Here is a 113351-nt window from a genome sequence, read left to right as displayed (position 1 = left end):
CACCACCGCCCAGTCGATGTCGATCGGGGCGCTCGGGAGCCCCAGCAGCGCGATCCGGCCGCCGTGGTTCATGTTGCGGATCACCTCGGGCAGCGCGCTCGGGTGACCGGACATCTCGAGGGCGACGTCGAAGCCCTCCTTCAGCCCGAGCGCCCGTTGGGCGTCGGCGATGCTCGAGCTCGTGACGTCGAGCGCGAGGTCGACCGCACCCATCCGTTCCGCAAGGTCGAGGCGAGGCTTCGAGACATCGGTGATCGCGACGTACCGGGCACCGGCGTGGCGCACCACAGCGGCGGCCATCAGCCCGATCGGCCCCGCGCCGGTGATGAGCACGTCCTCACCGATGACCGGGAACTTGAGCGCGGTGTGGACCGCGTTGCCGAACGGGTCGAAGATCGCACCGAGCTCGGGGGTGATGAGCGAGATGTCGCCGTCGTGAGCGTGGACCCAGACATTCTCCTGCGGGATCACCACGCGCTCGGCGAACGCGCCGTCGCGGTTCACGCCCAGACCGCTGGTGTGGATGCACATCTGGCGGCGGCCGGCTCGGCAGTTGCGGCAGATCCCGCACACCACGTGGCCCTCGCCGGAGACCCGGTCACCGATCCGGACGTCGCGGACGTCGCTGCCGACGGCGATCACCTCGCCGTAGAACTCGTGCCCCGGCACGACCGGCGGTGCGAGCGTGCTCGCCGCCCAGGCGTCCCAGTGCAGGATGTGCAGGTCGGTGCCGCAGATGCCGGTGGTGTGCACCTGCACGGTGACATCGGTGGCACCGGCCGAGGGCTCGGGGACATCGGTGAGCTCGAGGCCCGCCTGCGGGCCGGCCTTCAGCAGCGCCTTCACGGAGCCGACGCTACCCGGTCCGTCCGACTGGTGAGACGGCTCCCGGGAGGGCGGCCTAGAAGCCGAGGCTGCGGGCCGCGGAGCGGAGCTCGTCGGCACTGGCGCGAAGCCCCGCGACCTCGTGGTCGGTCATCGGCACGTGGAGCTGCCGCTCGACCCCCGCTGCACCGACCACCGAGGGGATCGACAAGCACACGTCGTCGATGCCGAGATGGCCGTCGACGAGCGTCGAGACCGGCAGCACCCGGTGCTCGTCACGCAGCACGGCCTCGATGATCCGGCCAGCGGAGACGCCGATCGCGTAGTTCGTGGCGCCCTTGCCCTGGATGATCTCGTAGGCGGCGTGGACGACGTCGTGCGCCATCTGGTCGCGCTCGGCCTCCGGGACCAGGTCGGTCACCGGGACCGCCCCGACGGCGGCGCTGCTCCACAACGGGATCTCGCTGTCGCCGTGCTCACCCACGATGTACGCGTGCACGTTCTGCACCGCCACCTGGCAGCGAGCGGCGATCAGGCCGCGCAGGCGCGCCGTGTCGAGGACTGTTCCGGAGCCGAAGAGCTGGTTCGGAGGCAGCCCGGTGAGCTTCTGCGCCACGTAGGTGATCACGTCGACCGGGTTCGTCACCATGATGATGACGGCCCGTGGCGCGACCTCCACGAGGCGCGGCATCAGCGTGCGCATCAGCTCGGTGGTGGAGGCGGCCAGGTCGAGCCGTGTCTGCCCCGGCTTCTGCTTCGCGCCGGCGGTCACCGCGATGACGTCGGCGTCGGCGCAGATCTGGATGTCGTCGGAGCCCTCGACGTGCGCGGCCGGCACGAACTGCAGGCCCTGCCGCAGGTCGAGCGCCTCGGCACGCACCTTCGCGAGGTTGACGTCGTAGAGCGCGACCGACCGCGCCAGGCCGTGGATCATGCTCGCGTACGCGAGAGTCGAGCCGACCGAACCTGCACCGACGACCGCGAGCTTCGTCCCTCTGCTGCTGGAGATCACAGCGCCATGCTCCCAGGTGGGAGCCGATCCGTCACGGCCAGCTCGTGGCGTGCTCGTCGAACGCCGCGCCGGTCTGCACCGGGACCACGCAGAACGGCACGCCCCCGGGATCGGCGAGGATGGCGTAGTCCTCGCGCCGGTCGACCATGCTCGCTCCCAGGGCGAGCACCCGTGCGATCTCCGCCTCGACGTCGTCGGTCTCGATGTCCAGGTGCACGCGCGGCGCGGTGCCGTCGCCGATGCGTTGCAGCGCGAGCTGAACCCCACCGGGGAAGTCCCGGAGGGACTCGTACGGGTGCTCCGCCGTCGGGCGGTCCTGCTCCCGTGGTGAGCCGGAGGCACCGGCCCAGAAGTCAGCGCTGGCCTCGTAGCCAGCCGCGGGGTGGTCGATGAGGACGACGCCGATCCTGCTCCGATGCATGTGTCCACGCTAGCCGTCAAAGACCTTGCTGCGCCTGGGGGTCGGCGGAAAGACTGCGGAGATGACCTCACGGATCTCGCACACCAGCATCGACTGCCGCAACGCCTACGAGCTCTCGGAGTGGTGGAAGCAGGTGCTCGGCTACGTGGACGTCGAGGGCGACCCGAACGAGCCCGGGCACGAGGAGTGCATGATCCTCACACCGGACGGCAGCCACCTGGTGCTGTTCATCGAGGTGCCTGAGGCGAAGAGCGTCAAGAACCGGATTCATTTCGATCTCCGCCCGACCGACCGCACGCAGGCGGAGGAGGTCGAGCGGCTGCTGGGTATCGGAGCGACGCAGGTCGCCGACCGCCGTGGCCAGTACGGTCCGGGCAGCGGCTGGGTCACGATGGCCGACCCCGAGGGCAACGAGTTCTGCGTGCTCCGTGGTGACAGCGAGCGCACGCGGACCTGAGTCCTCCTAGGCTGGCTGGGTGACCGAGATCCACGAGCTGTCCGCGCGGGGCCTGGCCGCCGCGATCCGAGCCGGTGAGGTCTCCACGGGGGAGGTGCTCGCGCACGCGTGGGAGCGGGCGGAGCGGATCGGCCCACGGGTCGGCGCGTTCGTACGGCTGGCGCCGGAGCTCGCTCAGCAGCAGGCCGATGATGCGGCCGCGCGTCTGGCGGCCGGCGATCCCGCGCCGCTCCTCGGGGTGCCGCTGCCGATCAAGGACCTCACGATGGTCGCGGGTGTCGAGATGAACGCCGGCAGCGCCGCGATGCGCGGCTTCTTGCCCGAGGTCGACGACGGCGTGGTCACCCGCTTCCGCGAGGCCGGCACCGTGATGATCGGCAAGACCAGCACGCCCGAGATGGGCCTGCCTCCGTACACCGAGCCGGACATCGGGCCGCCGGCCCGCACTCCGTGGGACCCGGCGCGCTCTGCGGGTGGCTCCTCCGGCGGGGCGGCGGCCGCGGTCGCGGCCGGCATCGTGCCGATCGCGCACGGGAGCGACGGCGGCGGCTCGATCCGGATCCCGGCGGCTGCGTGCGGGCTCGTCGGCCTCAAGCCGAGCCGTGGGCGCATCAGTACCGGACCGGTCGGGGTCGATGGTGCAGCGCTCGCCACCCACGGGGTCCTCACCCGGGATGTGCGGGACACCGCGATCGCGCTCGACGCACTCGCGCCCGGCTGGCCCGGGGACGATCGGATGCTGCCCGCGCCCGCGGCGGGTTCGTTCCTCGCGGCCTGCGACGCCGAGGTGGGGCCGCTGCGGGTCGGCGTGCTCACCACCCCGATCATCACGCCCGAGGCGCCGGTCCACGCGGAGGCGCTGGCCGCCGTCGAGAAGGCGGTGGCACTGCTGGAAGCGGCCGGGCACACGGTCGCGCCGGCGTCGGTCCCGTTCCCGGCGCAGGAGTGGCGGCCGTTCATCGACGTGTGGTCGGTGATGGCCGCGAGCGCACCCCTGCCGCGCGAGGCCGACCCGCTGCTGGTGCCGCTGACGCGGTGGATGCGCGAGCGCGGCCGCAGCGTGGACGGCGTCACGTACGCCAACGCGATCGCCGCCGGGCAACGGCTGCAGCGCGAGGCCGCCGCTGCCTGGGCGGACGTCGACGTGATCCTGAGCCCCACGCTGGCGCAGCCACCGCCGCGGATCGGGGAGATGCGCGACGACGCCGACCCCGAGGCCGATTTCTGGGCCCAGTGCGCGTTCACACCCTGGACCTCCACGTGGAACATCCTCGGTGCGCCGGCGATCTCGCTGCCGCTGCACCACGCGCCCGCGGACGCCGACGGCCCGGTCCTGCCCTGGGGCGTGATGCTCGGGGCGCGGACCGGGCGAGAGGACCTGCTGCTCGGGCTCGCGGCCGCGCTGGAGGAGGCGGCCCCGTGGCCGCTGGCGCCGCCGGACGCCTGAGCGCTTCCACCGAGATCGCACATCGCCGGCGAGATAGCACCGTGCGACGTCCGATCTCACCGCCGATGTGCGATCTCAAGCCTCTGCTAGCGCAGCTGTCGGTGCCCCGACCTACCGTTCCCTGCACTGATGACCATCTGCAAAGGAGCGAGACATGGCAACCGATCGGTACCTGCGGTCGATGCTGGAGAAGGTCGAGAAGTTCGGATGGGGGCTGGTGCACGTCGGCGAGTCCTGCAGCGAACCCGGCTGCACGAACGAGCACGAGGGGGAGGAGCCGCCCTTCACCTACACGGTCGGGCTGGCCGGGTGGGGGCATCCCGAGCTGCTCGTGCATGGGCTGACGGCCGCCGAGGCCGAACCGCTGCTCAATGACCTCGGCGAGCGGATCAGAGGCGGCCAGTCGTTCGTGCACGGGCAGACGCTGGGCTGCGAGCACTGCGAGGCGGAGCTGACGTTCACGCGGGTGATCGACACCTCCGATCTGGTCGTGCTGGGCCAGCTGTACGCCGATGAGTGCCAGGCGCTGCAGGTCGTGTGGCGGGACTGGCAGCACCGCTACCCCTGGGACAAGGGCTACAACCGTTGGCGGTTCCCGCAGCAGCTCGCCGGCTTGCCCCCGATGGAGCTGCGAGCCTGACTCGACCGGGTGCGACCCTCGGCGAGCTCGCTCACGTCCGCGTGCGAGCGGCCGCGCAGAGAAGGTCGAGGTCGACCGACGCGTCGCGGTCGCACACCAGCACGCCATCGTGCACGTGCAGCGCGGCCACCTGGATGTCGGTGACGTGCTCGATCGGGACGTCGGGATGCGGTGAGTCCGCCTGGCTCGCGTCGGCGCCGGGCCGGCTGCGGTGCGTGAAGTAGAAGATCCAGCCGACCTCCTCACCGGTGGCGCTGGTGCCGACCACGACATCCGCGTGGTGCCCGAATCCTGCGTCCCAGAGGCGTGCACCCGGCTGGTCGAGGATCAGTCCCTGCCGCTGCCAGCTGTGCAGGTCGCTCGAGCGGTGCACACCCAGCCCGTGCCACTCGTCGGTGATCATCCAGAATTCGCCGCCGAGCGAGAACACGTTCGGGCCCTCGTGCGAGGGCGGTCCGACCGCCATCGACGACGCCCCCCACGTGAGCAGGTCGGGGGAGTCGGCGCACCAGGTGGTGGAGTCGTGAGCCTCGTCCTTGAACCACATCCGGTAGCGCTCGGCGAGGGCTTCCGATAGGCCTCGTCCTGTGCCTTGAATCTCTGCGCGAGCCGGACCACCTCGTCCCGTGACAGGGGTGCTGAGCGGGACGCGAGCGCAGGATCGAAGACGGCCTGGGTGGGCACGGCCTCCGGGGCAGCGGAGTGCTGGAACGCTGCCCAGATCATCACGTGGTGCAGCTCGCGCATGACCTGGGTGGCGATGTTCGCCGCGATGGGCTTGTGGTCGTGGACGGCTGTGTTGCCGACGCGCCGGATCAGGGTGGGCTTGGTGGCGATGCCCCTGGCCGGCGACCCGGGCGAATGCGGGGTCGCTGCTGTGTGCGGCGAGGTCGTCGCGGTAGGGCGTCGGGATGTCCCGCAGGTCGTAGATGTGACGGACGGCCTGGGTGGGCACGGCGACTGTAGAAGCATGCCGAACGCGGGTCGGCAGCGAGATAGGACTCGTCGCGGACGCAGTCATCGTGGATGGCCGGCCAAATCGTTTGGAGGAAGGCGAAGTTGCTCACGTGCTGCCCCCGTCGCTCGGCTTCCGCTGCCGTGCCCCTTTGGTCTTTGAGTACTCCTCGACCGCCTTCCGGCTGCTCCGCCACACGCCGTCGGGTCCCTGGAAGGCCTCCAGCCGACCTCGTTGCGCCGCTTGCCTGAGCGCGGCGATGCTGAAGCGCTCGTCGACGAGGGCGGCCAGAGGAACGAGGCGGGCGGGTCCGGCGACGCTGGGGAGGATGAAGCGGTTGAGGTTGTCGAGCATCGCACGGGCGAGGAGCTCACCCAAAAGTCCGGGGTCGCTGTCGTCTGCTCGCTGCATCGCAGCCAGGTAGGTGTCTCGCTGCTGCTTGAGAATCACGACCGGCGGATGGCCGAGTCGCACAAGGATCAGGTTGAGCGCGAGCCGCCCGGTGCGACCGTTGCCGTCGATGAAGGGGTGGACCTTCTCGAACTCGTTGTGGATCACGGCGATCGCCTCAGGAAGCGCCAGGTCGTGCTTGCCGTCGCGTAGCCGTCTGGAGCTGTCGTTCGCGAGCTCGAGCCAGTCCTGGACGCGGGCCGGGACGAGCGGCCAGCTCGGCGGAGTCATACCGCCGTCGAAGGTATGAATATCGTGCTCGCGGAAGTTGCCTGGACTTTCGCGGTCGGTCGCCTCGGGGTGGGCTGCCACCTGCCAGACCGGTTCCATGAGCGTGGCGTGGATGCGGCGCACTTCCTGGAGGGTGATCGAGGTGCCGTCACCGGAGAGCTCGCCGTGGTGGGCTTGCGCGTACACCCAGCTGGCGGCATCGCCGTAACCCTTGACCTCCATGTACTCCTTGAGCGGCTTGGCACCGACAGCGCGGCCCCGCTCAAGCAGCTCCTCGACCTCGCGGATCACGAGCGTGTTGCCCTCGAGTGCCGTGGAGTGGTGAGCCTCGAGGTGCCAGATGTCGCGCCAGACGAAGTCCGCCTCCTCAGGCGACGGAAGCCCACCGAGCCGTTCGCGCAGCTCGATAAGGGCAGCGTCGAGTCGCGCGTAGACACTCGCTCGTGTCGGGCGCCCTCGTGCCACCTCAGCCCCCTAGTTGATACACCGATCCGATGCCCAATTGATCGAATCAACAACGTAGCAGTTGATACAGCGCCTGGATAGGCAATCGATCGAATCAACTCGGTGCCCGAGCGGGCGCCCCAGCTGGCCTACTCGAAGAAGTCCTCGTCGATCTCGACGATCTCGTAGGTCTGCTTGACCTGGACTCCACGCGGTAGCGGATCATCAGTCTGGTCAGGCGCGCGCCGTCGATAAGGACCACACGAGTCGCGACCGTGTCGGCGAACTGCTGGGCGCCCCCGCTGAACCGTCCGGTGGTGTTGAAGACGCCCTGGCTCGCCCGGTTGCCGTGCAGGGCGCCGACAAACCCCTGCACCTCCGGCCGGCCGACCGTGGCCTCGGGCGCGAACGCTTGGCCTGCACGTAGACGCGGCTGAGGCCCGTCGGTGTCGCGGCTCTCCATCGGGATGGCGTGGAGCATGTCGACGACCTTCGCTAGAAGCGCCAGCGTCGAGATCGTGAACCGGGCGTCTCGCATGTGATCGGAGTAGGTGGAGCCCTCGCCTCCCACCTGCTGCCCGAGGCCGCGAAGGAAGGGGCCACCGCAGGTGCTGCCGACCAGGCAGGTAGACCGGGTCCTCGATCCCGCCGCCGGTGACCTGGGCCTTCCGCTCCGCCAACGTCTGCGGCTCGTCCAGCCGCCGCAGGAACAGCAGGTAGGTGATCTGGTCGATGACCTCGAGCGGGTTGTCCCGCCCGACCAGAACGCGTCCCAGATGCGATCGATCTTGCTCTTGAGGTCTCCCGTGACCACCCGCTCAGACAACGCGCGCGGGGGCCGAATCTCAGACCGCAGACGCACCGAGGGCGAGCAGCGCCAGCAGTGGCAGCGTGCCCTGCGTCGCGGCGGCCCGGGCCTTGGAGCGATCGCTGGCTACGAGCACCACGGCCGCAGCCAGCATCGAGCCGGTACCTGCGCACAGCAGCGCGACCGAGACCGCATGGTTCGAGCCTGCCGCCACGATCCCCGCGCCGGTCACGATCGCGAGGAACAGGTTGTAGAAGCCCTGGTTGAAGGCCATCGGCTTCGTGGTCCGCGCGACCTCCTCGGAGAGGCCGAACGTGCCCCGGGTCGCTGGCGCCTCCCACCGGATGGACTCCAGCACCCAGATGTAGACGTGCACCAGCGCGGCCAGCCCGGCGAGCACGAGCGCGATGGTGAACATGGCCCGATCCTCGCGCAGCACCGCCGCTTCGGGTGCCCGATCGAGGGGTCCGGTTCAGCGAGAGATCAGCGCGAGGCTGGCACCGGTGACCTCGAGCAGGTCCTCGGGACTCAGCTCGAGGTCCATCCCGCGCTTGCCACCCGAGACGAGCATGGTCTCGAACCCGGCCGCGCTGTCGTCGAGCACGGCCGGTAGCGTCCGCCTCTGTCCGATCGGGCTGATCCCGCCGACGACGTACCCCGTGACCCGCTCGGCCACCTTGGGTTCTGCCATGGTCGCCTTCTTGGCGCCGAGTGCAGCCGCCAGCGCCTTGAGGTCGAGCTGTCGGTCGACCGGCACGATCCCGACGGCGAGCGCGCCGCCGTCGAGATCGACCAGCAGCGTCTTGAACACCCGGCCCGGCTCCACACCGAGCGCCTCGGCCGCCTCCAGCCCGTAGGACTGCGCCGTCGGGTCGTGCTCGTACGCGCGCACGTCGTAGGAGATGCCGGCAGCATCGAGGGTGACTGTTGCCGGCGTCCCGCCACCGTGACGCGCGCCGCTCGCCCCGTGCCGCGCCATCAGGCGTTCTCGTCGAAGATCTCGTCGACCTTCTTGGTCGATGCACCGCGCGCATGGTCCTGACGGGCACGGACGCCGCCGTCATCCCCGCCCCGCCGCCGTGACCACCACCAAGCCGCCAGTGCGCCCACGCCGGCGACACCCGTGATCACCAACAACCACAGCGGCACCCGCGAGAACCACGAGACCGGCCCGACCGACGACGTCGCGAAGAGGGTCGTGTCCTCGCTCGCGCCGTCGAGGTCCCAGGTCACGGTCCGGCCGTCGAGCACGCCGTTGTGCTCGGTCACGTCCTCGGGCAACGTGATCGAGATGCGCGCCGTCCAGGGCGGACCCGCGTCAGCGTCTTCGTCTCCCTCGACAGGATCGAGCGCGGAGAGGTCGCCGCGCACCACGTACGCCTCGCCCTCGCGCGCGATCGAGAGCGCGCCGTCGGTCGTCGTCGCCACCCGTTCGATCGGCACCTCGTCGAAGGTGAGGGTGGAGCCGGTGTACCCGTCAGCGATGTACGGCTCGCCCGTGAGGCCGCTGTTCGGGTTGGCGGCGAGCTCGTCCTCGATGGCCTCCGCCAGGTTAGCGGGGTCCTCACCGTGCGCGAGCGCCCACTCGTCGGAGACCGCCACCACCATCGTGCCCGAGAGCGTGTCCGCGGCGTCGCTGGTGCTCCCGTTGATCGTCAGGTCGCCGTCGAGCCGCACGCAGCCCGCGAGGACAAGGAGCCCGACGGCGGCGCTCACCAGTGCACGCCACCTCCGCACACGCTGCCTCGTCTGCTTCACCCGGGCACCCTACGACGTGAGCGAAGCCATGTTGGGGGTCGTCTCGGTCCACGGGGGTGGCCTCAGGTTCCCCCAAAGCGCTTTCCGCCGGGAGTGGGCGGGCGTGCGCCTGGAGTGGTGGGCGTGCGCCGGGGCGGGCGTGTGGACTATGTCCCAGGGCGCCGATGCCGCGCGAGTGCGCAGCCGGTCAGTCTGTGGGCGCAAGCAACTGGTGCTGGGCCAGCTCCCGATACAGCGGCGAGCGGGTCAGCAGCTCCTCGTGGGTGCCGACGGCCACGACCTTGCCTGCGTCGAGCACCACGATCTGGTCGCTGTCGACCACCGTGGACAGCCGGTGGGCGATCACCAGCAGGGTGCGGCCGGTGGCCACCTGGTCGATCGCCGCCCGCAGCTGCGCCTCGTTGCGGCTGTCGAGACTCGAGGTGGACTCGTCCAGCAGCAACAGCTCCGGCGCGGCCAGCAGGGCGCGAGCGATCGCGAGCCGTTGCCGCTCTCCGCCGGAGAGCATCACGCCGTGCTCGCCGACCGGAGCGTCGAGGCCGGCGGGCGAGCGGGTGGCGACGTCGGCGAGATTGACCTCGTCCAGCACGGCCCGCATCTGCTCGTGTGTGGCGCCCGGGGTGCCGAGCCGCAGGTTGTCCGCGAGCGAACCGGCCAGCACAGGCGCATCCTGCTCCACGTAGCCGATCCCTGCCCGCAGGTCGCTGCGTGAGACGTCCCGCACGTCCACTCCGCCGGCGAGCACGCGCCCGCCGGTAGGTTCGTAGAACCGCTCCACGAGGGCGAACACGGTGGATTTGCCGGCTCCGGAGGGCCCGACCAGCGCCGTCCGTGACCCGCGCGGCACCACGAACGAGACGCCGTCGAGCACGGCCGGCGCGCCGTCGTCGCCTGAGGGGTAGCGGAACGAGACCTCCTCGAACGCCACCGCGGGCGCCTCAGGGCGGGGTACGGCGGAGGTCTCGACGTCGTCGTCGTGCTCGATCGGCAAGCGCACGATCTCCTGGATCCGGCCGAGCGCGCCGAGCGCCTGGCTGACCGCGGACATCGCCCCGATCATCTGCGCGAGCGGCATCACGAGCAGGAACAGGAACATGAGGAACCCGACGAGCTCGGCGATCGACAGGGTGCCGCCCGCGACCCGCGCGCCGCCCACGCCGAGCACCACGAGGAACGCGACCTGCAGCGCGACCCCGGCGATCGGGACCACCAGCGCCGACACTCTCGCGACCTTGATCCCGGCCTGGTAGGCACCCTCGGTGCGTTCGTCGATGACCTCGGCCTCGCGGTCGCCGGCGTTGGCGGCGCGGATCGTCCGCACCCCGGAGATCGCGCGCTCGAGCGCCGAGGACAGCGCCCCTACCTGCTCCTGTGCCTGCGCGCTCGCGCGGGTCAGCATCGGCATCACGGCCCCGGCGAGCCCGATCGCGAGCACCACCACGCCGAGGGTCAGCGCGAACAGCAGCGGGTCGATGAGGATCATGGCGATCACGGCGCCCACGAACGTGAGGAAGCCGCCGACCGACTCCACCAGGCCCTGCGTCAGCACCGCCCGCAGCAGCGTCGTGTCGCTGCCCACCCGGCTGACCAGGTCACCCGTGCGGCGGGTGTCGAAGGTCGAGATCGGCAGGTGCAGGATCCGCGCGACCAGCCGGCGGCGGCTCACCCGCACCACCTGCTCACCCATCACCTGCAGCAGGTAGTGCTGGTACCCGCCGAGCATGGCGTCCGCGACCACGAGCGCGACGAGCAGCCACGGCAGCCAGCCCATCGCTGTCGAGGTCTGCACCCGGTCGATCACCCGTTGCACCAGCAGCGGCTGCGCCAGGCTCGTGAGGGCGCCCAGCACCGACAGCACGAGCGCCGCGACCAGCAGCGTGCGGTTGACGACCAGGTAGGGGAGCAGCTCGCGCAGGGACGCGCGCGGTCCGTCGTCGGGCTCGCTCCTGCGGCGGCCGAACGGACTGCGGGACCTGCGAGCGGTGGGTGTCGTCGTCATGGCTTTCCTGCGTGGTCTCTCGGGTGGCCGATCTCGGGCGCCCTCACCTGCGACCGTACTTCTTGTGGACGGCCTGCTTGCTGACGTCCAGCGCGCTGGCGATCTGCTGCCAGGAGAGCCCCTGCTGCCGCGCCCGCCGGACCAGCTCGGCCTCCCTGCGCTCGATCTCGGCCAGCGCCGTCCGCCGCTCCCGCGTGAGCTCGGTCAGCTCCCAGATCGCCTCGCGGGGGTCACCCCCGCCTTCTGCTTGTCCCAGCGCCGTCTTGCTCATGGCGTCAATCTACGTTGACGAGCCGCGCGCGTCAACCGGCGTTGACGCGTGAGGCTCGTTCGGTTCGCCGAGTTCGGTGCAGATCGACGAGGTCGTTGGGTGTGCCGGACGAACGTGACGGTCTGCAACGAACTCGAGCCGGGAGCCAGGCCGACAGGCTTGCTGGGACGGGCAGGGCCACGCCGACGGGCTGGCCGCGCCGATGGGCTGGCCACGCCGGCGGGCGGTCGCGGCGATCAGCGGGAGCCGTTGCCGTTGCCGTTGCCCTTCTTGCGTCGGTCGGGATCGGGCACACCGGCGGTGTAGACCATGTTGTGCTCGGTGCTCGACCCGATCAGCGGCATCGTGCCCAGCGCGCCCTCGAGCACCGGGCCCTGGTCCTCGAGCGGGATCACGACCGGGGCGCCCGGGGTGATGAGGTGCTGCTCGCCGCGCACCGACACCGAGACCGCTGCGCCCTCCTCGATCGTGAAGCTGATCTGCTCGCGCTTGAGGAGCACTCTCATGCGGGCGCCGTGGAACCGGACCTTGAAGCTCAGGCTCGGCCAGTCACGCGGGAGGCGGGGGTCGAAAGTGAGGGCGTCGTTGTGGTCGCGCATGCCGCCGAACCCGTAGACCAGCGCGCTCCACACACCGCCCGTCGAAGCCACGTGGATGCCGTCGGAGGCGTTGCCGTGCAGGTTCGCGAGGTCGACGTACAGCCCGGCGTGGAAGTACCTCAGGGCGAGGTCCTGGTAGCCGACCTCGGCCGCCATGATCGCCTGCACGACCGCCGAGAGCGAGGAGTCGCCCGTGGTGATCGGGTCGTAGTACTCGAAGTCGGCGCGCTTGGCCTCGCGACTGAACTCGTCGCCCTGCAGGAACAGCGCGGCCACGACGTCGGCCTGCTTCAGCACCTGGAACCGGTAGATCACCAGCGGGTGGTAGTGCAGCAGCAGCGGGCGCTTCTCCTCGGGAGTCGCGGCGAGGTCCCAGACCTCCCGCTCGAGGAAGTGCTGGTCCTGCGGATGGACCTTGAGGCCCTCGTCGTACGGCACGTACATCCCGTCGGCGCAGCGGGCCCACTCGTCGACCTCCCCGGGCTCGAGCTCGAGCTGCTTGACGAGCCGGGCGTACTGCTCGGGCCAGAACTCGGCGATGTGCCGGCACCAGGCCGCGGCCTGGCGCAGGTTGTCGCGCGCCATCAGGTTGGTGAAGAGGTTGTTGTTGACGACGGCGGTGTACTCGTCCGGACCGGTCACGCCGTGGATGTGGAACCGCGGCTCCTTGCCGGCGAGCCAGAACCCCAGGTCCTCCCACATGCGTGCGGTCTCGACGAGGATCTCGACACCCTCGCGCACCATGAAGTCCTCGTCGCCGGTGCCGCTGACGTACTTGCACAGCGCAAAGGCGATGTCGGCGTTGATGTGGTACTGCGCCGTGCCGGCCGCGTAGTAGGCCGACGCCTCCTCGCCCGAGATCGTCCGCCACGGGAACAGCGCGCCGGCCTGCGACATCTCGTACGCGCGGCGGCGGGCGGCCGGGAGCATCTGGTGCCGGAACCGCAGCGCCCCCCGCGCCACCCACGGCGAGGTGTAGGTGAGGAACGGCAGCACGTAGATCTCGGAGTCCCAGAAGTAGTGGCCCTCGTAGCCGGACCCGGAGACGCCCTTCGCGGCGATCCCCGCGGTCTCCACGCGCAGCGAGGACTGCGCGAGCTGGAACAGGTTCCACCGCACGGCCTGCTCGACCGCCGGATGACCGGCGACGACGACGTCGGACCGCTCCCAGAACGCGTGCATCTCCCGGCGCTGCGACGCGAAGCACTGCTCGACGCCGTCCTCCCGCACCCGGTCGAGGGTGCGCCGGCACCGGTCGACCAGCTCACGCGTGGGCACCCCGCGCGAGGAGTGGTAGGCCGCCACCTTCGTGACCAGGATCGGCCTGCCCTGCTGCGCACGGACCCGGTAGACCTTCTTGGCGAGATCCTCCTCCGCGTGCGTGAGGGTCTCGTACTCGTTGTCGGTGCTGATCGTGTGGTCGACGCCGACGGCGAGCGTCATGCGCGAGTTCGCCGCTCGCCAGCTCAGCACCATGCGTCGGTCGCCCGCCCAGTGGCTCTGCGGCACCAGCACCCGCTCCGAGAGCGTGCTCGCCTTGCGAGGGTCGAACCCGACGGTCCCGTCACCGGCTCCCAGCGACTCGGTCGTGTACTCGTCGAGCCCGTCCTGCCGGTTGAGGAGCTGGGAGGAGATCGCGACCGGTGCATCGCCGTCGAGCATCGTGACCTCGAAGGTCATGACGGCGAGGTGCCGGTGCTCCAGAGAGGTGAAGCGGCGCGAGACGACCTGGACTCGCTTGCCCGAGGCCGTGCGCCAGATCAGCGAGCGGCGCAGCACGCCGTCGCGGAAGTCGAGGGTGCGGTCGTAGTGCTCGAGGTCGGCGACCGAGAGCAGCAGCGGCTCGTCGTCGACGTAGAGCTTGATCGTCTTGACGTCCGGTGCGTTGACGATCGTCTGCCCGGTGCGCGCGAACCCGAACGCCTCTTCGGCGTGCCGGATCTGCCAGGTCTCGTGGAACCCGTTGACGAAGGTGCCGTGCGCGTGCGTGTCGCGGCCCTCCTCGCAGTTGCCGCGCAGCCCGAGGTAGCCGTTGCCCACCGCGAACAGAGTCTCGGTGACGCCGAGGTCCTCGGCCGAGTAGCGCGTCTCGCGCAGCGCCCACTCGTCGACCGGGAAACGGGTGCGGTCGAGCGGGTCGGGGCTGCCGCCGTGTGCGTGCACGCTCAGCGGCCGATCAGCTCGTCGAGCTCGTGCACCACGAGGTCGGCGCCACCGGCGGTCAGCTCCTGTGCGCCCGCGCCTCGATCGACGCCGACCACCAGCCCGAACTTGCCCGCACGGCCCGCCTGCACCCCCGAGAGCGCGTCCTCGAAGACCACCGAGCGCTCCCGCGAGACGCCGAGCCGCTCGGCCGCCAGCAGGAAGGTGTCCGGTGCCGGCTTGCCCGGCAGCCCGGTCTCGGCGCGCACCAGCCCGTCGACGATCACCTCGAACCGCTCGCGCAGCCCTGCCGCGGTCAGCACGTCGACCGCGTTGCGGCTGCTCGAGACCACGGCCACCGCGGTGCCGCGCGCAGCCAGGAAGTCGAGCAGCATCACGGACCTCGGGTACGGCAGCACGCCCTCCTCGGACAGGAGTCGCGCGAACTCGGCGTTCTTCCGGTTGCCGAGCCCGCACACGGTCATGGCGTCAGCCGGGTCCGAGGGGGTCCCCTCCGGCAGCACGATGCCGCGCGAGGCCAGGAAGGTACGGACGCCGTCGTAGCGCGGCTTGCCGTCGACGTAGTCGAAGTAGTCGCGGTCCGTGTAGGGCCGCTGATCGGGCAGGGTCGCCAGGTAGGCGTTGAACATCACGTCCCAGGCGCGCATGTGCACGTCTGCGGTCGGGGTCAGCACGCCGTCGAGGTCGAACAGGGCTGCGTCGTAGTCGTCCCACTTCACACGGTGAGCCTATGAGCGCGCCGCCCCTGTGCCGCAACCCCTAGAGAGTCGTATAGGTCACGTTGCCGGCGCAGATCGTCGCGGCGACCCCGATGTCGGGCAGTGCGGCGGCGCCCAGGGCGAAGGGGTCGTCGTCGAGCAGCACCAGGTCGGCCGGCCCGCCCGGCACGATCTCGCGGACGCCACCCCACGACGAGCGCAGCGCCAGGTCGAGCCCGATCCGCTGCTCCGGGTGCCACGCCGGTCGGTGGTCGCCCGTGCGAAGCACGGCGGCGGCGATCGCTCGCCACGGGTCGAGCGGCGCCACCGGCGCGTCCGAGCCCAAGCGCAGCTCGATCCCGGCGGCGGCCATCTCGGCGTAGGCATACGCGCGGTCGGTCCGGCCGTGCCAGAGCTTCTCGGCGATGTCGCGATCATCGACCAGGTGCCACGGCTGGATGCTCGCGGCGAGGCCGAGTCTCGCCATCCTGGTGATGTCCGACGGCGTCGCGAGCTGTGCGTGCTCGATCGCCCCGTGCGCATGGCTGGCCTCGAAGGCATCGAGCACGAGCGTCAGGGCGGCGTCGCCGATGGCATGGATGCTGGCGTCGATCCCTGCCGCCGCGGCGCGGGACATCGCTGCCACGAGTGCCGGCTGGTCGAGGTTCATCGCGCCGTGACCGCCGCCGGGGAAGGGGTGGCGACAGTGTGCGGTGCCGGTGTTGAGGGAGCCGTCGGCGATGATCTTGAGGGACCCCATCGTCACCAGCGGCCCCGCCCCGGGCACCGGGTCGCCGGTGCGGAGCCCGGCTGCGACAGCGCCCTCGAGGTGGTCGGTCCACACCCCCGCCCGCACCCGGTGGGCCGCGAACCCGGCGCCGTGCCGGCGTCGCCAGGCGGCGTGCGTGTCGTGCGCGTCGAGGTCGACGATGCCGACCACGCCTCGCGCGGCCGCATCCTGGCCGGCCTCGATCACCCACCGGTCACGGGTGGCGTCGTCGGCGGAACCGATGCCGGGCATCACCGCGAACCAGGCGCCCTCGGTGACCCAGCCGTCGGCGTCGGCATCCGCCGCCAGGCCGTAGCGGGCGAGCGCCGCCGTGTTGAAGACCGCGGAGTGCGAGTCGCCCGAGAGCAGCGACACGGGCACGTCGAAGGCGTCGAGGTCCGCGCGGACCGGCCGCTGCTCCCAGCCGGCGCACCACAACCCGGTCGCCACCACCTCCGCCCCGGGATGCTGCGCCAGGCGCGCCGCCACCGCGGCTACGCACTCCGCCGCGGACGCCGCTGCCCGCAGGTCCAGTCGGTGCCGCATCGCGGCCCAGTCCGTGGGGTGGACGTGGAAGTCCCACAACCCGGGCATCACCCAGCGTCCCTCGGCCTCGATGGCTCGTGCGGCCGCCGTCGGCGCCTGCGCCGCGGGAGCGACGGCGACGATCTCGCCCTGGGCGACCACGATGTCGACGAGCGCGCTGGCGCCCAGCAGCCGCGCCCCACGGATCACCAGGTCGGACACACTCCGGAGCGTAGGCCAGAGCCGAGCTGCTGGCGGACAGGTGCTAGGAGCGGCCCTCGGGTGTGACGAAGGCCGGCCCCGAGCGGGAGCCGGCCTTCACGAGGAGGATCAGACTCTCTCGTCGCCGATCTTGCCATCGATGAAGTCGCGACCCTGGTCGACCTTGTCGGCGTACTTGTCGCCGGTCTTGTCGTTGACGAAGCCCTCGGCCCGATCGAGTGCGTTGTCCGTCTGCTCCTCGTCGCCGAGGACGTCGTTGACCTTCTCGGAGATCTTGTCCTTGAACGCGTCGAATCCCATGTGCTTCCCCTCGCTTGGTGGTGGCCGGACAGGTCCGGCCCCGACGTTCGTCAGTGTGGCACGCGAGCACCGAGCGCGCGCAAGTTCCGGGCCTATAGGCTGGGTGCGAAACAGAGTTGAGCGGAATAGACTCAACTCTGTCGCGGTTGATCTGAGTGACGCAGACCCACCCATGCTCGGAGGTTCGATGGACATCAAGCTCACGACGAAGTCGCAGGAGGCCATGGCGGCCGCGCTGCAGGCAGCCGCGGCTGCAGGCAACCCGCAGCTCGAGCCTCTGCACCTGCTCGCGGCACTGCTCGGGCAGCAGGGCGGGGTGGCGAACGCCCTGCTCGACGCCGTGGGCGTGGACCGCGGGTCGGTCGGCCAGCAGGTCACGGGTGCGCTCACGGCGCTGCCGTCGGCCTCGGGCTCGAGCGTCAACCAGCCGCAGGCGGCACGGGGCCTGAGCAACGCGCTCAGCGCTGCCTCGCAGGAGGCGACGGCACTCGGCGACGAGTACGTCTCCACCGAGCACCTGCTGCTCGCGATCGCCAAGGACGCCGGTGCCGCCGGTGACATCCTGCGTGCCGCCGGCGCCGACCGCGACCGCCTCCACGAGCGGCTGCCCGCGGTGCGCGGCTCGGGCAAGGTGACCTCGGCCGATCCCGAGGGCACGTTCCAGGCGCTCGAGAAGTACGGCACCGACCTCACCGCGAGCGCGCGCGAGGGCAAGATCGACCCGATCATCGGGCGTGACTCCGAGATCCGGCGCGTCGTGCAGGTGCTCTCGCGCCGCACGAAGAACAACCCGGTGCTCATCGGTGAGCCGGGCGTCGGCAAGACCGCCGTCGTCGAGGGGCTGGCGCAGCGCATCGTCGACGGCGACGTCCCCGACTCCCTGGCCGGCAAGCGGATCATCGCGCTCGACATGGGCGCGATGCTCGCCGGAGCTAAGTACCGCGGCGAGTTCGAGGAGCGGCTCAAGGCTGTCCTCGACGAGATCAAGGGCTCCGACGGCGAGATCATCACCTTCATCGACGAGCTGCACACGGTCGTCGGCGCAGGTGCCGGTGGCGAGGGCGCCATGGACGCCGGCAACATGCTCAAGCCGATGCTTGCCCGTGGCGAGCTGCGGATGGTCGGTGCCACCACGCTCGACGAGTACCGGGAGTACATCGAGAAGGACCCGGCGCTGGAGCGCCGGTTCCAGCAGGTGTTCGTGGGGGAGCCGAGCGTCGAGGACACGGTCGCGATCCTGCGCGGCATCGCCCCGAAGTACGAGGCGCACCACAACGTGACGATCTCCGACGGCGCCCTCGTGGCCGCCGCCACGCTCTCCGACCGGTACATCACCGGCCGGCAGCTGCCGGACAAGGCGATCGACCTGGTGGACGAGGCGGCCTCCCGGCTGCGGATGGAGCTGGACTCCTCGCCCGTGGAGATCGACCAGCTCCGGCGCGAGGTCGACCGCATGAAGATGGAGGAGGCCTACCTCACCGAGGGTGGGACCGAGGATGCCGGGGCGCAGGCGCGGCTCGAGAAGCTGCGCGCCGACCTGGCGGACCGGTCGGAGGAGCTGACCGCCCTGACAGCAAGGTGGGAGGCCGAGCGCGCCGGGCTGAACCAGATCGGTGAGGCCCGCAAGAAGCTCGACGAGCTGCGCACCGAGGCCGAGAAGGCCCAGCGTGACGGAGACCTCGAGAAGGCGTCCCGGCTGCTCTACGGCGAGATCCCCGCCGTCGAGCGCGAGATCGCTGCGGCCGAGCAGGCCGAGCTGCAGGCGACGGCGTCCGAGACCAAGCAGGCCCCGATGGTGGCCGAGTACGTCGGACCGGAGGAGGTGGCCGAGGTGGTCGCCGCGTGGACGGGGATCCCGACCGGGCGGCTGCTGCAGGGTGAGACCGAGAAGCTGCTGCACATGGAGGATGTCCTCGGGCGTCGGCTCATCGGGCAGCAGACCGCCGTGCGTGTGGTCTCCGACGCCGTCCGGCGCTCGCGGGCCGGCATCGCCGACCCGGACCGGCCGCTGGGCTCGTTCCTGTTCCTCGGACCCACCGGCGTGGGCAAGACCGAGCTCGCGAAGTCGCTCGCCGACTTCCTGTTCGACGACGAGCGCGCGATGGTGCGCATCGACATGAGCGAGTACAGCGAGAAGCACTCCGTGGCACGCCTCGTGGGTGCCCCACCGGGATACGTCGGGTACGAGGAGGGCGGGCAGCTGACCGAGGCCGTGCGACGTAGGCCGTACTCGGTCGTGCTGCTCGACGAGGTCGAGAAGGCTCACCCCGAGGTCTTCGACATCCTGCTGCAGGTGCTCGACGACGGCCGGCTCACCGATGGCCAGGGCCGCACGGTGGACTTCAGGAACGTCATCCTCGTGCTGACCTCGAACCTCGGGTCGCAGTTCCTCGTTGACGAGTCCTTGGACGCAGCCGCCAAGAACTCGGCGGTGATGAGCATGGTCCGGTCCTCCTTCAAGCCGGAGTTCCTCAACCGGCTCGACGAGATCGTGCTGTTCGACCCGCTCAGCATCACCGAGCTCGGCAGCATCGTGGACCTGCAGGTCAAGCGTCTCGGCGAGCGGCTGGCCGACCGCCGGCTCACGCTCGAGGTCACGCCTGCGGCACGCGAGTGGCTGGCGCTGGAGGGGTACGACCCCTCCTACGGCGCCCGCCCGCTGCGGCGGTTGATCCAGCGCGAGATCGGCGACAAGCTCGCCCGGCTGCTCCTCGGCGGCCAGGTCGCAGACGGCGGTCACGTGGTGGTCGACCGCCCGGACTCGCTCGATGCCTCGGGCCTCGAGGTCCACGCGGCAGCGGCGGTCGAGCCCGCCTGAGGGCCGCAGTCGGCCCCGACGACACAGGCCCCGCCCGGAGCGATCCGGGCGGGGCCTGCGTGTGTTCGGTTCAGGTCTGGTCAGCCGACCGTCACGTCACCGTCGATGAAGCTGCCGGTGAACATCGCGCCGTCGATCGCGACCATCAGGCAGGTGTACTTGCGGTCACCGAAGTCCCATGTGCCCTCGGTCGGCCACATGTAGTTGTAGTTGACGCTCTCGGAGTCGGCAACCATGTCGAAGAACGGCACCACGGCGTCGGTGCAGAAGGCCTCGGCCTCGCTCGAGAGGGTGTCCTCCCCGGGGAACTCCTCGGCGTCGGTGACGGACTCGGCGACGACCTCGAACTCGTGCGGGGTCGCGCAGTCGACCTTCTCCCACATGCTGTTCGCGTTGTACTCGAGCGACAGGATGCAGTCGCCCGGGACGACCTCGGTGTCCGCGACCTCGGTCACGTCACCGCCGTCGTCGGTCGGTTCATCGGTCGGCTCGTCCGTGGGCTCATCGGTCGGCTCGTCCGTGGGCTCGTCGGTGGGCTGATCGCTCGTGGTCGGATCGGCTGTAGGGTCCTCGCCGCCGCCACCGGTCAGTGCCTGGATCGCGAAGAAGATGCCGACGATGACCAGGATGCCCACCACGACACCGATGATGATCGGCACCGGGCTCTTCTTCGGGGGCTGCCCGCCGGGGCCGCCAGGACCGCCGTAGCCGCCGTAGCCCGGGGGCTGCGAGGACCCACCGAAGCCGCCCGCCTGTGCCGGCTGGCCGAAGCCGCCCGGCTGAGCCGGCTGGCCGAAGCCGCCGGGCTGGTTGGGCGCCTGGCCGGGCTGCTGCCCGAAGGCCGGCTGGGTCGGCTGGCCGTACTGGGGCTGGGTCGGCTGGCCGTACTGGGGCTGCTGAGGCTGAGCCGGCTGACCGTACTGCGGCTGCTGCGGGTTCTGGCCCGGCTGGGAGGAGGACCCGTAGCTGGTGTTCTGGCCCGGCTGCGAGGACGAGCCATAGCTCGGCTGCTGCGGGGTCTGACCGGGCTGCCCCGGCTGTCCGGGCTGGCCCGGGTTCTGCGGGTCCTGACCCGGGTTCTGCGGGTCCTGCCCCGACGGATTCCATGGCGTGCTCATGTGGATCCCCTTTCCTAGGTATTGACGAGATCGACGTTGAGGGGGCCCGCGTCGCCACGGAGCAGGCAGACCACCTGGGTGTTGCCCTGGTCCCAGCCCGCCTGCGACGGGACGAGGTACCAGGGCACGAACGAGGCATCACCGGCGTCGATGTTCTCGACCTCGGTGGTGCAGGTTGCGGTCGCATCGGCCGCTATCTGCTCGGCGCCGGGGAAGTCCCCGGAGCCCGGGTGCAGGCTCACGACCTGGGCGATGTGCTCGTCGGCGCACGGGACGAGGCGGACCTCGCCCACCTGCTCCGCCGGCGGCAGCGTCTGGATGCAGTTGCCGACCGCAAGGTTGGCTGCGGCAACCGTGCGGGCCGCCGCGACATCACCGGGCTGCGGGCTCTCCAGAGCCCGGTCGATGGTGCCGTTCATCGACAGCACGGCGGTGACCAAGGCCCAACCCACCGTGAACACCGCGCCGAGGGCGACGGCGGTCCACGCGAGCGCCATGCTGCGCCGCCGCGTCTGCTTGACGCGGTTCCGCGCCAGCAGGCCGAGGCCGATGCCGACCGGGCCGAGAGGCGCGGTGGCGATGCCCGCGATGGCGAGCGGCTCGAGCTTCTGCCTCGGCGCCACCGGGAACGTGAACGACCCGTACCCACCCTGCTGCTGCGCGGCTTGCGCTGCTGGCTGGTGGTTGCCGTACATGCTCTGGCCGGACGGCGGAGCGAAGGAGTGCTGCGGCGCCGGCATCTGCGGGACCGGAGGAACCTGCGGCTCCTGAGCGCCCTGCCCGTGGGCAGGGGTCGGCTGGCCGGGAACCCCGGCCGGCGCTCCGTAGGAGGGCTGGTCAGGGTTCGGCCACGAGGCGAGCGGCGGCTGACCCATGAGCGGAACACTATCGGCCAACGGTGACCTCGCCGGAGCACGTTGGCGGCAGAGGTGCCCATGTCGCTGCCGCCGGTGGTGGCCCGACCCGACTCAGGAGGTGGCGTCGTCGATCTCGAGGACGACCGGTACATGATCGGAGGCCCCCGCTCCCTTGCGCTCCTCGCGGTCGATCGCGACCCCGCGCAACCGCTTCGCGAACGCGGCGTTCCCGAAGGCGAGGTCGATCCGCATGCCTCGGTTCTTGGGGAAGGCCAACCGCTGGTAGTCCCAGTACGTGTAGCGGCCGGGCGTGTGCGTGGTGGTCAGCTCGGTGAAACCGGCTGACGCGAGCGCTGCCAGCGCCGCTCGCTCAGGTGCGGAGACATGCGTGGAGCCCTCGAAGAACGCCGGGCTCCAGACATCCTCGTCGGTGGGTGCCACGTTCCAGTCCCCGACGATCACGGTCGGATCCGCCGGCCAGGAGGCGGCGGCGTCCCGCAGCGACCGCAGCCACGCGAGCTTGTACTCGTAGTGCGGGTCCACGAGCGTGCGCCCGTTCGGCACGTACACGCTCCACACCCGGACACCGCCGCAGGTGGCACCCAGGGCGCGGGCCTCGGGAACCGCCGGGTCTCCCCAGCCGGGCTGGCCGGCGAAACCGGACTCGACGCCCTCGAGCCCCACCCGGGAGACGATCGCGACACCGTTCCACTGGCTCACCCCCACGTGCGCCACCTCGTACCCGAACGCCTCGAACGTCAGATAGGGAAAGAGGTGATCGGCGGCCTTGGTCTCCTGCAGGGCGAGCACGTCGACGTCGTTGCGCTCGAGCCACTCCGAGACCCGTTCGGCGCGAGCTCGGATCGAGTTGACGTTCCAGGTGGCGATCCGCACCCCTCGACGCTACACAAGCCGCGGGGCGACGATCTCGGCGTCGTGACTACGCTGAGTGCCGTGACGACGCCGGAGCACATGTCCCAGGACCGCCTCGCCCGCCTCGCCCAGCTGGTCGGCGAGCTCGCCGTCGTGCACGGCACGGTGACGCTCTCCAGCGGCCGTGAGGCCGACTACTACGTGGACATGCGGCGCGTCACGCTGCACCACGAGGGGGCGCCCCTGATCGGGCACCTGATGCTCGACATGCTCGAGGAGCAGGGCATGGGTGTCGGGGAGATCGATGCCGTGGGCGGACCCACCATGGGTGCGGACCCGGTCGTCTGCGCGATCCAGCACGCCGCCGCCAGCCGCGGGCTCGACCTCGACGCCTTCCTCGTGCGCAAGGAGGCCAAGGGGCACGGCATGAAGCGACAGGTCGAGGGCCCCGAGATCGCGGGGCGGCGCGTGGTGATCGTCGAGGACACCACCACCACCGGCAACAGCCCCATGCTCGCCGTCGAGGCAGCGCGCGCCGCGGGCGCCGAGGTGCTCGGCGTCGCGACGATCCTCGACCGCGAGACCGAGGCCACCGAGGTGTTCGCGAGGGCAGAACTTCCCTACGTCTCCCTGCTCTCCTCGGGCGATCTCGGCCTGGGCCGCCAGTAGCATCGAAGCAGTCGGGCGCTCTGCCCGGTCGCTCAGACCCTGGGTTTGTGGACCCTGACGTCAGAAGGAGGCCCGCATGGACACCGGAGTCATCATCCTCATCGTTGTTGTCCTCGTCGTCCTGATCCCCGTGATCTGGGCGATCGCGACCTACAACGGCTTTGTTCGCCTGCGGAACCTGGTGCAGGAGGCGTGGCGTCAGATCGACGTCGAGCTGCACCGCCGCTACGACCTGATCCCCAACCTCCTCGACACGGTCAAGGGCTTCGCCGCCCACGAGCGTGCGGTGTTCGACGAGGTCACGCGAGCTCGCGCGGCCGCCGCGACCCCGGGGTCCACCCCGGCCGAGCAGGCCCGTCAGGAGGACGCGCTGAGCGGCGCACTCGGTCGCCTGTTCGCGGTCGCCGAGGCATACCCGCAGCTCCGCTCGGTCGAGAGCTTCGTGGCCCTGCAGAACGAGCTCACCAACACCGAGGACCGGATCGCTGCCGGCCGTCGCTTCTACAACGCGAACGTGCGTGAGCTCAACACCAAGGTGGAGAGCTTCCCGCCGAACATCATCGCGAACATGTTCAACTTCCACCGCGCGGAGTACTTCGAGACCAACGACCCGATCGTCCGGGCCGCCCCGCGCGTGTCGTTCGCCGACCAGCAGGGCCAGGTGGGTCAGTACGGCACCCCGCCGGCGCCGCAGCCTCACATCACCGACGCGCCCGGTCCCGGCTACGGCGGCCAGCCCGGCGGCTTCGCGCCGGGTCAAGGCGGCGGCCAGCCCGGCTACCCGCAGCCCGGTCAAGGCGGTGGATACCCGCCTCAGGGCTGAGCCGATCGGCGAAGCCTGGTTCTGTCGTCAGCCTGTCGCAGGTGGTGCTGCGGCGCTGATGAGCGCACGCCATCATGGGAGCGTGAAGGCACGATGATCGCGGATCCCGGGGCAGGCGCGGACGGTCAGCAGCGCCGTCGGACAGGCACGCCGCTGCCCTATGGTGCGATCGACGGTCAGCCGAGCCCGAGCGGACCGCCCGGTGGGAGCACATGGGCCCCGAGCTCGCCGACATCGGCGGCCATCGGGCCGTGGTACGTCGGCGGCTCCTCGGTGTTCAGGCCCAACCGATTCCTTGCCGGCCTGCTGGTGGTGGCCGCAGCGGTCCTCGCGGCGCTGATCGCGACGGCCGGCGGCAGCCCCGCCGAGGTGAGGGTGATCTACGGCGTGATGCTGGTGATCGTGCTCGTGCTGCTCGCCGAGTCGTTGTACGCGCAGGTGCGGGTCGATCCCCACGGCATCACCCGGCGTTCCCTGCGCGGAACCACCACCTACGTCCGCGAGGAGCTCGCGACGCCTGTGTTGCACAAGTACCTCCGTCGCGGCAGGGGAGGGAAACAGAAGGTCTGCAGGCTCTCGATCCGGCGGCGCGGGGGCCGCTACGGTTTCGTGATCACGTCCGATCTGTACCGCTACAGCGACGTGGACACGATCGCCGCGCGAGTCGGAGCAGCGAGACCGAAGAGCGCGCGAGGTGTCGAGATCGAGGCTGAGTACCCGGGGTCGACACGCTGGGCGCAACGGCACCCAGTGCTGCTCGTCGTGATCTGGTGCGTCATCGTGTGGCTCGGCGCGACGATCTACGTCACCTGGGCGATCCCGTGACCGAGGATGGGGAGCAGCGCAGACCCGGCGTCGGCCCGCACCCGCAACCCTGGCCCGACGACCCGCGGCTCGACCGCGAGCTGCTCGCCGCAGGCGACCACCGCAACGTCGAGGACCGGTTCCGGTACTGGCGGCTGGAGGCGATCGTCGCGGACCTCGACACCCGGCGGAACCCGCTGCACGTGGCGATCGAGAACTGGGGCCGCGACTTCAACATCGGCTCGGTCGTACGCACCGCCAACGCGTTCAACGTCGCCGGCGTGCACGTGATCGGGCGCCGCCGCTGGAACCGCCGCGGCGCGATGGTGACCGACCGCTACCTGCACGTGCACCACCACGAGGACGCCGCAGCCTTCGCCGCCTGGACGGCCGAGCGCGGCGTCCCGGTGCTGGGCATCGACAACGTCCCCGGTTCGGTCCCGCTCGAGCACCGCGACCTGCCCCGGTCGTGCGCGCTGCTGTTCGGCGAGGAGTCCGCCGGGCTGACCCCGCAGGCGCAGCAGATCTGCGAGGCGATCCTTCACATCACCCAGCACGGGTCCACCCGATCGATCAACGCGGGCGCCGCTGCCGCCGTCGCGATGTGGGCCTGGGCGGTCCAGCACGCCTGAGACCGCCTGGCCCGAGGCGACCGAAGGGGAGCGGAGGTGCCAGACTGGACCCGACATCCCGCCGTCGTTCATGGAGAGTTCCCATGCCCATCGCAACCCCCGAGGCCTACGCCGACATGATCGACCGGGCGAAGGCTGGCTCCTTCGCGTACCCGGCGATCAACATCACGTCCTCGCAGACGATCACCGCAGCCCTGCAGGGCTTCGCCGAGGCCGAGTCCGACGGCATCCTGCAGGTCTCCGTCGGCGGCGGCGAGTACGCCTCCGGCTCGACCATCAAGGACCGCGTCACCGGCACGCTCGCGCTCGCGGCCTACGCCGCAGAGGTGGCCAAGAACTACCCGATCAAGGTCGCGCTGCACACCGACCACTGCGTCAAGGGCAACCTCGACTCCTGGGTGCGGCCGCTGCTGGCCATCGAGGCGGAGCAGGTCAAGAACGGTCAGCTGCCGACCTTCCAGTCGCACATGTACGACGGCTCCGACGTGCCGATCGAGGAGAACCTCGTGATCGCCGCCGAGCTGCTCGAGCTCTCGCAGGCCGCGCGCACGATCCTCGAGATCGAGGTCGGCGTGGTCGGTGGCGAGGAGGACGGCCACGAGGCCGCCATCAACGACAAGCTCTACACGACCGTCGAGGACGGGCTGGCGACCGTCGAGGCCCTCGGGTCCGGCGAGAAGGGCCGCTACCTGACTGCCCTCACGTTCGGCAACGTGCACGGCGTGTACAAGCCGGGCGCCGTCAAGCTTCGCCCGGAGATCCTCAAGCAGATCCAGGACGAGGTCGGCGCCAAGCTCGGCAAGGACAAGCCGTTCGACCTGGTGTTCCACGGCGGCTCCGGCTCGACCGCGCAGGAGATCTCCGACGCGGTCGACTACGGCGTCATCAAGATGAACATCGACACCGACACCCAGTACGCCTTCACGCGCCCGGTCGTCGAGCACATGTTCCGCAACTACGACGGCGTCCTCAAGATCGACGGCGAGGTTGGCAACAAGAAGGCCTACGACCCGCGCGCCTGGGGCAAGGCCGCCGAGGCCGGCATGGCAGCCCGCGTGGTCGAAGCCTGCCAGCAGCTGCGCTCGGCCGGCAACAAGGGCTGATTCAGCCTTCTCACCGCACTTCCCGACGGCGGCTCTCACCTGGTGAGGGCCGCCGTCGGTGTGTCTGTGGCGCGCCGGGCACGTGAGATCGCACATTCCCGGTGAGACCGCACATCGCACGGTGCGATCTCACCGGGAGTGTGCGATCTCACGTCGGTGGCCGGGCGGGGCTCGCCATCGGTGAACGGGGGCTGGGTCAGGAGGCTGCCACCACGACGGCCGAGCTGATGAACAGCACCTGCATCGCGGTGCGCGGCAACAACGGCGTGCGTGGTGCGGCCGGGTCCCCGACGCCGCGGGCCGCGCGCACGTTGGCGGGGAACATCGCCAGCAGCAGGAAACCGAGGCAGACTGCGGCCACCGTGCGCGTGGCCGGGATCAGCAACCCGACCGCGCCCGCGATCTCGAGCACACCGGTGGCGGTGACGAGCAGGTCGGGTCGCGGCAGGGCAGGGGGGACGATCGCGATGAGCCCGTCGCGGCGGGGCTGGGTCCAGTGTGCGGACGCGGTCAGCGCGAACATGGCGGCCATGCCGACGGCGACGGCGTCCGGCCAGGTCGCGACGTACTCGACGCCGAGGGCGCCCAAGCCGCGGGCGAGCAGCGTGACGATGACGAGGGCGAGCAGGGGTGCCATGGGTGGCTCCTTCATCTAGACAATGACTAGATGATGACGCGATCGCTGCATCTAGTCAATGCCTAGATCGGCGGTACGCTCGACACATGGCCGACAGCTACCACCACGGAGATCTACGGGCACAGCTGCTTACGGCGGCGGCGGGGGAGGTGGCGCGCGGCGGACCGGACTCGGTTTCGCTGAGGGCGCTGGCGCGCGAGGCCGGCGTCACCCACGGCGCGCCGGCACACCACTTCGGTGACCGGCGCGGGCTGTTCACCGCGCTGGCCGCCCAGGGCTTCGGACTCCTCGCCGACGCGCTCGCGGACTCGGTGCAGGCGCGTGACTTCGCCCGCACGGCCGTGGACTACGTGGCGTTCGCCGTCGCGAACCCGGGCCACTACGCCGTCATGTTCCGGGCCGATCTCCTCGACGGCGCGGACGCCGAGCTCCAGCAGGAGGAGACCCGCGCCGGCGACATGCTCCGCGCGGGCGTCGGGATGCTGCCGCCGGACCGGGTCGCCATCCCGGTCGAGCAGGCGCGCCAGGTGGCCTGGGCCATCGTGCACGGGATCGCGTCGCTGTACCTCGACGGGGCGCTGCGGCACGCCGACCCCGCCGCTCTCGCGCGAGCCGCGGCCGAGCAGCTGTTCGGCTGAGGCGACCCTTCGCTCGCGGGTGGGGGAGAATGGCGGCGTGACGAACCTGCTCGGGCCCGAGCCCACCCTGCTGCCAGAGGACCACCCGGATATCGCCGCTCGCACCGCGCTCGACGCGGGCGACTCCCTGCGCGACGTGGCTGCCCGGATCCCGGCGGCCTCCTACGCCTGGGGTCGGCTGGCCACGGAGGCGCTCGAGGCCGGGGACGCCGTCAGCGGCTACGCGTTCGCCCGCACCGGCTACCACCGTGGCCTCGACGCGCTGCGACGCGCCGGCTGGCGCGGCGCCGGTCCGGTCCCGGTCACTCACGTCCCGAACCAGGGCTTCCTCATCAGCCTGCTCGCGCTCGGCGCAGCAGCGGCGACGATCGGCGAGACCGACGAGGCGCAGCGGTGCCGCTCCTTCGCGCTCGACTGCGACCCCGCCGCCCCCGAGGTCCTCGCCGAGGTCAGCGAGACGCTCAGGCTCGCACCGCCGTCCTCCAGCTGACAGTGAGCCCGCAGGGGCTCGTGAACCAACGTCGGACCCGGTCGATAGGCTCACCTCCCGGGACGACAGCCGATGAAAGAGGCGGGACATGCCGGCAGTAGTGGTGCTCGGGGCACAGTGGGGCGACGAGGGAAAAGGGAAGGCGACCGACCAGCTCGGGTCACGCGTCGACTACGTCGTCAAGTTCAACGGCGGCAACAACGCCGGCCACACGGTGGTGGTCGGTGACGAGAAGTATGCGCTGCACCTGCTGCCCTCCGGCATCCTCTCGCCCGGCTGCACACCGATCATCGGCAACGGCGTCGTCGTCGACCTCGAGGTGCTGTTCCAGGAGCTCGAAGGGCTCGACGCGCGGGGCGTCGACACCTCGAAGCTGCTGATCTCGAGCTCGGCGCACGTCATCCCCTCCTACAATCGCACGCTCGACAAGGTCACCGAGCGGTTCCTGGGCAAGCGTCAGATCGGCACCACCGGCCGCGGCATCGGGCCGACCTACGCCGACAAGATGAACCGCGTCGGCATCCGGATCTCCGACCTGTTCGACGAGGAGATCCTGCGCGACAAGGTCGAGGGCGCGCTCGCCCAGAAGAACCAGATCCTCACCAAGATCTACAACCGGCGCAGCGCCGACATCGAGGAGGTCGTGGCCGAGCTGCGCTCCTTCGCGGACCGCGTTGCCCCCATGGTCGCCGACACCGGGCTCGTGCTGAACCGGGCGCTCGACGCCGGCAAGAACGTCGTGTTCGAGGCAGGTCAGGCGACCATGCTCGACGTCGACCACGGCACCTACCCTTTCGTCACCTCCTCCTCGGCGACCGCGGGCGGCGCTGCCACCGGCTCGGGCATCGGCCCCACCCGGATCGACCGGGTGGTCGGGGTCATCAAGGCCTACACCACCCGTGTGGGCGAGGGTCCGTTCCCCACCGAGCTTCTCGACGACGTCGGTGAGCAGCTCCGCAAGACCGGCGGCGAGTACGGCGTCACCACCGGGCGGCCGCGCCGCTGCGGCTGGTACGACGCCGTGGTGGCGCGCTACGCGGCCCGCGTCAACGGGCTGACGGACCTCGTGCTCACCAAGCTCGATGTGCTCACTGGCTTCGAGAAGGTACCGGTGTGCGTCGCCTACGACGTCGATGGCGTCCGCCACGACGAGATGCCTGTCGACCAGGCGGCGTTCGCGAAGGCGACCCCGATCTACGAAGAGCTCGACGGCTGGTGGGAGGACATCTCCCTGGCCCGCACCTGGGACGACCTGCCCGTCAACGCGCGCCGGTACGTGGAGGCGCTCGAGGAGATGAGCGGGACCCGCATCTCGTCCGTGGGCGTGGGGCCCGACCGCGAGGCCACGATCGTGCGGCACGACCTGCTGGGCTGACGCACAGGTCGCGCTCAGGTGCTGTCGCGGACCACGATCGCATGTGGCACGACCAGTTGTCTCGCCGGAGCCTCGCGATCGGCGATCCTGCGAATCAGCAGGTCGAGGGCCGAGGTGGTGATCGCCGTCTTGTCCGGCGCCACCGTGGTCAGTGGAGGAGCTGCGTAGCGACCCTCGTCGATGCCGTCGCTGCCGATGACAGCGATGTCGTCTGGGATGCGTAGACCTCGCGAACGCAGCGTGTGCATCGCGCCGATGGCGAGCAGATCGGTGTAGCAGTAGACGGCGTCGACCTCGACACCGCGGTCCAGCAGCTCGACCATCGCCGCTGCCCCGTCATGGTGGTGATACGTGCTTGTGCGTACCACCAGCCGAGCGTCGTAGCCGATACCCGCCTTCTGCAGCGCCCGACGATAACCTCGCGTGCGCTGCGGGCCGGTGCCGCCGGTTCCGCGCTGGTGTCCGATCGCGGCGATGTGGCGGCGTCCGCGCGCAATCAGGTGTGCGGTGGCATCCGCGGCCGCAGCGACGTTGTCGGTTCCGACGTAGTCGACGTCGGCGCCCAGGATCCGCTCTCCGAGCAGCACGATCGGTGTGTTGCCTCGCCGCCGTTCGAACATCTCGCGGGTGATGCCGAGGGGGCTGAAGACGATGCCATCGACCATGCCGCGGTCCAGCCCGTTCATGACGGCGTGCTCGGACTCCGTGCGACCCTCGGTCTGCTCGACCAGCACGCGGTAGCCGCGGTCACGCGCTGCTCGGGCGAGATCATGCACGAGCTCGGCGAAGTAGGGCACACGCACCTCAGGAAGCGCGAGCGCGATGATGCCCGACCGCTGCAGGCGCAGATTGCGGGCCGAGTGGTTCGGTCGGTAGTCGAGCTCGTCGATCGCCCACCGGACCCGCTCTTGAGTGGCCGCGCTCACCGGTCGGTTCCCCGAGAGCACATTCGAGACGGTGGTCGGCGACACCCGGGCCAGGTTCGCGACCTCTCGCACGCCGATCGGCGGCCTTGACGTTCTCACCGAGCCATCCTTCCATGGGGCCGATCCGGGATGCGTAACGTTGTACGCAGGCGGGTAGAAACGCGTTGCGAAGGCTGAGATCACGCGGATCGTGGCTGGTCGGAGTGTCCGTGCAACGACAAAATCAAGGGCTTGTGATTTATGAGTCGCGTTGCTAGCGTCGACGCCCATGCGCACGCATTCCGTCAATGGACGCCGGAACTCGAAGCTCGTCGTCGCCGTCGCCGCGGTCGCGGTCACCCTGAGCCTTGGGCTCAGCATCAGCCCCAGCGTGGCGATCCCGCCGCCGGATCCGATGCCCGATCCGGAGGGTGGCGCGACGACCACAGTGACCGGGATGGTCATCGACGCCGAGGATGGCACCGGCGTCGCCGGGGCGACCGTGCACGCCTCTCGTACCGGGATCTCGACGCTGACAAGCGCCGACGGCTCGTTCGAGCTGCCGGACGTGCCCGAGAGCAGTGCCCTGGTCGTCGCAGGCATGGAGGGGTATGACTTCAGCTCGACAGCTGTCGATGAGGAGGTCGTGCTCGAGCTGAGCGCTGACACCGACCCCGCCCGCGGCGAGTACCCGCGACCGGACGCGGACCGCAGACCCTTCACTGATGACCGTTGGCTGACGCTCGACGGCACCTGGTCGTTCGACTTCGACCCGGAGGACGTGGGTGTGCAGGAAGGCTGGTTCGATCCTGAGCACCAGCTGAGCCGAGCGATCCGGGTGCCGTTCGGATACCAGTCGCTCGCCGCCTGGGGCGAGGAGAGCCTGGCCACCAACGAGATCTTCCGTAGCTTCGACAACAACTACCGCGGCACCGTCTGGTACCAGCGCTCCTTCACAGTCCCGGAGAACTTCGACAACGACCGCACCCGGCTGCGCATCGGTGCGGCGGACTGGGGTGCCGGCATCTGGCTGGACGGCGAGGAGGTGCTGCCCTACACCGGTGACGGCAACACCGAGATCTCCGTCGACCTCGGGCGGCTCGAGCCCGGATCCACGCATACGGTGGCCATCCGCGTCGTCGCTCCGCCGACCACGCCGGAGAGCCCGTTCCCCCAGGGCAAGCAGACCGGTCAGCCGCGGGAGGGCGAGGAGACCGGTTGGTTCACCGACATCGGCGGCATCTGGCAGAGCGTCTGGATCGAGCCCTACGGTGACGCCCGGCTCACCCAGACCCATGTCACCCCGGAGCTGGAGTTCGAGGGCGACGACCGCACGCCGTCGCAGGCCACCGCCGTCGTCGCCGTCGCCGCGGAAGGCGCCGATGAGGTCAGTGTCACCGTCCGCGATCCCGAGGGCGAGGTCGTCGAGGCGGCCGAGGTGGCCCTGACCGACGGTCAGGGCACGACGCCGATCGACATCCCCGACGTGCACCTGTGGGAGCCGGACGACCCTGCGCTCTACACCGCCGACGTCGAGATCGCGGGGCAGGACGGCGTGCGGACGACGTTCGGGATGCGGTCGATCACCCGCGACTGGGCTCCGGACTCGGACGAGTACCAGTACATCCACCTGAACAACCGGCCGATCTTCGTGCGCGGTGTGCTGGACCAGGGGTACAACCCGTGGGGTGTCTACACCTACACCGGCGTGACGGCCGGCCCGGACCTGCAGACCGGCACCGAGTCGCAGCCCGGCCGCGGGTCGATCCTCTACGACCTGCTGGCGGCCAAGGAGCAGGGCTACAACGTCATCCGGACGCACCTGAAGGTCAACGAGCCGGCCTACTACCACCTGGCGGACCAGCTGGGCCTGATGATCTGGCAAGACCTGCCGAACGCGGGGTGGCTGTCCGCAGGGGACCCCGAGGCCGAGGTGCTGTTCGAGGAGATGCTCACCAATACCATCGAGCGCGACTACAACCACCCCTCGATCGTGATCTGGACGATGTTCAACGAGGCGTGGGGCATCAGCGACGATCCCTGGGACCAGCCGATCCCGGAGGACTCGTGGGACTACGTGGCGTCGATGGTGGACCGCGCACGCGAGCTCGACCCCTCACGCCTGGTGGTCGACAACTCCGCCTGCTGCCAGAACGGACACGTCGCGGACACCGACCTCAACGACTTCCACTGGTATCTCAACACCTACCAGCAGTGGAAGGACCTGCTCGATCGCTTCGCCGCCCAGGTCTACCCGGGGTCGACCTGGAACTTCAACAACGGTGCTCAGAGCGGCCAGCCGTGGCTGAACTCCGAGTTCACGCTCGGGCTGGGCAGGTTCCAGCACATCATGAGCACGTTCCGCAGCTATGAGCGATTGAACGGATACGTCGCCGTCCAGCTGACCGACCAGGAGCACGAGGAGAACACCCCGCTCACCTTCGACCGGCAGCCCAACGTTCCGCCGTACCTCGACCACGAAGGCAACCCGCGCATCGTCGGAATGTTGCAGGCGGACGACGCGATCGCGATGGTGGGCGAATCCACCCGAACCGTTGAGGCGGGCGAGACGATCTCGGTCCCGATCAAGATCTCGCACTTCAGCGACCACGACCTGCAGGGAGCCACGCTGAGCTGGCGTATCGGCGGACACGACGCCGACGGCGAGTGGGTCGGCAACGCGGCGGAGGGGTCCCAGCAGATCTCGCCGGAGCGGTACACGGTCACCGATGTCGGCACCGTCGAGGTGCAGCCCCCACCCGAGCTGCGCAGCGGCTACCTGTGGTTCTGGATCGAGATCGACGGCGAGACGATCGCGGAGAACTACCTCACCTACGACGTCCCGAACGACGACGCAGGCGCGTTCTCGCCGCTCGCCCCGACCGACTTCGCCTGGTCGGGAGGCACGGAGGTGTCCGACGCGGACGGCTCCGACTCGGTCACCGGCTACGGTCGCGGGTACTTCGAGTACGAGATGGCGCTGCCGGAGGGCATCGGTGAGAAGCGGGCCACCCTCGTGCTCGAGGTGGCGGCGGCGCAGCCGGACGGCTGGTATGACACCGTGCACGCCAGCGCCGCACGCCGCTACCCCACGCAGCTGAGCATCGAGGTGAACGGCACGGAGCAGGCCGTGGAGGTGCTCCCGGACGACCCGTACTCGCCGCTCGCCCTCGCAGGCAGGACCCGGGACTCCGTGGGTGACCACGGTGCCGACCACGGTTACCGGATCGCCGTGCCGATCGATGTCGACGAGCTCGACGGCGATACCGCGACGGTCCGCCTGACCTCCAGCGGTGGCGGCTTGGCGTTGTTCGGTTCGCGGTCGGGGTTCTACGGCGACCCGCCGCGGCTCGAGCCCGGAGACGTCGAGATCCCCGACACCCGGCCGGAGCCCAGCGCGGTCGACGACCGGCTGTCGGTCTACCAGGTGGGCGCGGAGATTTCGGGCGCGGACGGCACCGGCCAGGTCGTGGTCGCCGTCGTCAACGACACGGCGGAGACGGTAAGCGACGCCCAGGTCCGGTTGTCGCCGCCGCGCGACTGGACCACGGAGGCCGTGGATGCCACCACGCTCACGCTCCAGCCAGGCGAGGTGCGTCACGTCGTCTTCGACGTGGCCACCAACCAACCGGTGGATCTGCACACGGAGGCAGACTTCACCGCGACTGTGTCGTGGGGGGATCGAGCCATCCAGTCGATCGCTACCTCGCGGGTGCCTTTCGAGCCGGAGGCCTATACCGCCGTCGGCGTCGACGACGACTTCGCGACCGACTCGGGTGCGGAGTACGAGCTCGTGCAGCCCAACGCTCAAGAGGCGTTGCCACAGATCACCGTGGCTGACGGCACCTTGACCGGCGGCGGTGACGAGAAGTACTTCGGGTTCGTGACTCATGAGAGCGGTCCCGCCTCCGCCGACGCCGCGGTCATCGTGGAGCACGCGAGCTGGGCCGGGAACACCACCGGCCAGAACGCCATGTTCGCCGGCTACGTCAAAGACGCGGACAACTACATCGTCGCGTGGACCTCGACGAAGGGTCAGGTCGGCTTCGACTTCCGGCTCGACGGCGAGTTCTCGAACTCGTGCTGCAGCAACAACCTGACCCCGCTGCAGGAGGGCGATCGGTGGGCCGTGGTCCTGGCAGGCGACGAGGTTCAGGTCTGGTTCGACTACGGGCTCGGGTGGACCCGAGTGCGTACGGCCGCGCTCCCCGAGGCGGCGGACCTCACCGCACCAGGCGCACTCGACGGCTGGCACTATGCGGCCGGTATGCGCGGCAACGGTGACCAGCACGCGATCGGCGGGGTCGAAGGTCGCAGCGTGGATCCCGCGGCGGAACCGGACACGATGAGGCCCGAGGTGACGCTCGTCTCGCCGGGATCCGACCAGCCGGCACCGCAGATCGACATCCAGGTCGACGCGACCGACGACGTCGGGTTGTCGCGCATCGTCGCCAACGTCTACCAGGACGACGAGCTGATCGAGAGCACGCAGTCAAGGCTGGAGGGCGAGCCGAGCGGAAGCCACACAGCAACGGTCACCGTTCCAGACGGTCCGTACACCATCCGGTACAACGCCCACGATCTCGCGGGCAACGTGTCCTCGACAGGCAGCACCGATGTCGTGGTCGATGCCACGGCGCCGACCGCCACGGTCAAGACCGGGACGGAGTTCACGATCGGAGATGACGGCGTCTACTCCCAGGTGAGCTTCAAGCTGTTCGACGCCGGCAAGATCGATCGCGTCGTCGTCAACGACTACGTGCTCGACCTGGCGAACAACACCTGGTCCGACGTCAACGGGATCCGACCGGGTTCGGTGGGCGGCGTGCTTGGGGAGAACACGCTCGTCGTCTACGACGTCGCCGGAAACACCGAGACGGTCACGTTCATACTGGAGTAGTCGCCGCTGACGCGATCGGTAGAGGCGGCGGGTCGTCGCTCAGGTCGTCGGTCCGAGCCGAACCTCGGGGTAGGTCACGACGTCGTCGCTGACCTGGGGCTCCGCGCCCCACTGCCCGAGGGCGTGCGCCATCGCAGCGGCGCCGTTCATCAGGTGCACGACCGTCCAGCCCCGTGCCGTGAGCGTGTTCGCGATCAGCAACCGGTGGCAGCGCCACGGCATCGGCTCGCCGCACATGATGGCTACGTGCTGATCCGCTGCGAGGCCGGACAGCCGCGCCAGACCGCGCTCGAAGTCCTCGGTCAGCGTGTAGTCGGCGTAGTTCTTGAAGCTGGTGTTGTGCCACCCGGAGTTGATCCGTTGGTCGATGTCGCGCTGCTTCGGACGGCGCCCCCCGAGATCGCTCAGGTGCAGGTAGCCGATCTCGGCCGCTGAGAGCCACGACGGCATCTCGTCGGCGTCGAACTGTGGACTGCGCCGCGAGCCTGGCATCTTGCGGACGTCGACCACCAGGTCGATCTGCGCCGACTCGAGCGTGGCGAGCACCATGTCGGGCGGGCACGTCCAGTGACCGATCGTCCACACCGTTCCCGCTGCGCCTCCCATGCCACCACTAGAGCACTCCTGTGCGAGTGACACGCCGCGGCGAGGTCCGGTGTGGCGTCGGGCGTGGCGGTTACCGTGGAGCCGACCCCGACTGTCTGGAGCCACGTATGTCCACTGGAGTCGTCGCCCTGCTGCTGGGCCTCGGCATGGTGCTCGCGCTGCGCTCGAAGCTGACCGGCCTCGGAGTCTTCCTCGGTGTGGTGTTCGGGTTCGTGCTCGCGCTGACCCCGCTGGGTGGGCCCGTGCGGGAAGCGCTCGACGCGTTGGGCGGGATCCTCTCGGCGCTCTTCACCGAGTAGGGACGCCATGACCGGTCGCGCCTCCGCCGTCCGGAACCGACTGCTCGTCGCGGGCCTCGCCGTGCTGCTCGCGTGGTTGTTCGAGTGGACCTCGGACGCAGGTCTGCTGATGCTGCTGCTCGCGGTGGTCGCGCTCCTGCTCGCGATCATGCGCGGCGCGTTCGGAGGGCTGCCGGTGCTGCTGCACTGGCTGCTGCGCTATCGGAAGGTCGACATCGGGCTGCGCCAGCTCGGCGACATCATCGGCGAGCACGAGGACGACATGCGCCGGTCCGGGCTCGTGGTGTCGCGGGGGATGCGACGGCCCAGCGTGCTCTGGGCGCTGACCCGCCGGCGCGCGCCGCAGGCCCGCCCGTTGCCCGATCTGGTCCCCAGGCTGCGCCATGCACCGTACGACGGCGGCATCGTGGTCTCGCTCGAGGCCGTGCGAGCCGGGATGTCCCAGCAGGAGATCCTCGACGCGCTGCCACGGCTGAGGTCCGCCTGGGGTGTCGACGACGTCGAGGCGACAGCCCGGTCCGGTGGCCGGGTGGTCGACTTCCGGATCCCGATGACCGAGGACGCGCTGGCAGGGGCAGAACCGACCTCGCCCCGCGACGGCCGCGAGCCCCGGTCGCCGCGCGTGCTCCGTGCCGAGGAGGCAGCCGGGGGCGAACGCCGATCGCACGAGGAGGAGGATGCCGCATGCGAGCCCGGCCTGCGGCGCCCGCCCGACGCGCCCCCGGTCACGGTGGTCGACGGCCGGGAGGCCCGGACCGAGACCATCAACCGCGCCTACCCGCCACGGATCCGCCCGGGTCTCGAGCCCGATGAGCACGGTCGCTACGAGCTCACGATGCTGCCCGCCGATGCTGCCCGGACCTTCGCGCCACGCTCGACCGAAGGAGGCAGCAACCCTTCCACGGACGAGATCCCGGTCATCGAGGCGCCCACCAGCCTGCCCGAGCACACGTCGGCAGGGCGGCAGGGTGGGCGCAACCCGGTCATCAACGGTGGCGAGGCGGCCAGCCCCACCCATGTGGATGAGCGCGAGCTGCGTCTCGGCGCGCAGTGGCGCACCGGCAGGGGCCGCTGACCGCAGACCCGGCGCGATCGCCAGAGGTGAGCATGCCCGCCTCGGGAATGCTGCGCCGTCGGGCAGGGTTCCCAGGAGCATGACGGGAACGGATGAGACCAAGCTGCTCGACATCGTGGCCGAGAACCACCTGGGCGTCCTCACCACGATCAAGCGCGACGGGCGGCCGCAGCTGTCCGACGTGACGTACGTGCTCGACCGGCAGGCGCGCACGATCCGGGTGTCGATCACCGACAGCCGCGCGAAGACCAAGAACATCCGGCGGGATCCGCGGGTGAGCATGCACGTGCGGCCGCAGGGGTGGGGCTACGCGGTGGCCGAGGGGACCGCGCGGCTGAGCGAGGTGACCCGCGCCGTCGACGACGCGACCGCCGAGGCGCTCGTGACGCTCTATCGCGACGCGCGCGGCGAGGAGCACCCGGACTGGGACGAGTACCGCGAGGCAATGGTCGAGCAGGGTCGGCTCGTGCTGACGATCGACATCGAGCGGCTCTACGGCGCGGTCTGATCCACGCCCCGATCCGCCCGCAATCCCACGGCCACCGCGGTCACGCCCCCGCGGAGAGCGCTTTGGGGTGGGTTGGGGTTCGCCCGGTGGACCGAGATCACCCCGTAGGTGGGCCGATAGGGTCAGACCCCGTGAAGATCCTCGTCATCGGTACCGGGGCGCGTGAGCACGCGCTCGCCCGCGCTCTTGCTCTCGACCCGGCGACCACGGCCGTCGTGGTCGCACCGGGCAACCCGGGGACCGCGCGGCTCGACAAGACCGAGAATACGCCCGTCGACGCCGAGGACCCGGCCGCCGTGGCCGCGCTCGCGCAACGGGTCCGGGCGGATCTCGTGGTCGTCGGGCCCGAGGCGCCACTGGTGGCGGGGGTGGCCGATGCCGTGCGGGCGACCGGTATCCCCGTGTTCGGGCCGGATGCCGCCGCCGCTCGCCTCGAGGGCTCGAAGGCGTTCGCCAAGGAGATCATGGCCGCTGCGGCCGTGCCGACGGCCGCCGCTCGGGTGTGCACGACGCTCGCGGAGGTCGAGGCCGCCCTGGCGGAGTTCGGCGCGCCCCACGTCGTCAAGGACGACGGGCTCGCGGCCGGCAAGGGCGTGGTGGTGACCGAGGACCGTGACGCTGCGCTCGCGCATGCCGCGAGCTGCCTGGAGCACGCCGCCGTGGTGGTCGAGGAGTACCTCGACGGGCCCGAGGTGTCGCTGTTCTGCCTCGCGGACGGGAGCACCGTGGTGCCGCTGGCGCCGGCGCAGGACTTCAAACGCCTGCTCGACGGCGACGAGGGCCCCAACACCGGCGGCATGGGCGCGTACTCGCCGCTGACGTGGGCGCCTGACGGCCTGACCGAGGAGGTCGTGGAGCAGGTGGCGCTGCCGGCCGTGCGGGAGCTCGCGAGGTGCGGCACCCCGTTCGTCGGGCTGCTGTACTGCGGGCTCGCGCTCACCTCGCGCGGGCTGCGGGTGGTCGAGTTCAACGCGCGGTTCGGCGACCCCGAGACGCAGGTCGTGCTCGCCCGGCTGCAGTCCTCGCTCGCGACCGCGCTGCACGCCGCCGCGACCGGTGCGCTTGCGGAGCTGCCGGCGCTGCAGTGGTCCACCGACGCCGCGGTCACGGTCGTCGTCGCCTCGCACGGCTACCCGGTCTCGGCCCGCAAGGGTGACGTGATCTCCGGCGTCGAGGAGGCCGAGCAGCTCCCCGGCGTCCACGTCCTGCACGCAGGGACCGCGACCGACGAGGCCGGCGCGCTGGTCACCGCCGGCGGTCGGGTGCTCTCGGTCACCGGCGTGGGTGCCGATATCGAGGCCGCCCGGGCTGCTGCCTACGCCGGCGTCGCCGCCATCACGATCGACGGCGCCCAGCACCGCACCGACATCGCCGCAGGCCGGTAGCGCGCACGATCGCTCCGATCCGGGCGAGTGTCGGAAGTGCGTTGAAATCGGGTCTGGGTCGGACGTGCGTTGAAATCGGTCAGGGCTGGGGGCGCTTGGCGTAGGTGGCCTGGGTGCGGACCGGCGTGAACCCGACCGACTCGTACAGCGCGCCGGCGCCCGTGGGGTTCTGGGAGTCGACCCCGAGATCGACGACGTCGTAGCGCCCGCTCGCTGCGGCATCCGCGACAGTGGCGAGCAGGACCTGGCGAGCCAGGCCCCGGCCACGTGCAGCCTGAACGGTTCCGACGAGGCTGATGTACAGCTCCCGAGGCACCCACTCGCCGCACACGACGTACGCGAGCACGGCTCCGCCGTCGTCCATCAGCACACGCGAGTCAGCGCCGCGGAAGGACCGGCCGCCGATGGTGTCCGCCCACTGCTCGGGCGACTGCGCCGTCGAGCCCCAGTGGGTGGCGAAGGCGTCGTTGTGAGCGAGCCGGAGCGGCTCGGCCAGGTCCGGGGAGAACGGCCGGATGCGGGCGTCGTCGGGCGCGGCGAGCGGCTCGCCGGGCAACGGTCGGGTCATGTCGGTGAAGTAGCGGGCGGGGGAGTAGCCGAAGTCCTCGAGCAGCGGCCGGGCGTCGCTGCCCTCCTTGCCGCCCTGGGCGCGCAGCAGGACCGGTGCCGCGGGGTGGCGCTCGCGGGCCAGCTCGAGCGCACGCGGCTCCATGCGTCCCAGCAGCTCGGTCCCGATGCCCCGGCCGCGCCAGTCGGGATGGACGCCGCCGTCGAGCTGGGCGCGCGCATCCCCCTCGGCGGTCAGCTCGGTGGCGACCCGGAGCTGCCCGTAGGCGACGAGCCGATCCTCGTCCCAGACCGCCCACGAGTCACGCTCGGCATCGAAGCCGTGCTCGGTCAGCTCCTCGGCGAGATCCTCGGCGTCGTAGAACTCGTCGGTGTCGTCGGCCTTCGCGAGGATGTTCGTGAGCTCGGACCACTGCGGGGTGGTCTCGGTGGTGAGCGTGCGCCAGGTCAACATCGGAGCAGTCTCGCCCGACGGCGTCCCGCGCGCGAGCTGTTATGGCGTGCTGGATCGAACTGGGTCGAGATCAGGTGGTGGAGAAGGCGCGGCGGTAGCGCTGGGGCGACGTCCCGAGGACGGTCTGGAAGTGGGCGCGCAGCAGGGCGGCGGAGGAGAAGCCGACGTCGGAGGCGATCTGCTCGACCGAGGAGTCGGAGCTCTCCAGCAGCTCGCGGGCGCGCAGCACGCGCTGCTGCAGCAGCCAGCGGTGCGGCGTGGTGCCGGTCTCGGCGGCGAAGCGGCGCGCGAACGTCCGCTCCGACATCACGGCGTGCCGAGCGAGGGTGGTGACCGAGTGGGGCTCGTGCAGGTTCTCGAGCGCGTAGGTGAGGGTGGCCTGCAGGCTGTCCGCGGTGCACTCGGGCACTGGGGTCTGCACGTACTGGCGCTGCCCGCCGTCGCGCTGCGGCGGCACCACCATGCGGCGAGCGATCGCGTTGGCCACGCCTGCGCCCAGCTCCCGCCGCACCAGGTGGAGGCAGGCATCGATGCCCGCGGCGGTGCCTGCACCGGTGATGAGGGAGCCGTTGTCGACGTAGAGGACGTCCATGGTGACGTCGATCTGGGGGAAGCGCTCCTTGAACTCCTCGAGATAGCGCCAGTGGGTCGTGGCCTGCAGGCCGTCGAGGAGGCCGGTGGCGGCGAGAGTGAAGGAGCCGCTGCAGATCGTCAGCACGGTGGCACCGCGCGCGTGCGCGGCGCGAATCACCTCGAGCAGCTCGGCCGGGTACTCCTCGAGGATCGCGCCGGCCGGGAGGATGAGCAGATCGGCCTCGACGGCATCGGCCCACGCGTGCGTGGGCACGAGGGTGCCGCCGGTGTTGAGCGTCACCGGCGCCCCGGCGACCGAGCCGGCGGTGAGGAACTCGAAGGCCGGGACGCCATCCTCGGTGCGGTCGAACCCGAACACCTCGGCCGCGACCGCGTACTCGAACACCGACGTCGGGTCGAGGACAAGGGCAGCGATGCGCTTCAGTGCCATCGCACCACCGTAGTTGGCAGGAATCCGACGTGCAATGGCATCCCTGCCACTCGTGGCAGGAATCCGCCGCCCGCATGATTGAGGACATGTCCATCGTGATCGCCGCGGTCGTCCTCACCGCACTCGTCTACCTGCTGCACCGCGACTCTGCCGCCACCGCCGCCGACCCGTACCGCGAGGTGCTCGTGGACCGCGATGCCCAGCGTGTCCGCGCCGACCTCCTCGCCGGCGCCGATCGCCTCACGAGCCCGCGCCGCCGGGCCGTTCTCGACGTGGATGACTGGGAGCCGCGCGCCTGAGCCCGCCCGGGCGAGCACGAACGACGGCGGCCGGTCACCGGGAAGGTGACCGGCCGCCGTCGTGCATGTCCGGAATCGAGTCGAGGTCAGCCCTTCACGGCGCCGGAGGTGAGACCGCGGACGAAGAACCGCTGCAGGAACACGAACACCAGGATGGGTAGCGCCATCGAGATGAAGGCACCCGCCGTGAGCAGCTCCGCACCCTGACCCTGTGTGCCGAGCAGCTGCTGCAGCTGCACGATGACGGTGGCATTGGTCGGGAGCAGGAACAGCTTCGCTATCAGCAGGTCGTTCCACACCCAGAGGAACTGCAGCGTGGCGAACGCGGCCATCGCCGGCATCGACATCGGGGCGACCAGCCGCCAGAAGGTCTGGTAGTGGCTGGCGCCGTCGATCTTGGCGGACTCCACGACCGAGGTCGGGAGCGTGCTCATGTAGTTGCGGAGCGTGTACAGGCACAGCGGCATGCCGAAGCCCGTGTGCAGCAGCCAGATCGCCACGAACTGTCCCGAGATGCCGAGCCCGTAGGGGCCCAGCAGGTACAGCATCGGCTGCAGCGCGACCTGGATCGGCACCACCATCACCGCGACGATGACGACGAACAGGACCTCCTTGCCGGGGAAGAACATGAAGGTGAAGGCGTACGCAGCGAAGGCCGCGAACATGATCGGCAGGATCGTGGCGGGAACCGACACCACCAGGGTGTTGAGGAAGCCCGTCCCCATGTTGGAGCCCTCGAGGACGCCCGCGTAGTTGTCGAGCGTCCAGCCCTGCTCGACCGGGTTGAACACCGCGGTCCACCATCCAGAGCTGGCGACGGCCTCGCGGCTGCGGAACGAGCTCACCAGCAGGCCGAAGGTAGGGATCGACCACAGGATGACCAGCACGATCATCACGATGATGGAGGTCCAGCTGCGGGGCCTGCCATCCTTCATGTAGGAGGGCTGGCGCTTCGACTTCTTCGCGAGGCGCGGGGCGTCGGTGAGCGCGGTCACTGGGCCTGCTCCTTCCGGTAGTGGCGCACCTGGTAGATGAGGATCGGCGTCACGAGGAGCAGCAGCACGACCACGATCGCCGATGCGCGACCGGCGCGGCCTTGCGTGAAGAGCTCCTGGAAGAACATCAGCGCGATCACGTTGGTGCGGTAGTTGCCGTTGGTGAGCACGTAGATGATGTCGAACACCTTGAGCACCAGGATGACCACGGTGATGAACACCGTGATGATCGTCCCCTTGATCTGCGGGATGATCACCTGGAAGAACACTTGGGGCTCGCTCGCACCGTCGAGCCGCGCCGCCTCCAGGGTCTCCTCGGGTACTCCCTTGATCGCTCCGGAGAGCAGCACCATCGCGAACCCGGACTGCATCCAGATGAGGATCACCATCATCAGCAACGAGTTCAGCCGCGCGGTGTCCTCCTGGATCCAGTCGATGCTCGACCCGAGGATCGCGTTGAGGATCCCGATGTTGGGGTTGGCGCTGTAGATCAGCACGCCCCAGATCGTCGAGGCGCCGACGAACGAGACTGCCATCGGGAGGAAGATCAGGCTCTTGGAGATCTTCTCGCCACGTGCGGAGAGCCGATCCGGGAACAGCGCCACCGCGATACCGATGGCCACGGTGAGCGCCGGGACGATGAGCAGCCACAACGCGTTGTTGCTGAGGGCCAGCCAGAAGGCTGGGTCCTGGAAGATCGACACGTAGTTGTCGAAGCCCACGTATCTGGTGCTGTCGTTGTTCGCGAAGCTGTAGTTGATCGTCTGCACCGTCGGGTAGATCAGCATCAGCCCGATCAGTCCCAGCGCCGGCAGCACGAACGCGTACGGGATCAGACCCTGGGACAGCCGTTGCGGGAGCGACTCGATGAAGACGTTGATGAAGTAGAACAGCAACGCTGCGCCACCGAGCCCGGCGATCATGCCCACGACCGCCATCAGGATCCGGTTGTGGAAGTACCACTGCGGGTAGTACGCCAATGACAGGAAGATGTTCGCGGTCAACCAGGCGACGACGCAGATCCCGACGATCCCCACGAGCATCCGCAGCGGCCGGGCGGGCGAACCACCCCGCCTGACCTCGGGAGCCGGAGCCTCGGCGAGCGCGGTCATGAGTCGGCCTCCTCCTCGGCGGCCGGCCAGCTGTTCTCGATGTCGGTGGTGACCTGCTCCGCGGTCTTGTCACCTCGGATCCACTCGACCATCCCGGTCCAGAAGGTGCCGCCGCCGACGGCGTTCGGCATCAGGTCCGAGCCGTCGAACCGGAACACGTCCGCTGCGGCCACGATCTCGGCGGTCTGGCGGGTGATCTCGTCCGGGTACAGGCTGGCGTCGAACGTGGTGTGGGGCGACAGCCAGCCTCCCGCTTGCGCCCACGCGCCGCCGAAGGCGTCGGAGGTGAGGAACTCCATGACCTGGATGGCTTCCTCGTCGTTGCCGTTCATCAGCGCTGCGAGGTCACCGCCGCCCATGATCGGCTGGCCGTCGTACTCGGAGTCGGCGGCCCGTGGGAAGACGAAGAGCCCGACCTGGTTGTCGAGATCCGCCTGGACGTCGTCCGGGAAGAACCCGGTCACGAAGTTGCCCTGCCGCTCCAGCAGGCACTGCGGCGGGTCCTCGAAGGCCGGCAGCATCGCGTTGCCGAACGGCGTCGACAGCACGCCCGAGGGGCCGCCGAGCACGTTGTCCGGGGTCTCCAGCAGCTCGCCGTAAGCCTCGAAGGCGGCGATGACGCGTTCGTCGTTGAAGGGGATCTGGTGGGAGGTCCACTCGTCGTACACGTCCGGGCCCCAGAGGCGGAGCATGTACTCCTCGATCCAGTCGGTGCCGACCCAGCCGGTGGCCTGGTCGGAACCCCAGCCCATGCACCACGGCGCGATACCGTCCTCCCGGATCTGGGTCGCGACCTCCGCGAGCTCGTCGAGGTTCGCAGGCTCGGCGTTGTAACCGCCCGCCTCGTAGGCCGCTGCCGGGTACCAGACGACAGACTTCACCGCCATGCGCATCGGCGCGCCGTACACGCGTCCGTTCAATCGTGCCGCTTCCAGAAAGCCCGGCACCAGGGTGCGGTCGATGGCCTCGTAGTCGAGGTAGGTGTCGATCGGCTGGATGAAGCCGTCGGCGGCGAGCTCAAGCAGACCACCCGGCTGCGGGAAGATCGCGATGTCGGGGGCTTGCCCCGAGCTGGTGCGGAGCCTGATCGTGTTGGTGAAGTCCTGATCAGAGCTGTACCGGACATCGATGCCGCTCTCGGCCTCGAACTCCTCGATCGCGGCGAGAAATCCCTGCTCCTCCTGGCCGCCGAACGCTCCGAGGATGGTGACGACCCCATCGCCGTCGGCCTCGGCGTTGTCGGCGAGGCCTTCGCCGCCGCCGGCCGCTCCGCCACCGCTCTGGCTCGGATTCTGCAAGCACCCGGTCAGGAGCAGAGCCCCGGCCGTTGCGGTGCACGCGAGCGCCAGCAGGCGCTGCCTCGCTCCTCGCATCCCGACTCCTTCGTCTGTTTGCCAACAGGGAGGGGACCGACGCCGGCCCCCTCGCAAGCAACCTACAACCGCGCAGGTGCGGGCGTGCGGGATCCGCGATCGTTACGGAACTGCAACCTGAGCGCCGTCGGGCGGGAGGTGCCAGAGCGCGGCACGACGGCGCAGCTCACCTCAGGCGTAGCCGCCGCCGGTCGCAGGCCACTCGCCGCCGCCCAGCAGTGCCCGCGTGATCGTGGAGGAGTCGGTCATCATCTCGGCGAGCGCGGAGCGCAGGTGGGCGTCCGCGACCTCCTCCTCGGCCACTGCCGCGAGCAGCACGGCACGCCGCACCAGCTCCTTGGCGAACGAGGCGGTGGTGCCGTCGGAGTCCCGAGCGACCTCGTCGAGCACCGTGTCCGAGAACGGCGGGCCCCGCCCGTACAGCGACAGCAGGGCACGCCGTGCAGCCCGGTCCGGCCGCGGGATCTCGACCGCGAGGTCCACCCGGCCCGGCCGCTGCGCCAGCGCCGGCTCCAGCACGTCCACCCGGTTGGTGGTGAGCAGGAAGGTCACGTCGGAGTCGGAGGCGAGGCCGTCGAGGGCATCGAGGACCTCGAACAGCAGCGGCGAGGAGCCGAAGTGGTCGCGCTGCTCGGCCACGAGGTCGCAGTCCTCGAGCACGACGATCGCGGGCTGGAGCGCCCTCGCCGTCTGCGTGGCCAGCGAGATCAGCTGCAGCGCCATCCCGGTCAGCATGATCACGGTGGTGCCTTCGGCCATGCCGAGCAGGTGCCGCACGGTGAGGGTCTTGCCGGTCCCGGGCGGGCCGTAGAGCAGCACGCCGCGCTTGAGGTGCTGCCCGGCCCTGGCGAGCGCCTCCCGGTGCGCGCCGATCCCGAGGACGTGCCGCTCGACCTTCGCGAGCGCCCCCTCGGGCAGCACGATGTCCGCGGCAGGGACCTGAGGCCGCGGCTGGAACGTGACCTGACCCTGGTTCGGGATGCCCATCGTGGCCTCGAACTCGGAGCCGCCGAAGGTCACGATCTGCCCCCGCAGCACGCTGCGGGAGTTCATGAGCTCCCGGATGCGGCCGAGCACCGCGGCGGCGACGCCCTCCTCCGTGGTGAGCACCTCGAGGCGCGGGGTCGCGCCGTACTGAGCCCGGGTGCCCCGGGTGACGACCGCGACCGGGCGAGCTCCGCCGTCGTCGGGCCACCGGAACAGGTAGAGCCCGAAGGCGACGACGGACCGCTCGGACTCGGGTCCGATGGCCACCTTCTCGTAGTCGACCGGCCCGACCGGGAAGTCGATGTAGGTGGCGTTGAGCATCTCCGACAGGCTGGTGTGCCAGCGCTGCTCACCGCCGCCGACGCCGATGAGCTCACCGCCGCCGGCCTCCTCGAGGAGGTGCTCCAGCGCGAGGTCCACATCGGCGAACCGGAACGGGCTGATCTCCTCGGTCAGCACCGGCAGCACGGTCGGATCGGTCGCGAGGTGCTGCCTCAGCCGGTCGGCGAGGCGCTGCTTGTCGCCCAGGCGGTCGCGGCTCGCGTAGTGGTTCGCCGACTCCGCGAGCCGACCGAAGGCGGCAAGGAAGCGGGTCAGGTCGCCGTCGTCAGGAGTGCTCACGGTCCGATCAAACACGAGGGGACCGTCATCCGGCGACCTGCACCACCGCGACCGCCTGCTCCCGCACGAGGTCCCGCATCGCCCGCCCGCCCTCGACGTGGAACCGGATCCCGCCACCGGGCTGCCCGAACCACGCCGGCACGATCTCGGCCTGCACCTCCACGGGCCGCAGCGCTACGAAGGTCACGAGCTGTGCGCCGGGCTGCATCGCGGTGGGCGGCAGCGAACGCTGCTCCCACGGCGTGCCCCAGCCGAAGAAGTACAGGCCGTCGATGCCGCCGTAGCGGTCGTACGGGACCCCGACCGCGAGGTTGGTGATCAGGCCGCCCAGACCCACGTTGAGCAGGCGTGCGTGCAGATCGGCGTACGCACGCTGCGCACCCTGGGCGCGGGCGGCGAGCTCGGCCTGCGGTACCTGCACCGGCCGCGGCATCGGCGCCATGAGGTACTGCCAGAGCCCCTCGCACGCCTGCCGCTCGCTGCGGTACTCGTCCAGCAGGTGGTGCTGCCCGTAGTCGGTCACCCGCAGCGTGAAGTGTGACGGCGAGTAGCGGACCACCTCGAGGTGGCCCTCGAAGCTCTGGCGCGGGTCTTCGCCGGGGAGGAGGACGGCGCCCCTCGGGACGCCTGCGCCGTCCAGGGCCTGGCGGAGCTCGGCGACCGCCTCACCCTCGACGGCGTCGGGGGCGAGCCAGAGCGGGATGTGCGCCCTGTCCCGGGGGTACCGCCTGAGGTCCGTCAGCCACCGGTCCTCGGTCGGCACGAGGGGCTCGGCAGGTGCGTCGAGCATCGAGATGGTCGTCGAGTTCCACGCGGGGCGGCGCTCGTAGTTCGGCTCGAACCGCAGGTCCTGCTGCGGGGCGACGACGGCCCGCGCCGAGAACCAGGCGCCGATGCCGGGCCGGGCCATCTGGGCCCGGAGCGCCGCGAACGCCTGGTAGGCCGCGTCGGGCACGACGACACGCTCGATGCCGGACTCGGTGATCCGGAAGGCGCGGCCGGAGTGCTGGGTGCCCGCCTGCGACCACTCCGCCTCGACCCGGACCGCTGCCTCCCCGCCCACCGCGCGCAGCGCATCACCGAGCGTGGCGAGCAGGCCAGGGTCTGGCTCGGGGGCGGCGGGCTCCATGGTGAGGTCAGGCTAGTCGCACGACCTCACGCCGTCCGCGTGTGCGTGGCTCAGGTCGCCGCACCGCACCGAGCCCGGTGGCTGAGCGGCGATGTCGTGCCGGGGCTGGTGGCTCAGCGGCCATCTGGCAGCGGCCGATGGACGCTGGGCCACCGGCGGCCGGGGTGGATGGACGCTGAGCCACCAGCGGCCGGGTTGGGTGGGCGCTGGGCCACCCGGCGGACCGGGTGAGCGGCTGGCCGCACGGGCTGGAAGGATGCGGGGCATGGTTGCTGAGCTCCCCGGCTGGACGCATATCTACTCAGGCAAGGTCCGTGACCTCTACGAGCCCGAGGCGGGCGGTGAGGAGGTGCTCGTGGTGGCGAGCGACCGGATCAGCGCCTACGACCACGTGATCGCCACCCCGATCCCGGACAAGGGGGCGGTGCTGACCGCGCTGAGCCTGTGGTGGTTCGAGACGCTCGGGGTGCCGAACCATGTGATCTCGACCGATGTGCCGGCTGCCGTCGCCGGGCGCGCGATGATCTGCCGCCGGCTCGCGATGTTCCCCGTGGAGTGCGTGGCTCGCGGCTACCTGACCGGATCCGGCCTGGTGGAGTACCAGCAGAGCGGCTCGGTGTGCGGGGTGCCGCTGCCCGAGGGGCTGGTCGACGGCTCGAAGCTCCCGCAGCCGATCTTCACGCCCGCGACGAAGGCGGACCTCGGCGAGCACGACGAGAACGTCAGCTTCGAGAAGGCGGCAGCCACGGTCGGCGAGGATGCCGCGACACGGCTGCGGGACCTGACGCTCGAGCTGTACACGCGCGCGGCGGAGATCGCCGCCGAGCGCGGCGTCATCCTCGCCGACACGAAGTTCGAGTTCGGGCGCATCCCGGGCACCGACGAGATCATCCTCGGCGACGAGGTGCTCACCCCCGACTCCTCGCGCTACTGGCCCGCCGACGCGTGGGAACCGGGTCACGCGCAGCCGAGCTTCGACAAGCAGTATGTGCGGGACTGGCTGACATCTCCGGCGTCGGGATGGGACAGGGCGGGAGACGCGCCGCCACCGCCGCTGCCGCTGGACGTGGTGGAGCGGACCCGCGCGCGTTACGTCGAGGCGTACGAGCGGCTCACCGGGCGCGCGTTCGGCTGACCGATGGCAGGAGCGGATCGAGGGCAGCGGACGAAGAGCGCGACGATGCACGACGTCGCGGCCGCCGCCGGCGTCTCCACGATGACCGTGTCCAACGTCATCAACGGCCGCTCCGCGCGCGTGGGCGAGACGACGCGTGAGCGGGTGCTGGCCGCGATCGCCGAGCTCGGGTACCGCGTGAACCCGACAGCACGGTCGCTGCGCCGTGGCCGCACCGGGGTGATCGGGTTCGCGGTGCCCGGGCTCGGCACCGAGTACTTCGGCGCGCTGGCGGCGCGTCTCGGCCGCCGGCTGCGCGCGCGGGGGTACCGGCTCGCCGTCGAGAGCACGGGCGGCGAGCTCACGGGTGAGCTGGACTCGCTCGCGGCCAGCCACCTCGACAGCTACGACGCGCTCGTGCTCGCGCTCGCGGCGGGCGAGGTCGACGACCTGGAGCTGCTGCAGCCGGACAAGCCCCTCGTGCTGGTGGGGGAGCGCGCCGTGAGCGACCGCTTCCATCACGTCCGCATGGACAACGTCGGCGGTGCCCGGCTCGCAGTCGAGCATCTCCTCGACGGCGGTGCTCGCTCGATCGTCGCCCTCGGCGGCTTCGAGGGTCCGCACGAGTCGGCGCAGGAGCTGCGGGTGCGCGGCTACCGGGAAGCGCTCGAGGCGCGCGGCATCGATGTCGACCCGGATCTGATCGTGGACTGCGGGCTCGCCGCCGAGGAGGGGTGGGAGGCACTGGGCGCGCTGCTGGACCGCGGCGTGGTCCCCGACGGCGTGTTCGCCCTCACCGATTCGGCGGCGTACGGGGCGCTGCGGGCGCTGATCGACCGGGGGATCGCGGTCCCGGAGCAGGTCTCGGTCATCGGTTTCGACAACCTCCCGAGCAGCAGGTTCGCGGTGCCCTCGCTGTCGACGATCGAGCCCGGGAACGAGGAGATCGCGGATGCGGTCTGCTCGATGCTGCTCGCTCAGCTCGAGCAAGCTCCCGACGGCGGGGCTCGCCTGTGCGTGCCCCGTCCAGATATTGTGGTGCGGGAGAGCACTCGCGCTGTCGAAAGATAGGCTGCAGGTCGGTCGAAGACGTGCGAGTCGAGGAGTACACCCGTGGCCACAGTGATCGTCGAGGTCATGCCCAAGCCGGAGATCCTGGACCCCCAGGGCAAGGCGGTCGCCGGTGCGCTGCCGCGGCTCGGCTTCACCTCCTTCGCCTCGGTCCGCCAGGGCAAGCGGTTCGAGCTCGAGGTCGAGGGCGAGGTGACCGAGGAGGTGCTGGAGCAGGCACGCACGGCTGCCGCTGAGGTCCTCAGCAACCCGGTGATCGAGGATGTCGTGTCGGTCCACGTCCAGGAGTCGGCATGACCGCCCGCGTCGGGGTCGTCACGTTCCCCGGCTCGCTCGACGACCGGGATGCCGCCCGCGCGATCCGGCTCGCCGGTGGCGAGCCGGTGCGGCTGTGGCACGCGGACTCCGACCTCGCCGGTGTCGACGCGGTGGTGCTGCCCGGTGGCTTCTCCTATGGCGACTACCTGCGCGCCGGCGCGATCTCCCGGTTCGCGCCGATGATGGCCAGCATCACCGATGCCGCCAACGGCGGGATGCCGGTGCTCGGCATCTGCAACGGCTTCCAGATCCTGTGCGAGTCGCACCTGCTGGCCGGCGCCATGGTGAAGAACGAGCACCTGCACTTCGTGTGCAAGGACCAGACCTTGCGCGTCGAGAACGCCGACACCGCCTGGACCCACCAGTTCGGTGCCGGCGAGGAGATCGTGGTGCCCCTCAAGAACCAGGACGGCCAGTTCATCGCCGACGAGCGCACCCTCGACGAGCTCGAGGGCGAGGGGCGCGTGGTGTTCCGCTACGTCGCCGACAGCTCCGACGGGGGCACACGGGGGCGGAACCCCCGGGCGGGTGGCAACCCGAACGGCTCGCGCCGTGACATCGCCGGGATCACCAATGCGCGAGGCAACGTCGTCGGCCTGATGCCGCACCCCGAGCACGCGACCGAGCAGGGCTTCGGCCCCGGCACCGACGGGCTGCGGTTCTTCAGCTCCGCGATCGCTGCCACTCTCGCGACCGCGTGACGAAGCACGATCCCGACCCGGCTGCTGGCCAGGGTGGCCTCGACAGCGTCGAGATGTGGACCGATGGCGCGTGCAAGGGCAACCCCGGACCAGGTGGCTGGGGCGCGCTGATCCGGTGGGACGGCGTCGAGAAGGAGCTCTACGGCGGCGACGCGAGCACCACCAACAACCGCATGGAGCTGCAGGCGGTCATCGAGGGGCTCGGTGCGCTGAAGCGGCCCTGCGCGGTGAAGCTGCACGTCGACTCTGCGTACGTGATGAACGGCATGCAGAAGTGGATTCACGGCTGGAAGCGCAACGGCTGGCGCACCGCCGACAAGAAGCCGGTCAAGAACGCCGACCTGTGGCGCGAGCTCGAGGTGCAGGTCGAACGCCACGAGGTGATGTGGATCTGGGTCAAGGGCCACGCCGGCGACCCCGGCAACGAGCGCGCCGACGCCCTCGCGAACCTCGGTGTCGACAGCGTCCGCTGACATCGCCGCCCCGCCCTCCGCACCCGACCTGCGCAGCGGCGGCGCGGGGTCAGTCGTCTGCTGCGGCGCGCTCGGCGATCGTCTTGATGCGCTCGAGGCGGCGGTCCCAGCCACGGCCGATGGTCTCGAGGTGCCCGGCGAGCTCGCTGAGCCGGCCGCCGATGGCCCGGTAGCGCAGCTGTTTGCCTGCGTGCTCGGGCTCGGCCAGACCGGCGTCGGCGAGCACGCCGAGGTGCCGCGCGATCGCCTGTCGGCTGATCGGCATGCGCTCGGCCAGCTCGCTCGCCGAGAGCGCCTCCTCACCGATGAGGCGCAGGATCTGCCACCGTGACTCATCGGCCAGGGCGCCACACATGCTGGTGACCTCGGCCAGCTCCACCGAGGAGGTCATGACCGCCCCTCGACGAACCGCGCGAACGAGTCGAGCACGAGGTTCCATCCCTCGACGTTGCCCTCCATCGCCGCCCGGCGGGCTGCCGCCTCGCGGTTCTCGAAGCCGGTCTCCACGACCGTCAGCAGGGTCTGGTCGCCGGCGCTGGTGAGCGTGAAGGTGACCTTGGTCGCGGTGGCCCCGGGGGTGGTCTCGCCCAGCTCGGCCCCAGGTGAGAGCGAACCGGCTCGGCTCGTCGGCGGTGTCGATCAGCACGGGGAACGACCCGTGGCCCACCCACTCGAACGTGCCGAGCGAACCCGGCCGGACGCCGTCGGGGAAGTCCGCCGGGTGCCCCCACCAGGCACCGATCGACTCCAGCGTGGTGAGCGCGGACCACGTCGTGGCCTGATCGGCCTCCACGAGGATCGTGCGCGTGATCGTGCCAGCCTCGAGGTCCCCGACGGCGGTGCGCCCCTCGGGCAGCGATGTCACGTACGCGCTCAGCTCGTCGAGCTCCGCGGTCCACCCCTGCGCGTTGTCCGCCATGGCCGCGCGCCGCTTGACGTCGTCGGGCGCCAGGGTGTCGAAACCAGTCTCGACGACGGTGAGCACGGTGGCCCCGCCCTCGGCGGTCAACGTGAAGGTCGCGGTGGTCGAGTTGTCGTCGCGGATCGGTTCGCCCGGCGTACCCCAGGCGAACGCAAACCGGGTGTGCGGCTCGTACGCCTCGATGCGTGCGGGGAAGTCACCGTGGTCGGTCCAGCCGAACGAGCCCTCGGCGCCCAGGTGGACGCCGTCGGGGAACTCGGCGCGCTGGCCGAACCACTGGTCGATCTGCTCGGGGGCGGTGAGCGCCGCCCAGACGAGCACGGGCGGTGCCTCGATCCGGAGCGTGCGGCTCACCGTGCTGGTCTCGATGTCGATCTGTGCCTGGCTCATGCGACTCTCCAACTGCAACTAGTAGGTTGCAGCAACGGTAGCCCCTTGTCCATCAATGTGCAATGCCAGAGTTGCAGTTGGGCAGGGGATGCGGAGGGGTCGCGCCGCTCTGGGGTGAGGGCGGTCCACCGATTGGACCGAGGAGTCCCCAGAACGCTTTCCCGGCGGTGTGGGTCAGGTGGGTGAGGCGGCTGGTCGGGCGGGTGAGGCGGTGAGGCGGGGCGCGGTCACGAGGTGGCGATGACCGAGCCTGTGAAGTAGACCTTCCCGCTCCTGGCATCCCACCCGGCGTACGTGTGCCCGCCACCCTCGGCGGGCGCGAGGCCGAACGTCACCGTGCCGGGGAGCAGCACCGGCTTCCCGAACTCCACGTTCCACCGGAACGCCTCATCGCCAGGCGCGCCGACCGTGGCGAGCGCGCGCGAGGCCGTGTACATCCCGTGCGCGATCGCGCGAGGGAAGCCGAACAGCTTCGCGGTCAGCGCCGAGAGATGGATCGGGTTCCGATCGCCCGAGACCGCTGCGTACCGACGCCCGACGTCGGCGCGCAGCTTCCACTGCCCCGTCACCGGAGGGAGCGCGGCCTCGGGGCGTTCGCCCGGCTCGCCCGGCGCGGCGCTCGCGAGCTTCTTGCCCTTGGCCAGATACGTGCTGACACCGCGCCAGAGGATCTCGCCTTCGCGGCTGACCTCTGTCACGAGGTCGACCTGCGTGCCGACGCGGTGCGCACGCAGCCCCTCGGCCCAGGCGCGGACGTCGAGGCGATCGCCCAGACGCCCAGGCGAACGCTGCTCGACCGTGTTCGCGAGGTGCACCATCCCCAGCAGGGGCAGGGGGAAGTCCGCGCGCGCCATCACGGCCATCGCGACGGGGAAGGCCAGCACGTGCACGTACCCGGCGGGCAGCACATCGGTGCCGGGCTCGCCCAGCAGCTGCTGGTAGGCGGCGAGCTGGTCGGCGTCGGCGTGCACGCCGTCGACGACGTACCGCACCTGGGGCAGCGCCGTCGCCGGACGCATCGCCATGACGGTCTGTGCCAACCGCCCGAGCGCCTGCGCGTAGAGGGACCCGAGGCTGGGAACCTGTGTGAGGCGGACCTCCGTCATGTCGGCCATCAGCGACCGACCATGTTCTGCCCGCACACCCGCAGCACCTGGCCGTTGACGCCACCGGCCTGCGGGGAGGCGAGGAACGCGATCGCCTCGGCCACGTCCACCGGGAGCCCGCCCTGCTGCAAGGAGCTCAGCCGCCGCGCGACCTGCCTGGTCACCGGCGGGATCGAGGCGGTCATGTCGGTCTCGATGAAGCCGGGGGCGACGGCGTTGGCCGTGCCGCCCGACGGTGCGAGCTCGCGGCCGAGTGCCTGGGTGGCCCCGATGACTCCGGCCTTGGAGAACGCGTAGTTGGTCTGGCCGCGGTTGCCGGCGATCCCGGAGGTCGAGGCGAGCGAGACGAGGTGGAGGCCGTCGGGCGAGAGGCCCTCGGCCGCCATGAAGGCCTCGTTCATCGTCAGCTGCGCCGCGATGTTGACGGCGATCACCGAGTCCCACCGCTCGGGCGTCATGTTCGCGAGCAGCTTGTCGCGCGTGATGCCGGCGTTGTGGACCACGAGGTCGAGCCGCCCGAAGCGCGAGCGAGCGAGCTCCATGATCCTGAAGGCGGCGTCGTCGGCGGTGATGTCGAGCTGCAGCGCGACGCCCGAGACCTCGTTCATCACCGTGCTGAGCGACTCACCGGAGGCCGGCATGTCCACCCCGATCACGGTCGCGCCGTCGCGGTGCAGCACCCGCGCGATCGCCGCCCCGATGCCACGAGCGGCGCCGGTGACGACGGCGACCTGACCCTCGAGCGGTCGGGTCCAGTCCGCGGGTGCGCGGCCGCCGTCGCCGACGGCCAGCAGCTGGCCGTCCACATAGGCGCTGCGGGCGGAGAGGAAGAAGCGGATCGCGCCGAGCACGCTCACGCCGTCGATCGCGACGCCGTCCTCGAGCACCACGCCGTTGGCCGTGGCTCCGGCGCGCAGCTCCTTGCCGAGCGAGCGCACGAGCCCGTCGACCCCGGCACGCGCTGCGGCCACCGCCGGCGGATCGCCCTCGCCGACCGATCGCGACACCGAGATCACCCGCCCGCTCGGGACCAGGTCGCGCAGCATCCCCGCGGTCGCGAGCACCCGCTGGCTCGCCTGCACCGGGTCGACGATGTCGGTCAGCACCACCACGATCGCGCCGACCTTCGTGCCGATCGTCACGTGCCGCCGGACGTCGACATCCCAGTCGAGCAGGGCGTTGGCGAGCGCATCGGCGTCGGATCCTTCCCCGAGCACGACCACCGGTCCTGCGGCGAGCGGGCGGTCCACGTGCCGGGGGTCGGTGCGGCGCAGCTTCGCCGGGCGCGGCAGGCCGAGCTTCTTCGCGAGCTGCTTGGTGAAGCCGGAGTTGACGAGCTCCAGGTAGGTATCAGCAGCCATGGATCACGCCTCCAGGATCATCGCGACAGCCTGGCCGCCGGCGGCGCACACGGAGATGAGCCCGCGCACCGGTCCCTCGCCCTGCGTGGCCTTCTTCTCGGCGAGCAGCTTCGCGAGCGTGCCGACGATCCGCGCACCGGTCGCGGCGAACGGGTGGCCGGCGGCCAGCGAGGAGCCGGTCACGTTGAGCCGGCTGCGATCGATCTCCCCGATCGCGGGCAGCCCGACCTTGCGCTGCGACCAGTCCTCGTCGGCCCAGGCCGCGATCGTCGTCAGCACGGTCGAGGCGAACGCCTCGTGGATCTCGAGGAAGGCGAAGTCGTCGAGCGTGAGGCCGTTGCGGTGCAGCAGGCGCGGCACCGCGTAGGCACCACCCATCAGCAGCCCGTCCTCGCCACGCACGAAGTCCACCGCGGCGGCCTCGGCGTCGACCACGTGCGCCAGCACCGGCAGTCCGCGCTCGGCGGCCCATTCGTCGGAGGCGAGCAGCACGGTGGCGGCGCCGTCGGAGAGCGGCGTCGAGTTGCCGGCCGTCATGGTCGCCTTCGCGCCGTCGCCGCCCTTGAGCCCGAACACCGGCTTCAGCTTCGTCAGCTTGTCGGCGGAGGTGTCGGCGCGCAGCGACTCGTCGCGCGTGAGCCCCCGGTACGGGGTGAGCAGGTCGTCGAAGAAGCCCCGGTCGTACGCAGCGGCGAGGTTGTGGTGCGAGGCCAGCGCGATCTCGTCCTGCGCCTCGCGCGTGATGCCCCACTGCCGCGTGGTCAGCGCCTGATGCTCACCCATCGACAACCCGGTGCGCGGCTCCGCGACATCGGGCGCGACCGGCACCAGATCGCCGGGGCGGAGCCCGGCGAGCAGCTGCAGCCGCTGCGGCACGGTCTTCGCCCGCGAGAGCTTGATCAGCGTGCGGCGCAACCGGTCGCTCACCACGATCGGCGCGTCCGAGGTCGAGTCCGTGCCGCCGGCGATCCCGGAGTCGATCTGCCCGAGCGCGATCTTGTTCGCGACCGACCAGGTGGACTCGAGGCTGGTCCCGCAGGCGCGCTGGACGTCGGAGGCCGGCGTCTGCGCCGACAGGCTCGCACCCAGGACCGCCTCACGCGTGAGGTTGAAGTCGCGGGAGTGCTTGAGCACCGCTCCGGCGGTGACCTCGCCGAGCCGCTCGCCGGCGAGCCCGTAGCGCGCCACGAGGCCCGAGAGGGCCGCCGTCAGCATGTCGAGGTTGGACGCGGACGAGTACGTCCCGCCCGCCTTGCCGAAGGGAAGTCTGTTGGCGCCGACGACGGCGGCGCGCCGGGTCTGGGGGGTCGGGCTGGACTGGGTGCTGGGCTGGGACTGGCTCGCCCCGTTGCGCTTGCTCATCGAACCTCGCCTCGTGTGGCTGTGGTCATCGCCGGCCGGACCGACGTGCGGAACTGTCTGAGACCTACAGTACCTGATACTCTGAGTCCGTGACCCCGATCACGTCCGACGATCTCGACCGCGCAGACGCCGCCGACGGCCGCTCCACGCGCTGGGAGGCGCACCGGGAGCAGCGCCGGGCCGAGCTGAGCCGCGCCGCGCGCAAGGCCGTGCACCGCAGCGGGCCCGAGCTCTCGATGGACGAGATGGCGTCGGCCATGGGGACGAGCAAGTCGATCGTCTATCGGTACTTCACGGACAAGTCCGGCCTGCAGGCCGCCGTCGGGCAGGACGTCCTCGACGAGATCGCGGATGCGCTGGCCGCCGCCTCCCGCGCCGAGGGCACGGCGCAGGAGCGCATGCGTTCGATGGTCGAGATCTACGTCAGCACGCTGACGCGCTCGCCCAACGTCTACCGGTTCGTCACCGCGCAGCCCGGCGGCGCCACGATGTCGACGTTCCTGTCCACGGTCGCGGAGGCCGTGGCTGTCCCTCTCGGCGAGATCCTCGGCACGGCTGATGCCGATGGTCGACTCGCCGGGCTGTGGGCCGACGGCATGGTCGGTTTCGTCCGCGGCGCGGGCGAACGCTGGCTGAACACCCAACCCGAGAACCGCCTCAGCGCCGAACAGATGGTCGACCTGCTGGCCGGCTGGCTCTGGCGCGGAGCCAGTGCGACCTCACGCATCAGAAGCACAGGAGAGTTGTCATGAGCACCACGCTGACCTCACCAGAGACCGGCACCACGAACCTGACGGTCGACCGCGCAGCGGTCAACGCCGCCCTCGACGGCCGCTGGGCCGGGTTGCGGCGCGAGAGCCGCGACCTGTGCCTGGAGCCCGAGTTCCGCCGGATCCCCGGTCTCACGCATCCCGAGCACCGGGAGCGGGTGCTGGAGCAGCTTCACGGGCTGGTGAGGCGCAACGCGGTGCAGCGCGCGTTCCCGGAGCGGCTCGGGGGGCAGGACGACCACGGCGGCAGCCTCGCGCGCTTCGAGGAGCTGGTCGTCGGCGATCCGTCGCTGCAGATCAAGGCCGGAGTGCAGTGGGGTCTGTTCGCCTCGGCGATCCTGCACCTCGGCACCGAGCGTCACCACGACGAGCTCCTTCCCGGTGCGTTGGACCTGACCACGCCCGGTGCGTTCGCCATGACCGAGATCGGGCACGGCTCCGACGTCGCCGCGATCGGCACCACGGCCACCTACGACCCCGAGACCGAGGAGTTCGTCCTCCACACCCCGTTCCGGGCTGCGTGGAAGGAGTACCTCGGCAACGCCGCGAAGGACGGCGTTGCCGCGGTCGTGTTCGCGCAGCTCATCACGCGCGGGGTCAACCACGGCGTGCACGCCTTCTTCACCCCGATCCGTGAAGTCGGGCCCGATGGCCGCGCCGGCGCGCTGCTGCCGGGGGTCTCCAGCGAGGACGACGGGCTCAAGGGTGGCCTCAACGGCATCGACAACGGCCGGCTCGCCTTCGACCACGTGCGGGTGCCTCGCCGCAACCTGCTGAACCGCTACGGCGACGTCAGCGCCGACGGCACCTACAGCTCCTCCATCGACAGCCCCGGGCGCCGCTTCTTCACGATGCTCGGCACATTGGTGCAGGGCCGCGTGTCGCTCTCGGGTGCGGCGAACGCCGTCTCGAAGATGGCGCTGGCCACCGCGATCCGGTACGGCAACGAGCGCCGGCAGTTCACCGCCGACGACCCGCACACCGAGACCGTGCTGCTCGACTACCAGCGCCACCAGCGCCGGCTGCTGCCGCTGCTCGCCCGCACCTATGCGGCGCAGTTCAACCACAACCACCTGCTGCAGCGCTTCCACGAGGTGTTCTCGGGCGAGTTCGACACCGATGCCGACCGCGAGGACCTCGAGACCCTCGCCGCCGCGTCCAAGCCGACGACCACCTGGCTCTGCCTCGAGGCCGTGCAGCAGGCCCGCGAGGCCTGCGGCGGCGCCGGGTACATGGCCGAGAACAAGTTCACCGGCTGGCACTCGGACATGGACGTGTACGCCACGTTCGAGGGCGACAACAACGTGCTCCTGCAGCTGGTCGGCAAGCGGCTGCTGACCGACTACGGCCGCTCGATGGCCCGCATGGACGTCGCGGGGACGGTGCGCTACGTGGCCGACCGTGCCGCGGACATGACGTTGCACCGCACGCCGCTGCGCCGTGCCGCGCAGTCGATCTCCGACTTCGGCTCGGCCGCTCGCTCCGCGATGGAGATCCGCGAGCCCGCCGTGCAGCGCGAGCTGCTCGAGGAGCGCGTCGAGACGATGGTGGAGGTGATCGCTGACGCGCTCCGCCACGCCAAGGACGCCCCTGCCGACGAGGCTGCTCGGATCTTCAACGAGAACCAGAACGACCTGATCGAGGCGGCTCGCGCGCACGCCGACCTGCTCCAGTGGGAGGCCTTCACGGAGGCGCTCGCCACGATCAAGGACGCCGACACCAAGAAGGTCCTCACCTGGCTGCGCGACCTCTTCGGCCTGGTGACGATCGAGCACAACCTCGCGTGGTACCTGATCAACGGCCGCATCTCGAGCCAGCGAGCCCGCACAGTGACCTCGTACATCAACCGGCTGCTGGCGCGCCTTCGCCCCTACGCGCTCGACCTCGTCGAGTCCTTCGGCTACTCGCCCGAGCACGTGGGCGCGACGATCGGGACCGGTGTCGAGAAGCAGCGTCAGGACGAGTCACGCGACTACTACCGGCGGCTTCGTGCCAGCGGCTCCGAGCCCGTGAGCGAGAAAGCGCTCCGCGATGCCGAGAAGAAGGCGGTCAGGTCGCGCTGACAACGCGATTACCCTCGACGTATGGGAGCCCGGGGGTCCTACCGCAAGGGCATCGCGAAGCGCGAGGAGATCCTGACCATCGCGCTGGACGTCGTCGCCCGGGAGGGCTACGGCGGCACCAGCCTGCGCGAGCTGGCTGACGCCGTCGGGCTGAGTCAGACCGGGCTGCTGCACTACTTCGAGAGTAAGGACGAGCTGTTGACGGCGGTGCTCAAGCGCCGGGACGAGCTCGACGGCGAGCGGCTCCGGGACGTCGACGGCCCGTACCAGCTCGCGCACTCGCTGCGCCACAACGCGACCGTGCCCGGGCTGGTGATGCTGTACGCGCGGCTGTCGGTCGAGGCCGCCGACGCGGACCACCCGGCGCACGAGTACTTCGCCGAGCGGTTCGAGGACGTCCGTGCGCACATCGCCGAGATCGTGCGGGTCGGGCAGGCCGAGGGCACGATCAATCCCGCCCTCGACCCGGACATGGCCGCGACCATCGCCCTGGCGCTCGGTGACGGTCTGCAGATCCAGTGGCTCTACGACCGCGACGTCGACATGGCCGCCCACGTCGAGCATCTGTGGGAGTCGCTGGTCCGGGTGGTCGCGAGCGACGACGAGTGAGTGCCTCACGCCGATCGCAGGTCCCCCCGTTCCAGGTGATGACCGTGCTCGCGGCGGTCGAGCGCATGCGGGCGGCGGGGCGCGACGTGATCTCGTTGTGCGCGGGTGAGCCCGCGGGCGGCGCCCCCGCGCAGGTCCATGCGCGGGCGGCCGCGTTGCACGAGAGCTCGGCACCGCTCGGCTACAGCCCGGCGCTGGGGATCACCCCCCTGCGGGAGGCGATCGCCGACCACTACGGGCGCTGGTACGGCCTGGATCTCGTGCCCGACGACGTGGCCGTGACCACCGGCTCCTCAGGCGCCTTCATGCTCGCCTTCCTCGCCGCGTTCGAGCACGGCGACCGGGTGGCCCTGACCCGGCCCGGTTACCCGGCCTACCGCAACATCCTCGCCGCGCTCGGGTGCGAGGTCGTGGAGATCGCCGTCGGACCCGAGACCGGGTTCCAGCCGACGACGGCGCTGCTCGAGCAGGTGGGCCCGCTCGCCGGGCTGGTGCTCGCCTCTCCTGCCAACCCGACCGGGTCGATGACCTCGCGCACCGAGCTCGCCGAGATCGCCGCCTGGTGCGCGGCGCGCGGCACCCGGCTGGTCTCCGACGAGATCTATCACGGTCTCACCTACCCCGAACCCGGCGCGCCCGACCCGCGCGGCACGTGCGCATGGGAGCTCGACGACGCTGTCGGCTCCGTGGTGGTGTCCTCGTTCTCGAAGTACTGGGGCATGACCGGGTGGCGCCTCGGCTGGGCGCTGGTCCCGGCCGATCTGCGCGATGCCGTGGACGCGCTCGCGGGCAACCTGGCGCTGTGCCCACCGGTCCCGGCGCAGCACGCGGCGCTCGCGGCCTTCGAGCCCGCCTCCTACGCCGAGGCCGACGCGCGGCTCGCGGAGCTGGCCGGGACCCGACAGGTCGCGCTCGACGGCGCGGCGCGGCTCGGATGGGGTCCGATCGCCCCAGCGGACGGCGCGTTCTACCTCTACGCAGGTGTCCCGCTTGGTCGGTACCAGGACTCGGTCGCCTGGTGCCGCGCTCTGCTCGAGGAACAGGGTGTCGCCCTGGTTCCCGGTGTCGACTTCGACGGGGTCGACGGCAGCAGGTACGTCCGGCTCTCGTTCGCCGCGGGGGAGCAGGCGGTCAGCGAGGCCTGGGCGCGGATCGCTGCCTTCCAGGGTGTGCCCACGGCCGGGAAGGGCCGAGGCATCCCCGGTTAGCAGAACGGCCAGATCGCGGATCGCAGGAACGACCGGTGCTCAGTCCGGCGACACGATGTGCGTGTCCGGACCCGGGTAGGTCAGTCCTTCGTGGCCGTCGGACCACTTCACCACGTACGGCGGCTCGCCGTTGCTCCCGCGGACCTCGAGAATCTCGCCCTCCTGTCGTTTCTCGACGTCCGTGTGCCCTTCGACGACCAGCCGGTCACCCACCTTCGCGCGCATATCCTCACCTCCTCGTCGGTGTCTCCAACGATGATCCGAAGCCGGCGTCACCGCAACCGGTTCGGAGCGTCCATCGCTGCGGGGTACCGCGCTGGGTGCGGCTTCTCGGCACGGCGGCGCCACAGCTGCGCCGGACAGGTAACCTCACGCGGGTGTCGATGCCCGCCTATGACGCCTACGTCTTCGACCTCGACGGCACGCTCTACCTCGGGGACGAGCTGCTTCCCGGTGCGGCCGAGACCGTCCGTGCGCTTCGCGAGCGCGGTGCGCTCGTGCGGTTCGTCTCCAACAACGTGACGCGGTCGCCCCGGCAGTACGTCGACAAGCTCACGCGCCTCGGCATCGAGGTCGATCTCGCCGAGATCCTCACCCCGACCGTCACCACGGTGCGGTGGTTGCAGACCAACGAGCCCGACGCCGTCGTCTTCCCGATCGCACCCGAGCCCGTGGTGACGGCCCTGACCGAGGCGGGTATCGCCGTCGGGCAGGACCCGGAGGTGATCGACATCGTGCTGGCGTCCTACGACCGGTCCTTCAGCTACAGCAAGCTCCAGATCGCGTTCGACGCCATCTGGTACCACCGGCGGGCGCGGCTGATGAGCACCAACCCGGACCGGTTCTGCCCCTACCCCGGTGGCCGCGGCGAGCCCGATGCCGCCGCGATCGTGGCAGCGATCGAGGCCAGCACCGGCGCGACCTGCGAGCGGACCTTCGGCAAGCCGGATCCCGCCGTGCTCGAGCTCGCGCTCGCCGGCACCGAGATCCCGCTCCACCGCGTGCTGATGGTCGGTGACAGGCTCGCCACCGACATCGCGATGGGGGTCGACGCCGGCGCGGGGACGGCCCTGGTCCTCACCGGCGACTCGACGGCGGCCGAGGCCGCCGACCTGGATCCAGATCGGCGGCCTCGCCACGTGCTCGACGGCGTCGCCGGCATCCTCTGAGGGCAGTCAGAGAACCGCCACAGCGCCGCCGTCGAGGGTCTCGAGGTCGAACCGGAAGAGGTCGGAGTGGCCGACCGCCCACAGGTCGTCGCCGATCACGAGCACCCGGATCACGTTGCCCGCCCACGCGTCGTTCGCACCGGCGGTGTCGATGCGCGGGCCCTCCGTCAGGGTGCCGTCGCTCAGGTCGACTGTGACGAGTCCGATCTGCGGCTTGCCGGTGCCGTCGGTGTCCGACTCCCAGTCGTAGGTCTCCGCCGGCAGGTACACGCGGTCCTCCCAGAGCAGGAACGCGCGGTGGTCCCACTCCGCCGTCGACGAGGTGTGCTCCCAGGTCACCTGCCCGATCCGCTGCGGCGAGCTGGTGTCGGCGATGTCGAACAGCGACGCCTGCAGGCCCGTGGTCTGGCCCTCGTCTGTGGCGTCCTGCCCGATCCCCAGCAGCCGGCCCTCGCCCAGCGGGTGCAGGTAGGCGGAGTAGCCCGGGATCTTGAGCTCGCCGGTGACGCGGGGGGCGCTCGGGTCGCTGGTGTCGATGAGGTAGAGCGGGTCGGTCTGCCGGAAGGTGACGACGGCGGCCAGCTCGGGTCCGAGGTAGCGCACCGCGTAGATCTGCTCGGTCGCGCCGAGGCCGTCGACCCGGCCCGTCTCGACCAGCTCGTCGCCGTCCTCGGTGAGGACGACGAGGGAGGAGGAGCTCGGCTCGGCCGCCGATGGCGGGGTGCGCGTGGTCGCCACGCGCGTGATGCCATCGGCGGAGTCGAGCGAGAACTGGTTGAGCAGCCAGCCGTCGACGCGGCCGGAGGCGACGTAGGTGGTGGCGCCGGCGTCGGAGATGTCGAAGGAGTGCAGGTCGGTGTGCGGGCCGTCCTCGTCGGCACCGTCGGCCCACATCATCCACCAGGGGCTGGTGGCGACGATCAGCCGGTCGGTCGAGGCGTACACGGTCCCGGCGTCGGCGAGCACGCCTGCGGCGGAGGTCGGGGCGGCGTCGCCGTCGTCGTCGAGGGTGACCACCGAGACGGTCGAGAAACCGCTGAAGTCGCCGGGGCGGCCGATCGCCGTGCAGTCGAGCAGCAGCTCGGGTGTGCCACCGGTGCCCGAGCCATCCATCGGCTGGCGGTGCGGCAGCCAGTCATCGATGGTCGAGTCGGCGACGACCTGCCGGTTGGCCTCGAGCGCCTCGGCCTCGGCCGACAGCGAGCCGTCCTCGGGATGGGTGAAGACCAGACCCGGGGGCTGGCTGACCAGCACGAGCCGCACGGTCCCGTCGATCATCCGTGCCGAGCGGTAGCTCCCTTCGACCCGGGTGGTTCCCACGACCTCGGGGTTCGCCGGGTCGCTGAGGTCGACGCGGTGGATCGTGGTGCGCTCCGCGGGCGCGGCGCCGTCGGCCGCCCACCCACCCCACTCGCTGGCGAGCACCACGAGGTCGTCGTCGTCCAGGAGCAGCTCGGCGCCGCCCTCGGCCATCCCAGGCACGGGGATCGTCGCCACGACCTCCGCCGTTGCGACATCGACGACCCGGATCCTGCCGCTGACCGACGTGACGATGACCTCGCCGTTGGTCTTGACGACGTCCGCCTCATCGACGCCCTCGACCTGGTTGTTGGTACTCGATACCGACGAGTCACCAGCACCCGCGCCGCCGGCACTGGTCTCGGCGCCATCGGAGGCGGCCTGGTCCTCGACGCCGAACATGATCGGCCCGGACGGCCCCAACCCCCACGCGGTCACCTGCTCGGCAGCCTCGGTCTTGAGGTGGGTCAGCAAGTCGTCGCAGGAGTCGAACGCGGCGAGCGGGATCGCCCCGGGGCCGGCCGCCTGCGGCGGGGGGAGCTGCGTGGCTGAGCACGCGGTCAGCAGCAGGGAACCGATCGCCGCGCCGGCGAGCACACCTCGCATGGGTCTCATGTCCCCTCTGTGTCGCCAACCGTTCTCCGCTTTCACGATGCCGCCCCACGAACTGGTTACGCTGTCGCGGGTTCGGTCGTCGCACGAGGGGAAGAGGGATGACGGAGCCGCAGGACGCGTTCGTCGCTCGGTCGACGCAGTCGGGGAACAGGGTGCTCGACGCCCTGCAGGACCTGCTGATGGGTACACGTCGACCGTTTGAGCTCCGGGTCGACGGGCACGGGATCGAGGTCACCGGGCGAGCGGGCGTCGCCGCGAGCTGGGCCGACATCGCCGATGTCTACATCCTCACGATGGGGCGCAGTCGCTACCTCGTCTATCAGCTCACGCCCGAGGTCGCCGCCGCCCACGGGCACGGCAACGCCGGGGTCGTCGGCCGGTGGCACGACCCTGCGCTCCTGTATGCGCCGCAGCCCGGCGTGAACCTGGTCGTCCTCGACCGGGACGAGCACGAGGTGCTGGCCGCTGTCGAGCACGCCAGCGGTGGGCGGTTCCCGACTCCCGAGCGGGTGTGGAACGGTCGTGGAGGAAAGGACATCCTCCGACGCGACCTCCACACCCGGCGGCCCCGAACAGGTCGCCAAGGCCACGCGGGGCAGATCGAGCACCGGTAGCCGTGGACGCGGTCGCGGCCCACCGCTGCGGCTGTCGTAGATTGGGCTCGCCTGCCCGCGCCCGAGAGAAGAGCACGTGACCACCCCTGCTGCTGACACCGTCGAGAACGCTGCCGCCACCCCCGATGCCGAGCAGCCGTACCGTGAGCTGGGGCTCAAGGACGAGGAGTACGGCCGGATCCGCGAGATCCTCGGGCGCCGGCCCACGAACGCCGAGCTGGCGATGTACTCGGTGATGTGGTCGGAGCACTGCTCCTACAAGTCGTCCAAGAAGCACCTCGCGCAGTTCGGCGAGAAGACCACCGACGAGATGCGCGAGCACCTGTTGGTGGGCATCGGGGAGAACGCGGGCGTCGTCGACATCGGCGACGGCTGGGCCGTGACCTTCAAGGTCGAGTCCCACAACCACCCCAGCTACGTGGAGCCCTACCAGGGGGCGGCGACCGGCGTCGGCGGCATCGTCCGCGACATCATCTCGATGGGCGCGCGCCCGGTCGCGGTGATGGACCAGCTGCGCTTCGGAGCGATCGACCACCCCGACACCGCGCGCGTGGTGCACGGCGTGGTCAGCGGCGTGGGCGGCTACGGCAACTCGCTGGGACTGCCGAACATCGGCGGCGAGACCGAGTTCGACGCCTCCTACCAGCGCAACCCGCTCGTCAACGCGCTCTGCGTAGGCGTGCTCCGCCACGACGACATCCACCTGGCCAACGCCTCCGGCGCCGGCAACAAGGTGGTCCTGTTCGGCGCCCGCACCGGCGGCGACGGCATCGGTGGCGCCTCGATTTTGGCCTCCGAGACCTTCGACGCCGACAAGCCGAGCAAGCGCCCGAGCGTGCAGGTGGGCGACCCCTTCATGGAGAAGGTGCTCATCGAGTGCTGCCTCGAGCTGTTCGCCGCCGGGGTGGTCGAGGGCATCCAGGACCTCGGTGCCGCGGGCATCTCCTGCGCGACCTCCGAGCTCGCCAGCAACGGTGACGGTGGCATGCACGTCGACCTCGAGAACGTGCTGCTGCGCGACCCCACCCTGACGGCCGGCGAGATCCTGATGTCGGAGTCGCAGGAACGGATGATGGCCGTCGTCACGCCTGAGAAGCTCGCCGCCTTCGACGAGATCACCGCCAAGTGGGACGTCGAGTCCGCGGTGATCGGTGAGGTCACCGGCACCGGCCGCCTCACGATCGACCACCACGGGCACCGCATCGTCGACGTCGACCCGGGCACCGTCGCCCACGACGGACCCGTCTACGACCGCCCCTACGCGAAGCCGGCCTGGCAGGACGACCTCAACGCCGACGCCGCCGAGGCGCTGCCGCGTGCGAGCACGGGCGAGGAGCTCCGTGCCCAGGTCCTCGCCCTCGTCGGCTCACCGAACCTGGCGAGCAAGTCCTGGGTGACCGATCAGTACGACCGGTACGTGCAGGGCAACACCGCGCTCGCTCAGCCCGACGACGCCGGCGTGGTCCGCGTCGACGAGGAGACCGGGCTGGGTGTCGCGATCGCGACCGACGCCAACGGCCGCTTCAGCAAGCTGGACCCGTACGCGGGCGCACAGCTCGCGCTCGCCGAGGCGTACCGCAACGTCGCGACCGTGGGTGCTCGACCGCTTGCGGTGACCGACTGTCTCAACAACGGCTCCCCCGAGGACCCGGACGCGATGTGGCAGCTCGTGCAGACGATCACCGGCCTCGCCGACGCCTGCGTGGAGCTGGGTGTGCCCGTGACGGGCGGCAACGTCTCGCTGTACAACTCGACACTCGCGGGCGAGGTCGGCGTGGGGCACATCGACGCCTCGATCAACCCGACCCCGGTGATCGGGGTCCTCGGCGTTCTCGACGACGTCGCTCGCGTCACGCCCTCGGGCTGGCGCGAGCAGGGTCTCGAGCTGCTGCTGCTGGGAACGACCCGCGACGAGCTCTCCGGCTCCGCCTGGTCCGGTGCGGTGCACAGCCACCTCGGTGGTCGCCCGCCGGCTGTCGATCTTCCCGCCGAGCGTGCGCTCGCCGAGGTGCTCGTGCAGGCCTCGCGCGATGGCCGCGTGGCAGCTGCGCACGATCTGGCGATCGGCGGTCTGGTGCAGACCCTGGTCGACGGCGTGCTCCGGTTCGGCGTGGGTGCCTCGGTCTCGCTGACCGGGCTGCTGGAGCGGGACGGGGTGGACGAGACCGCCGCCCTGTTCGGCGAGTCCGGCGGCCGGGCGCTGCTGGCGGTGCGACCCGAGGAGGTCGCGGCTGTCGCCCAGCTCGCCGCCGACCGTGGTGTGCCGGTGCTGCGGCTCGGGACCACGGGAGGCGAGAGCCTGGTGATCGAGGCGAGCTCCGCCGTCGGGACGCTCGAGATCGGCGTCGAGGACCTTCGCGAGACGAGCGAGTCGCTGCTGCCCGCCACGTTCGGCTGACCCTCCGGCTGCCACTGACGGGTCGGTGAGCTCTCGCCGGCTCGAGATCCCCGTGCCCGGCAGGCGTGCGTGGCAGGGTGGGGCGATGGACGTGTTGCTGCTGGGCGGGACCGGCTGGCTCGGCGGGGAGATCGCCAAGGCGGCGGTCGCGCAGGGTCACGAGGTCACGGCACTCGCGCGCGGCACTGCCGCCGTGCCCGACGGCGTGACGCTCGTTCGCGCGGATCGTGCCGAGGCGGGTGCGTACGAGGGCGTGCTCGACCGCGACTGGGATCTCGTGCTCGACGTCGCCTGGCAGCCGGGCCTGGTGCGCTCGGCGGTCGCTGCGCTCGGAGCCCGGGCCGCCCGGTGGGTCTACGTCTCCTCCGGGTCGGTGTACCGGGCGACCCAGGACCCTGACGGTGACGAGACGGATCCGGTCCACGACCCGCTGGAGGGCGACACCGCCGAGCCGGAGCAGTACGCGGCGGCCAAGGTCGCGTGCGAGCAGATCGTCACCACCGGCCTCGGCGACCGCGCGGTGATCGCCCGTGCCGGGCTCATCGGTGGCCGCGGCGACGGCTCCGACCGGTTCGGCTACTACCCGGCCGCCTTCGCCCGAGCGGGGGTTGGGGCCGTGCTGCTGCCGGATCTCGGCGACGCCCAGGTCCAGACGATCAGCGCGGCCGATCTCGCCGCCTGGCTCGTGAAGGTCGGCGCGGACCCGGCGCAACACGGCGTGTACGACACCTACGGCGAGCCGATCGCCTTCACGGATCTTGCTGCGCAGGCGCGGACGGCCGCCGGCCACAGCGGCCGGGTGGTCACCGCTGCTCCCGACTGGCTCCTCGCCCAGGGTGTCAGCTACTTCATGGGTCCGCGCTCGCTGCCGTTCTGGCTGCCGGCGGGCCACGAGCTGACGGTCACGCGACCCTCGCAGCGAGCTCGCGATGCCGGTCTCGGCTGGCGCCCCTACCAACGGATGATCGACGAGGCGCTCACCGACGAGCGCACCCTCGGCTTCGACCGCGACCGCCGCGCCGGCTTGACGCGCGCCGAGGAGGTCGCGCTGCTCGATGCCTGGGAAGGCTGAGGAGGCGCACGGGGCGGCGGTGCTCGCCCGCGACGTTGCGGAAGTGACACTGTGATCGGAAGTGCAACGTCATGGTGGGCTGGGCGTTGCGGAAGTGACATCGTGGTGGGAACTGCCACGCCGCGGAGCGCGCGGCACCTTCCACCCGGGCCGCCATGCCCCGAATTTCAGTTGCGGTGCGCGCCTACCGTGGATCGTGATGACCTCGATGTGGCGCGTCTCGCGTGTGGACAAGGGCGCCGTCCGGCTCGTCCCGGACGGTGACGCTGCTGTCCCTGGGCGCGGGAGCGTTCTCGTGCACACCGACCGCGACGGCACGCTCCCGATGTCGGGAGGTGAGCCCGTCGTCCCTGCGGTGGGAGACCGCGTGATGCACGACGGCGATCTCACCCTGATCATGCCGCGCACCTCGGAGCTCGTGCGGGACACGGCGGGCAAGACATCGCTCGTGCAGGTGATCGCGGCGAACGTGGACATGGTGCTGATCGCCGAGCACCTCGAGCCGGAGCCGTCCCTGGGCCGCATCGAGCGGATGGTCACGATCGCCTGGCGCTCGGGCGCGACACCCGTGATCGTGCTGACCAAGACCGACCTCGTCGACGACACCGACCGGTGGCTCGAGGAGGCGGCCGCCGTCGCGCCCGGGGTGGAGGTGCTGGCGGTGTCGGCCGGCACCGGCGCCGGGATGCTCGCGCTGCTCGCTGCGCTCGCGGAGGTGCGCACGCTCGTGCTGGTCGGTCCATCGGGAGCCGGCAAGTCGACGCTCGTCAACGCGCTCGCGGGTGAGCAGGTGATGACCACCGGTGAGGTGCGGGGGGACGGTCGTGGCATGCACACCACCACGCACCGCGAGCTGATCGCGCTTCCCGAGGGGCGCTGGCTGATCGACACCCCTGGTGTGCGGTCGATCGGGCTGGTGGCGACGCAGGAGGCGGTCGCTGCCACGTTCGCGGACGTCGAGGAGCTGGCGCGGGGGTGCCGCTTCCGTGACTGCCTCCACGTCGACGAGCCGGGATGCGCCGTAGTCGCTGCGGTCGACGCCGGCGAGGTGCCCGAGCGCCGGCTGGCGTCGTGGCACACGCTGCGCCGCGAGGCGGCGCGCCAGGCTGCGAGATCCGACGCTCGGGCGGCGAGCGCTCAGACGCGCGACGCGAAGAGGCTTTCCCGCGCGATCCGTTCGATGAAGGCCGAGGGCCACATCCACACGCGACGCTGAGTCACCTCTGCCGCGCGGATCGCTCGTCGGCACCTCAGGGCCGTGGCAAAAGTGACACGAGTTGAACGATGGACGAACGTTCCGTGCCGATGACGTGCGTTGGACGAATGTTTCACGTTCGTCACCGAATCGACCCCCAGAGGTGTCCTCGAGCCGCTACGGTCGGGGCTCCCGTGTCCTGGATCACACCCCCGAAAGGGTCACGAATGTCCCCCTCCGCAGCATCGCCATCCCGACGTGGCGCACGCACCATCGCAGGTGCGACAGCCTTATCGCTCGCAGCCTTCGGACTCATGTCCGCACCGTCGTTCGCCGTCACCACCGATGGCGACATCTTCATCAGCGAGATCCACTACGACAACGACGGCACCGACGCCGGCGAGGCCATCGAGATCCAGGCGCCGGTCGGTACCGACCTGAGCGGCTGGAGCCTCGTCCTCTACAACGGCAGCAACGGTGCGCCGTACAGCACCAGCACGCTGTCCGGGGTGGTGGGCGAGGCCGGTGTGGCCGTCGCCGAGTACCCCGTGAACGGCATCCAGAACGGATCTCCCGACGGCGTCGCGCTCGTCGATCTCGGCGGGAACCTCGTCGAGTTCCTCTCCTACGAGGGCGAGCTCGTCGCGGTCGGCGGTCCCGCTGACGGGCTGACCAGCACCGACATCGGCGTCGAGCAGCCGGGCAGCACGCCCGTCGGGCAGTCCCTGCAGAAGGTCGACGGTGTCTGGATCGGCCCAGCCGAGCACAGCTTCGGCGTACTCAACAGCGGTGATACCGACCCCGACCCCGACCCGGACCCCGATCCTGACCCGGAATCGGTGACCATCGCACAGATCCAGGGCACCGGCGACGCCTCGCCGCTGGTCGGTCAGACGGTCACGACCACCGGCGTTGTCACGGCGGTCTACCCGAGCGGCGGGTTCGACGGCTACTACATCCAGACGGCGGGCTCCGGTGGCGACACCGATGCGAGCCGCACAGCCTCGGACGGCATCTTCGTGTACTCGGCCGCCACGGTCGGATCCGTGCAGATCGGCGAGCACGTCCAGGTCACGGGCGAGGTCGTCGAGTTCAACGGGCTCACGGAGTTGAGTGTCGGATCGGGGGGCGTCACCCAGCTGACCGAGGCCTTCGAGCCGGTCGTCCCGGTGCCGGACTTCGCGATCCCGGCGGACGACGCCGGGCGCGAGATCTTCGAGGGCATGCTGGTGGCTCCGGCTGACCGTTACGCGGTCTCCGACACCTACGCCCTCGGTGGCTGGGGCGACACGCGATTCGGCTCGGTGGGGCTCGGGCTCGACGGCCCGCTCGTCCAGGAGACCGACGTGGCGCTCCCGGGTACGCCCGAGTTCGACGCGATCGCAGCGGACAACGCCGCCCGCGCGATCACGCTCGACGACGGCAACTCGGCGCGCACCCCGTTCGACGCCCAGGTCCCCTACCTCACCGGCAACCCGGACATCCGCACCGGCGCGGTGCTGGACTTCGTTGCTCCCGTGGTCCTGGACTACCGGTTCCAGTGGAACTTCCAGCCCACCGCACCGGTCACCGGCAACGGAGACCACGTGGTGGTCGTCGCTGGGGGCAACACCCAGGCTGCGAACGCGGCACCCGAGGCTGTCGGCGGCGACATCACGATCACGACCTTCAACGTGCTGAACTACTTCACCACGCTCGGGGTCGACCTGGCCGGCTGCGAGCCGTACACCGACCGTGAGGGCAACCCCCTCACGGTGAGCGGCGGCTGCGACGCCCGTGGCGCCTGGGACGAGGCGAACCTGCAGCGTCAGGAGGACAAGATCGTCGCGGCCATCAACGGTCTCGACGCCGACGTGGTCTCGCTCGAGGAGATCGAGAACTCAGCGAAGTTCGGGCAGGACCGTGACGTGGCGCTGGCCTCGCTGGTCGACGCTCTCAACGCCGACGCCGGTGCCGGCACCTGGGCGTTCGCCCCGTCACCGGCCGTGCTCCCGGATCTCGCGGAGCAGGATGTGATCCGCAACGCGTTCATCTACAAGCCCGCGAGCGTCAGCCTCGCCGGGGAGTCGGTGGTGCTGGTCGGGTCCGTGCCCTTCAACAACGCTCGCGAGCCGTTGGCGCAGGCGTTCACGGTGGCCGGGACCGACTACACGTTCCTCGCGATCACGAACCACTTCAAGTCCAAGGGTGGTGACTGCGGCGATCTGCCGGAGGGCTGCTTCGACGCCGACCGCGTGGCTCAGGCCGACGCGGTGACCGCGTTCGCTCAGCAGGTCGCCGACGACGCCGGCATCGAGGACATCTTCCTCCTCGGTGACTTCAACTCCTACGGCGCCGAGAACCCGGTCGTCGCGATCGAGGGCGCCGGCTACAGCAACCTCAACACCGACGAGACGACCTATGTGTTCTCGGGCAAGGTCGGATCGCTCGACCATGTGTTCGCGAACGCCTCGGCCGCCGACCGGGTGACCGGTGTCGACGTGTGGAGCATCAACTCGGCCGAGTCGGTGCTCGCGGAGTACTCACGTCTCAACTACTTCGCCAGCGAGCACGTCGAGCCCGGGTCGCAGTACCGGGCATCCGACCACGACCCGATCATCGTCGGCATCGACGTGCCGGACGAGGTCACGCCCACCGTGGACATCAACCTGCTCTCGATCAACGACTTCCACGGTCGCATCGAGGCTGACGGCCAGTCCGCCGGGGCCGCCGTGCTCGCGTGCACGGTCGACACCTACCGGCAGGCCAACCCGAACACGCTCTTCCTGTCAGCGGGAGACAACATCGGGGCGTCCACCTTCACGTCCTTCATCCAGGACGACCAGCCCACGATCGACGTGCTCAACCACATCGGTCTGGACGTCTCGGCCTTCGGCAACCACGAGTTCGACAAGGGCCAGACCGATGTCAACGACCGGGTCATCCCGGCGTCGAGCTGGCCGTACGTGGCCGCGAACATCGTGGACGCCAACGGTGAGCCCGTGTACGACCCGTACACGATCGTCGACGTCGACGGGATCTCGGTCGGCTTCATCGGCGCCATCACCGAGGAGATGCCTGCACTGGTCTCCCCGGCGGGCATCGAGGGCCTGGTCTTCAGCGACATGGGTGAGGCGGTCAACGCCTACTCGGCGCAGCTCTCCGACGGGGACGACGCCAACGGTGAGGCCGACGTGATCGTGGTCCTCGTGCACGACGGCGCCCCCGGCGCCGAGCTGGACAGTGCCGATGGCACGCCGTACGGCGACATGGTCGCCGGCGCGGACGAGAACATCGACGCGATCATCTCGGGTCACACGCACACGGCCTACCTGCACGACGCGGACGGCATGTGGGTCACCCAGACCGGCCAGTACGGCGAGAGCCTGGGCGCACTGGCGCTGACCGTCGACCGCGCGACCGGCGACGTCACTGCCGCCACCGCTGAGAACGTGGACATGGTCCCCGTTCCTGGTGACAGCCGTGCGACCCCGCCGATCCCGCGGGAGACCTACTGCGCGGGCGACCCCGAGGTGCAGGCGATCGTCGATGCAGCGGTGGATGTCGCCGAGGAGCTCGGCGCGGTGCCGCTGGGCGAGATCACCGGCGACTTCGACCGAGCCGTGCAGTCCGACGGCTCCGAGAACCGCGGTGGTGAGTCCACGCTCGGCAACTTCGTCGCGGACGTCCAGCTCTGGGCGGCCCAGCGGACCAACCCGGATGCACAGCTCGCGCTGATGAACCCGGGCGGGCTGCGGGCGGACATGACCTATGCCGCCTCGGGAGACGAGGGCGACGGCGTGCTCACCTACCGTGAGGCCGCGATCGTCCAGCCGTTCGCCAACACGCTGGTCACCACCGTTCTCACCGGTGCCCAGCTCGCGCAGGTCCTCGAGGAGCAGTGGCAGCCGGACACCGCGTCGCGGCCGTTCCTGCGACTGGGTGTCTCCGCCGGCTTCCGCTACATCTACGACCCGGATGCCCCAGCAGGCGAGCGGATCGTCGAGATGTCGCTGAACGGCGAGCCGATCGAGGAGGCCGGTCAGTACACGGTCGTGGTCAACTCGTTCCTGGCCTCCGGGGGTGACAACTTCGGCACCCTGGCGCAGGGGTCGAGCACTCAGGACTCGGGTCAGAGCGACCTGGTCGCGATGGTCGACTACATGGCCGAGTTCGGCACGGCATCGCCGGACGTGGTCCAGCGGGCCGTGGGCGTCAGCTGGGTCTCCGACCCGGCGGCGACCTTCGCCCCGGGCGACGAGCTCGCGCTCGACCTCTCGTCGCTCGCGTTCTCGGGTGACGTGGTCAAGCCCACCGAGGTCAGCGTCACGCTGGACGGCCAGCAGATCGGGACGGCCGCCGTCGACACGGCGGTGGTCGACACGACCGACGAGGTCGGTCGGGCCCAGGTCCGCGCCACGATCCCCGACGACCTCGCCGGTAACGTGGTGCTCGAGATCAGCGACGCGGTCAACGGCGTCGTCTACTCGAGGGTGATCAGCATCGAGGACGCCGACCTCGACACGACGCGCCCCGTGGTCACGCTGGTCTCGCCGAGCACTGCGGGTCCGTTCGAGACGCTGACCATCCAGGTGGATGCGACCGACGACGTCGGCCTCAGCCGGATCGTCGCGAACATCTACCAGGACGGCGCGCTCGTCCGCAGCACGCAGTCGCCGATGAACGGGGCCCTCACCGGCACCCACACGGCCACCGTGGAGCTGCCGGACGGTGACTACATGATCAAGTACAACGCCCACGACCTCGCCGGCAACGTGTCGGCGACCGGGACCTTCGACGTCACGATCGGCGTCGATACCCCGGACCCGTGGGAGCCGTGGAAGGAGTTCGTGAAGTGGCTCTGGGGGCTGCTGAAGCTGCTCTTCCCGTGGTGGCCGTGGCCGTGAGGCTGACGGCGGTCGCTCGCAGGGGGTGACGCGATGAAGGGCGGGTGGTCATTGACCACCCGCCCTTCCTCGCTCTTGAGGCTCGCTGCCGTATCGCGCCCCGGGGGATATGTGCGCGGCGAGATCCATCCGCCGCTCGTTCCTCGCGGCTCCCGCCAGGCCCAGCCATCGCCGCGCACACATCCCCCGGGCCGCTTCAGGAGGTGGAGGTCACCTCTCCAGGGCGGCCAGGGGGATCGGCAGCCAGCCGGGGCGGTTGCGGGCCTCGTAGACCGCTTCGTACACGGCCTTGTCGGCGACGTAGGCACGCAGCAGCGTGTCCTCGTCGGGCGTGAGCTCGCGGTCGCCCAGGTAGCCGGCCAGAAAGGCGCGGCCGTTGCGGTCGGCCCAGGCGCGGGCGAGCTCGGTGCGGTGCTCGTCGATGTCGCCGTCCGCGCTCACGGCGGTCATCACGACGGCGTTGGCCGCGTAGTCGAAGGAGCGCAACATGCCTGCCACGTCGCGCCAGGGGGAGTCCGGCTGGCGACGGTCGGCCAGCGGCTTCGCCGGTTCGCCCTCGAAGTCGACCAGCTTCCAGCCCACCACGGTGCGCAGCGTCTGACCGAGGTGCAGGTCACCGTGGATGCGCTGGCGCTGGACGCCCGGGAGCTGGGTGACGCCGCTGAAGGTCTCACGCAGCCGGCCCCGATGCGCGGCCAGCTGAGGGACCACCGCGACCGCCTCGTCCAGCCGCGCCATCATCCGTTCGGCCAGCTCCGTGAGGTCGCGCCCGGCCAGCGGCTCGGTCCCGAAGTGCGTGGCCATGGTCGCGTGCACCTCGGCGAGCGCGACGCCCAGCCGGTGCGCCTCGTCGGCGAAGTCGGCGCCGGCCGACTCGGCCATCAGCTCGCCATCCGGGTTCACCACGGCGTCGGCGAACAGGCTTCGTACGGATGCGAGCGCGAGCTCGAAGCCGTCGCTCGCGGTCCGCAGGAACTGCTGCAGCAGTGCGAGCTGCAGCACGCCCTCCTTCGAGACCAGCTCCGCCCAGCCGTACAGCGCGGCCACGTGGTCGGAACCGGCGCGCGTGAGCACCTCGTGGATCTCGATGTCGGGATTGACGCCCGGGGTGAGCTTGCGGAACACCTTCATCAGGGCGTCGTCGCCGAACATCACCGAGGAGTTCGACTGCTCGCCCGAGAACGGCGACGACACCGCCGTCTCGTCGAGCTCGTGCCCGGGCAGCCGGCGCAGCACCAGACCGCTCGCGCCTGGTTCGGCGAGGCGTTCCTCGCCCTGGGGAGTCACGGCGGCGAACGCCGCCAGCCAGGCGGCCATGGCCTCGCGGTCGTGGATCGCGTCGTAGGTGTGCCGCCAGGAGTCGTCGGCCTCATCTGACGTCTCCGCTGTGCCTTCTCTGTGCCAGCTGATGAAGGCGTGGTTCAGCCGCTCCTGCGGGTGCGCGTACAGCGACAGCGGCAGCTGGTACCGCTCGACGGCAGGCTCGGCGCCGTCGGTGTAGGTCACCTCGACGACGTCGATCACCACCCGCGGCTCGGCGGTGGTGGGGATCTCGGCGACCCGGTTCACCGATGTCACCTCGAACGGCCGCCCCTTGCCGCCGAACCAGCGTGCGGCGCTGAGGTGATCGGCAAGGCCCTCGATCGGCAGCGGGCTCGGTTGCGGGAGCGTCATGGGGAGACCTCGGCTGGGGGAGTAGTGAGTCGGAACCAGTAGAACCCATGGGAGCCGAGGGTGAGCAGGTAGGGCAGCTCACCGATGGCGGGGAACGGGACGCCGCCCACGAGCTCAACGGGCACCCGACCCTCCCACGTCCGCAGGTCGAGCTCGACCGGCTGCGGGAAGCGCGAGAGGTTGTTGACGCACAGGATCACGTCGTCACCGTGCTCTCGCACGTACGACAGTATCGAGGGGTTCGACCCGCCCAGGTCGATGAACGAGCCGAGCCCGAACGCGTGGTGCTGCTTGCGGATATGGATCATCCGCCGCGTCCAGTGCAGGAGCGAGGAGGTGTTCTCGGTCTGCGCCTCGACGTTGACGCTCTGGTAGCCGTACACCGGGTCCTGGATCACCGGCAGGTGCAGCCGCCCGGGCGTCACCCGCGAGAAGCCGGCGTTCCGGTCGCCCGTCCACTGCATCGGGGTGCGGACACCGTCGCGGTCACCGAGCCAGATGTTGTCGCCCATCCCGATCTCGTCGCCGTAGTACAGGACCGGCGAACCGGGCAACGAGAGCAGCATCGCGTGGAACAGCTCGATGCGGTTGTCGTCGTTGTCGAGCAGCGGTGCGAGTCGCCGCCGGATGCCGATGTTCGCCTTCATCCGCGGGTCCTGGGCGTACTCGGCCCACATGTAGTCGCGATCCTCGTCGGCGACCATCTCCAGGGTCAGCTCGTCGTGGTTGCGCAGGAAGATGCCCCACTGGCAGCCCTCGGGGATCGCGGGCGTCTGCGCCATGATCTCCGAGATCGGGTACCGGGACTCCCGGCGCACCGACATGAACAGGCGCGGCATCACGGGGAAGTGGAACGCCATGTGGCACTCGTCGCCCACCCAGGTGCCGTTCTCGTCCTCACGACCGCCGAAGTACTCGACGACGTCGGCTGGCCACTGGTTCGCCTCGCACAGCAGCACCGTGCCCGGGTACTTCGAGTCCACGAACCGCCTGACCTTGCGCAGCGCCTCGTGCGTCTCGGGCAGGTTCTCACCGTTGGTGCCCTCGCGCTCGAACAGGTAGGGGACCGCGTCGAGCCGGAAGCCGTCGAGGCCCATCGCGAGCCAGAAGTCCATCGCCTCGAGCATCGCGTCGAGCACGGCCGGGTTGTCGAAGTTGAGGTCCGGCTGGTGCGAGAAGAAGCGGTGCCAGAAGTACTGCTGCCGCACCGGGTCCCACGTCCAGTTGGAGGGCTCGGTGTCGACGAAGATCACGCGGGCGTCGGCGTAGAGATCGTCGGTGTCGGACCACACGTAGAAGTCGCCGTACGGGCCGTCGGGGTCCTCGCGCGAGGCCTGGAACCACGGATGCGCGTCCGAGGTGTGGTTCATGACGAAGTCGATGATCACCCGGATGCCGCGCTCGTGCGCCGCCGCCACGAACTCGCGGAAGTCCTCCACGGTGCCGATGTCGGGAAGGATCGCGGTGTAATCGGCCACGTCGTACCCGCCGTCGCGCAGCGGCGAGGCGAAGAACGGCGGCACCCAGAGGCAGTCGACGCCCAGCCAGGCCAGGTAGTCGAGCTTCGAGGTGAGTCCCTTGAAGTCGCCTGTGCCGTTGCCGTCGGAGTCGTAGAACGCCCGCACGAGCACCTCGTAGAAGACCGCAGTCTTGAACCACTCGGTGTCCGCGCTGGGGTTGATGACCTCTGGTGCGCTCACGACCCCACCCTGACCTCCGCGGCGTCGACTCGCAACCCGAACGAGCCTTCCGGCTCGATAGATTTGCTCCATGGCTCGACGGCGGATCTCGCGCACCCAGGGTGAGGCCGCCCTGGTCTCGTGGCGAGCGGGCGAGGCGGATCGCAGCGCCACGATCCGCGCCGTCCGCTACCTCCTCGAGGAGCTGGGCGAGCGTGCGCCGGGGCACGCCGTCGAGGTGCGGGTACCACCCGCCGGGGTCGTGCAGGTGGTGGAAGGCCCGCGGCACACACGCGGGACCCCTCCCAACGTCGTCGAGACCTCGATGGAGACGTGGCTGCGGCTCGCCACGGGAACGCTCGCATGGTCGCAGGCGCTCGCCGCCGGCGAGATCGCCGCGTCCGGGCTGCGGGCCGACCTGTCCGACCTGCTCCCGCTCTTTCCGATAACGTCGCCGGGTGAGCACGCTGGAGGAGCCGAAGGGCGAGGAGCCGAAGAAGGCCCCTGAGGAGCAGACCGGCCCGGGACCCGGCACGGCGCCCACGCCGCCGCCGATGCCCTCGGCACCGCCGGAGGGTGAGGCCGGCGGGTCCACCTGGTCCGAGGTCATCGGTGCGCCCTCGACGCCCGGGCCGGCGGAGTCCGAGGGGCAGGAGCCCGCCGAGGGGGCCGGCAGCACGCTGGCGGAGGGCGAGAGCAGCGACCCCCTCGACGCCGACGAGATCTCGGTCGACCCCACCCGCGTGCGTCGGGCGCCGCGGTTCGGCCGGTTCGTGCTCGTGGGGGTGCTGCTGGGCCTGCTCATCGCAGTCGTCCAGACACGGCTCGCCTCGCCCGAGGCCATCGCTGACGCCGGCGGCCCGTGGGCGTCGAACACGTGGGGCTTCTTCTGGTTGATGTCGGCGATCTTCGTGCCGATCGCGGTGCTGCTGATGTGCGGTATCGCCCTGCTGATCGAGCGCCGCTCTCGCCGCGGGAAGTGAGGTAGCCGTGCCCTCTCGCAACTTCCGCCTCGATCGGGCCACCGTCACCGATCTCGAACCGGCGCTGGTCGCGCTGCGCGCCGAGCTGGAGGTGCCCGGGGCGTTCAGCGCCGCGGCGCTCGCCGAGGCCGAGCGCGCGGCCGTGGCCGCGGCCCAGCACGAGCTCGACGCCACCGACGTGGAGCTCGTCACCGTGGACCCTCCCGGCGCCCAGGACCTCGACCAGGCGCTGCACCTGTCGCGCGACGGCGAGGGCTACCTCGTGCAGTATGCGATCGCCGATCCCGCCTCCTTCATCACGCCCGGCTCCGCGCTCGACGTCGAGGTGCACGGGCGCGGCATGACGTTCTACGGGCCTGACGGCCGCATCGGTCTCCACCCGCCGGTGCTCGCCGAGGGGGCCGCCAGCCTGCTGCCCGACCAGGTGCGCCCTGCCTGCCTGTGGCGGATCCGGCTGGACGCCACGGGCGAGATCATCGACGCCCAGGTCGTCCGCGCCATGGTGCGCAGCCGCGCGCAGCTGACCTACGAGCAGGTGCAGGCGGCGCTCGACGGCGGTGGGTTCGGCGAGGTGCCAGAGATGCTGGGGCTGCTCCGTGACATCGGCACGCTCCGCCTGGAGCGGGAGGCTGAGCGCGGCGGCGCCTCGCTGCGGATCCCCGAGCAGGAGGTCGAGCGGGTCGACCACCACTACGAGCTCAGCTATCGCGCCAACCTCGACTGCGAGGAGTGGAACGCCCAGATCTCGTTGCTGACCGGGATCGCTGCGGCGGGCATCATGCGGCGCAAGCGCGTGGGCGTGTTCCGCACGCTGCCCGAGGCCGATCCGCGCGACGTCAAGCGGCTGCGCCGCGCCGCCCATGGCCTCGGCATCGAGTGGGGACCCCAGGAGCGCTACGGCGCGATGCTCAACCGGCTGGACGCCTCGATCCCTGCCCACGCGGCCTTCCTCGACGCGGCGACCACGCTGTTCCGTGGTGCCGACTACCTCACGTTCGACGGCGAGCTGCCGCCGGCCTCGCCGCACGGTGCGATCGCCTCGGAGTACGCGCACGTGACCGCGCCGCTGCGCCGGCTCGTGGACCGCTACGGGCTGGAGATCTGCCTCGCCGCGACCGCCGACGCCGACGTGCCCGACTGGGTGCGCCAGGGCCTCGAGGCGTTGCCGGCGATCATGGCGAGCACGGGTCAGGAGGCGAGCGCCTACGAGCGCGAGTGCGTTAACCTCGTCGAGTCCGTGGTGCTCGCGCCCAGCGTGGGCAGCACCTTCGACGGTGTGATCGTCGACGTCAACGAGCCCAAGGATGGCGTGCAGGGGCAGGCGCGCGGCACCGTCGTCGTGGCGGAGCCGGCGGTGCAGGCGGTCGTGCTCGGCACCGACCTCCCGCTCGGTGAGAAGACGACGGTCACGCTCACCGAGGCCGATCCCGCGACGCGCCGGGTGACCTTCACGCACCCCTGAGGCCCCAACCCCTTCTCGTCGACCCGCACCGCCCCCGGCCCGCCCCGTGTCCGCGAGGGCGAGCCTCGCCGTCGACGGCGGGAGGCGGCCGGGTGGGCCAGGCGGGCCGTGTGTGGGACCATAGGCGCGTGGCGCGCGGCGATGGACGACTGACCCACCAGGTCGATCCCCACGACAAGGGACCGCAGGACGAGTGCGGTGTCTTCGGGGTATGGGCTCCTGGCGAGGAGGTCTCGAAGCTCACCTATTTCGGCCTCTACGCGTTGCAGCACCGCGGCCAGGAGTCGGCGGGGATCGCGACGTCGAACGGCGAGCAGATCCTCGTCTACAAGGACATGGGCCTCGTCTCACAGGTCTTCGACGACATGTCGCTCACGTCGCTGACCGGTCACATCGCGCTCGGCCACGTGCGGTACTCGACCACCGGCGCCTCCACCTGGGAGAACGCGCAGCCGACCCTCGGCCCCACCGCCAGCGGCACGATCGCGCTGGCCCACAACGGCAACCTCACCAACACCGCCGAGCTCGTGCGGCTCGTCGAAGAGCGCTACGGGCCGCGCAAGCGCAACGACCTGGTGGACCGCTGCGCCACCGACACGTTCGTGCTCACGGCACTGCTCTCGGGCGATCCCGACCACACGTTGGAGACCACGGCGCGCGAGGTGCTGCCGCGGGTGCAGGGCGCGTTCTCGATCGCTTTCATCTCCGAGGACACGCTGTACGCGGCCCGCGACCGGCACGGCATCCGGCCGCTCGTGCTGGGCCGGCTCGAGCGCGGCTGGGTGGTCGCCTCTGAGACCGCTGCCCTCGACATCATCGGCGCCGCGTTCGTGCGAGAGGTCGAGCCCGGCGAGCTGATCACGATCGACGCCGACGGCCTGCGCAGCTGCCGGTTCGCCGACGCCGAGCCCAAGGGCTGCGTGTTCGAGTACGTCTACCTGGCCCGGCCCGACACCACGATCGCCGGCCGCAGCGTCAACGCCGCCCGGGTCGAGATGGGTCGTGCGCTGGCGCGCGAGCACCCGGTCGAGGCCGACCTCGTCATCCCCACGCCGGAGTCCGGAACCCCGGCCGCGATCGGTTACGCAGCCGAGTCCGGCATCCCGTTCGGGCAGGGGCTGACCAAGAACGCGTACGTGGGCCGCACGTTCATCCAGCCCTCGGACACGATCCGCCAGCTCGGCATCCGCCTCAAGCTCAACCCGCTGAAGGAAGTGATCCGCGGCAAGCGGCTCGTCGTCGTCGACGACTCGATCGTGCGGGGCAACACCCAGCGGGCGCTCGTGCGGATGCTGCGCGAGGCGGGCGCCGCCGAGGTGCACGTGCGGATCTCCTCGCCGCCGGTGAAGTGGCCGTGCTTCTACGGCATCGACTTCGCCACGCGCGCCGAGCTGGTGGCCAACGGGCTCTCGGTCGAGGACATCTGCGCCTCGCTCGGCGCCGACTCGCTCGGCTACATCTCGCTCGAGGGCATGATCGAGGCGACCGAGCAGCCGAGCTCGAGGCTCTGCACCGCCTGCTTCACCGGCTCCTACCCGATCCCGGTCGACGATCACGGCGCCGCTCTTGGCGAGCTCGACGAGCTGCCGCTGGGTGCGCCGGAGGACGGTCTCACCAGCCTCGCGGTCGCTGCCGGCGGATCCGGTTCGCTGCTGCACCCGTGAACGTCACCTCAGAGCCCCGACCCGACAAGATTGGCGAACCCGACGCGATGACCGAGCCGATCACGTACGCCGAGGCGGGCGTCGACACCAAGGCCGGCGATCTCGCCGTCGAGCTGATGAAGGACGCCGTGCGCGCGACGCACGGGCAAGAAGTGCTCGGAGGCTTCGGTGGCTTCGCCGGCATGGTCGACGCCTCGGCGCTCCGTGACATGCGTCACCCCCTGCTTGCCACCTCGACCGACGGCGTGGGCACCAAGGTGGCGATCGCGCAGGCCATGGGCATCCACGACACCATCGGGCACGACCTGGTGGGCATGGTCGTGGACGACATCGTGGTGGTCGGCGCCACGCCGCTGCTGATGACCGACTACATCGCCTGCGGAAAGGTGGTCCCGGACCGGATCGCCGCGATCGTGCGGGGCATCGCCGAGGCGTGCTCGCTCGCGGGTGTCGCGCTCGTGGGCGGGGAGACCGCCGAGCACCCCGGCCTGCTCGGTGAGGACGAGTACGACGTCGCGGGCGCCTGTACCGGTGTCGTCGAGGCCGACGAGGTGCTCGGACCGGACCGTGTCCTGGACGGCGACGTGCTGATCGGGCTCGCGAGCTCGGGTCTGCACTCCAACGGCTACTCACTGGTGCGGCGCGTGATCGCGCACGCCGGCTGGGAGCTCGACCGGCACGTGCCCGAGCTCGGGCGGACGCTGGGGGAGGAGCTCCTGGTGCCGACCCGCGTCTACGCTGCCGACTGCCTTGCCCTCGCCAAGGACGGCGCTGCGCAGGTGCACGCGTACACGCACGTGACCGGCGGCGGGCTGGCGGCGAACCTCGCGCGGGTGCTGCCGGCGGGCATGCTCGCCGACGTCGACCGCAGCTCCTGGGCGGTGCCGCCGATCTTCGACCTGATCCGCGAGCTCGGCTCGGTGCCGTGGTCCGACCTGGAGAACACGCTCAACCTGGGGGTGGGCATGGTCGCCGTGGTCGGGGCCGACGGCGCCGACGCCGCGCTCGCGCGCGCAACCGAGCTCGGCCTCGCACCGTGGGTGCTCGGCCGCGTGACGAGCGGATCAGGTCGCGCCGAGGACACCGAGGTCGTCAGTGGGACGAAGGGAGTCGACGGCGGAGCGGTCCGCCTGTCCGGCAGCTATCGGCGAGCGTGACCCGCCGAGCGGGGGCTCGGGTTCAGGAGTTCAACGTCCGCTGGCCTCCGGCCAGTCGTCGTCCTCGTCGTCGGCAGGTGGGGCTTCCCACTGCCGATCCGACGATGCGCCGGTGCCGAGCTCGCGCTCGAGAGCGCTGAGGTCGGTCGACGGGCTGTAGTACTTGAGCTGCCGAGCGACCTTGGTCTGCTTGGCCTTCTGACGGCCGCGCCCCATGGCGTGACCCCCTCCGCTTGGTCCGATCCGCACATCGTCCGGTGGACGTAGCGCGATCGGGGCTGATCAATGTGTCGTGGGTTCAGGATACCCCGATGTAGCGACGGTTCACGCGCGCTCGGGTGCAGCTCCCGGCCGGGAGGCGACCGCATGGCGAGACTCCCGGCGTCGAAGCGCGAGATCTCGCTGCGTGGTCAGCGGTTGCGGCGCAGGATCGCGAGGCCGAGAACGCCTGCCACGGCGGCGGCGACACCAGCCGCGATCTGCACCGCGCGCGGCTCGCCGGCCTTGACGTCGTCGACGAAGGCTCGGCCCTTGTCCGCGGCGGCCTGGGCCTGCCGGCGTGGGTCGACCCGGTCCGAGATCTCGTCGACCGTGCGCGTGAGCTCCTCACGCCGACGGCGCAGATCCGCCTCGATCTCGGCGGCGGTGCGCTTGCGCGACTCGGGCTGCTGACTCTGGGTGCTCATGAGCTGACCCCTGCCTTGATCGCGTCGATGTCGCGCTGGATGTTCTCCTTGGTCTCCGGCGCGGGTGCCTTGTCCATCGCCGCCTTGCCGACGAGGCCCAGAATGGCGGCGATCAGCAGCACGGAGCCAGCCACGATCAGCCCGGCGGCCCAGTCGGGAACGACGTGGGCCAGGGCCAGGTAGGCGGAGTGGAGGAGCCAGCCCAGCCCGAAGAGCGCGAACAGCGCCGCACCGGCGAACAGTCCGCCGGCGAGGCCGAGCGCCTTGCCCTTCTCGGTGAACTGCGCTTGCGCGAGCTGGATCTCGTCGCGTACCAGGGCCGACATCGTCTCGGTCATCTTGCCGATCAGCTGCCCCAGGGAGGGCTCGCCTCCCGGCCGCGGGGACGTCTCAGTCACGGTGGTCTCCCCTCTCCGTGCGGCATCCCTGTGCGGGAGCCGTCAACAGCGACACTACCGCGACGGCGCCCCCGACACGGCGTCAGCCCTTGACCGAACCTGACATCAGCCCGCCCACGAAGTACTTGCCGAGCACGATGTAGACCACGAGGGTCGGCAGCGACGCCAGCAGCGCCCCCGCCATCGACGCGCCGTAGTTCTGGAGCTGGGCGCCGTTGGCGAGGTTGTTCAGCGCGAGCGTGACCGGGCCGGTGTTCGCCGTCGAGAAGAACACGGCGAACAGGAAGTCGTTCCAGGCCGAGGTGAACTGCCAGATCAGCACCACCACGAAGCTGGGCAGCGAGATCGGGAGCACCACCCACGCATAGGTCCGCAGCATGCCGGCGCCGTCCATGCGGGCGGCCTCGATGAGCTCGTGCGGGATCGACTCGTAGTAGTTGCGGAAGATCAGCGTGGTGATCGGGATGCCGTAGACGATGTGCAGCAGGATCAGCGTCGGCACGCCCGAGGGCACCTGCAGGTTCAGCATCAGCTGGTTGAGCGGGATCATCACCGCCTGGTACGGGATGAACATCCCGAACAGGATCAGCGTGAACACGATGTCGGCGCCGCGGAAACGCCAGCGGCTGAGCACGAAGCCGTTCATCGAGCCCAGGAACGCCGAGATGATCGCGGCGGGCACCACGATCTGCATCGAGCGAAGCAGCGCGGGGGACAGCGAGTCCCACGCGAGCACCCAGTTCTCGCCCGTCCAGGTGGTCGGCAGCGACCAGGCCTGCGCGGGGGTGGCGTCGCTGCCGCCCTTGAAGCTCGTCACCAGCAGCACGTACACGGGGATCAGCACGAGCACGAGACCGAAGAGCAGCGCCAGGTAGCGCAGCGTCCGCGGCCACGAGTAGCGCGACCGAGCCGGCGGGTGGTCCCGGGAGGTGAGCTCGGCGGGGGCCACCGATGCGGTCGCCGTCATCGGCCGTCCTTCCGCGAGCTGTGGATCAGGTAGGGAACGATCAGCAGCGCGACGATGATCAGCAGGATCGCCCCCACGGCGGCCGAGCTCGCGAAGTCATAGCTCGACTTGAACACGTACATGTCGACCGCGGGCACCTTGGTCTGGTAGTTCGAGGGCCTCGAGATCGACATGATCAGGTCGAACGCCTTCAGCGACATGTGGCCGATGATGATCAGCGCCGACAGCAGCACCGGGGTGAGCTGGGGGAAGATCACGTACCGGTACACCTGCCACTCGGAGGCGCCGTCCATGCGGCCCGCCTCGCGCAGCTCGTCGGGGATGCCGCGGAACCCCGCGAGGAAGAGCGCCATCACGTAGCCCGAGAGCTGCCACACCGCGGGCAGCGCGATCGCCGCGATGCCCCAGGTGATGTTGTTCCACCACGGGTTCTGCAGGACGTCGAGGCCGACGATCTGGAACAGCCGGTTCAGCCCGCTCGCGGCCTCACCCTGGTTGGAGTTGAGCAGCCAGCGCCAGACCACACCGGAGGCCACGAACGAGACCGCCATCGGGAACAGGTAGATCGAGCGGAAGATGCCCTCACCGCGGATCGGCCGCTCCAGCAGCCACGCCCATACGAACCCGGTGATCAGGGTGCCCACCAGGAACACGGCGGTGTACAGCACCAGGTTCTTGAGCGAGTGCTGGAAGTCGGGCGAGGCCAGCAGGTCGAGGTAGTTCTGGACCCCCACGAAGGAGATCGGGGCCACGCCGTTGGCCTGCGCGGCGGAGTGGTTGTCGGTGAACGAGGTGCCCGCGTTCACGGCGATCAGGCCGTACACGAACACCGCGATCAGCAGCACCGAGGGCGCCAGCAGCAGCAGCGGCGGGCCCCAGGACTTGGCTCGTCTCATATCGATCGGCGAGGGATCGGTGACCACGCGCGCCCAGCGACCCGATCGGGCCGCCGGGCGCGCCGTCGTCAGGATCCGGCTGCCGCAGCCAGCTCGGACTGCAGGGTCGCCAGGTCCGAACCACCGGCCGTGTACTTGCTCACGGCGTCGGTGATGGCGTTGAGCACGGCGATCGGCGCAGCGGCGCCGTGGGCCAGCGAGGGCAGGATCGTGTCGTTCGCGTAGGACTCGATGGCCGACTGCTGGTACTCGGAGAAGTCGGCCGGGTCGGCGTCGGTCCGGGCCGGGATCGAGCCCTTGGCCTGGTTGAAGGCAACCTGACCCTCGAGCGAGCCGACCGTCTCCAGCCAGGCCGTGGCGCCCTCGGGGTTCGGTGCGCCCACGGGCAGCGTGAAGGAGTCTGCGAGGAACCCGAACGTGCCGTCGGTCCCCGGCACCGGGAACTCGACGAAACCGGTGCCGCGTTCGATCTCGGCCTCCTCGAACGCCGCGACCGCCCAGTCGCCCATCACGTTGTAGGCGGCCGTGCCGTCCATGACCATCTGGGTGGCGTCGGGCCAGTCGAGCCCGTCACGGTCGGTGTTCGTGAAGCCGATCAGCGTCTCGAAGTGCTCGAGCGCGCCGGTGACCTCCGCGCCGCTCCAGTCGGTGCTGCCGTCCCAGAGGCCCACGTACGCCTCAGCGCCCAGGTCCGCCATCAGCACGGTCTCGAGCAGGTGCACCTGCGTCCACGGGGCTGCGACCGAGAGCGGGGTCGCGACGCCGCTGTCCTGCACGGTCTGCAGGTCCTCGATCCAGGCGTCGATGTCAGCCGGCGGGGCAGCCGGGTCCAGCGCGGCTGCCTCCAGCACCTCGGGGTTCGCCCACACCACGTTGGAGCGGTGGATGTTCGAGGGGACCGAGTAGATCGCACCATCGACCGTGAGCAGGTCGATCAGGTCCTGCGGGAAGGCGTCGGTGAGCCCGAACTCGTCGTAGAGGTCCGAGACGTCCTCGATCTGGGCGGCGTCGATGTAGTCCTGCAGCTCGGCGCCCGCGTGTGCCTGGAACGTGTCCGGCGGATCGCCCGCCTGCAGCCGCGTCTGCAGCAGGTCTTTCGCCGCGGAGCCTGCGCCACCGGCGACGGCTCCGTTGACGAACGTGAAGTCGGGGTGCTGCTCCGCGAACACGGACTCCAGGGCCTCCAGCCCGGTCAGCTCTGACCCCGCTGCCCACCAGGTGAAGACCTCGACGTCGGTGCTCTCACCGCCGCCGCCGCCACCGCCGCCGCCACCCCCGCTGTTGCCGCTGCCGCAGGCAGCGAGTGCGAGCACGGCCGCCGAGGCGACCGCCATGGCTGTGATCCGTCGCATTGTGACTCCTTCGTCGACTACTGCCGGGAGTGCCCGACCTCGCCATTGTGCGCGCTCTCACGGCGTCCTGCGGGCGGGTTGCCGCTCGAGCCCGGATCGTGTCGGCATCGTGATGTGCGAGCGAGATCGATCGCGCTGGTGGGCGTCGACCGGCGCCGTTCGACCGATTCGTTACCGATTCGTTATCTTTGACCGGTGGCCCGGAGCGAGCCGTCGTCGACGGCGTGGATGACGTGGCTCCGTGCGATCGCCATCGTCGGGGTGATGGTCATCCACACGACAGCCTCCACGGCTGCCGCTCCGGACGCCCGGACACGCACGACCGGGCTGGTGGCGCTCGCGCTCGACTTCGGAAGCCATTTCGCCGTGCCCGTGTTCGTGATGGTCAGCGGGGCGCTGAACCTCGAACCGGACCGGTATCGCGGGGCAGGGGCGTTCCTGCGCCGCCGCGCGCTGCGGCTCGTGCCGGCGGTGGTGTTCTGGCACGCCTGGTACATCGGCGTGCGGGCCGTTCGGGGCGATGACATCGTGTCCTCCGACATCGTGCGGCGCACCTTCCTCGGGGAGCTGTTCACGCAGCTGTACTTCTTCTGGATCGTGCTCGGGCTCTCGCTGCTGACTCCGCTGCTGATGCCGCTGATCCAGCGCTGGGGGCGGCGTGGCGCGGCCGTGCTCGGTGGGCTCGCGCTCATCGGTACGGCAGCCGTGGCCGCGACCTCGGTGCCGGGCCAGTACCTCGAGAACGCGCTGCTGTGGTGGTTGCCCTACCTGGGCTACTACATCCTCGGATGGGTGCTGCGCGAGGTGCGGCTACGCGGAACGTGGCTCGTCGCGTGCGCGGTCGCCACCATCGGCCTCGGCGCTCTGGTGTCCTGGCAGTGGGAGAACGACGCGGCACCGGCGTGGTTGCACACCGCCGCACCGGTCAGCTACTACGGCGCGGGCATGGCGCTGTACTCGATCGGTGTGTTCCTGGTCGCGCACGGCTTGCTGGCGCCCGACGGCGCCCTGCGCTCGCTGCTCGAGCCGCCGGCGATGACGGTCGGGCGCGAGCTCGGCGCCGCGACGATGGGCATCTTCGGGTTCCACATGACGGTCCTCGCCGTGCTGACCGCGACCGGCTGGTTGGGCGGCGACGAGCCCGCTCCCGATCTGACGACCCTGCTCCTGCGGGTGCTCGTCGTCGTGGTGGCGACGCTCGCCGTCGTGCTCCCGCTACGACGGGTACCGGTGATCACCAGAGTGCTGTGAGCGGCCGCAGGTAGGCCGGCGCCCACGCCAGCAGGCGCGGGTGGGACAGCGCCCACAGCAAGCGGCGGCGTGGACGCTGTCCCACCGCAGCAGCGGCTTCCTTCACAACACCCGCACGCGCGCTCCAGGATCGCTCCCGGGCACCTCCTGAGCGCGACTCTAGCGTCGGCTGCATGAGCGATGCCGCTGCCCACAGGTTCCCTGTTGTCACACCGGCCCGGCTTCCTGAGCCCAGCCTGGTGGGGCGTGCGCTGGCGAGGTTCGGCACCGCGCACGACGCGCCGATGCCGATGCCTCTCGCCGGCGGGGCCGTCGGTGTCGCCGTGGTGGTGGCGCTGCTAGCGACGGGGAACCGGCCGGGCCTCGGGCTCGCGTTCACGATCCCGCTGATCTGGGCGCCGGCCGTGCCAGCGCTGCTCCGCCGGCGTGCCTGGGGCACGCTGGTCACCGCGGCGCTCGCGGTGGCGCTCGGCTCGGTCGCGGCGATCCGGGATGCCGAGTGGGTGGTCGCGCTGAGCCTGCTGGCCGCGTTCGGGCTGACCGCAGTGGCGGCGGCCGGGGCGCGCAGCCCGCTGGGGCTCGCACTTGCGGTGCCGACGGCGCCGGCGGCGGTCACGCGCGGGCTGGTCTGGTTCGCGGGTGGGCTGGTGGTGGCCTCCCACGGTCACCGTGCCGCGATGGGGCGATGGCTGCGGACGGCGGCGATCACCGCCGTCATCCTCGTGGTCTTCTCGACCTTGCTGGCGAGTGCTGACGCCGTCTTCGCGACCCTGCTGCCCTCGCTGGACCTGAGCCTGCTCCCCGCCAGGCTGGCTGTCGGCGTGCTCGCCGGTGCCGCCACGCTGGGGGTGGCCAGCCTCGCCGTACGACGCCCCGGCTGGTCGGTGACCCGGCTGGCTCGGCCGGGTGCCTACCGGCCCGCGGAGTGGTTCGTCCCGGTGCTGGCCCTGGGCGCCCTCATGGTGGCATTCCTGGTCACCCAGGTGGCGACCGCCGTCGGCGGCGACGACTATGTGCACGCGACAGTGGGGCTCACCTACGCCGCCTACGCACGCCAGGGCTTCGGCCAGCTCGTGGCCGTCACGGCGCTGACGCTCGTGGTGGTGGCATGGTTCGCGCGGCGAGCGCCGAGGCCTGCGGGCGGCGCTGCTCCAGGCCGGGCCGTGCGTGCGGCGCTGGCCGTGCTGTGCGTGGCGGCGCTGGGTGTCGTCGCGACCGCGCTGGTGCGGATGTCGCTGTACGTGCAGGCCTACGGGCTCACGGAGCTGCGACTGCTCGCCGCGACCGGTGAGGCCGTGATGGGCGCGATCCTGCTGCTGGTGCTCGCAGCCGGGGTGCGGTGGCGTGCACGGTGGCTTCCGCTGGCAGCGGTGCGGGTGGCAGGCGTCGCGATGCTGCTGCTCGCGCTCGCCAACCCCTCGGCGCTGATGGTGCGCTACAACACCGGGGAGCAGGAGGTCCCGCTCGACATCTGGCACCTGCAACAGCTCTCCGCCGACGCCGTGCCGGCCATCGACACCCTCGAGGAGCCGTTGCGCTCGTGCCTGCTCGCCCACTACGAGACGGCGGCGCCCGGCTCGGTCTGGGAGTGGAACCTCTCGCGCTCGCACGCCCGCGCGGCCGACGACGTGCTCGCCGGACACGACTGCCCACTGACCTTCTGAGCTCGGCTGCCGGGCGCTGCGATAGCGTCGCAGGTGTGACGACCACCCGCGCTCACGACGACGTGCTCGTCCACCTGCGCGCCGCTCGTGACCACGCGGACCGCAACTTCTCCGAGCCGCTGGACCTCGAGGCGCTCGCGGCCGTCGCACGGCTGAGCAAGTTCCACTTCCACCGGCTCTTCACCGCGACCTACGGCAGGAGCCCTCGCGCCTACGTCTCCGAACGTCGGGTCGAGCGGGCCCAGGATCTCCTGCGCGCGACGAACCTGTCGGTGACCGAGGTGTGCCACGCCGTCGGGTTCTCGAGCCTGGGTTCCTTCAGCTCGCGGTTCCGCGAGATCGTGGGCGAGAGCCCGAGCCAGTTCCAGGCGCGGTATGCGGCGGCGGGAGCGCCACGCATCCCGGGGTGCTACGTCTTCATGTGGGGGCTGGTGGAGAAGTCGGCTGATGGTGCAGCAGGCACAGCAAGCACGGAGAAGCGCGGCCACCGCCCGACTCCCTAACGTGATCCACATGATCACGAACGTCTCCCTTGTCAGCGTGTGGGTGAAGGACCAGGACGCCTCACTCACCTTCTACACCGACGTCCTCGGCTTCGAGGTCGGTGACGACATCCGGCTCGCGGAGGACTTCCGCTGGCTCACAGTCGTCCACCCGCAGCAGCCGGAGCTGCACCTGCACCTCACGACCCCTGGCCCGCCGCTGAGCGAGGAGCTGCAGACCCAGATCCACCGCTCGCTCGACTCGGGCGGCATGCCCGGCGTCGGTCTCAACGTCGACGACTGCCGTGCCACCTGCGAGGCGCTCGCCGCGAGGGGCGTGACGATCCTGCAGGAGCCCGCGGACCGCCCCTACGGTGTGGAGGCGCTCATCCGGGACAACTCCGGCAACTGGATCGTCATGGTGGAGCCGCGCGACTTCGACCCGACCGCCCTCAAGCGCGACGACATCGAGTCGCCCGCCCCCTGACCTCCCCCGGTCTCACCGCACCTCCGGCACGTCGAAGGCGCGGCGAAGGTGGCAGTGAAATCGTGCTCTCCTGACACCTGTGGGTCGTCACCTGTCATGAGGCGTCTGACTCGCCTGCCCGTGTCAGTTCTGTCAACCCGCAGGTGCCGAACAGGGGGTTCTGCTCGCGTGTCGGCCGAACAGGGGGTCCTGCCCGGAATGCGCCCGCTATGCGGGCAGAACCACCTGGTCGGCGGGCACGACCGGGCAGAACCACCTGGTCGCGGCAGTCGGAGGGCCGTTCAGTACGTGTTTCTCCGCACCCCCGCGCCGAGCCACGTGGAGCCGGGGACCCACCAAGAGGTCCGGAGCGGCTGAATCGGGTCAGGAGTGGCGGCGGGCGAGGGCCGAGCGGGCCTCGGCGACCTCGTCCCAGGCGATCGTCTCGGTGTCGCGCTCCAGGGTGTCCTCGGGCCCCTTGCCGGCCAGCACCACGGTGTCCCCCGGGCGGGCGTGCTCGACGGCGTGGCGGATCGCCTCGGTCCTGTTGCCGATGCTCCGGGTCGTCCCCGCGCTCGGGGCGAGGGCGGCGCCACGCTCCATCTCCGCGAGGATCTCCGCCAGCGGGGTGTCGCGGTGGTCCTCCTCGGTGAAGATCGCGTGGTCCGCCAGCCGCGCCGCCACCTCGCCGAGGGGGGCCCGCTTCGAGGGGTCGCGCGGCCCGCCGGCCGACCCGATCACCACCCACAGCTCACCCTCGGTGGTGGCACGCACGGTGCTCAGCGCCTTCTCCAGGCTCGGCGGGGTGTGCGCGAAGTCCACGATCACGCGAGGGTCCTGCCCGGGGATCCCGGGGACCAGCTCCATCCGACCCGGCACCCCCGAGAACGTGCGCAGACCCTCGATCAGCTGCTCCGCCGTCGCACCCAAGCGATGCGCGGCAGCCATCGCGGCGAGCGCGTTGGCCACGTTGAACCGGCCGATCATGGGCAGCATCGCCTCGAGCCGCCCGAGCGGGCTCTCGACGGCGAAGCTGAGCCCGTCGGGCAGCTCCCGGATGTCGTGGGCCGTCCACGCGGCCTCGGCGCCCTCGGCGGAGTACAGCGTCTCCTCGGGAGCCCGGCCGTGGAGCTGCTCGGTCCAGGGGTCGTCGGCGTTGAGCACCGCGAACGGTGACCGCTCGACGAGCTTCGCCTTTTCGGCGAAGTAGTTCTCCACGGTGCCGTGGAAGTCGAGGTGCTCGCTCGTCAGGTTGGTCCACACCGCGACGTCCCAGGCCACGGCCCGGACCCGGTCCATCGCGAGCGCGTGGCTGCTGGCCTCGAGCACCACGGCCCGCGCGCCGGTGCTCACCAGCTCGCCGAGCACCCGCTGCACCTCGGGCGCCTCCGGCGTCGTGAAGTGCGCGGGGAAGTGGTGCAGCTCGCCGTCGGCGAGCTCGTACCCGACCGTGGAGAGCAGCCCGGTAGGGAGCCGAGCCGCACGCAGCAGGTGCCGCGTCAACCAGCTGGTGGTGGTCTTGCCATCGGTCCCGGTCACGCCCACCACCCGCAGCCGCCGGCTCGGGTGGCCGGCCAGCGCGGCGGCGGCGTCGGCCAGCGCCCCACGGGCCGAGGCCACGGTGAGGTACGGGACGGGGCAGGTCGCGCCGTCGGGCAGGCCCTCGCCGATCACCGCGACAGCGCCCGCGGCCACCGCGGCGTCGACGAACGCATGCCCGTCGGCACGGGCACCCCGGATCGCCACGTAGAGCGCGCCCGGGCTCACCCACCCCGCGTTGTGGGTGACCGCCGTGACCTCGAGGTCGGGCAGCCCCGCTGACGGGGCGCCCACGGCGTCGGAGAGGTCACGCAGCTGCATGGACTCATGGTGCCACCGCCGGGAGCGCTACCCGGCGATGCGCGCTGCTGCCGAGGCGGAGCCCAACCACGTGTGCGGGTTCCGGTCCCAGCACCAGCCGAGCTTCGGTGCGCGCTCGGAGATCCAGATGGCCGGCACCTGCTGGTTGCCCCGGCGCGAGGCGAGCAGCGAGAAGCACTTGTTCTTGCGGAGCATGTCCGGTCGCTGCGTGACCAGCGCGATGCCCTCGGCGATCGTCAGCGGAGTCCTCCCACGGGCGGTGATCGCCCCCAGCGCCGTCTCGGGCGTGACGTTCGTGAACTCGCTGCCGGTGTCGATGTCCGTGAGCAGGTAGACGGGCGCGTCCGGCACCGTGACACCCTCGATCGGCGCGTAGCGGCCGAGGTGGTCGTCCTCGATCATCAGCGTGGCGGGCCTGTCGTCCTTGGTCATCAGCAGCGCGCTCTCGCGCAGCGGCGCTGCGGGCACGAGCACGAAGGGGATGTGGTCCTCGGGGTCGACCGTGCTCGATCCCGGCAGCCTCAGCGCCAGGTTCTCGACGGCGGAGCGCAGCTCCGGCTCGGTGGTCCCCATCAGCGCTGGGTAGCCGAGGCGCAGGAGGTTCTCGAGCTGGCGCTCGAGCTCGGCGTTCGTGGTGCGGTCGACGGCGGCGGCGGTGCTGGTCATCGGGCTCTCCCTGGTCTCGTGCGGCCGAGGTTCAACGGCCGGCGCCGAGCCGTTGTTCCCGTGGCTGCGCGGTCAGCCGAACGTCTCCAGCCCGAACCAGGCCAGACCGAGCAGCACGGCGCCGACGATCGTCACCAGCGCCCGGGACCACACGGACTCGCGGGACCGCGCCGCGACCGTGATGGCGGCGGCGATCGCTCCCGCCAGCGCGTAGCCCAGCCCCCACCCGGGCGAGGTCGTGGCGAAGAAGGCCCAACCGCCCAGGGCGAGCGCGACGACCAGCACCTGCGCCCACCAGGGAGCGGCTGCGCGCTGCGCGCCGGCGACCACCGCGATCGTCACGAGCCCCGGAACGGCCGGGATCACGACGAAGATCAGGATCGAGTACGCCGCGAACGGCAGCGGTGCCAGGTCGGAGCCGAGCGCGACCACGGCTCGCGAGACGCCCAGAGCGAGCGCGACCGTGAGCCAGCACCAGAGCGCCTGCGTCATCGTCGCGCGCAGCCATGCCGGTGTGGTCCGTGCGACCCGCGGCGCCGCGCTCTCGCTCATGGGCTCACCGTATCGAGCCACCCGATGGGCGCAGGGAGCAGAACAGCCCCGGGATCTCTCCCGAGGGCTGCGATGGTGGCTCCGACCGGCGTCGATCCGGTGACCTTTCGATTTTCAGTCGAACGCTCTACCAACTGAGCTACAGAGCCATGGCGGCCGTTCGCCGTCGAGCTGTGTTCTGGCGGTGAGCCGCCTCGGCGAAAACCGTTCCGCGACCCCGACCGGACTTGAACCGGCGGCCTCCGCCGTGACAGGGCGGCGCTCTAACCAACTGAGCTACGGGGCCAGGTACTGCTCATTGTGCACGAGTTGGTACCCCCAACGGGATTCGAACCCGTGCTACCGCCGTGAAAGGGCGGGGTCCTAGGCCGCTAGACGATGGGGGCCCCATCGGGCGTCCCACGTTCCAGACGCCCCAGAACCTGGACGAGCATAAGGGAGCGGCAGGCCCGGGAGCAAACCGGCACGGTGTGGGACATCCCACGCGGGGCCTGGTGTGAGGATGGTCCCGTGATCGAGATGTCGCCCGAGGCGTTCGAGGAAGCGGTCGCCGACGGCCTCGACCTCATCCCCGACGAGCTTGCGAGGCACATCGACAACGTGGTGGTGCTGGTGGAGGACGAGCCGCCGGCCGATGCCGAGGATGCCAACCTGCTCGGGCTCTACGAGGGCACGCCGCTGACCGAGCGCGGCGAGTGGTGGGCCGCGGGCTCGCTCCCGGACCGGATCACGATCTTCCGGAACCCCACGCTGCGGTTCTGCGAGGACGTCGACGAGGTCGCCGAGGAGGTCGCGGTCACCGTTGTCCACGAGATCGCGCACCACTTCGGCATCGACGATGCCCGCCTGCACGAGCTCGGCTGGGGCTAGCGACCTCCGCGCGTTGCGCAACCTACCGAGATGTCAGTTCCGCAACGCCACCCCGCCCACCGTGTTGCGGAAACCCACCGAGACGTCACTTCCGCAACCGATCGCGCTCGCGGCGGTCGTGGCGAGCTCGACCGCACGCCCGCCTCGGGGCCGGTGCTGGTGCGTGGCGGGGTGATACTGGAGGCATGGACAAGGTCAGCAAGACCGACGAGGAGTGGCGCGCCGAGCTGAACCCGATGGAGTTCGCCGTGCTGCGGGAAGCCGCGACCGAGCGCGCGTTCACGGGTGAGCTGCTGGGCGAGCACCGCACCGGCGTCTTCAGCTGTCGCGCCTGCGGGGCCGAGCTGTTCCGCAGCGACACGAAGTTCGAGAGCCACTGCGGCTGGCCGAGCTTCTACCAGCCGCAGGAGGGTGACGCCGTCACGCTGATCGAGGATCGCTCGCACGGGATGGTCCGCACCGAGGTCCGCTGCGCGCGCTGCGACTCGCACCTCGGCCACGTCTTCGACGACGCCCCGCAGACCCCCACCGGGGACCGGTTCTGCATCAACTCGGTGTCGTTGCGGTTCGCGCCGCAGGAATGACCCGCCTCCTCACCCTCAACCTGCAGCACGGGCTCTCACGGGCAGGGGCACGCACCTCCGCCGACGAGCTGGCCGCCGCCGTGGCTGGGCTCGAGGTGGACGTGGTCGCCCTGCAGGAGGTCGACCGCGGCCAGCCGCGCAGCGGCGGCATCGACCAGGCCCGGGTGGTCGCCGACGCCCTGGGGCTGCCGCACGTCCGGTTCGCCGCCACCCTCGCAGGCGACGTCCGCGTCGGCAAGGCCTCGCCCGAGCGTTGGGGGATGGCCGACGGCGCCGCGTACGGTCTGGCCGTCGCGTCGAGATGGCCTGTGGTGGCCTGGTTCGTGAAGCGGCTCCCGCGGTTCCCCGTGCGGCACCCGATCCTGCGGGGTGGCAGCGTGCGGCTGCGGGACGACGAGCAGCGTGGTGCTGTCGCCGCCGTGGTGCAGACCCCCCACGGTCCGCTGACCGTCGCGAGCGCGCACCTGTCGCTGCTGGGCCCCGTCGCCGCGTGGCAGGTGGGTTCGTTGTTGCGGTCGGTGAGCACGCTGCCGCCTCCCGCGGTCGTCGCCGGCGATCTCAACCTCGACCCGTGGGCGCTCCGGCCGCTCTCGCTCGGCTGGCGGATGCCACGAGCCCTGACCTTCCCGGCGGGCACCCCACGGCGGCAGATCGACCACGTGCTGACCAGAGGCATCGAGATCGACCGGGCCGACGCCGTCGACCTCGCGATCTCCGATCACCGAGGGCTGCTGGCGACCCTGACGCACGACATCGTTCGGTGAGCGAGCATGTGCCCGCGAGGCCCCTGGGCCGGGCGCTCGCGCGCGTCCCGGCACCGGCCCTGTTCGCGACCTCCGGGATCGCTCAGTACAGCGGCGCGGCGCTCGCGGTCGGTCTGTTCGCGCTGGCGCCGCCGCACACGGTCGCCTGGGTGCGGGCGCTCGTCAGCGCCGTGATCCTGCTGGCGCTGATGCGGCCCTGGCGCAGCACGTGGACGCGGGCCACGCTCCGGCAGACCGCCGTGTTCGGTCTGGTCCTGGTCGGGATGAACATGCTGTTCTACATCGCGATCCGGTACCTGCCGCTCGGGGCCGCTGTCGCGATCGAGTTCGCCGGACCGGTGCTGGTCGCGGCGTGGGGGAGCCGGAACGCGCGTGGCCGGGTCTCGGTCGCGCTCGCGGCCGCCGGGGTGGCGGCGATCAGCCTGGTCGGGCTGCGCTGGGACGAGGCGGGCGCCGCCGGAACCGCGCCGATGGTGCTCGGCCTCCTGTGCGCGGTCGGAGCCGGCGCGAGCTGGGCCTGGTACATGGTGCTCGCGGGCCGGATCGCTGCGGTGCGTGACGGGCAGGCCTCGCTCGCGCTGGGCACGTCGATCGCGGTGCTGGTGCTCGCCCCGGTGGCGGCGCCCTGGGTGGGTCCGCTGGTGACCTCCGGCGGCAGCGTCTGGCTGGCGGCCATCGGGGTGGGAGTGCTGTCGTCGGCGATCCCGTACATCCTCGATCAGGTCGCGATCGTGCGCCTGGGGACGGCGGTGTTCGCGCTGCTCAACGCGCTGCTGCCCGCCACAGCCACCGTGGTGGGGTTGCTGGCGCTGCAGCAGCGGCCCACGCTCGGCGAGATCGCCGGTCTGGCCGCGATCAGCGTGGCCGTGGCGCTGTCCTCGCGGCGGCGGGCGCTGGGCCCGGACGGTGCGTGATTCGGCCACGGATCACCCCTGGGGGGCGCGGATGGCAACCGCCCACCGCAGCCGCCGTGACCGCGGAGTATGTGGTGTGTTCGGACTGCGCGCGATCGGCTGTTGTGCCAAGGTGATCCACGAGGCGCCCGCCTCCGCGTAGAAAGGGGTACCCAATGGAGTTCACAATCGGCGGCATCATCGGGACCATCATCTTCGGTGCCGTGATCGGAATCCTGGCCCGCTTGTTCAAGCCGGGCAAGCAGAACATCAGCATCCTCGCGACCGTGATCATCGGGATCATCGGCGCCGTCGTGGGGTACTTCCTGGCGGCATTGCTCGGTGTCGAGTCCACCGGTGGCCTTGACTGGATCCGCTGGATCATCTCGATCGTCGTGGCCATCATCGGTATCGGCATCTACCTCGGCATGCGGGGCTCCAGGGGCCGTAGCGGCGGGGTGTGACGACTCACCCACCGCATGACAGACCGCAGGACCCTCGGCGTGATGCCGGGGGTCCTGCGGCGTCTCCACTGATGCCAGACTGGCCCCGTGGAGGTCATCATCACCAGCGGTCCTGACGAGATCGCGCAGATCGGTGCAGACGCGTTCTGCCACCTCGTCGACCGCAAGCCCGACGCCGTGCTCGGCCTGGCGACGGGATCGTCGCCGCTGACCATCTACGACGAGATCGTGCGCCGGTACGAGGGGGGCAAGGTCAGCTTCGCGGGTGCGAGCGCGTTCACGCTCGACGAGTACGTGGGGCTCTCGGCCGATCACCCGCAGCGGTACCGCAACGTCATCGCCGCCGAGCTCACCGACCGGATCGACATCGACCCCACGCGAGTCCACGGGCCCGACGGGCTCGCCGAGGACATCCCCGCCGCCTGCGCCGCCTACGAGGCAGCGATCGCCGAGGCGGGCGGAGTCGACCTGCAGATCCTCGGGATCGGCACCGACGGGCACATCGCCTTCAACGAGCCCGGCTCGTCGCTCGCCTCCCGCACGCGCATCAAGACGCTCACGGCGCAGACGCGCGTGGACAACGCGCGCTTCTTCGGCGGCGACGCCGAGGCCGTCCCGCAGCACTGCCTCACGCAGGGCCTGGCCACGATCATGGAAGCACGCCAGCTGCTCCTCGTCGCCACCGGGCGCGCCAAGTCGGAGGCGATCCACCACCTGGTCGAGGGCGCCGTGTCTGCGATGTGGCCCGGCACGATCCTGCAGCACCACCCCCAGGTCACGGTGCTCATCGACAGCGCCGCGGCCTCCCGGCTGGCGCTGTCCGACTACTACCGCGAGACCTACGCGAGCAAGCCCGCCTGGCAGCACTTCTGAGCGAGGTCAGACCACGGTCTGCTTCTGCTGCCCAAGACCTTCGATGCCGATCTCGATGACGTCGCCTGTCGACAGATAGGGGAACCGGCCGGACAGCGCGACGCCCTCGGGCGTGCCGGTGTTGATCAGGTCACCCGGATCGAGCGTCAGGTACTGGGAGAGGTCGTACACGATGGTGGCGACGTCGAAGATCATGTCCGCCGTCGAGGAGTCCTGACGGGACTCACCGTTGACCGTGGACCACAGCCGCAGCGCGTTCGGGTCGGCGAGCTCGCTGACCGGCACGAGCGAGGGGCCGAGCGGGTTGAACGACGGCCCGCACTTGCCCTTGCTCCACTGACCGCCCGACACCTCGAGCTGCCAGGCGCGCTCCGAGAGGTCCTGGCTGGTGACGAAGCCGGCGATGTGGTCCCACGCCTCCTCGGGCGAGCTCAGGTAGCTGGCGCGCTTGCCGATCACCACACCCAGCTCGACCTCCCAGTCGAGCTTGGTCGACCCGGGGGGCAACGGCACGTCGTCGAACGGCCCGACCACGGTGTTCGGGTGCTTGAAGAACAGGATCGGGACCGACGGCGGGGTGCCGCCGGACTCGGCGGCGTGAGCCGCGTAGTTCATCCCGATGCACAGCACCGCGCCCGGTCTGGCGATCGGGGCCCCGATGCGCAGGTCGTCCGCTCCCTCGAGGACCGGGAGAGTCTCCATCGCCTCTCGAACGCGAGCGACGCCGTCGGCGGCGAGGAACGCGCCGTCGATGTCGGTGGTGAGCGATCGCAGGTCGCGAGTGACGCCGTCGTGGCGGACGGCGGGGATCTCCTCGCCGAGCGCGCCGAGTCGCAGGAGCTCCATCGGTTTCATTCCAGTCTGTGCAGGGGCCGGTCGGATCAGCATGGCGTAGCTCTGCGCCGCCGTGCGGCGGCGCCCGGATGCTAGGACAGCGGAGCGCCCGCTTCGGTACGTTCGAGCCGTGAGCAGCGTTGACGAGCCGTGGTGGCGCAGAGCCGTCGTCTACCAGGTGTACCCGCGGAGCTTCCAGGATGCCAGCGGTGACGGGCTGGGCGACATCCGGGGAGTGATCTCGCGGCTGGACCACCTGGTCGAGCTGGGGGTCGACGCCGTCTGGCTGTCGCCCGTGTACTCCTCGCCGCAGCACGACAACGGCTACGACATCGCCGACTACCAGGCGATCGACCCGATGTTCGGCACGCTCGACGATGTCGACGAGCTCATCGCCGCCATGCACCAGCGCGGCCTGCGCCTGATCATGGATCTGGTGGTCAACCACACCTCGGACGAGCACCCGTGGTTCCTGGAGTCGCGCAAGGCGGGCAGCCCGAAGCGGAACTGGTACTTCTGGCGCCCCGGCCGTCCCGACCCGGAGGGGGCACCCGGATCCACGCTGCCGCCCAACAACTGGTCGTCCGTGTTCCTCGGACCGGCATGGACCCTGGACCCCAGCAGCAGCGAGTACTACATGCACTCGTTCTCCGTGAAGCAGCCCGACCTGAACTGGCGCGAGCCGCAGGTCCGGGAGGCGGTGTACTCGATGATGCGCTGGTGGCTCGATCGCGGCGTCGACGGCTTCCGGATGGACGTCATCAACCTCATCTCCAAGCCTGCAGACCTGCCCGACGCTCCGGGTGGGCCCACCGGGGGGAACCAGATGGAGCTGGTGGTGAACGACCCCGACCTTCACGAGCACCTCGCCGAGATGCATCGTGAGGTCTTCGACCGCTATCCCGACCGCACGTTCCTCACCGTCGGCGAGATGCTCGCCGTCTCGCCCGAGCAGGCGGTGCTCGTCACCGATCCATCACGCCGCGAGCTCGACATGGTGTTCCAGTTCGAGCACGTCGACGTCGACTACGGGATGCTCGGCAAGTACGACCCGCAGCCGCTGAAGCTCCCCGACCTGAAGACGTCGCTCGCGCGCTGGCAGGACGCCCTCGCCGAGCGTGGCTGGAACTCGCTGTACTTCAACAACCACGACCAGCCACGCGCGCTGTCCCGCTGGGGCAACGACCACCAGTACTGGCGCGAGTCCGCGACGCTGCTCGCCGGGATCCTCCACATGCATCGCGGCACCCCGTTCGTGTATCAGGGCGAAGAGATCGGGATGACGAACTACCCGTTCGCCCGCGTGGAGGACTTCCGGGACATCGAGGCTGCTCGCGCCTACGAGCTCGCGACCGGCATGGGGATGGCTCCCGAGATGATCCTGCCCGCGATGGCGAAGATGGGCCGCGACAACGCACGCACCCCGATGCAGTGGGACGGCGATGCGGAAGGGGGATTCTCGACCGCGCGACCGTGGCTCGCCGTCAACCAGAACCACCTGTGGCTCAACGTCGCCGCGCAGCGCGACGACGCGGACTCGGTGCTGTCCTTCTACAAGCGGCTGATCGCGCTGCGCAAGTCCGAGGACGTGCTGACCATCGGATCCTTCACCCTGCTCGAACCGGATCACGCCGCCCTGTGGGCGTACCTGCGGGAGAGCGACGCGGCGCGCCTGCTCGTGCTCGCGAACCTCTCCGACAAGGCGATCGATGTCCCTGCCGGCGAGCCGTTCAGCGGGCTCGAAGGAGGCCGCATGCTGGTGGGCAACTACCCCGAGGGCAGCGTGTCCGCATCGCTTCAGCCGTGGGAGTTCAAGGCTGTGTATCTGTGACCCTTCAGCGACGCGAGATCCGCGTCCGCTAGACTGTTGGGCCGCTCTCGCGAAACCCGACGGGAGCAGGACAACGGTCGACAACCGGTCGACCAGCAAGGAGAAGCAACAAATGGGCTTTCTCGGATTCCTCATCGTCGGTCTGATCTGCGGCACCCTCGCCAAGATGATCCTCGCCGATCGGGCCGTCGGCGGTTGGCTGGCGAGCTTGATCATCGGTGTCATCGGCGCATTGGTGGGTGGCTGGCTCGGGTCGGTGCTCTTCGACGTCGAGCTCGGTGGCTTCTTCGACATCAAGACGTGGCTGCTGGCGCTCGCCGGCTCTGTGCTGGTGCTCTTCATCTACACCGCTGTCACAGGCAAGCGACGCGCCTGATCTGTACCGACGAACGGCGCCCGGCACTCAGCCGGGCGCCGTTCGGCGGTTCTGAGGTAGGCCCCGTGGGGCTCGAACCCACAACCCACGGATTAAAAGTCCGTTGCTCTACCAGTTGAGCTAGAGGCCCTGGGCGCGGTTGGCAGTCTAGGCGAGCCGCGAGCGTCGTCGTCAGGCCATCTGCACGGGCTCGGTGGGATCGTCGGTGGGCAGCTCACCCTCGATCGTGGCCGTCACGGTCTGCGGCCCCATGAGGATCCCCGCGCCGTAGCTCGACAGGAACGCCGTGTCCGCCGCGTCACGGCCGGTCGAGATCCGCAGCAGGGCCGAGCGCGGCGCCAGCCGGGTCCCGTCGATCACGTACCACCGGCCGTCCACCCATGCCTCCGTGACCGCGTGGAAGTCCATCGGCGTCAGGCCCGGGGCGTACACGGCGACCAGCCGGGCGGGCACGTCGAGACCACGCAGCAGCGAGGTCGTCAGGTGCGCGTAGTCGCGGCACACCCCGGCGCCGGCGAGGAACGTCTCGACCGAGCCGTCGGTGAACCTGCTCGAGCCTGGCACGTACCGCAGGTGCTCGTGGACGAACGCCGAGACGGCGTTGACGAGGTCCAGCCCTGTCACGCCCGTGAACTCACGCCGCGCCACCGGCAGCATCCGGTCCGACTCCGCGTACCTGCTCGGTCGCAGGTAGATGTCGCGGTCGTCGGGGTTGTCCGGCGCGGTGGTCCCGGCACCGTCGTCATCCGAGGTCACGGTCGCGTCGTAGCGGAGCCGGATCTTCTTCCCCCACGGGGTCGAGGCGGGGAAGTCGAACGTGTGCATCACCCCGCCGTGCGCCGTCGGGATCTCGACGGCGGTGAGCGGCTCGTCGTCGAGCGTCACCGCGAGAGTCTCCTCGATCTCCAGGCCTGGCACCCGCGCGGCTGCCACCTGGAGCACCACGCGGGTCGCTCCTGCGATGGTCGTGAACGCGAGTTCGGCACTCACCGTGCGTCGCATCGTTCCTTCTTCCCGCTGAGATGCGCCCGCGTGGTCGGGTGCTCCGAGGAGGATAAGCCGATCAGGGGCCGAACACCCGCGTGGTGTAGGCGTTCGCGAAGACCCTGCCGGGGTCGACGGCGTCGCGCACCCGGAGGGCGTCGCCGAACCTCGGGTAGCGGTCGCGCAGGTCATCGGCGCCGAGCCGATGCAGCTTCCCCCAGTGCGGCCGCCCCTGGTGCTCGGCCATCATTGCCTCGACAGCCCGGAAGTAGCGTGCGAACGGCAGCCGCCGGGCCTGGTGGACGGCCACGTAGGCGGTCTCGCGCCGATGAGCGGTGGACAGCCAGATGTCGTCGGCAGCGGCGAACCGCACCTCGATGGGAAAGGGCACGTTCTCGCCGGTGCGTCGCAGCCAGGTGTCGATCTCCGCGAGCACCGGCACCACCGAGGTCGGCGGGATCGCGTACTCCATCTCGCGGAACCTCACGCGCCGGGGCGAGGTGAAGACCTCGTGGCTCGGGGCTCGGTACCGCCGCTCGGTGAGTGCTCGCGCCGCCACGTTGTTCACGACGGGCGTCAGCGCCCCGAGCATCGAGCACAGCTCGGTCGTCAGCGTGAGCCCGCCGTTGGCGAGCAGCTCGTCGTCCACGAGTCGGCGCGCCCGGTTGAGACGGTGCCCGCCGGCGCTCCTGCGATCGTTGATCTTGGTATGCGCCAGGTCGGTATGGGGCCACCAGTAGAACTCGACGTGATCATGGGAGCGCACCAGGCCGTCGTCGTCCAGCAGGGACTCGAGCACATCCCCGAGCGGCAGCGGTGCCTCGTACGCCTCCAGCTCGAAGGCTCTGACGGTGCTGAGCGTCACGGCGGTGATCACCCCGGCCGTGCCCAGGCCGAGCCGCGCCAGCTCGAACAGGTCGGGGTGCTGCGTCGCGCTGGTCTCGACGATCTCGCCGTCGGCGGTGACCAGCCGGAGCGCGCGCACCTGGGCGGCGAAGCCGCCGAACGCCGCACCCGTGCCATGGGTCCCCGTGGAGATCGCGCCGGCGATCGACTGCTGATCGATGTCGCCCATGTTCTCCAGCGCGAGGCCACGGGCAGCGAGCTCGGCGCACAGGCGGCCGAGGCGGATGCCGGCACCGACGCGGACCTCGCACGAGCCGCCAGGGGTAGCGGGGCCGACGTGCTCGATCCGGTCGATCGCATCCAGGCTGAGCAGCACGCCGTCGGTCGCTGCGCAGTCGGTGAACGAGTGCCCCGCACCGACCGCTCGCACCCGGGTGCCGCGTGCGGCCGCCCAGCGCACCAACGCCGCCACCTCGGCATCGTCCACCGGCCGTGCGACCAGCTCCGGATCCGCGCTGGCCGTCCTCGCCCAGTTACGCCACACCATGTCCCCATGATCGCGTCCCGGAGGATCGGACTGCAGGAAGATTCTTCAGGAACCGATGTCGATCGGCGCTGCGGCCGTTCGACGGTCTAGTAGGAAGGCGCACAGGGCGTCGGCCGAGACACAGGGAGTAGAACGATGAAGTACATGCTGATCATGCGGTCCACCGACGCGGCGCTCGAGGCGTCGAAGGAGATGGACTTCGAGGAGATCATCAACGCGATGGGCAGGTACAACGAGTCCCTGATGAACGCGGGCGTGCTGCTCGCGGGCGAGGGGCTCGCGGACGCGACGGAGGGCTTCGTCGTCGACTTCGACGCCGACACGCCGATCGTGACAGATGGGCCCTACGGCGAGACCCACGAGCTGTTCAACGGCTTCTGGATCCTCGAGGTCGCCAGCAAGGAGGAGGCCGCGCAGTGGGCGAGCCGATGCCCGCTCGGCCCCGGGAGCAAGCTCGAGGTGCGGCGCGTGACCGACGAGACCGACTTCGCGGACTTCGCCGACAACGAGTACGTGCAGAAGGAGCCGGCCTGGCGCGAGCAGCAGGCCGCCCGCCAGGAGGGCTGACTCTCCGATGTCCGACATCCGGCGCACGGTCGCGGCACTCTGGCGCATCGAAGGTGCCCAGGTGGTCGCGACCCTCGCGCGGATGACCGGTGACGTCGGCACCGCGGAGGACCTCGCGCAGGAGGCGCTCGCCGATGCGCTCACGCAGTGGCCGGAGTCGGGCGTCCCGCGGAACCCGGGCGCCTGGCTCACCGCTGTGGCCAAGCGCAAGGCGATCGACACCTGGCGGCGCCAGCAGCGGCAGGACGAGAAGTATCGCGTGATCGCCCACGACCTGTCCGAGACCGGCGAGGACGAGTGGCAGCCGATCGAGGACGACGTCCTGCGGCTGATCTTCACCGCCTGCCACCCGGTCCTGTCGCGACAGGCGCAGGTGTGCCTCACGCTCCGGGTGGTCGGTGGTCTGAGCACCGAGGAGATCGCCCGGATGATGCTGGTCCCCGTCTCGACGGTGCAGCAGCGGATCGTCCGGGCCAAGGCCACCCTGGCCGCCTCGCACGTGGTGTTCGCCTCGCCCGAGCCGCCCGAGTTCGGCGAGCGCCTGGGCGCCGTGCTCGGAGTGGTCTACCTGATCTTCACCGAGGGTTACGCAGCCACCTCAGGTGACCGCTGGATCCGGCCGGACCTGGCGAACGAGGCGCTGCGGCTGGGCCGCGTGCTGGCACGGCTGCTGCCGCGCGAGCCGGAGGCGCACGGGCTGGTGGCGCTGATGGAGCTGCAGGCATCGCGCTTCGCTGCACGCGTGGCCGCTGACGGCAGCCCCGTGCTGCTCACCGACCAGGACCGCAAGCGCTGGGACCACGCACAGATCAGGCGCGGGCAGGCGGCGCTGGCCCGTGCCGACGCCATCGGTCGCGGGCGCGGCAGCTACGCGCTGCAGGCCTCGATCGCCGAGTGCCACGCATGCGCGAGCAGCGTCGAGGACACCGACTGGGAGCGCATCGTGCTGCTGTACGAGGCACTCGGCCGGATCGCCCCGAGCCCGATCGTCGACCTCAACCGGGCGGTCGCGGTGTCGATGACGTCCGCCGGGGCGGAGCCGGCGCTCCGGATCGCGGATGGGGTCGCCAAGGGTGGGAAGCTCGAGGGCACGTCGCTGCTGCCGAGCGTCCGCGGCGAGCTGTTGTCCCGGCTCGGCCGCACCGAGGAGGCACGGTCCGAGCTCGGCATCGCCGCTCGCCTCGCGACCAACGCCCGCGAGGCGGAGGTGCTACGGAGCAAGGCCGCCCGGCTCTGAGTGCGCGTGCTTCACCACACAGCCGTTGCGGCGCGGTCCCAGACGAGCCTGACGACCTCGTTGCCCAGCAGCAGCACGACGCCGTCCGGCTGGAACGCGAACGCCCCGGACTGCTCGGCATCGCCGTAGGTCCACAAGACCTCACCGCTGTGGGCGTCGACGCCGGTGAGCGCATCGGTTGCTGTCGACATGAGGAGCGTGGATCCGGCCGCAGCAAACGCCTGGATCGCACGGTCGCCCTCGGTTGTCCACAGCACCGCACCGGTGCGGACATCCCTTCCGGCGAGACGGTCGGAGGGTGTCGTGACCGTGGTGGTCACCAGCACGCCGTCGACCCTCGCGAAGGCCATCTCGCCGTCGTCCCCGTTCTCGACCACCCAGACCGTCTCGTCTCCCGAGACGACGCTCAGGTGCGACCCGTCCCACCTGACCTGGTACCGCCCCCCAGGATCGTCGTCGGGAGCCACCGCGATCTCGGAGTGCAGGATGCCGCCGTCGTCGCCGAGCAAACCGATGCTCGAGTGCTCCAAGTCCTGGCGTATGTAGCCGTACGGAGTGGCGTACACGTACGCCGAGACCTGCTCGAGGGTGCTGCCGCTCGTCACGTCGACGACGACGCCTTCCGAGACCACGGACAGGTGCACACGCTCACCGAGCACGACGAGCTGGGCGAACAACGCAACGTCGTTCATGTCGCCGAGCATCCAGTTCCTGTGGTCCACAGTCGTCACCCAGCGCGGTTCGCCGGCGGCGTCGACACGCAGCAGCTCGAGCTCGTCGTCGCGTTGCGTCAGCACGATCAGGTCGTCGTCGACATCCTGGGCGGTGACGGCGTAGGGCACCTCGGTCCGCAGCTGGTCGCCCGTGATCGGGTCGATCCTCACCGCTTCGGCCTCAGGCTCGCCCGGCCGCTCGATGCACGTGAGCTGCTCGTGCACCGTGCAGGTCTCGATGTCGACGGGCACCTGCCAGAGCTGCTCGCCCGTGGCCAGCGAGAATCCCACCGCGAGGTCGCCCGAGAGCAAGACAGCGGTCGTGCCGATCACGTCGAGCGACTGAGAGCCCCAGTGCCCGCCCTCGATCGGGGCGCGCCACATCTCCTCCGGCGGCGCGGTGGCATCCACCGCGAGCATCCCGACGGTGCCCGGCGGGTAGCCGTCCAGCGACAACCCCTCCTCCGGCGCCACGGCCACGCCGGTCACCACGAGCGCGGCCGCCGCCAGCACCCAGGGCGTCGTCCCGAGCCACGGCCCGCGTCGGTGTGCGGGCGGAGCCTCGAACGCAGGCTGCTCGGAGCCGATCTCGAACTCGTCGTCGTCGGTCATGACCCCCTCGACACCATCCGGTCCATCACGGCCAACATAGGGGAGTCCACGGCCCGATGAGTCGAGCGAACCGACGTTCATCGCGGAAGATGGAGCGGTGAGGACGAGTGCTGCGCCTTGGCGGGAGGCGACGAGCGGGATACCGGGGCCGGTCGCCGTCGTCGACCTGGACAGCTTCGAGGCCAACGCGAGGGATCTGCTCGCGCGGGCGCAGGGGACCCCGATCCGGGTGGCGTCGAAGTCGTTGCGGGTGCGGGCGCTGATCGAACGGGCCCTCGGCCTGCCCGGGTTCGCCGGCGTGATGGCGTACTCGCTCGGCGAGGCGCTGTGGCTCGTGGAGCAGGGGGTCGACGACGTCCTGCTGGGGTACCCGAGCGTCGACAGGGCTGCGCTGGGTCGGCTGGTCTCGGACCCGCTCGCGCGCGAGCGGGTCACGATGATGATCGACGACGTCGAGCAGGTCGCGCTCGTGGAGCGCGCGCTCACGCGCGCCGGGTCGCCCGAGGGCCCGCCGGTGCAGGTGTGCCTCGACGTCGACGCCGGGCTGCGGCTCGGGCCGGTGCACATCGGGCCGAGGCGCTCGCCGGTGCGGGGCGCCGACGACGCGCTGCGGCTGGCAGCGGCGGTCGAGCGGACCGGGCGGCTGCGGGTGCGTGGCGTGATGTTCTACGAGGGCCAGGTCGCCGGCGTCGGCGAGGCCGGCCCGCGCGGCCCGGTGGTGCGACTGATGAAGCGTGCCAGCCTCGCCCAGCTCGCGGACCGGCGGCCGGCGATCGTCGGCGCGCTGCAGGCCGAGCTGGGGCGCGAGCTGCTGGTCAACGGCGGCGGCAGCGGCTCGGTGGCGCACACGGTCGCCGACCCGACCGTCACCGAGGTGACGGCCGGCAGCGGGCTGTACTGCCCCACCCTGTTCGACCACTACCGAGCGTTCGTCCCGCGCCCGGCCGCCTACTTCGGGCTCGACGTCGTGCGGCGCCCGACCGACGGGATCGCCACGGTGTTCGGTGGCGGCTACATCGCCTCCGGTCCGGTGGGCCCGGACCGGCTGCCCTCACCTCTTGGCGGCGGTCGCTACCTGGCGACCGAGGGGGCCGGCGAGGTGCAGACCCCGCTGCGGTACCGCTCCGACGCGCCGGGGATCGGCAGCCGGGTGTGGTTCCGGCACGCCAAGGCGGGGGAGCTGATGGAGCGCTTCGAGCAGGTACACCTCGTCCGCGGGGGCCACATCGAGGCGACCGTGCCCACGTATCGTGGGGAGTCGCGCACGTTCGGCTGAACGGAATCGAGTTGCGACCGGTGGGTGGATGGAATCGTGTGGAGAGCGGAGGTGGCGGGGTGAGCGAGCAGCACAGGTTCCGGCGGCCCGCGATGCTCTCGCCCGAGCAGGCCGAGGCGATCGTGGGGGATGTCGACCCGGCGGTGCGGTCCGAGGCCGCACACACGACGGCCACCGCGATCGTGCACGGCGGCCGGGCGGCCTCCGACGACGCCGCTCTCGTCGAACGCCTCGTGAGCCTGGTGGACACCGAGGGCATCGACACCGTGGCGGCGCTGTGGGCCGACAGCCCGGCCGAGACCCTGCCCGGTGCGCTCTGGCGGCTCTACCTCTTGCGTGAGTGGACCCGCCGCGACCCGCGGACGATCGCGGAGCGCTACCAGCTCGGCGTCGCTCGTGCGGAGGTCGCGGGCGCGGTGGCCGGTGTCGCCGACGCACCGGGGCCTGAGGAGATCCGCACCCTCGCGGACGCCGTGCTCTCGGGTGTGTTCCGCGGCGACCTCGACGTGGCGCTCGAGCGTGCCGGCGCCTTCTGCCGCGTGCTGGCCACCGGCTCCGCGCTCGATGCCGACAGCGTGGCGACCTCGAGCGGGCACGCCGCCACCCGGATCACGCGCCACGCGGGCGCCCTGCTGGGCACCGCAGAGGAGCTCGAGCAGGCGGCGGCGCTCTGGCGCGCGGAACGGCTCGACTGATGGCGCAGATGGCACCGGAGACCTTCCGGGCGCTCGCGGATGCGATCGAGGCGCACGACGGCGTGGCCGCGTTCTCGGAGCAGAGCTTGCTCAACGTCACCCACCCTGCCCAGGACCGGGTGGTGCTGCACCTGCCGATCGAGCGGGAGGGCGTGCTGGTCGGCTACGCCCAGCTCGATCGCGGCTCGGCCGAGCTCGCGGTGCACCCCGACCATCGCCGCCAGGGTCTGGGCGCACAGCTCCTCGACGAGGTGCTCGCGCAGGCGCCCGACGCACAGGTCTGGGCCCACGGGCCGCATCCGGGTGCCGAGCCGCTCGCCACCGGTCGCGGTCTCGCCGTCACGCGCGAGCTCTGGATGATGACGGCGCCGCCGCCCACCGACGCGAACGAGCCGGAGATCCCGACCGACCTCCTCCTGACCACGTTCGACGCCGAGCGCGACGCCGAGGACTGGCTCGCGGTCAACGCACGAGCGTTCGCGAGCCACCCCGAGCAGGGCCGGATGACACGCGCGGACCTCGACGCCCGGCTCGCCGAGCCGTGGTTCGACGCGAGCGGCTTCTGGCTCGCGCGCTCCGCCGTCGACGGCGCGCTGCTCGGGTCCATGTGGACCAAGGTGAGTGACGGAGTCGGCGAGATCTACGTGCTCGGGATCGACCCCGAGGCGCAGGGGCGGGGGCTCGGTGGGCTGCTCACCGCCGTCTCCCTGCACTGGTTCGCGCAGCAGGGTGTGCGCGAGATCGAGCTGTACGTCGAGGGTGACAACGCCTCGGCGATCAGGACGTACCAGAGGGCGGGATTCCGGCGCCGACGGGCTGACGTGCAGTACGCGCGCCCGTAGGTTGGCCAGGGTCGGGAGGAGAGGGACCCATGGCACTGCGCTGGTACAGCACCGTGATCGACAGCCAGGACCCGAGCGCGCTCGCGCGCTGGTGGGCCGAGGCGCTCGACTGGCAGGTGATCTACGAGGCCGAGGACGAGGTGGTGCTCATCCCCGGCTACGTGAGCAGCGAGGAGGAGGTCCTGGCGATGGAGTGGGAGCGCATCCCGCCCGGCCTGGTGTTCGTCAAGGTTCCCGAGCCGAAGAGTGTGAAGAATCGGCTCCACATCGACCTCGCACCGCACACCGACGACGACCGCGACGCCGAGATCGCCCGCCTCGAGAAGCTCGGCGCCACCCGGGAGGACGTGGGTCAGGGGGCGGGCGTCACCTGGACCGTGCTCGCCGACCCGGAGGGCAACGAGTTCTGCGTCCTGTCACCGCGGGATGCCTGAGCGCCGCGGCGGGCAGCGCACCCGCTGTTCACCCGCAGGTGCCACCATGTGCACATGAGCGTGGATGAGGCCACCGCAGCCAGCACGTCGGCGGACGCCGGGACCAGGGGCGAGCCGGGCCCGTTGCCCGAGGACCGGTTCGCAGACCGCGAGCTCTCCTGGCTCCGGTTCAACGAACGGGTGCTCGAGCTGGCCGAGGACCCCCACGTGCCGCTGCTGGAACGCGTCCGCTTCCTGGCGATCTTCGCCTCGAACCTCGACGAGTTCTTCATGGTGCGCGTGGCGGGGCTGAAGCGACGCATCGCGACCGGGATGGCGGTCACCGCCGCCTCCGGCCTCACGCCGCGGCAGGTGATGGAGCAGATCAGCGCGGCGGCGCACGAGCTGACCGCGCGTCACGCCCGGGTGTTCACCGACGACGTGCAGCCCGCTCTGCAGGCCGAGGGCATCACGCTCGTGCACTTCGACGCCCTCTCCGACTCGGAGAAGGAACGGCTGCACAAGTACTTCCGCCGCATGATCTTCCCGGTGCTGACGCCGCTGGCGGTGGACCCCGCGCACCCGTTCCCGTACATCTCAGGGCTGTCGCTCAACCTCGCCGTGATCGTGCGCAACCCCAGCAGCGGCAAGGAGCACTTCGCTCGCGTCAAGGTGCCGCCGCTGCTGCCGCGGTTCCTCGCCGTCGACCCGAGCGGCAAGCCCCGCTCGCCCGACGACGTGAGCGCCGCCGAGGTGGCCATGTCCTCGTTCGTGCCGATCGAGGATGTCATCGCCTCGTTCCTCGACTACCTGTTCCCCGGCATGGACGTGGTGGAGCACCACGCGTTCCGCGTGACCAGGAACGAGGACCTCGAGGTCGAGGAGGACGACGCCGAGAACCTGCTCAAGGCGCTCGAGAAGGAGCTGCTGCGACGGCGTTTCGGCCCGCCCGTGCGGCTCGAGCTCGCGGAGGGCTTCACCCCGAAGCTGCGCGAGATGCTGATCCGCGAGCTCTCGATCGGCGAGCAGGACGTGTACGAGCTGCCCTCGCCGCTGGATCTCACCGGTCTCAACGCGATCGCCGACCTGGACCGCGCCCAGCTGAGCTACCCGCGGTTCGTGCCGACCACCAACCGTGCGCTGGCTGAGGTCGAGAGCGCGAACCCGACCAACATCTTCACCGCGATCCGGGCCGGTGACGTGCTGCTGCACCACCCCTACGACTCGTTCTCCACGAGCGTGCAGCAGTTCCTCGAGCAGGCGGCGGGGGACCCGCAGGTGCTCGCGATCAAGCAGACGCTGTACCGCACCTCGGGCGACTCGCCGATCGTCGATGCCCTGATCGACGCCGCCGAGGCGGGCAAGCAGGTGCTCGCGATCGTCGAGATCAAGGCGCGCTTCGACGAGCAGGCGAACATCGAGTGGGCGCGCAAGCTCGAGCAGGCGGGCGTGCACGTCGTGTACGGCATCGTCGGGCTCAAGACCCACTGCAAGCTCTCGCTGGTGGTGCGTCAGGAGGCCGAGGGGCTGCGACGCTACTGCCACATCGGCACCGGCAACTACAACCCCAAGACCGCGCGCCTGTACGAGGATCACGGCGTGCTCACCTGCAACCCCGAGGTCGGCCAGGACCTGACGCGGCTGTTCAACCAGCTCTCGGGCTACGCGCCGAAGTCGAAGTTCCACCGGCTGCTCGTGGCTCCGCGCTCCATCCGCACCGGACTGATCGAGCGCATCGAGCGCGAGATCGAGCACCACGCCGCCGGCGGCGAGGCCTGGATCAAGCTGAAGATGAACTCGGCCGTGGACGAGGCGACGATCGACGCGCTGTACCGGGCCTCGCGGGCCGGGGTGCCGATCGACGTCGTCGTCCGGGGCATCTGCGGCATCAAGGCCGGGGTGCCGGGACTCTCGGAGAACATCCGGGTGCGGTCGATCCTCGGCCGGTTCCTCGAGCACTCCCGCATCTTCGCGTTCGCGAACGGGGGCGACCCGGACGTCTACATCGGCAGCGCCGACCTGATGCACCGCAACCTCGACCGGCGCGTCGAGGTCCTCGTCAAGGTCGTCGATCCCGATCACGTGGCCGAGCTCGTGGGTCTCATCGATGCGTCGATGGCGCCCACGACAGCCAGCTGGCATCTGATCGAGGACCCGGAGGAGGGTCAGGTCTGGCGTCGGGTCCATCTCGACGACGACGGCGCACCGCTCGCGGATCTGCAAGCTCTGCTGATGTCGGCTCACCGCCGCAGCACCGCATCCGGAAGGTAGCCACGTGGGGGCTGGATCTCGCAAGGTCGTGCTGGCGGCCGGTGCGATCGTGTGGCGTGTCCGCAAGCGGACCGTCGATGTGCTGCTGATCCACCGGCCGCGCTACGACGACTGGTCCTGGCCCAAGGGCAAGCTCGATCCGGGGGAGACGCTGCCGGCTGCCGCGGTGCGGGAGGTGGCGGAGGAGACCGGCGTGCAGGTGGTGCTGGGCAGA

Annotated in this window: 107 protein-coding genes and 4 tRNA genes (2 of these 111 only partly in view); 58 read left to right on the top strand and 53 right to left on the bottom strand. The window is 70.6% G+C overall.

The annotated features are described in order from the left end of the window. The 3 genes in view from tdh to GPA03_RS16980 are tightly spaced (at most 55 nt apart) and all read right to left on the bottom strand, a layout consistent with a single transcriptional unit that may run on beyond the window. Positions 1–846, bottom strand: the 5' portion of a protein-coding gene (tdh, locus tag GPA03_RS16990) for an L-threonine 3-dehydrogenase (RefSeq protein WP_156253203.1). Its footprint begins 216 nt before the window's first position; 846 of the gene's 1062 nt are visible here — the first part of the coding sequence; its start codon is at positions 844–846; its stop codon lies beyond the left edge, outside the window. 55 nt (positions 847–901) lie between these two features. Next, the gene (locus tag GPA03_RS16985) at positions 902–1837 is read right to left on the bottom strand and encodes an L-lactate dehydrogenase (RefSeq protein WP_194239535.1); all 936 of its coding nucleotides are present in this window, start codon (positions 1835–1837) and stop codon (positions 902–904) included. 31 nt (positions 1838–1868) lie between these two features. Next, a complete protein-coding gene (locus GPA03_RS16980; RefSeq protein ID WP_156253202.1) occupies positions 1869–2258 on the bottom strand; it encodes a VOC family protein in 390 nt (129 codons plus the stop codon). A 61-nt stretch (positions 2259–2319) separates the two neighbouring features. Between GPA03_RS16980 and GPA03_RS16975 the strand changes: the two genes are divergently transcribed. From GPA03_RS16975 to GPA03_RS16965, 3 genes are all read left to right on the top strand, one after another. Further along, complete coding sequence (locus GPA03_RS16975; protein WP_156253201.1) at positions 2320–2715, top strand: VOC family protein; 396 nt, start codon at positions 2320–2322, stop codon at positions 2713–2715. 19 nt (positions 2716–2734) lie between these two features. After that, complete coding sequence (locus GPA03_RS16970; protein WP_156253200.1) at positions 2735–4162, top strand: amidase; 1428 nt, start codon at positions 2735–2737, stop codon at positions 4160–4162. Positions 4163–4316: 154 nt separating this feature from the next. Beyond that, the gene (locus GPA03_RS16965) at positions 4317–4802 is read left to right on the top strand and encodes a DUF4262 domain-containing protein (protein WP_156253199.1); all 486 of its coding nucleotides are present in this window, start codon (positions 4317–4319) and stop codon (positions 4800–4802) included. A 31-nt stretch (positions 4803–4833) separates the two neighbouring features. Here the strand turns inward: GPA03_RS16965 and GPA03_RS16960 are convergent, their stop codons facing one another. From GPA03_RS16960 to GPA03_RS16905, 12 genes are all read right to left on the bottom strand, one after another. Continuing rightward, positions 4834–5349, bottom strand: a complete 516-nt coding sequence (locus GPA03_RS16960) for a glycoside hydrolase family protein (RefSeq protein ID WP_156253198.1) — start codon at positions 5347–5349, stop codon at positions 4834–4836. A 516-nt stretch (positions 5350–5865) separates the two neighbouring features. Next, complete coding sequence (locus GPA03_RS16955; protein WP_156253197.1) at positions 5866–6903, bottom strand: Fic family protein; 1038 nt, start codon at positions 6901–6903, stop codon at positions 5866–5868. Between the two features lie 94 nt (positions 6904–6997). Continuing rightward, on the bottom strand, positions 6998–7345 hold the full coding sequence (locus GPA03_RS22480; protein ID WP_338325739.1) for a restriction endonuclease: 348 nt from the start codon (positions 7343–7345) through the stop codon (positions 6998–7000). A 382-nt stretch (positions 7346–7727) separates the two neighbouring features. Continuing rightward, positions 7728–8108 (bottom strand): DUF1304 domain-containing protein, encoded by a 381-nt coding sequence (locus GPA03_RS16945; RefSeq protein ID WP_156253196.1) that lies wholly within the window; start codon positions 8106–8108, stop codon positions 7728–7730. Between the two features lie 54 nt (positions 8109–8162). Continuing rightward, positions 8163–8669 (bottom strand): Cys-tRNA(Pro) deacylase, encoded by a 507-nt coding sequence (ybaK, locus tag GPA03_RS16940; RefSeq protein WP_156253195.1) that lies wholly within the window; start codon positions 8667–8669, stop codon positions 8163–8165. Continuing rightward, entirely contained in the window at positions 8669–9448 is a 780-nt protein-coding gene (locus GPA03_RS16935; protein WP_156253194.1) for an LppM family (lipo)protein, read from the bottom strand. Before GPA03_RS16935 ends, ybaK begins: the two co-directional genes overlap by 1 nt. A 187-nt stretch (positions 9449–9635) precedes the next feature. After that, on the bottom strand, positions 9636–11447 hold the full coding sequence (locus GPA03_RS16930) for an ABC transporter ATP-binding protein (protein WP_156253193.1): 1812 nt from the start codon (positions 11445–11447) through the stop codon (positions 9636–9638). A gap of 43 nt (positions 11448–11490) precedes the next feature. Beyond that, entirely contained in the window at positions 11491–11718 is a 228-nt protein-coding gene (locus GPA03_RS16925; protein WP_156253192.1) for a sigma factor-like helix-turn-helix DNA-binding protein, read from the bottom strand. 236 nt (positions 11719–11954) lie between these two features. Next, the gene (locus GPA03_RS16920; protein WP_241681354.1) at positions 11955–14480 is read right to left on the bottom strand and encodes a glycoside hydrolase family 65 protein; all 2526 of its coding nucleotides are present in this window, start codon (positions 14478–14480) and stop codon (positions 11955–11957) included. Positions 14481–14482: 2 nt separating this feature from the next. Next, entirely contained in the window at positions 14483–15199 is a 717-nt protein-coding gene (locus GPA03_RS16915; RefSeq protein ID WP_156253191.1) for an HAD family hydrolase, read from the bottom strand. Positions 15200–15239: 40 nt separating this feature from the next. Continuing rightward, positions 15240–16694 (bottom strand): amidohydrolase, encoded by a 1455-nt coding sequence (locus GPA03_RS16910; protein ID WP_156253190.1) that lies wholly within the window; start codon positions 16692–16694, stop codon positions 15240–15242. A 108-nt stretch (positions 16695–16802) separates the two neighbouring features. Next, positions 16803–16994 (bottom strand): antitoxin, encoded by a 192-nt coding sequence (locus GPA03_RS16905; RefSeq protein ID WP_156253189.1) that lies wholly within the window; start codon positions 16992–16994, stop codon positions 16803–16805. Positions 16995–17181: 187 nt separating this feature from the next. On the opposite strand from GPA03_RS16905, the gene clpB reads away from it, so the two are divergent. Next, a complete protein-coding gene (gene clpB / locus GPA03_RS16900) occupies positions 17182–19812 on the top strand; it encodes an ATP-dependent chaperone ClpB (protein ID WP_156253188.1) in 2631 nt (876 codons plus the stop codon). An 80-nt stretch (positions 19813–19892) separates the two neighbouring features. On the opposite strand, the gene GPA03_RS16895 is transcribed toward clpB, so the two are convergent. The 3 genes from GPA03_RS16895 to GPA03_RS16885 form a co-directional block, all read right to left on the bottom strand. Continuing rightward, positions 19893–20930, bottom strand: a complete 1038-nt coding sequence (locus GPA03_RS16895; RefSeq protein WP_156253187.1) for a septum formation family protein — start codon at positions 20928–20930, stop codon at positions 19893–19895. Between the two features lie 14 nt (positions 20931–20944). Continuing rightward, positions 20945–21805, bottom strand: coding sequence for a DUF4190 domain-containing protein (locus GPA03_RS16890; RefSeq protein WP_156253186.1), 861 nt, complete (start codon positions 21803–21805; stop codon positions 20945–20947). 93 nt (positions 21806–21898) lie between these two features. Beyond that, a complete protein-coding gene (locus tag GPA03_RS16885; protein ID WP_156253185.1) occupies positions 21899–22681 on the bottom strand; it encodes an exodeoxyribonuclease III in 783 nt (260 codons plus the stop codon). Between the two features lie 78 nt (positions 22682–22759). On the opposite strand from GPA03_RS16885, the gene pyrE reads away from it, so the two are divergent. The 5 genes from pyrE to fbaA all read left to right on the top strand — a co-directional run bounded on the left by pyrE (position 22760) and on the right by fbaA (position 26691). Beyond that, positions 22760–23329 (top strand): orotate phosphoribosyltransferase, encoded by a 570-nt coding sequence (pyrE, locus tag GPA03_RS16880; protein WP_156253260.1) that lies wholly within the window; start codon positions 22760–22762, stop codon positions 23327–23329. A gap of 76 nt (positions 23330–23405) precedes the next feature. After that, the gene (locus GPA03_RS16875) at positions 23406–24152 is read left to right on the top strand and encodes a LemA family protein (protein ID WP_156253184.1); all 747 of its coding nucleotides are present in this window, start codon (positions 23406–23408) and stop codon (positions 24150–24152) included. 93 nt (positions 24153–24245) lie between these two features. Further along, complete coding sequence (locus GPA03_RS16870; RefSeq protein ID WP_156253183.1) at positions 24246–24977, top strand: hypothetical protein; 732 nt, start codon at positions 24246–24248, stop codon at positions 24975–24977. Then, positions 24974–25588 (top strand): TrmH family RNA methyltransferase, encoded by a 615-nt coding sequence (locus tag GPA03_RS16865; RefSeq protein ID WP_241681353.1) that lies wholly within the window; start codon positions 24974–24976, stop codon positions 25586–25588. Before GPA03_RS16870 ends, GPA03_RS16865 begins: the two co-directional genes overlap by 4 nt. Before the next feature lie 83 nt (positions 25589–25671). Next, the gene (fbaA, locus tag GPA03_RS16860; RefSeq protein ID WP_156253181.1) at positions 25672–26691 is read left to right on the top strand and encodes a class II fructose-bisphosphate aldolase; all 1020 of its coding nucleotides are present in this window, start codon (positions 25672–25674) and stop codon (positions 26689–26691) included. A 196-nt stretch (positions 26692–26887) separates the two neighbouring features. On the opposite strand, the gene GPA03_RS16855 is transcribed toward fbaA, so the two are convergent. Then, the gene (locus GPA03_RS16855) at positions 26888–27328 is read right to left on the bottom strand and encodes a DoxX family protein (RefSeq protein ID WP_156253180.1); all 441 of its coding nucleotides are present in this window, start codon (positions 27326–27328) and stop codon (positions 26888–26890) included. 86 nt (positions 27329–27414) lie between these two features. Between GPA03_RS16855 and GPA03_RS16850 the strand changes: the two genes are divergently transcribed. From GPA03_RS16850 to GPA03_RS16840, 3 genes are all read left to right on the top strand, one after another. Then, on the top strand, positions 27415–27966 hold the full coding sequence (locus GPA03_RS16850; protein ID WP_156253179.1) for a TetR/AcrR family transcriptional regulator: 552 nt from the start codon (positions 27415–27417) through the stop codon (positions 27964–27966). A gap of 37 nt (positions 27967–28003) precedes the next feature. Further along, a complete protein-coding gene (locus GPA03_RS16845) occupies positions 28004–28456 on the top strand; it encodes a DUF3151 domain-containing protein (protein ID WP_156253178.1) in 453 nt (150 codons plus the stop codon). Between the two features lie 88 nt (positions 28457–28544). Continuing rightward, complete coding sequence (locus GPA03_RS16840; RefSeq protein ID WP_156253177.1) at positions 28545–29831, top strand: adenylosuccinate synthase; 1287 nt, start codon at positions 28545–28547, stop codon at positions 29829–29831. Between the two features lie 14 nt (positions 29832–29845). On the opposite strand, the gene GPA03_RS16835 is transcribed toward GPA03_RS16840, so the two are convergent. Continuing rightward, a complete protein-coding gene (locus GPA03_RS16835; RefSeq protein WP_241681352.1) occupies positions 29846–30856 on the bottom strand; it encodes a LacI family DNA-binding transcriptional regulator in 1011 nt (336 codons plus the stop codon). A gap of 169 nt (positions 30857–31025) precedes the next feature. Here GPA03_RS16835 and GPA03_RS16830 point away from each other — a divergent pair, with 169 nt between their 5' ends. Then, positions 31026–35636 (top strand): glycoside hydrolase family 2 TIM barrel-domain containing protein, encoded by a 4611-nt coding sequence (locus GPA03_RS16830; RefSeq protein ID WP_156253176.1) that lies wholly within the window; start codon positions 31026–31028, stop codon positions 35634–35636. A 39-nt stretch (positions 35637–35675) separates the two neighbouring features. Here GPA03_RS16830 and GPA03_RS16825 read toward each other — a convergent pair whose 3' ends face one another. Continuing rightward, the gene (locus GPA03_RS16825; RefSeq protein WP_156253175.1) at positions 35676–36242 is read right to left on the bottom strand and encodes a DUF488 domain-containing protein; all 567 of its coding nucleotides are present in this window, start codon (positions 36240–36242) and stop codon (positions 35676–35678) included. A 107-nt stretch (positions 36243–36349) separates the two neighbouring features. On the opposite strand from GPA03_RS16825, the gene GPA03_RS16820 reads away from it, so the two are divergent. The 4 genes from GPA03_RS16820 (at position 36350) to purD (ending at position 39509) form a co-directional block, all read left to right on the top strand. Next, positions 36350–36541 (top strand): hypothetical protein, encoded by a 192-nt coding sequence (locus GPA03_RS16820; protein ID WP_156253174.1) that lies wholly within the window; start codon positions 36350–36352, stop codon positions 36539–36541. 7 nt (positions 36542–36548) lie between these two features. Then, positions 36549–37616 (top strand): Clp protease/crotonase-like domain-containing protein, encoded by a 1068-nt coding sequence (locus GPA03_RS16815; protein ID WP_156253173.1) that lies wholly within the window; start codon positions 36549–36551, stop codon positions 37614–37616. A gap of 79 nt (positions 37617–37695) precedes the next feature. Further along, a complete protein-coding gene (locus GPA03_RS16810; RefSeq protein ID WP_156253172.1) occupies positions 37696–38124 on the top strand; it encodes a PPOX class F420-dependent oxidoreductase in 429 nt (142 codons plus the stop codon). Between the two features lie 131 nt (positions 38125–38255). Continuing rightward, a complete protein-coding gene (purD, locus tag GPA03_RS16805; protein WP_156253171.1) occupies positions 38256–39509 on the top strand; it encodes a phosphoribosylamine--glycine ligase in 1254 nt (417 codons plus the stop codon). A gap of 79 nt (positions 39510–39588) precedes the next feature. Here the strand turns inward: purD and GPA03_RS16800 are convergent, their stop codons facing one another. Together GPA03_RS16800 and GPA03_RS16795 are read right to left on the bottom strand one after the other, a co-directional pair. Beyond that, on the bottom strand, positions 39589–40530 hold the full coding sequence (locus GPA03_RS16800) for a GNAT family N-acetyltransferase (protein ID WP_156253170.1): 942 nt from the start codon (positions 40528–40530) through the stop codon (positions 39589–39591). Positions 40531–40600: 70 nt separating this feature from the next. Further along, positions 40601–41554 carry a GlxA family transcriptional regulator gene (locus tag GPA03_RS16795; RefSeq protein ID WP_156253169.1) on the bottom strand — a complete coding sequence of 318 codons (954 nt, stop codon included), beginning with the start codon at positions 41552–41554 and terminating at the stop codon, positions 40601–40603. An 86-nt stretch (positions 41555–41640) separates the two neighbouring features. Between GPA03_RS16795 and GPA03_RS16790 the strand changes: the two genes are divergently transcribed. Next, complete coding sequence (locus GPA03_RS16790) at positions 41641–41853, top strand: hypothetical protein (RefSeq protein WP_156253168.1); 213 nt, start codon at positions 41641–41643, stop codon at positions 41851–41853. Between the two features lie 86 nt (positions 41854–41939). On the opposite strand, the gene GPA03_RS16785 is transcribed toward GPA03_RS16790, so the two are convergent. The 5 genes from GPA03_RS16785 to GPA03_RS16765 all read right to left on the bottom strand — a co-directional run bounded on the left by GPA03_RS16785 (position 41940) and on the right by GPA03_RS16765 (position 48070). Beyond that, entirely contained in the window at positions 41940–42848 is a 909-nt protein-coding gene (locus GPA03_RS16785) for a carbohydrate ABC transporter permease (protein WP_338325738.1), read from the bottom strand. Continuing rightward, a complete protein-coding gene (locus GPA03_RS16780) occupies positions 42845–43960 on the bottom strand; it encodes a carbohydrate ABC transporter permease (protein WP_156253167.1) in 1116 nt (371 codons plus the stop codon). Before GPA03_RS16780 ends, GPA03_RS16785 begins: the two co-directional genes overlap by 4 nt. Beyond that, a complete protein-coding gene (locus GPA03_RS16775; RefSeq protein WP_156253166.1) occupies positions 43957–45333 on the bottom strand; it encodes an ABC transporter substrate-binding protein in 1377 nt (458 codons plus the stop codon). The genes GPA03_RS16780 and GPA03_RS16775 overlap by 4 nt, the downstream gene beginning before the upstream one ends. Positions 45334–45504: 171 nt before the next feature. Beyond that, positions 45505–46941: an AAA family ATPase gene (locus tag GPA03_RS16770; RefSeq protein ID WP_156253165.1), complete on the bottom strand. Its 1437-nt coding sequence runs from the start codon at positions 46939–46941 to the stop codon at positions 45505–45507. Positions 46942–46966: 25 nt separating this feature from the next. Next, positions 46967–48070, bottom strand: coding sequence for a TNT domain-containing protein (locus GPA03_RS16765; RefSeq protein WP_156253164.1), 1104 nt, complete (start codon positions 48068–48070; stop codon positions 46967–46969). Positions 48071–48335: 265 nt separating this feature from the next. On the opposite strand from GPA03_RS16765, the gene GPA03_RS16760 reads away from it, so the two are divergent. From GPA03_RS16760 to rnhA, 5 genes are read left to right on the top strand one after another with little or no spacing between them, the layout of a single operon-like run. Further along, positions 48336–49205, top strand: a complete 870-nt coding sequence (locus tag GPA03_RS16760; protein WP_241681351.1) for a phosphoribosylaminoimidazolesuccinocarboxamide synthase — start codon at positions 48336–48338, stop codon at positions 49203–49205. A 45-nt stretch (positions 49206–49250) separates the two neighbouring features. Beyond that, entirely contained in the window at positions 49251–50255 is a 1005-nt protein-coding gene (locus GPA03_RS16755) for a LacI family DNA-binding transcriptional regulator (RefSeq protein WP_162458400.1), read from the top strand. 42 nt (positions 50256–50297) lie between these two features. Beyond that, on the top strand, positions 50298–50552 hold the full coding sequence (purS, locus tag GPA03_RS16750) for a phosphoribosylformylglycinamidine synthase subunit PurS (protein WP_156253161.1): 255 nt from the start codon (positions 50298–50300) through the stop codon (positions 50550–50552). Further along, positions 50549–51274, top strand: a complete 726-nt coding sequence (purQ, locus tag GPA03_RS16745) for a phosphoribosylformylglycinamidine synthase subunit PurQ (protein ID WP_156253160.1) — start codon at positions 50549–50551, stop codon at positions 51272–51274. Before purS ends, purQ begins: the two co-directional genes overlap by 4 nt. Further along, complete coding sequence (rnhA, locus tag GPA03_RS16740; RefSeq protein WP_479681103.1) at positions 51271–51747, top strand: ribonuclease HI; 477 nt, start codon at positions 51271–51273, stop codon at positions 51745–51747. The genes purQ and rnhA overlap by 4 nt, the downstream gene beginning before the upstream one ends. 49 nt (positions 51748–51796) lie before the next feature. Here rnhA and GPA03_RS22920 read toward each other — a convergent pair whose 3' ends face one another. The 4 genes from GPA03_RS22920 to GPA03_RS16710 all read right to left on the bottom strand — a co-directional run bounded on the left by GPA03_RS22920 (position 51797) and on the right by GPA03_RS16710 (position 56888). Beyond that, positions 51797–53059, bottom strand: a complete 1263-nt coding sequence (locus tag GPA03_RS22920) for an SRPBCC domain-containing protein (protein ID WP_241681350.1) — start codon at positions 53057–53059, stop codon at positions 51797–51799. Between the two features lie 227 nt (positions 53060–53286). Further along, on the bottom strand, positions 53287–54174 hold the full coding sequence (locus GPA03_RS16720) for a MaoC/PaaZ C-terminal domain-containing protein (protein ID WP_338325737.1): 888 nt from the start codon (positions 54172–54174) through the stop codon (positions 53287–53289). Further along, positions 54174–55526: a 3-oxoacyl-ACP reductase gene (locus GPA03_RS16715; protein WP_156253159.1), complete on the bottom strand. Its 1353-nt coding sequence runs from the start codon at positions 55524–55526 to the stop codon at positions 54174–54176. Before GPA03_RS16715 ends, GPA03_RS16720 begins: the two co-directional genes overlap by 1 nt. 3 nt (positions 55527–55529) lie before the next feature. Further along, complete coding sequence (locus GPA03_RS16710; RefSeq protein WP_156253158.1) at positions 55530–56888, bottom strand: acetyl-CoA C-acetyltransferase; 1359 nt, start codon at positions 56886–56888, stop codon at positions 55530–55532. An 89-nt stretch (positions 56889–56977) separates the two neighbouring features. Here GPA03_RS16710 and GPA03_RS16705 point away from each other — a divergent pair, with 89 nt between their 5' ends. From GPA03_RS16705 to GPA03_RS16690, 4 genes are read left to right on the top strand one after another with little or no spacing between them, the layout of a single operon-like run. Next, complete coding sequence (locus GPA03_RS16705; protein WP_241681349.1) at positions 56978–57640, top strand: TetR/AcrR family transcriptional regulator; 663 nt, start codon at positions 56978–56980, stop codon at positions 57638–57640. Beyond that, the gene (locus tag GPA03_RS16700; protein ID WP_156253157.1) at positions 57637–59721 is read left to right on the top strand and encodes an acyl-CoA dehydrogenase family protein; all 2085 of its coding nucleotides are present in this window, start codon (positions 57637–57639) and stop codon (positions 59719–59721) included. Before GPA03_RS16705 ends, GPA03_RS16700 begins: the two co-directional genes overlap by 4 nt. 21 nt (positions 59722–59742) lie before the next feature. Further along, on the top strand, positions 59743–60330 hold the full coding sequence (locus GPA03_RS16695) for a TetR/AcrR family transcriptional regulator (RefSeq protein ID WP_194239534.1): 588 nt from the start codon (positions 59743–59745) through the stop codon (positions 60328–60330). Positions 60331–60368: 38 nt separating this feature from the next. Further along, positions 60369–61538, top strand: coding sequence for a pyridoxal phosphate-dependent aminotransferase (locus GPA03_RS16690; RefSeq protein ID WP_156253251.1), 1170 nt, complete (start codon positions 60369–60371; stop codon positions 61536–61538). A 39-nt stretch (positions 61539–61577) separates the two neighbouring features. On the opposite strand, the gene GPA03_RS16685 is transcribed toward GPA03_RS16690, so the two are convergent. Next, positions 61578–61763, bottom strand: coding sequence for a DUF1918 domain-containing protein (locus GPA03_RS16685; RefSeq protein ID WP_156253156.1), 186 nt, complete (start codon positions 61761–61763; stop codon positions 61578–61580). A 158-nt stretch (positions 61764–61921) separates the two neighbouring features. On the opposite strand from GPA03_RS16685, the gene GPA03_RS16680 reads away from it, so the two are divergent. Then, a complete protein-coding gene (locus tag GPA03_RS16680; protein WP_156253250.1) occupies positions 61922–62707 on the top strand; it encodes an HAD-IIA family hydrolase in 786 nt (261 codons plus the stop codon). Between the two features lie 6 nt (positions 62708–62713). Here the strand turns inward: GPA03_RS16680 and GPA03_RS16675 are convergent, their stop codons facing one another. Further along, on the bottom strand, positions 62714–64621 hold the full coding sequence (locus GPA03_RS16675; RefSeq protein WP_156253155.1) for a beta-propeller domain-containing protein: 1908 nt from the start codon (positions 64619–64621) through the stop codon (positions 62714–62716). Positions 64622–64719: 98 nt separating this feature from the next. Here GPA03_RS16675 and GPA03_RS16670 point away from each other — a divergent pair, with 98 nt between their 5' ends. The 5 genes from GPA03_RS16670 (at position 64720) to GPA03_RS16650 (ending at position 74786) form a co-directional block, all read left to right on the top strand. Further along, complete coding sequence (locus GPA03_RS16670) at positions 64720–65235, top strand: hypothetical protein (RefSeq protein WP_156253154.1); 516 nt, start codon at positions 64720–64722, stop codon at positions 65233–65235. A gap of 76 nt (positions 65236–65311) precedes the next feature. Further along, positions 65312–67633: a phosphoribosylformylglycinamidine synthase subunit PurL gene (gene purL, locus GPA03_RS16665; RefSeq protein ID WP_156253153.1), complete on the top strand. Its 2322-nt coding sequence runs from the start codon at positions 65312–65314 to the stop codon at positions 67631–67633. Positions 67634–67718: 85 nt separating this feature from the next. Further along, positions 67719–68705: an NAD-dependent epimerase/dehydratase family protein gene (locus tag GPA03_RS16660; RefSeq protein WP_156253152.1), complete on the top strand. Its 987-nt coding sequence runs from the start codon at positions 67719–67721 to the stop codon at positions 68703–68705. Between the two features lie 199 nt (positions 68706–68904). Beyond that, a complete protein-coding gene (gene rsgA, locus GPA03_RS16655; protein ID WP_156253151.1) occupies positions 68905–69921 on the top strand; it encodes a ribosome small subunit-dependent GTPase A in 1017 nt (338 codons plus the stop codon). A gap of 293 nt (positions 69922–70214) precedes the next feature. Next, positions 70215–74786 (top strand): ExeM/NucH family extracellular endonuclease, encoded by a 4572-nt coding sequence (locus tag GPA03_RS16650; protein WP_162458399.1) that lies wholly within the window; start codon positions 70215–70217, stop codon positions 74784–74786. A gap of 210 nt (positions 74787–74996) precedes the next feature. Here the strand turns inward: GPA03_RS16650 and GPA03_RS16645 are convergent, their stop codons facing one another. Continuing rightward, positions 74997–76460 (bottom strand): maltokinase N-terminal cap-like domain-containing protein, encoded by a 1464-nt coding sequence (locus GPA03_RS16645; protein ID WP_156253149.1) that lies wholly within the window; start codon positions 76458–76460, stop codon positions 74997–74999. Next, on the bottom strand, positions 76457–78160 hold the full coding sequence (gene treS, locus GPA03_RS16640) for a maltose alpha-D-glucosyltransferase (protein ID WP_241681348.1): 1704 nt from the start codon (positions 78158–78160) through the stop codon (positions 76457–76459). The genes GPA03_RS16645 and treS overlap by 4 nt, the downstream gene beginning before the upstream one ends. Before the next feature lie 70 nt (positions 78161–78230). Here treS and GPA03_RS16635 point away from each other — a divergent pair, with 70 nt between their 5' ends. The 5 genes from GPA03_RS16635 to purM all read left to right on the top strand — a co-directional run bounded on the left by GPA03_RS16635 (position 78231) and on the right by purM (position 83405). Next, positions 78231–78647 (top strand): sterol carrier family protein, encoded by a 417-nt coding sequence (locus tag GPA03_RS16635; RefSeq protein ID WP_156253147.1) that lies wholly within the window; start codon positions 78231–78233, stop codon positions 78645–78647. Then, the gene (locus tag GPA03_RS16630; RefSeq protein WP_156253146.1) at positions 78598–79122 is read left to right on the top strand and encodes a hypothetical protein; all 525 of its coding nucleotides are present in this window, start codon (positions 78598–78600) and stop codon (positions 79120–79122) included. The genes GPA03_RS16635 and GPA03_RS16630 overlap by 50 nt, the downstream gene beginning before the upstream one ends. Positions 79123–79129: 7 nt before the next feature. Beyond that, entirely contained in the window at positions 79130–80584 is a 1455-nt protein-coding gene (locus GPA03_RS16625; protein WP_156253145.1) for an RNB domain-containing ribonuclease, read from the top strand. A 128-nt stretch (positions 80585–80712) separates the two neighbouring features. After that, entirely contained in the window at positions 80713–82248 is a 1536-nt protein-coding gene (gene purF, locus GPA03_RS16620; protein WP_156253144.1) for an amidophosphoribosyltransferase, read from the top strand. Positions 82249–82295: 47 nt separating this feature from the next. After that, on the top strand, positions 82296–83405 hold the full coding sequence (purM, locus tag GPA03_RS16615) for a phosphoribosylformylglycinamidine cyclo-ligase (protein ID WP_156253143.1): 1110 nt from the start codon (positions 82296–82298) through the stop codon (positions 83403–83405). A gap of 30 nt (positions 83406–83435) precedes the next feature. On the opposite strand, the gene GPA03_RS16610 is transcribed toward purM, so the two are convergent. The 6 genes from GPA03_RS16610 to GPA03_RS16585 form a co-directional block, all read right to left on the bottom strand. Next, positions 83436–83621: a DUF3073 domain-containing protein gene (locus GPA03_RS16610; protein ID WP_156253142.1), complete on the bottom strand. Its 186-nt coding sequence runs from the start codon at positions 83619–83621 to the stop codon at positions 83436–83438. A 194-nt stretch (positions 83622–83815) separates the two neighbouring features. Continuing rightward, complete coding sequence (locus tag GPA03_RS16605) at positions 83816–84091, bottom strand: DUF3618 domain-containing protein (protein ID WP_156253141.1); 276 nt, start codon at positions 84089–84091, stop codon at positions 83816–83818. Beyond that, on the bottom strand, positions 84088–84489 hold the full coding sequence (locus GPA03_RS16600; protein ID WP_156253140.1) for a phage holin family protein: 402 nt from the start codon (positions 84487–84489) through the stop codon (positions 84088–84090). Before GPA03_RS16600 ends, GPA03_RS16605 begins: the two co-directional genes overlap by 4 nt. Positions 84490–84571: 82 nt before the next feature. After that, the gene (locus tag GPA03_RS16595; RefSeq protein ID WP_156253139.1) at positions 84572–85456 is read right to left on the bottom strand and encodes a carbohydrate ABC transporter permease; all 885 of its coding nucleotides are present in this window, start codon (positions 85454–85456) and stop codon (positions 84572–84574) included. Continuing rightward, a complete protein-coding gene (locus GPA03_RS16590; RefSeq protein WP_156253138.1) occupies positions 85453–86352 on the bottom strand; it encodes a carbohydrate ABC transporter permease in 900 nt (299 codons plus the stop codon). The genes GPA03_RS16595 and GPA03_RS16590 overlap by 4 nt, the downstream gene beginning before the upstream one ends. 68 nt (positions 86353–86420) lie before the next feature. Further along, entirely contained in the window at positions 86421–87704 is a 1284-nt protein-coding gene (locus GPA03_RS16585; protein WP_156253137.1) for an ABC transporter substrate-binding protein, read from the bottom strand. A 195-nt stretch (positions 87705–87899) separates the two neighbouring features. Between GPA03_RS16585 and GPA03_RS16580 the strand changes: the two genes are divergently transcribed. From GPA03_RS16580 to GPA03_RS16565, 4 genes are all read left to right on the top strand, one after another. Beyond that, a complete protein-coding gene (locus tag GPA03_RS16580; RefSeq protein WP_156253136.1) occupies positions 87900–88955 on the top strand; it encodes an acyltransferase in 1056 nt (351 codons plus the stop codon). 173 nt (positions 88956–89128) lie between these two features. Next, positions 89129–90619, top strand: a complete 1491-nt coding sequence (locus tag GPA03_RS16575) for a DUF4153 domain-containing protein (RefSeq protein ID WP_156253135.1) — start codon at positions 89129–89131, stop codon at positions 90617–90619. Positions 90620–90654: 35 nt separating this feature from the next. Next, positions 90655–91122, top strand: a complete 468-nt coding sequence (locus GPA03_RS16570) for a helix-turn-helix domain-containing protein (RefSeq protein WP_156253134.1) — start codon at positions 90655–90657, stop codon at positions 91120–91122. A 10-nt stretch (positions 91123–91132) separates the two neighbouring features. Beyond that, complete coding sequence (locus GPA03_RS16565) at positions 91133–91588, top strand: VOC family protein (RefSeq protein WP_156253133.1); 456 nt, start codon at positions 91133–91135, stop codon at positions 91586–91588. A 363-nt stretch (positions 91589–91951) separates the two neighbouring features. Here the strand turns inward: GPA03_RS16565 and GPA03_RS16560 are convergent, their stop codons facing one another. From GPA03_RS16560 to GPA03_RS16535, 6 genes are all read right to left on the bottom strand, one after another. Next, positions 91952–93427 carry a UDP-N-acetylmuramoyl-L-alanyl-D-glutamate--2,6-diaminopimelate ligase gene (locus tag GPA03_RS16560; RefSeq protein ID WP_156253132.1) on the bottom strand — a complete coding sequence of 492 codons (1476 nt, stop codon included), beginning with the start codon at positions 93425–93427 and terminating at the stop codon, positions 91952–91954. 27 nt (positions 93428–93454) lie between these two features. Continuing rightward, a complete protein-coding gene (locus GPA03_RS16555) occupies positions 93455–94093 on the bottom strand; it encodes a DUF5701 family protein (protein ID WP_156253131.1) in 639 nt (212 codons plus the stop codon). A gap of 72 nt (positions 94094–94165) precedes the next feature. Then, the gene (locus GPA03_RS16550; RefSeq protein WP_156253130.1) at positions 94166–94645 is read right to left on the bottom strand and encodes a hypothetical protein; all 480 of its coding nucleotides are present in this window, start codon (positions 94643–94645) and stop codon (positions 94166–94168) included. A gap of 73 nt (positions 94646–94718) precedes the next feature. Beyond that, positions 94719–94794, bottom strand: a tRNA-Phe gene (locus tag GPA03_RS16545). Between the two features lie 63 nt (positions 94795–94857). After that, a tRNA-Asp gene (locus tag GPA03_RS16540) sits at positions 94858–94931 on the bottom strand. Positions 94932–94955: 24 nt separating this feature from the next. Beyond that, a tRNA-Glu gene (locus GPA03_RS16535) sits at positions 94956–95031 on the bottom strand. Between the two features lie 133 nt (positions 95032–95164). On the opposite strand from GPA03_RS16535, the gene GPA03_RS16530 reads away from it, so the two are divergent. The 6 genes from GPA03_RS16530 to nagB all read left to right on the top strand — a co-directional run bounded on the left by GPA03_RS16530 (position 95165) and on the right by nagB (position 99093). After that, positions 95165–95515 (top strand): metallopeptidase family protein, encoded by a 351-nt coding sequence (locus GPA03_RS16530; protein WP_156253249.1) that lies wholly within the window; start codon positions 95165–95167, stop codon positions 95513–95515. 185 nt (positions 95516–95700) lie between these two features. Further along, positions 95701–96099 carry a peptide-methionine (R)-S-oxide reductase MsrB gene (gene msrB / locus GPA03_RS16525; RefSeq protein WP_156253129.1) on the top strand — a complete coding sequence of 133 codons (399 nt, stop codon included), beginning with the start codon at positions 95701–95703 and terminating at the stop codon, positions 96097–96099. Further along, positions 96096–96863, top strand: coding sequence for an endonuclease/exonuclease/phosphatase family protein (locus tag GPA03_RS16520; RefSeq protein WP_156253128.1), 768 nt, complete (start codon positions 96096–96098; stop codon positions 96861–96863). The genes msrB and GPA03_RS16520 overlap by 4 nt, the downstream gene beginning before the upstream one ends. Then, complete coding sequence (locus GPA03_RS16515) at positions 96860–97777, top strand: EamA family transporter (protein ID WP_241681347.1); 918 nt, start codon at positions 96860–96862, stop codon at positions 97775–97777. Before GPA03_RS16520 ends, GPA03_RS16515 begins: the two co-directional genes overlap by 4 nt. Before the next feature lie 155 nt (positions 97778–97932). Further along, a complete protein-coding gene (locus GPA03_RS16510) occupies positions 97933–98220 on the top strand; it encodes a GlsB/YeaQ/YmgE family stress response membrane protein (protein WP_206673605.1) in 288 nt (95 codons plus the stop codon). A gap of 87 nt (positions 98221–98307) precedes the next feature. Then, complete coding sequence (gene nagB, locus GPA03_RS16505; protein WP_156253127.1) at positions 98308–99093, top strand: glucosamine-6-phosphate deaminase; 786 nt, start codon at positions 98308–98310, stop codon at positions 99091–99093. A 6-nt stretch (positions 99094–99099) separates the two neighbouring features. Here nagB and GPA03_RS16500 read toward each other — a convergent pair whose 3' ends face one another. Beyond that, positions 99100–99939 (bottom strand): fumarylacetoacetate hydrolase family protein, encoded by an 840-nt coding sequence (locus tag GPA03_RS16500; RefSeq protein ID WP_156253126.1) that lies wholly within the window; start codon positions 99937–99939, stop codon positions 99100–99102. Positions 99940–100057: 118 nt separating this feature from the next. Between GPA03_RS16500 and GPA03_RS16495 the strand changes: the two genes are divergently transcribed. Together GPA03_RS16495 and GPA03_RS16490 are read left to right on the top strand one after the other, a co-directional pair. Further along, positions 100058–101758: a glycoside hydrolase family 13 protein gene (locus GPA03_RS16495; protein ID WP_156253125.1), complete on the top strand. Its 1701-nt coding sequence runs from the start codon at positions 100058–100060 to the stop codon at positions 101756–101758. 112 nt (positions 101759–101870) lie between these two features. Further along, complete coding sequence (locus GPA03_RS16490) at positions 101871–102134, top strand: GlsB/YeaQ/YmgE family stress response membrane protein (protein ID WP_156253124.1); 264 nt, start codon at positions 101871–101873, stop codon at positions 102132–102134. A 57-nt stretch (positions 102135–102191) separates the two neighbouring features. Here the strand turns inward: GPA03_RS16490 and GPA03_RS16485 are convergent. The 3 genes from GPA03_RS16485 to GPA03_RS16475 form a co-directional block, all read right to left on the bottom strand. Then, a tRNA-Lys gene (locus GPA03_RS16485) sits at positions 102192–102264 on the bottom strand. A 41-nt stretch (positions 102265–102305) separates the two neighbouring features. Further along, on the bottom strand, positions 102306–103136 hold the full coding sequence (locus tag GPA03_RS16480) for a transglutaminase-like domain-containing protein (protein ID WP_156253123.1): 831 nt from the start codon (positions 103134–103136) through the stop codon (positions 102306–102308). A gap of 61 nt (positions 103137–103197) precedes the next feature. After that, positions 103198–104511: a D-arabinono-1,4-lactone oxidase gene (locus tag GPA03_RS16475; RefSeq protein WP_156253122.1), complete on the bottom strand. Its 1314-nt coding sequence runs from the start codon at positions 104509–104511 to the stop codon at positions 103198–103200. Between the two features lie 135 nt (positions 104512–104646). On the opposite strand from GPA03_RS16475, the gene GPA03_RS16470 reads away from it, so the two are divergent. Next, positions 104647–105078 (top strand): YciI family protein, encoded by a 432-nt coding sequence (locus tag GPA03_RS16470; RefSeq protein WP_156253121.1) that lies wholly within the window; start codon positions 104647–104649, stop codon positions 105076–105078. A gap of 7 nt (positions 105079–105085) precedes the next feature. Then, entirely contained in the window at positions 105086–106315 is a 1230-nt protein-coding gene (locus GPA03_RS16465) for an RNA polymerase sigma factor (protein ID WP_156253120.1), read from the top strand. Between the two features lie 11 nt (positions 106316–106326). On the opposite strand, the gene GPA03_RS16460 is transcribed toward GPA03_RS16465, so the two are convergent. Continuing rightward, the gene (locus tag GPA03_RS16460; RefSeq protein ID WP_156253119.1) at positions 106327–107640 is read right to left on the bottom strand and encodes an outer membrane protein assembly factor BamB family protein; all 1314 of its coding nucleotides are present in this window, start codon (positions 107638–107640) and stop codon (positions 106327–106329) included. Positions 107641–107737: 97 nt separating this feature from the next. Here GPA03_RS16460 and GPA03_RS16455 point away from each other — a divergent pair, with 97 nt between their 5' ends. The 6 genes in view from GPA03_RS16455 to GPA03_RS16430 are tightly spaced (at most 59 nt apart) and all read left to right on the top strand, a layout consistent with a single transcriptional unit that may run on beyond the window. After that, positions 107738–108916 carry an alanine racemase gene (locus GPA03_RS16455; protein WP_156253118.1) on the top strand — a complete coding sequence of 393 codons (1179 nt, stop codon included), beginning with the start codon at positions 107738–107740 and terminating at the stop codon, positions 108914–108916. 59 nt (positions 108917–108975) lie between these two features. Beyond that, positions 108976–109611 (top strand): hypothetical protein, encoded by a 636-nt coding sequence (locus GPA03_RS16450; RefSeq protein ID WP_421958430.1) that lies wholly within the window; start codon positions 108976–108978, stop codon positions 109609–109611. Between the two features lie 8 nt (positions 109612–109619). Continuing rightward, positions 109620–110453, top strand: coding sequence for a mycothiol synthase (gene mshD / locus GPA03_RS16445; RefSeq protein WP_241681346.1), 834 nt, complete (start codon positions 109620–109622; stop codon positions 110451–110453). A 29-nt stretch (positions 110454–110482) separates the two neighbouring features. Beyond that, complete coding sequence (locus GPA03_RS16440; protein ID WP_156253116.1) at positions 110483–110887, top strand: VOC family protein; 405 nt, start codon at positions 110483–110485, stop codon at positions 110885–110887. A 54-nt stretch (positions 110888–110941) separates the two neighbouring features. Further along, on the top strand, positions 110942–113137 hold the full coding sequence (locus GPA03_RS16435) for an RNA degradosome polyphosphate kinase (protein ID WP_156253115.1): 2196 nt from the start codon (positions 110942–110944) through the stop codon (positions 113135–113137). A gap of 4 nt (positions 113138–113141) precedes the next feature. Then, a protein-coding gene (locus GPA03_RS16430) for an NUDIX hydrolase (protein ID WP_156253114.1) crosses the window boundary here: on the top strand, positions 113142–113351 show its 5' portion. The gene runs 756 nt beyond the window's last position; 210 of the gene's 966 nt are visible here — the first part of the coding sequence; its start codon is at positions 113142–113144; the stop codon falls past the right edge of the window.

The organism is Pseudactinotalea terrae (assembly GCF_009733845.1).
Classification (GTDB): Bacteria; Actinomycetota; Actinomycetes; order Actinomycetales; family Beutenbergiaceae; genus Pseudactinotalea; species Pseudactinotalea terrae.
This window is presented reverse-complemented; position numbering and strand designations above follow the sequence as displayed.

Bases quoted from the DNA above. Each gene is read 5' to 3' on its own strand.
- GPA03_RS16980 (WP_156253202.1), bottom strand. From the start codon at position 2,258: ATGCATCGGAGCAGGATCGGCGTCGTCCTCATCGACCACCCCGCGGCT.
- GPA03_RS16975 (WP_156253201.1), top strand. From the start codon at position 2,320: ATGACCTCACGGATCTCGCACACCAGCATCGACTGCCGCAACGCCTAC.
- GPA03_RS16965 (WP_156253199.1), top strand. From the start codon at position 4,317: ATGGCAACCGATCGGTACCTGCGGTCGATGCTGGAGAAGGTCGAGAAG.
- GPA03_RS16960 (WP_156253198.1), bottom strand. From the start codon at position 5,349: ATGTGGTTCAAGGACGAGGCTCACGACTCCACCACCTGGTGCGCCGAC.
- GPA03_RS22480 (WP_338325739.1), bottom strand. From the start codon at position 7,345: ATGGAGAGCCGCGACACCGACGGGCCTCAGCCGCGTCTACGTGCAGGC.
- GPA03_RS16945 (WP_156253196.1), bottom strand. From the start codon at position 8,108: ATGTTCACCATCGCGCTCGTGCTCGCCGGGCTGGCCGCGCTGGTGCAC.
- ybaK (WP_156253195.1), bottom strand. From the start codon at position 8,669: ATGGCGCGGCACGGGGCGAGCGGCGCGCGTCACGGTGGCGGGACGCCG.
- GPA03_RS16930 (WP_156253193.1), bottom strand. From the start codon at position 11,447: ATGACGACGACACCCACCGCTCGCAGGTCCCGCAGTCCGTTCGGCCGC.
- GPA03_RS16925 (WP_156253192.1), bottom strand. From the start codon at position 11,718: ATGAGCAAGACGGCGCTGGGACAAGCAGAAGGCGGGGGTGACCCCCGC.
- GPA03_RS16905 (WP_156253189.1), bottom strand. From the start codon at position 16,994: ATGGGATTCGACGCGTTCAAGGACAAGATCTCCGAGAAGGTCAACGAC.
- clpB (WP_156253188.1), top strand. From the start codon at position 17,182: ATGGACATCAAGCTCACGACGAAGTCGCAGGAGGCCATGGCGGCCGCG.
- GPA03_RS16895 (WP_156253187.1), bottom strand. From the start codon at position 20,930: ATGAGCACGCCATGGAATCCGTCGGGGCAGGACCCGCAGAACCCGGGT.
- GPA03_RS16890 (WP_156253186.1), bottom strand. From the start codon at position 21,805: ATGGGTCAGCCGCCGCTCGCCTCGTGGCCGAACCCTGACCAGCCCTCC.
- pyrE (WP_156253260.1), top strand. From the start codon at position 22,760: ATGTCCCAGGACCGCCTCGCCCGCCTCGCCCAGCTGGTCGGCGAGCTC.
- GPA03_RS16875 (WP_156253184.1), top strand. From the start codon at position 23,406: ATGGACACCGGAGTCATCATCCTCATCGTTGTTGTCCTCGTCGTCCTG.
- GPA03_RS16870 (WP_156253183.1), top strand. From the start codon at position 24,246: ATGATCGCGGATCCCGGGGCAGGCGCGGACGGTCAGCAGCGCCGTCGG.
- fbaA (WP_156253181.1), top strand. From the start codon at position 25,672: ATGCCCATCGCAACCCCCGAGGCCTACGCCGACATGATCGACCGGGCG.
- GPA03_RS16855 (WP_156253180.1), bottom strand. From the start codon at position 27,328: ATGGCACCCCTGCTCGCCCTCGTCATCGTCACGCTGCTCGCCCGCGGC.
- GPA03_RS16850 (WP_156253179.1), top strand. From the start codon at position 27,415: ATGGCCGACAGCTACCACCACGGAGATCTACGGGCACAGCTGCTTACG.
- GPA03_RS16840 (WP_156253177.1), top strand. From the start codon at position 28,545: ATGCCGGCAGTAGTGGTGCTCGGGGCACAGTGGGGCGACGAGGGAAAA.
- GPA03_RS16830 (WP_156253176.1), top strand. From the start codon at position 31,026: ATGCGCACGCATTCCGTCAATGGACGCCGGAACTCGAAGCTCGTCGTC.
- GPA03_RS16825 (WP_156253175.1), bottom strand. From the start codon at position 36,242: ATGGGAGGCGCAGCGGGAACGGTGTGGACGATCGGTCACTGGACGTGC.
- GPA03_RS16820 (WP_156253174.1), top strand. From the start codon at position 36,350: ATGTCCACTGGAGTCGTCGCCCTGCTGCTGGGCCTCGGCATGGTGCTC.
- GPA03_RS16815 (WP_156253173.1), top strand. From the start codon at position 36,549: ATGACCGGTCGCGCCTCCGCCGTCCGGAACCGACTGCTCGTCGCGGGC.
- GPA03_RS16810 (WP_156253172.1), top strand. From the start codon at position 37,696: ATGACGGGAACGGATGAGACCAAGCTGCTCGACATCGTGGCCGAGAAC.
- GPA03_RS16800 (WP_156253170.1), bottom strand. From the start codon at position 40,530: ATGTTGACCTGGCGCACGCTCACCACCGAGACCACCCCGCAGTGGTCC.
- GPA03_RS16795 (WP_156253169.1), bottom strand. From the start codon at position 41,554: ATGGCACTGAAGCGCATCGCTGCCCTTGTCCTCGACCCGACGTCGGTG.
- GPA03_RS16790 (WP_156253168.1), top strand. From the start codon at position 41,641: ATGTCCATCGTGATCGCCGCGGTCGTCCTCACCGCACTCGTCTACCTG.
- GPA03_RS16780 (WP_156253167.1), bottom strand. From the start codon at position 43,960: ATGACCGCGCTCGCCGAGGCTCCGGCTCCCGAGGTCAGGCGGGGTGGT.
- GPA03_RS16775 (WP_156253166.1), bottom strand. From the start codon at position 45,333: ATGCGAGGAGCGAGGCAGCGCCTGCTGGCGCTCGCGTGCACCGCAACG.
- GPA03_RS16765 (WP_156253164.1), bottom strand. From the start codon at position 48,070: ATGGAGCCCGCCGCCCCCGAGCCAGACCCTGGCCTGCTCGCCACGCTC.
- GPA03_RS16760 (WP_241681351.1), top strand. From the start codon at position 48,336: ATGGTTGCTGAGCTCCCCGGCTGGACGCATATCTACTCAGGCAAGGTC.
- GPA03_RS16755 (WP_162458400.1), top strand. From the start codon at position 49,251: ATGCACGACGTCGCGGCCGCCGCCGGCGTCTCCACGATGACCGTGTCC.
- purQ (WP_156253160.1), top strand. From the start codon at position 50,549: ATGACCGCCCGCGTCGGGGTCGTCACGTTCCCCGGCTCGCTCGACGAC.
- GPA03_RS22920 (WP_241681350.1), bottom strand. From the start codon at position 53,059: ATGAGCCAGGCACAGATCGACATCGAGACCAGCACGGTGAGCCGCACG.
- GPA03_RS16720 (WP_338325737.1), bottom strand. From the start codon at position 54,174: ATGGCCGACATGACGGAGGTCCGCCTCACACAGGTTCCCAGCCTCGGG.
- GPA03_RS16715 (WP_156253159.1), bottom strand. From the start codon at position 55,526: ATGGCTGCTGATACCTACCTGGAGCTCGTCAACTCCGGCTTCACCAAG.
- GPA03_RS16710 (WP_156253158.1), bottom strand. From the start codon at position 56,888: ATGAGCAAGCGCAACGGGGCGAGCCAGTCCCAGCCCAGCACCCAGTCC.
- GPA03_RS16700 (WP_156253157.1), top strand. From the start codon at position 57,637: ATGAGCACCACGCTGACCTCACCAGAGACCGGCACCACGAACCTGACG.
- GPA03_RS16695 (WP_194239534.1), top strand. From the start codon at position 59,743: ATGGGAGCCCGGGGGTCCTACCGCAAGGGCATCGCGAAGCGCGAGGAG.
- GPA03_RS16690 (WP_156253251.1), top strand. From the start codon at position 60,369: ATGACCGTGCTCGCGGCGGTCGAGCGCATGCGGGCGGCGGGGCGCGAC.
- GPA03_RS16685 (WP_156253156.1), bottom strand. From the start codon at position 61,763: ATGCGCGCGAAGGTGGGTGACCGGCTGGTCGTCGAAGGGCACACGGAC.
- GPA03_RS16680 (WP_156253250.1), top strand. From the start codon at position 61,922: ATGCCCGCCTATGACGCCTACGTCTTCGACCTCGACGGCACGCTCTAC.
- GPA03_RS16675 (WP_156253155.1), bottom strand. From the start codon at position 64,621: ATGAGACCCATGCGAGGTGTGCTCGCCGGCGCGGCGATCGGTTCCCTG.
- GPA03_RS16670 (WP_156253154.1), top strand. From the start codon at position 64,720: ATGACGGAGCCGCAGGACGCGTTCGTCGCTCGGTCGACGCAGTCGGGG.
- GPA03_RS16660 (WP_156253152.1), top strand. From the start codon at position 67,719: ATGGACGTGTTGCTGCTGGGCGGGACCGGCTGGCTCGGCGGGGAGATC.
- rsgA (WP_156253151.1), top strand. From the start codon at position 68,905: ATGACCTCGATGTGGCGCGTCTCGCGTGTGGACAAGGGCGCCGTCCGG.
- GPA03_RS16650 (WP_162458399.1), top strand. From the start codon at position 70,215: ATGTCCGCACCGTCGTTCGCCGTCACCACCGATGGCGACATCTTCATC.
- GPA03_RS16645 (WP_156253149.1), bottom strand. From the start codon at position 76,460: ATGACGCTCCCGCAACCGAGCCCGCTGCCGATCGAGGGCCTTGCCGAT.
- GPA03_RS16635 (WP_156253147.1), top strand. From the start codon at position 78,231: ATGGCTCGACGGCGGATCTCGCGCACCCAGGGTGAGGCCGCCCTGGTC.
- purM (WP_156253143.1), top strand. From the start codon at position 82,296: ATGACCGAGCCGATCACGTACGCCGAGGCGGGCGTCGACACCAAGGCC.
- GPA03_RS16610 (WP_156253142.1), bottom strand. From the start codon at position 83,621: ATGGGGCGCGGCCGTCAGAAGGCCAAGCAGACCAAGGTCGCTCGGCAG.
- GPA03_RS16605 (WP_156253141.1), bottom strand. From the start codon at position 84,091: ATGAGCACCCAGAGTCAGCAGCCCGAGTCGCGCAAGCGCACCGCCGCC.
- GPA03_RS16595 (WP_156253139.1), bottom strand. From the start codon at position 85,456: ATGACGGCGACCGCATCGGTGGCCCCCGCCGAGCTCACCTCCCGGGAC.
- GPA03_RS16590 (WP_156253138.1), bottom strand. From the start codon at position 86,352: ATGAGACGAGCCAAGTCCTGGGGCCCGCCGCTGCTGCTGCTGGCGCCC.
- GPA03_RS16585 (WP_156253137.1), bottom strand. From the start codon at position 87,704: ATGCGACGGATCACAGCCATGGCGGTCGCCTCGGCGGCCGTGCTCGCA.
- GPA03_RS16575 (WP_156253135.1), top strand. From the start codon at position 89,129: ATGAGCGATGCCGCTGCCCACAGGTTCCCTGTTGTCACACCGGCCCGG.
- GPA03_RS16565 (WP_156253133.1), top strand. From the start codon at position 91,133: ATGATCACGAACGTCTCCCTTGTCAGCGTGTGGGTGAAGGACCAGGAC.
- GPA03_RS16560 (WP_156253132.1), bottom strand. From the start codon at position 93,427: ATGCAGCTGCGTGACCTCTCCGACGCCGTGGGCGCCCCGTCAGCGGGG.
- GPA03_RS16555 (WP_156253131.1), bottom strand. From the start codon at position 94,093: ATGACCAGCACCGCCGCCGCCGTCGACCGCACCACGAACGCCGAGCTC.
- GPA03_RS16550 (WP_156253130.1), bottom strand. From the start codon at position 94,645: ATGAGCGAGAGCGCGGCGCCGCGGGTCGCACGGACCACACCGGCATGG.
- GPA03_RS16530 (WP_156253249.1), top strand. From the start codon at position 95,165: ATGTCGCCCGAGGCGTTCGAGGAAGCGGTCGCCGACGGCCTCGACCTC.
- msrB (WP_156253129.1), top strand. From the start codon at position 95,701: ATGGACAAGGTCAGCAAGACCGACGAGGAGTGGCGCGCCGAGCTGAAC.
- GPA03_RS16520 (WP_156253128.1), top strand. From the start codon at position 96,096: ATGACCCGCCTCCTCACCCTCAACCTGCAGCACGGGCTCTCACGGGCA.
- GPA03_RS16510 (WP_206673605.1), top strand. From the start codon at position 97,933: ATGGAGTTCACAATCGGCGGCATCATCGGGACCATCATCTTCGGTGCC.
- GPA03_RS16500 (WP_156253126.1), bottom strand. From the start codon at position 99,939: ATGGAGCTCCTGCGACTCGGCGCGCTCGGCGAGGAGATCCCCGCCGTC.
- GPA03_RS16490 (WP_156253124.1), top strand. From the start codon at position 101,871: ATGGGCTTTCTCGGATTCCTCATCGTCGGTCTGATCTGCGGCACCCTC.
- GPA03_RS16480 (WP_156253123.1), bottom strand. From the start codon at position 103,136: ATGCGACGCACGGTGAGTGCCGAACTCGCGTTCACGACCATCGCAGGA.
- GPA03_RS16475 (WP_156253122.1), bottom strand. From the start codon at position 104,511: ATGGTGTGGCGTAACTGGGCGAGGACGGCCAGCGCGGATCCGGAGCTG.
- GPA03_RS16470 (WP_156253121.1), top strand. From the start codon at position 104,647: ATGAAGTACATGCTGATCATGCGGTCCACCGACGCGGCGCTCGAGGCG.
- GPA03_RS16465 (WP_156253120.1), top strand. From the start codon at position 105,086: ATGTCCGACATCCGGCGCACGGTCGCGGCACTCTGGCGCATCGAAGGT.
- GPA03_RS16460 (WP_156253119.1), bottom strand. From the start codon at position 107,640: ATGACCGACGACGACGAGTTCGAGATCGGCTCCGAGCAGCCTGCGTTC.
- mshD (WP_241681346.1), top strand. From the start codon at position 109,620: ATGGCACCGGAGACCTTCCGGGCGCTCGCGGATGCGATCGAGGCGCAC.
- GPA03_RS16440 (WP_156253116.1), top strand. From the start codon at position 110,483: ATGGCACTGCGCTGGTACAGCACCGTGATCGACAGCCAGGACCCGAGC.
- GPA03_RS16435 (WP_156253115.1), top strand. From the start codon at position 110,942: ATGAGCGTGGATGAGGCCACCGCAGCCAGCACGTCGGCGGACGCCGGG.